This is a genomic window from Clostridium sp. UBA5712, assembly GCF_002419845.1.
GTDB classification, from domain to species: Bacteria; Bacillota; Clostridia; order Clostridiales; family Clostridiaceae; genus Clostridium_J; species Clostridium_J sulfidigenes.
Window position 1 is genome coordinate 366,600 of the sequence record NZ_DIGW01000011.1, and the last position, 115,343, is coordinate 481,942.

Annotated in this window: 112 protein-coding genes and 2 tRNA genes (2 of these 114 cut by a window edge); 36 read left to right on the forward strand and 78 right to left on the reverse strand. The window is 29.5% G+C overall.

All coding sequences use genetic code 11. The features are described 5' to 3' along the window. Both B3B03_RS07990 and B3B03_RS07995 read left to right on the forward strand, forming a co-directional pair. Window positions 1-337: the end of an NADH-quinone oxidoreductase subunit NuoF gene (locus tag B3B03_RS07990; protein ID WP_346846555.1), read on the forward strand. The gene continues 1,559 nt to the left of window position 1, outside the view; only the last 337 of its 1,896 coding nucleotides appear in the window; its start codon lies off the left edge, out of view; its stop codon occupies window positions 335-337. A 22-nt stretch (window positions 338-359) separates the two neighbouring features. After that, a complete protein-coding gene (locus B3B03_RS07995; RefSeq protein ID WP_346876957.1) occupies window positions 360-2,093 on the forward strand; it encodes an NADH-dependent [FeFe] hydrogenase, group A6 in 1,734 nt (577 codons plus the stop codon). Between the two features lie 145 nt (window positions 2,094-2,238). Here the strand turns inward: B3B03_RS07995 and B3B03_RS08000 are convergent, their stop codons facing one another. After that, window positions 2,239-2,838, reverse strand: a complete 600-nt coding sequence (locus B3B03_RS08000) for a lysine exporter LysO family protein (protein ID WP_035133637.1) — start codon at window positions 2,836-2,838, stop codon at window positions 2,239-2,241. A gap of 1 nt (window position 2,839) precedes the next feature. Then, window positions 2,840-3,277: a LysO family transporter gene (locus B3B03_RS08005; protein ID WP_346846553.1), complete on the reverse strand. Its 438-nt coding sequence runs from the start codon at window positions 3,275-3,277 to the stop codon at window positions 2,840-2,842. A 188-nt stretch (window positions 3,278-3,465) separates the two neighbouring features. Here B3B03_RS08005 and B3B03_RS08010 point away from each other — a divergent pair, with 188 nt between their 5' ends. Continuing rightward, window positions 3,466-4,281 (forward strand): hypothetical protein, encoded by an 816-nt coding sequence (locus B3B03_RS08010; protein WP_346846552.1) that lies wholly within the window; start codon window positions 3,466-3,468, stop codon window positions 4,279-4,281. Window positions 4,282-4,358: 77 nt separating this feature from the next. Continuing rightward, complete coding sequence (locus tag B3B03_RS08015; RefSeq protein WP_346846551.1) at window positions 4,359-5,711, forward strand: NCS2 family permease; 1,353 nt, start codon at window positions 4,359-4,361, stop codon at window positions 5,709-5,711. A gap of 73 nt (window positions 5,712-5,784) precedes the next feature. Here B3B03_RS08015 and B3B03_RS08020 read toward each other — a convergent pair whose 3' ends face one another. Then, window positions 5,785-7,677: a glutamine synthetase gene (locus B3B03_RS08020; RefSeq protein WP_346846550.1), complete on the reverse strand. Its 1,893-nt coding sequence runs from the start codon at window positions 7,675-7,677 to the stop codon at window positions 5,785-5,787. 435 nt (window positions 7,678-8,112) lie between these two features. Here B3B03_RS08020 and B3B03_RS08025 point away from each other — a divergent pair, with 435 nt between their 5' ends. The 3 genes from B3B03_RS08025 to B3B03_RS08035 all read left to right on the forward strand — a co-directional run bounded on the left by B3B03_RS08025 (window position 8,113) and on the right by B3B03_RS08035 (window position 12,020). Beyond that, the gene (locus B3B03_RS08025; protein ID WP_346846549.1) at window positions 8,113-8,727 is read left to right on the forward strand and encodes a 3'-5' exonuclease; all 615 of its coding nucleotides are present in this window, start codon (window positions 8,113-8,115) and stop codon (window positions 8,725-8,727) included. Between the two features lie 38 nt (window positions 8,728-8,765). After that, window positions 8,766-9,932 (forward strand): amidohydrolase, encoded by a 1,167-nt coding sequence (locus B3B03_RS08030; protein ID WP_346876958.1) that lies wholly within the window; start codon window positions 8,766-8,768, stop codon window positions 9,930-9,932. Window positions 9,933-10,268: 336 nt separating this feature from the next. Then, the gene (locus B3B03_RS08035; protein WP_346877187.1) at window positions 10,269-12,020 is read left to right on the forward strand and encodes an ATP-dependent metallopeptidase FtsH/Yme1/Tma family protein; all 1,752 of its coding nucleotides are present in this window, start codon (window positions 10,269-10,271) and stop codon (window positions 12,018-12,020) included. Window positions 12,021-12,274: 254 nt separating this feature from the next. Here B3B03_RS08035 and B3B03_RS08040 read toward each other — a convergent pair whose 3' ends face one another. Together B3B03_RS08040 and B3B03_RS08045 are read right to left on the reverse strand one after the other, a co-directional pair. Further along, on the reverse strand, window positions 12,275-13,192 hold the full coding sequence (locus B3B03_RS08040) for a pseudouridine-5'-phosphate glycosidase (RefSeq protein ID WP_346876959.1): 918 nt from the start codon (window positions 13,190-13,192) through the stop codon (window positions 12,275-12,277). Next, the gene (locus B3B03_RS08045; protein ID WP_346877188.1) at window positions 13,192-14,280 is read right to left on the reverse strand and encodes a PfkB family carbohydrate kinase; all 1,089 of its coding nucleotides are present in this window, start codon (window positions 14,278-14,280) and stop codon (window positions 13,192-13,194) included. The genes B3B03_RS08040 and B3B03_RS08045 overlap by 1 nt, the downstream gene beginning before the upstream one ends. 399 nt (window positions 14,281-14,679) lie before the next feature. On the opposite strand from B3B03_RS08045, the gene rsxC reads away from it, so the two are divergent. The 11 genes from rsxC to B3B03_RS08100 all read left to right on the forward strand — a co-directional run bounded on the left by rsxC (window position 14,680) and on the right by B3B03_RS08100 (window position 26,348). Then, window positions 14,680-15,999 (forward strand): electron transport complex subunit RsxC, encoded by a 1,320-nt coding sequence (rsxC, locus tag B3B03_RS08050; RefSeq protein WP_346876960.1) that lies wholly within the window; start codon window positions 14,680-14,682, stop codon window positions 15,997-15,999. Between the two features lie 11 nt (window positions 16,000-16,010). Further along, a complete protein-coding gene (locus B3B03_RS08055) occupies window positions 16,011-16,946 on the forward strand; it encodes an RnfABCDGE type electron transport complex subunit D (RefSeq protein WP_346846545.1) in 936 nt (311 codons plus the stop codon). Next, window positions 16,946-17,491, forward strand: coding sequence for an RnfABCDGE type electron transport complex subunit G (locus B3B03_RS08060; RefSeq protein WP_346846544.1), 546 nt, complete (start codon window positions 16,946-16,948; stop codon window positions 17,489-17,491). Before B3B03_RS08055 ends, B3B03_RS08060 begins: the two co-directional genes overlap by 1 nt. A 1-nt stretch (window position 17,492) precedes the next feature. Beyond that, entirely contained in the window at window positions 17,493-18,110 is a 618-nt protein-coding gene (gene rsxE / locus B3B03_RS08065; protein WP_035133661.1) for an electron transport complex subunit RsxE, read from the forward strand. 15 nt (window positions 18,111-18,125) lie between these two features. After that, window positions 18,126-18,704 carry an electron transport complex protein RnfA gene (locus B3B03_RS08070; RefSeq protein ID WP_035133663.1) on the forward strand — a complete coding sequence of 193 codons (579 nt, stop codon included), beginning with the start codon at window positions 18,126-18,128 and terminating at the stop codon, window positions 18,702-18,704. Between the two features lie 14 nt (window positions 18,705-18,718). Beyond that, window positions 18,719-19,606, forward strand: a complete 888-nt coding sequence (locus B3B03_RS08075) for an RnfABCDGE type electron transport complex subunit B (RefSeq protein WP_346846543.1) — start codon at window positions 18,719-18,721, stop codon at window positions 19,604-19,606. A gap of 68 nt (window positions 19,607-19,674) precedes the next feature. Continuing rightward, window positions 19,675-20,091 (forward strand): SoxR reducing system RseC family protein, encoded by a 417-nt coding sequence (locus B3B03_RS08080; protein ID WP_346876961.1) that lies wholly within the window; start codon window positions 19,675-19,677, stop codon window positions 20,089-20,091. Between the two features lie 115 nt (window positions 20,092-20,206). Beyond that, a complete protein-coding gene (deoC, locus tag B3B03_RS08085; RefSeq protein WP_346846541.1) occupies window positions 20,207-20,875 on the forward strand; it encodes a deoxyribose-phosphate aldolase in 669 nt (222 codons plus the stop codon). A 235-nt stretch (window positions 20,876-21,110) separates the two neighbouring features. Continuing rightward, window positions 21,111-22,565 (forward strand): Na+/H+ antiporter NhaC family protein, encoded by a 1,455-nt coding sequence (locus tag B3B03_RS08090; RefSeq protein ID WP_346846540.1) that lies wholly within the window; start codon window positions 21,111-21,113, stop codon window positions 22,563-22,565. Window positions 22,566-23,041: 476 nt separating this feature from the next. After that, window positions 23,042-24,532, forward strand: coding sequence for a Na+/H+ antiporter NhaC family protein (locus B3B03_RS08095; RefSeq protein ID WP_346846539.1), 1,491 nt, complete (start codon window positions 23,042-23,044; stop codon window positions 24,530-24,532). Window positions 24,533-24,857: 325 nt separating this feature from the next. Next, entirely contained in the window at window positions 24,858-26,348 is a 1,491-nt protein-coding gene (locus B3B03_RS08100) for a Na+/H+ antiporter NhaC family protein (protein ID WP_346876962.1), read from the forward strand. A gap of 94 nt (window positions 26,349-26,442) precedes the next feature. Here B3B03_RS08100 and B3B03_RS08105 read toward each other — a convergent pair whose 3' ends face one another. From B3B03_RS08105 to glsA, 11 genes are all read right to left on the reverse strand, one after another. Continuing rightward, complete coding sequence (locus tag B3B03_RS08105) at window positions 26,443-26,700, reverse strand: DUF1292 domain-containing protein (RefSeq protein WP_346846537.1); 258 nt, start codon at window positions 26,698-26,700, stop codon at window positions 26,443-26,445. 148 nt (window positions 26,701-26,848) lie between these two features. Beyond that, the gene (locus tag B3B03_RS08110; protein WP_346846536.1) at window positions 26,849-27,046 is read right to left on the reverse strand and encodes a hypothetical protein; all 198 of its coding nucleotides are present in this window, start codon (window positions 27,044-27,046) and stop codon (window positions 26,849-26,851) included. 57 nt (window positions 27,047-27,103) lie between these two features. Then, window positions 27,104-27,340 (reverse strand): DUF1292 domain-containing protein, encoded by a 237-nt coding sequence (locus tag B3B03_RS08115; protein ID WP_346876963.1) that lies wholly within the window; start codon window positions 27,338-27,340, stop codon window positions 27,104-27,106. Between the two features lie 149 nt (window positions 27,341-27,489). After that, window positions 27,490-28,842, reverse strand: a complete 1,353-nt coding sequence (locus tag B3B03_RS08120; RefSeq protein WP_346876964.1) for a replication-associated recombination protein A — start codon at window positions 28,840-28,842, stop codon at window positions 27,490-27,492. Window positions 28,843-29,041: 199 nt separating this feature from the next. Next, complete coding sequence (locus tag B3B03_RS08125) at window positions 29,042-30,409, reverse strand: sodium:alanine symporter family protein (protein WP_346876965.1); 1,368 nt, start codon at window positions 30,407-30,409, stop codon at window positions 29,042-29,044. Between the two features lie 219 nt (window positions 30,410-30,628). After that, window positions 30,629-30,714 (reverse strand) — tRNA-Leu (locus B3B03_RS08130). Window positions 30,715-30,869: 155 nt separating this feature from the next. After that, the gene (locus B3B03_RS08135) at window positions 30,870-31,448 is read right to left on the reverse strand and encodes a lytic transglycosylase domain-containing protein (RefSeq protein ID WP_346876966.1); all 579 of its coding nucleotides are present in this window, start codon (window positions 31,446-31,448) and stop codon (window positions 30,870-30,872) included. Window positions 31,449-31,461: 13 nt separating this feature from the next. Then, window positions 31,462-32,067 (reverse strand): dephospho-CoA kinase, encoded by a 606-nt coding sequence (gene coaE / locus B3B03_RS08140; RefSeq protein WP_346846531.1) that lies wholly within the window; start codon window positions 32,065-32,067, stop codon window positions 31,462-31,464. Further along, on the reverse strand, window positions 32,054-34,687 hold the full coding sequence (gene polA, locus B3B03_RS08145) for a DNA polymerase I (protein WP_346846899.1): 2,634 nt from the start codon (window positions 34,685-34,687) through the stop codon (window positions 32,054-32,056). Before polA ends, coaE begins: the two co-directional genes overlap by 14 nt. Window positions 34,688-35,032: 345 nt before the next feature. After that, window positions 35,033-35,131, reverse strand: a complete 99-nt coding sequence (locus B3B03_RS08150) for a DUF554 family protein (protein WP_346846530.1) — start codon at window positions 35,129-35,131, stop codon at window positions 35,033-35,035. A gap of 44 nt (window positions 35,132-35,175) precedes the next feature. Continuing rightward, window positions 35,176-36,090, reverse strand: a complete 915-nt coding sequence (gene glsA / locus B3B03_RS08155; RefSeq protein WP_346846529.1) for a glutaminase A — start codon at window positions 36,088-36,090, stop codon at window positions 35,176-35,178. A 158-nt stretch (window positions 36,091-36,248) separates the two neighbouring features. Here glsA and B3B03_RS08160 point away from each other — a divergent pair. The 3 genes from B3B03_RS08160 (at window position 36,249) to B3B03_RS08170 (ending at window position 40,034) form a co-directional block, all read left to right on the forward strand. Next, window positions 36,249-36,335: transfer RNA gene (locus tag B3B03_RS08160), tRNA-Leu, on the forward strand. Between the two features lie 124 nt (window positions 36,336-36,459). Beyond that, a complete protein-coding gene (locus B3B03_RS08165; RefSeq protein WP_346846528.1) occupies window positions 36,460-38,319 on the forward strand; it encodes a S8 family peptidase in 1,860 nt (619 codons plus the stop codon). Then, window positions 38,316-40,034 carry a S8 family peptidase gene (locus B3B03_RS08170; protein ID WP_346846527.1) on the forward strand — a complete coding sequence of 573 codons (1,719 nt, stop codon included), beginning with the start codon at window positions 38,316-38,318 and terminating at the stop codon, window positions 40,032-40,034. Before B3B03_RS08165 ends, B3B03_RS08170 begins: the two co-directional genes overlap by 4 nt. Window positions 40,035-40,109: 75 nt before the next feature. Here the strand turns inward: B3B03_RS08170 and B3B03_RS08175 are convergent, their stop codons facing one another. The 3 genes from B3B03_RS08175 to B3B03_RS08185 form a co-directional block, all read right to left on the reverse strand. Then, window positions 40,110-41,279 carry a SpoIIE family protein phosphatase gene (locus B3B03_RS08175; RefSeq protein WP_346846526.1) on the reverse strand — a complete coding sequence of 390 codons (1,170 nt, stop codon included), beginning with the start codon at window positions 41,277-41,279 and terminating at the stop codon, window positions 40,110-40,112. After that, the gene (locus tag B3B03_RS08180; protein WP_346846525.1) at window positions 41,272-42,966 is read right to left on the reverse strand and encodes a [Fe-Fe] hydrogenase large subunit C-terminal domain-containing protein; all 1,695 of its coding nucleotides are present in this window, start codon (window positions 42,964-42,966) and stop codon (window positions 41,272-41,274) included. Before B3B03_RS08180 ends, B3B03_RS08175 begins: the two co-directional genes overlap by 8 nt. A 243-nt stretch (window positions 42,967-43,209) precedes the next feature. Beyond that, a complete protein-coding gene (locus B3B03_RS08185; RefSeq protein WP_346846524.1) occupies window positions 43,210-43,419 on the reverse strand; it encodes a DUF3006 domain-containing protein in 210 nt (69 codons plus the stop codon). A 180-nt stretch (window positions 43,420-43,599) separates the two neighbouring features. Between B3B03_RS08185 and B3B03_RS08190 the strand changes: the two genes are divergently transcribed. Next, window positions 43,600-44,064 (forward strand): DUF4883 family protein, encoded by a 465-nt coding sequence (locus B3B03_RS08190; RefSeq protein ID WP_346846523.1) that lies wholly within the window; start codon window positions 43,600-43,602, stop codon window positions 44,062-44,064. Window positions 44,065-44,326: 262 nt separating this feature from the next. On the opposite strand, the gene B3B03_RS08195 is transcribed toward B3B03_RS08190, so the two are convergent. The 3 genes from B3B03_RS08195 to B3B03_RS08205 form a co-directional block, all read right to left on the reverse strand. Further along, window positions 44,327-45,733, reverse strand: coding sequence for an aminopeptidase (locus B3B03_RS08195; RefSeq protein WP_414632287.1), 1,407 nt, complete (start codon window positions 45,731-45,733; stop codon window positions 44,327-44,329). A 205-nt stretch (window positions 45,734-45,938) separates the two neighbouring features. Further along, window positions 45,939-46,850, reverse strand: a complete 912-nt coding sequence (gene hprK, locus B3B03_RS08200; protein WP_035133701.1) for an HPr(Ser) kinase/phosphatase — start codon at window positions 46,848-46,850, stop codon at window positions 45,939-45,941. Window positions 46,851-46,912: 62 nt separating this feature from the next. Then, window positions 46,913-47,113 carry a DUF896 domain-containing protein gene (locus B3B03_RS08205; RefSeq protein WP_035133744.1) on the reverse strand — a complete coding sequence of 67 codons (201 nt, stop codon included), beginning with the start codon at window positions 47,111-47,113 and terminating at the stop codon, window positions 46,913-46,915. A gap of 346 nt (window positions 47,114-47,459) precedes the next feature. Between B3B03_RS08205 and B3B03_RS08210 the strand changes: the two genes are divergently transcribed. Then, complete coding sequence (locus B3B03_RS08210; protein ID WP_035133703.1) at window positions 47,460-47,654, forward strand: aspartyl-phosphate phosphatase Spo0E family protein; 195 nt, start codon at window positions 47,460-47,462, stop codon at window positions 47,652-47,654. Here the strand turns inward: B3B03_RS08210 and B3B03_RS08215 are convergent. The 5 genes from B3B03_RS08215 to B3B03_RS08235 all read right to left on the reverse strand — a co-directional run bounded on the left by B3B03_RS08215 (window position 47,651) and on the right by B3B03_RS08235 (window position 51,936). Next, window positions 47,651-48,217, reverse strand: a complete 567-nt coding sequence (locus B3B03_RS08215) for a flavodoxin family protein (protein ID WP_346876967.1) — start codon at window positions 48,215-48,217, stop codon at window positions 47,651-47,653. The two genes, B3B03_RS08210 and B3B03_RS08215, sit on opposite strands and share 4 nt — an antisense overlap. Before the next feature lie 6 nt (window positions 48,218-48,223). Continuing rightward, on the reverse strand, window positions 48,224-48,616 hold the full coding sequence (locus B3B03_RS08220) for a hypothetical protein (protein ID WP_346876968.1): 393 nt from the start codon (window positions 48,614-48,616) through the stop codon (window positions 48,224-48,226). Between the two features lie 358 nt (window positions 48,617-48,974). Further along, window positions 48,975-49,454, reverse strand: coding sequence for a peptide deformylase (def, locus tag B3B03_RS08225; protein ID WP_035133709.1), 480 nt, complete (start codon window positions 49,452-49,454; stop codon window positions 48,975-48,977). Window positions 49,455-49,546: 92 nt separating this feature from the next. Further along, window positions 49,547-49,888 carry a hypothetical protein gene (locus B3B03_RS08230; RefSeq protein ID WP_346876969.1) on the reverse strand — a complete coding sequence of 114 codons (342 nt, stop codon included), beginning with the start codon at window positions 49,886-49,888 and terminating at the stop codon, window positions 49,547-49,549. Window positions 49,889-49,932: 44 nt separating this feature from the next. Then, the gene (locus tag B3B03_RS08235; RefSeq protein WP_346876970.1) at window positions 49,933-51,936 is read right to left on the reverse strand and encodes a S9 family peptidase; all 2,004 of its coding nucleotides are present in this window, start codon (window positions 51,934-51,936) and stop codon (window positions 49,933-49,935) included. Window positions 51,937-52,269: 333 nt separating this feature from the next. On the opposite strand from B3B03_RS08235, the gene B3B03_RS18050 reads away from it, so the two are divergent. Further along, the gene (locus B3B03_RS18050; RefSeq protein ID WP_414632290.1) at window positions 52,270-52,821 is read left to right on the forward strand and encodes a metal-dependent hydrolase; all 552 of its coding nucleotides are present in this window, start codon (window positions 52,270-52,272) and stop codon (window positions 52,819-52,821) included. 78 nt (window positions 52,822-52,899) lie between these two features. Here B3B03_RS18050 and B3B03_RS08240 read toward each other — a convergent pair whose 3' ends face one another. Next, window positions 52,900-53,823, reverse strand: coding sequence for a DMT family transporter (locus tag B3B03_RS08240; RefSeq protein ID WP_346876971.1), 924 nt, complete (start codon window positions 53,821-53,823; stop codon window positions 52,900-52,902). A gap of 247 nt (window positions 53,824-54,070) precedes the next feature. On the opposite strand from B3B03_RS08240, the gene B3B03_RS08245 reads away from it, so the two are divergent. Continuing rightward, on the forward strand, window positions 54,071-54,334 hold the full coding sequence (locus tag B3B03_RS08245; protein ID WP_150842366.1) for an ATP cone domain-containing protein: 264 nt from the start codon (window positions 54,071-54,073) through the stop codon (window positions 54,332-54,334). Window positions 54,335-54,392: 58 nt separating this feature from the next. Here B3B03_RS08245 and B3B03_RS08250 read toward each other — a convergent pair whose 3' ends face one another. From B3B03_RS08250 to B3B03_RS08280, 7 genes are all read right to left on the reverse strand, one after another. Beyond that, on the reverse strand, window positions 54,393-54,917 hold the full coding sequence (locus B3B03_RS08250) for a biotin transporter BioY (protein WP_346846516.1): 525 nt from the start codon (window positions 54,915-54,917) through the stop codon (window positions 54,393-54,395). A gap of 265 nt (window positions 54,918-55,182) precedes the next feature. Continuing rightward, window positions 55,183-55,722, reverse strand: coding sequence for a DUF402 domain-containing protein (locus B3B03_RS08255; protein ID WP_035134925.1), 540 nt, complete (start codon window positions 55,720-55,722; stop codon window positions 55,183-55,185). 36 nt (window positions 55,723-55,758) lie between these two features. After that, complete coding sequence (locus B3B03_RS08260; RefSeq protein WP_346876972.1) at window positions 55,759-56,298, reverse strand: 2'-5' RNA ligase family protein; 540 nt, start codon at window positions 56,296-56,298, stop codon at window positions 55,759-55,761. A 159-nt stretch (window positions 56,299-56,457) separates the two neighbouring features. Continuing rightward, a complete protein-coding gene (locus B3B03_RS08265) occupies window positions 56,458-56,988 on the reverse strand; it encodes a 2'-5' RNA ligase family protein (RefSeq protein WP_150842363.1) in 531 nt (176 codons plus the stop codon). 4 nt (window positions 56,989-56,992) lie between these two features. Beyond that, window positions 56,993-58,033, reverse strand: a complete 1,041-nt coding sequence (locus B3B03_RS08270; protein ID WP_346877189.1) for a S66 peptidase family protein — start codon at window positions 58,031-58,033, stop codon at window positions 56,993-56,995. A gap of 83 nt (window positions 58,034-58,116) precedes the next feature. Next, window positions 58,117-58,593, reverse strand: coding sequence for an NUDIX hydrolase (locus B3B03_RS08275; protein WP_346846513.1), 477 nt, complete (start codon window positions 58,591-58,593; stop codon window positions 58,117-58,119). A 368-nt stretch (window positions 58,594-58,961) separates the two neighbouring features. Further along, window positions 58,962-59,828 carry a CAP domain-containing protein gene (locus B3B03_RS08280; RefSeq protein ID WP_346876973.1) on the reverse strand — a complete coding sequence of 289 codons (867 nt, stop codon included), beginning with the start codon at window positions 59,826-59,828 and terminating at the stop codon, window positions 58,962-58,964. Between the two features lie 371 nt (window positions 59,829-60,199). Between B3B03_RS08280 and B3B03_RS08285 the strand changes: the two genes are divergently transcribed. Then, the gene (locus B3B03_RS08285) at window positions 60,200-60,811 is read left to right on the forward strand and encodes a histidine phosphatase family protein (RefSeq protein ID WP_346876974.1); all 612 of its coding nucleotides are present in this window, start codon (window positions 60,200-60,202) and stop codon (window positions 60,809-60,811) included. A 30-nt stretch (window positions 60,812-60,841) separates the two neighbouring features. Then, window positions 60,842-61,375, forward strand: coding sequence for a GNAT family N-acetyltransferase (locus tag B3B03_RS08290; RefSeq protein WP_035134932.1), 534 nt, complete (start codon window positions 60,842-60,844; stop codon window positions 61,373-61,375). Between the two features lie 184 nt (window positions 61,376-61,559). On the opposite strand, the gene B3B03_RS08295 is transcribed toward B3B03_RS08290, so the two are convergent. The 10 genes from B3B03_RS08295 to B3B03_RS08340 all read right to left on the reverse strand — a co-directional run bounded on the left by B3B03_RS08295 (window position 61,560) and on the right by B3B03_RS08340 (window position 73,120). After that, window positions 61,560-63,326 (reverse strand): ABC transporter ATP-binding protein, encoded by a 1,767-nt coding sequence (locus B3B03_RS08295; RefSeq protein ID WP_346876975.1) that lies wholly within the window; start codon window positions 63,324-63,326, stop codon window positions 61,560-61,562. After that, the gene (locus B3B03_RS08300) at window positions 63,323-65,068 is read right to left on the reverse strand and encodes an ABC transporter ATP-binding protein (RefSeq protein ID WP_346876976.1); all 1,746 of its coding nucleotides are present in this window, start codon (window positions 65,066-65,068) and stop codon (window positions 63,323-63,325) included. Before B3B03_RS08300 ends, B3B03_RS08295 begins: the two co-directional genes overlap by 4 nt. Window positions 65,069-65,114: 46 nt before the next feature. Continuing rightward, window positions 65,115-66,032 carry a GNAT family N-acetyltransferase gene (locus B3B03_RS08305; protein WP_346876977.1) on the reverse strand — a complete coding sequence of 306 codons (918 nt, stop codon included), beginning with the start codon at window positions 66,030-66,032 and terminating at the stop codon, window positions 65,115-65,117. Between the two features lie 78 nt (window positions 66,033-66,110). Further along, entirely contained in the window at window positions 66,111-67,412 is a 1,302-nt protein-coding gene (locus tag B3B03_RS08310; RefSeq protein ID WP_346876978.1) for an alpha/beta hydrolase, read from the reverse strand. 139 nt (window positions 67,413-67,551) lie between these two features. Further along, window positions 67,552-68,094 (reverse strand): GNAT family N-acetyltransferase, encoded by a 543-nt coding sequence (locus B3B03_RS08315; protein WP_346876979.1) that lies wholly within the window; start codon window positions 68,092-68,094, stop codon window positions 67,552-67,554. Between the two features lie 688 nt (window positions 68,095-68,782). Further along, window positions 68,783-70,468, reverse strand: a complete 1,686-nt coding sequence (locus B3B03_RS08320) for a bifunctional metallophosphatase/5'-nucleotidase (protein WP_346846504.1) — start codon at window positions 70,466-70,468, stop codon at window positions 68,783-68,785. Window positions 70,469-70,654: 186 nt separating this feature from the next. After that, window positions 70,655-71,074: a hypothetical protein gene (locus B3B03_RS08325; RefSeq protein WP_346846503.1), complete on the reverse strand. Its 420-nt coding sequence runs from the start codon at window positions 71,072-71,074 to the stop codon at window positions 70,655-70,657. 190 nt (window positions 71,075-71,264) lie between these two features. Then, a complete protein-coding gene (locus B3B03_RS08330; RefSeq protein WP_084178204.1) occupies window positions 71,265-71,540 on the reverse strand; it encodes a YgjV family protein in 276 nt (91 codons plus the stop codon). A 297-nt stretch (window positions 71,541-71,837) separates the two neighbouring features. Continuing rightward, a complete protein-coding gene (locus B3B03_RS08335) occupies window positions 71,838-72,656 on the reverse strand; it encodes an Mrp/NBP35 family ATP-binding protein (RefSeq protein ID WP_346846501.1) in 819 nt (272 codons plus the stop codon). A gap of 296 nt (window positions 72,657-72,952) precedes the next feature. Continuing rightward, window positions 72,953-73,120 (reverse strand): hypothetical protein, encoded by a 168-nt coding sequence (locus B3B03_RS08340; protein ID WP_346846500.1) that lies wholly within the window; start codon window positions 73,118-73,120, stop codon window positions 72,953-72,955. Between the two features lie 389 nt (window positions 73,121-73,509). On the opposite strand from B3B03_RS08340, the gene B3B03_RS08345 reads away from it, so the two are divergent. From B3B03_RS08345 to B3B03_RS08360, 4 genes are all read left to right on the forward strand, one after another. Beyond that, window positions 73,510-75,102, forward strand: a complete 1,593-nt coding sequence (locus B3B03_RS08345; protein WP_346876981.1) for an ABC transporter substrate-binding protein — start codon at window positions 73,510-73,512, stop codon at window positions 75,100-75,102. Window positions 75,103-75,185: 83 nt separating this feature from the next. Further along, the gene (locus tag B3B03_RS08350) at window positions 75,186-76,145 is read left to right on the forward strand and encodes an ABC transporter permease (protein ID WP_346876982.1); all 960 of its coding nucleotides are present in this window, start codon (window positions 75,186-75,188) and stop codon (window positions 76,143-76,145) included. Then, the gene (locus tag B3B03_RS08355) at window positions 76,138-76,983 is read left to right on the forward strand and encodes an ABC transporter permease (RefSeq protein ID WP_346876983.1); all 846 of its coding nucleotides are present in this window, start codon (window positions 76,138-76,140) and stop codon (window positions 76,981-76,983) included. Before B3B03_RS08350 ends, B3B03_RS08355 begins: the two co-directional genes overlap by 8 nt. A gap of 210 nt (window positions 76,984-77,193) precedes the next feature. Next, a complete protein-coding gene (locus B3B03_RS08360) occupies window positions 77,194-78,075 on the forward strand; it encodes a hypothetical protein (RefSeq protein ID WP_346876984.1) in 882 nt (293 codons plus the stop codon). Window positions 78,076-78,160: 85 nt separating this feature from the next. On the opposite strand, the gene B3B03_RS08365 is transcribed toward B3B03_RS08360, so the two are convergent. The 15 genes from B3B03_RS08365 to B3B03_RS08435 form a co-directional block, all read right to left on the reverse strand. Next, on the reverse strand, window positions 78,161-79,039 hold the full coding sequence (locus B3B03_RS08365; protein WP_346846495.1) for a DegV family protein: 879 nt from the start codon (window positions 79,037-79,039) through the stop codon (window positions 78,161-78,163). 150 nt (window positions 79,040-79,189) lie between these two features. After that, on the reverse strand, window positions 79,190-79,753 hold the full coding sequence (locus tag B3B03_RS08370) for a ferritin family protein (RefSeq protein ID WP_346846494.1): 564 nt from the start codon (window positions 79,751-79,753) through the stop codon (window positions 79,190-79,192). A gap of 177 nt (window positions 79,754-79,930) precedes the next feature. Continuing rightward, a complete protein-coding gene (gene speE, locus B3B03_RS08375) occupies window positions 79,931-80,791 on the reverse strand; it encodes a polyamine aminopropyltransferase (RefSeq protein ID WP_346846493.1) in 861 nt (286 codons plus the stop codon). A 26-nt stretch (window positions 80,792-80,817) separates the two neighbouring features. After that, a complete protein-coding gene (gene speD, locus B3B03_RS08380; RefSeq protein WP_035134951.1) occupies window positions 80,818-81,627 on the reverse strand; it encodes an adenosylmethionine decarboxylase in 810 nt (269 codons plus the stop codon). 188 nt (window positions 81,628-81,815) lie between these two features. Further along, window positions 81,816-81,956: an LDCC motif putative metal-binding protein gene (locus tag B3B03_RS08385; RefSeq protein WP_156964382.1), complete on the reverse strand. Its 141-nt coding sequence runs from the start codon at window positions 81,954-81,956 to the stop codon at window positions 81,816-81,818. 132 nt (window positions 81,957-82,088) lie between these two features. Continuing rightward, window positions 82,089-82,304 (reverse strand): hypothetical protein, encoded by a 216-nt coding sequence (locus B3B03_RS08390; RefSeq protein WP_346876985.1) that lies wholly within the window; start codon window positions 82,302-82,304, stop codon window positions 82,089-82,091. A gap of 258 nt (window positions 82,305-82,562) precedes the next feature. Then, the gene (locus B3B03_RS08395) at window positions 82,563-84,584 is read right to left on the reverse strand and encodes a methyl-accepting chemotaxis protein (RefSeq protein ID WP_346876986.1); all 2,022 of its coding nucleotides are present in this window, start codon (window positions 84,582-84,584) and stop codon (window positions 82,563-82,565) included. Between the two features lie 286 nt (window positions 84,585-84,870). After that, window positions 84,871-85,878, reverse strand: a complete 1,008-nt coding sequence (gene hypE, locus B3B03_RS08400) for a hydrogenase expression/formation protein HypE (protein WP_346876987.1) — start codon at window positions 85,876-85,878, stop codon at window positions 84,871-84,873. Window positions 85,879-85,962: 84 nt separating this feature from the next. Beyond that, complete coding sequence (gene hypD / locus B3B03_RS08405; protein ID WP_346876988.1) at window positions 85,963-87,054, reverse strand: hydrogenase formation protein HypD; 1,092 nt, start codon at window positions 87,052-87,054, stop codon at window positions 85,963-85,965. Between the two features lies 1 nt (window position 87,055). Further along, window positions 87,056-87,274, reverse strand: a complete 219-nt coding sequence (locus tag B3B03_RS08410; protein ID WP_346846488.1) for a HypC/HybG/HupF family hydrogenase formation chaperone — start codon at window positions 87,272-87,274, stop codon at window positions 87,056-87,058. A gap of 1 nt (window position 87,275) precedes the next feature. Beyond that, the gene (hypF, locus tag B3B03_RS08415) at window positions 87,276-89,579 is read right to left on the reverse strand and encodes a carbamoyltransferase HypF (RefSeq protein WP_346876989.1); all 2,304 of its coding nucleotides are present in this window, start codon (window positions 89,577-89,579) and stop codon (window positions 87,276-87,278) included. A gap of 1 nt (window position 89,580) precedes the next feature. Next, complete coding sequence (hypA, locus tag B3B03_RS08420) at window positions 89,581-89,922, reverse strand: hydrogenase maturation nickel metallochaperone HypA (protein ID WP_346846486.1); 342 nt, start codon at window positions 89,920-89,922, stop codon at window positions 89,581-89,583. Next, the gene (locus tag B3B03_RS08425; RefSeq protein WP_346846485.1) at window positions 89,915-90,376 is read right to left on the reverse strand and encodes a hydrogenase maturation protease; all 462 of its coding nucleotides are present in this window, start codon (window positions 90,374-90,376) and stop codon (window positions 89,915-89,917) included. The genes hypA and B3B03_RS08425 overlap by 8 nt, the downstream gene beginning before the upstream one ends. Further along, window positions 90,373-91,788 carry a nickel-dependent hydrogenase large subunit gene (locus tag B3B03_RS08430; RefSeq protein WP_346846484.1) on the reverse strand — a complete coding sequence of 472 codons (1,416 nt, stop codon included), beginning with the start codon at window positions 91,786-91,788 and terminating at the stop codon, window positions 90,373-90,375. The genes B3B03_RS08425 and B3B03_RS08430 overlap by 4 nt, the downstream gene beginning before the upstream one ends. Before the next feature lie 2 nt (window positions 91,789-91,790). Beyond that, window positions 91,791-92,663: a hydrogenase small subunit gene (locus B3B03_RS08435; protein WP_346846483.1), complete on the reverse strand. Its 873-nt coding sequence runs from the start codon at window positions 92,661-92,663 to the stop codon at window positions 91,791-91,793. 201 nt (window positions 92,664-92,864) lie between these two features. Between B3B03_RS08435 and B3B03_RS08440 the strand changes: the two genes are divergently transcribed. Together B3B03_RS08440 and B3B03_RS08445 are read left to right on the forward strand one after the other, a co-directional pair. Next, window positions 92,865-93,410: a glutathione peroxidase gene (locus tag B3B03_RS08440; protein ID WP_346876990.1), complete on the forward strand. Its 546-nt coding sequence runs from the start codon at window positions 92,865-92,867 to the stop codon at window positions 93,408-93,410. Between the two features lie 16 nt (window positions 93,411-93,426). Continuing rightward, window positions 93,427-93,855, forward strand: a complete 429-nt coding sequence (locus B3B03_RS08445; RefSeq protein WP_346846481.1) for a MarR family transcriptional regulator — start codon at window positions 93,427-93,429, stop codon at window positions 93,853-93,855. Between the two features lie 65 nt (window positions 93,856-93,920). Here the strand turns inward: B3B03_RS08445 and B3B03_RS08450 are convergent, their stop codons facing one another. The 3 genes from B3B03_RS08450 to B3B03_RS08460 form a co-directional block, all read right to left on the reverse strand. After that, on the reverse strand, window positions 93,921-94,868 hold the full coding sequence (locus B3B03_RS08450; RefSeq protein ID WP_346876991.1) for a 4Fe-4S binding protein: 948 nt from the start codon (window positions 94,866-94,868) through the stop codon (window positions 93,921-93,923). Window positions 94,869-95,071: 203 nt separating this feature from the next. Beyond that, window positions 95,072-95,974: a LysR family transcriptional regulator gene (locus B3B03_RS08455; protein ID WP_346876992.1), complete on the reverse strand. Its 903-nt coding sequence runs from the start codon at window positions 95,972-95,974 to the stop codon at window positions 95,072-95,074. A 157-nt stretch (window positions 95,975-96,131) separates the two neighbouring features. Next, a complete protein-coding gene (locus B3B03_RS08460; RefSeq protein WP_346876993.1) occupies window positions 96,132-96,506 on the reverse strand; it encodes a YkvA family protein in 375 nt (124 codons plus the stop codon). 310 nt (window positions 96,507-96,816) lie between these two features. Here B3B03_RS08460 and B3B03_RS08465 point away from each other — a divergent pair, with 310 nt between their 5' ends. Then, window positions 96,817-97,557 (forward strand): acyl-[acyl-carrier-protein] thioesterase, encoded by a 741-nt coding sequence (locus tag B3B03_RS08465; RefSeq protein ID WP_346876994.1) that lies wholly within the window; start codon window positions 96,817-96,819, stop codon window positions 97,555-97,557. 61 nt (window positions 97,558-97,618) lie between these two features. Here B3B03_RS08465 and B3B03_RS08470 read toward each other — a convergent pair whose 3' ends face one another. From B3B03_RS08470 to B3B03_RS08480, 3 genes are all read right to left on the reverse strand, one after another. Next, window positions 97,619-98,575 (reverse strand): patatin-like phospholipase family protein, encoded by a 957-nt coding sequence (locus B3B03_RS08470; RefSeq protein ID WP_346876995.1) that lies wholly within the window; start codon window positions 98,573-98,575, stop codon window positions 97,619-97,621. 142 nt (window positions 98,576-98,717) lie between these two features. Further along, the gene (locus B3B03_RS08475; RefSeq protein WP_346876996.1) at window positions 98,718-100,124 is read right to left on the reverse strand and encodes an MATE family efflux transporter; all 1,407 of its coding nucleotides are present in this window, start codon (window positions 100,122-100,124) and stop codon (window positions 98,718-98,720) included. An 85-nt stretch (window positions 100,125-100,209) separates the two neighbouring features. Continuing rightward, window positions 100,210-101,115 (reverse strand): putative ABC transporter permease, encoded by a 906-nt coding sequence (locus tag B3B03_RS08480; protein WP_346846474.1) that lies wholly within the window; start codon window positions 101,113-101,115, stop codon window positions 100,210-100,212. Window positions 101,116-101,506: 391 nt separating this feature from the next. Between B3B03_RS08480 and B3B03_RS08485 the strand changes: the two genes are divergently transcribed. Beyond that, window positions 101,507-102,046, forward strand: coding sequence for a carbonic anhydrase (locus tag B3B03_RS08485; RefSeq protein WP_150844529.1), 540 nt, complete (start codon window positions 101,507-101,509; stop codon window positions 102,044-102,046). Between the two features lie 68 nt (window positions 102,047-102,114). On the opposite strand, the gene B3B03_RS08490 is transcribed toward B3B03_RS08485, so the two are convergent. From B3B03_RS08490 to B3B03_RS08510, 5 genes are all read right to left on the reverse strand, one after another. Beyond that, entirely contained in the window at window positions 102,115-103,101 is a 987-nt protein-coding gene (locus B3B03_RS08490) for a permease prefix domain 1-containing protein (RefSeq protein WP_346876997.1), read from the reverse strand. Then, complete coding sequence (locus B3B03_RS08495) at window positions 103,088-103,432, reverse strand: YjcQ family protein (protein ID WP_150844531.1); 345 nt, start codon at window positions 103,430-103,432, stop codon at window positions 103,088-103,090. Before B3B03_RS08495 ends, B3B03_RS08490 begins: the two co-directional genes overlap by 14 nt. A 245-nt stretch (window positions 103,433-103,677) precedes the next feature. Beyond that, on the reverse strand, window positions 103,678-105,012 hold the full coding sequence (locus B3B03_RS08500) for an MATE family efflux transporter (RefSeq protein WP_346846472.1): 1,335 nt from the start codon (window positions 105,010-105,012) through the stop codon (window positions 103,678-103,680). A gap of 105 nt (window positions 105,013-105,117) precedes the next feature. After that, the gene (locus B3B03_RS08505; protein WP_346846471.1) at window positions 105,118-105,936 is read right to left on the reverse strand and encodes a MerR family transcriptional regulator; all 819 of its coding nucleotides are present in this window, start codon (window positions 105,934-105,936) and stop codon (window positions 105,118-105,120) included. A gap of 205 nt (window positions 105,937-106,141) precedes the next feature. Next, on the reverse strand, window positions 106,142-106,996 hold the full coding sequence (locus B3B03_RS08510; RefSeq protein WP_346846470.1) for an SDR family oxidoreductase: 855 nt from the start codon (window positions 106,994-106,996) through the stop codon (window positions 106,142-106,144). 304 nt (window positions 106,997-107,300) lie between these two features. Between B3B03_RS08510 and B3B03_RS08515 the strand changes: the two genes are divergently transcribed. After that, window positions 107,301-107,984 carry a Bax inhibitor-1/YccA family protein gene (locus tag B3B03_RS08515; protein WP_346846469.1) on the forward strand — a complete coding sequence of 228 codons (684 nt, stop codon included), beginning with the start codon at window positions 107,301-107,303 and terminating at the stop codon, window positions 107,982-107,984. A gap of 23 nt (window positions 107,985-108,007) precedes the next feature. On the opposite strand, the gene B3B03_RS08520 is transcribed toward B3B03_RS08515, so the two are convergent. The 7 genes from B3B03_RS08520 to B3B03_RS08550 all read right to left on the reverse strand — a co-directional run. Next, the gene (locus tag B3B03_RS08520) at window positions 108,008-108,436 is read right to left on the reverse strand and encodes a hemerythrin family protein (protein ID WP_346846468.1); all 429 of its coding nucleotides are present in this window, start codon (window positions 108,434-108,436) and stop codon (window positions 108,008-108,010) included. Between the two features lie 115 nt (window positions 108,437-108,551). Next, window positions 108,552-108,698: a hypothetical protein gene (locus tag B3B03_RS08525; protein WP_346846467.1), complete on the reverse strand. Its 147-nt coding sequence runs from the start codon at window positions 108,696-108,698 to the stop codon at window positions 108,552-108,554. Window positions 108,699-108,732: 34 nt separating this feature from the next. Next, a complete protein-coding gene (locus B3B03_RS08530; protein WP_346846466.1) occupies window positions 108,733-109,422 on the reverse strand; it encodes a hypothetical protein in 690 nt (229 codons plus the stop codon). 4 nt (window positions 109,423-109,426) lie between these two features. After that, window positions 109,427-109,876 (reverse strand): hypothetical protein, encoded by a 450-nt coding sequence (locus tag B3B03_RS08535; protein WP_346876998.1) that lies wholly within the window; start codon window positions 109,874-109,876, stop codon window positions 109,427-109,429. A 4-nt stretch (window positions 109,877-109,880) separates the two neighbouring features. Continuing rightward, on the reverse strand, window positions 109,881-113,513 hold the full coding sequence (locus B3B03_RS08540; RefSeq protein WP_346876999.1) for an AAA family ATPase: 3,633 nt from the start codon (window positions 113,511-113,513) through the stop codon (window positions 109,881-109,883). A 555-nt stretch (window positions 113,514-114,068) separates the two neighbouring features. After that, window positions 114,069-115,133, reverse strand: a complete 1,065-nt coding sequence (locus tag B3B03_RS08545; RefSeq protein WP_346877000.1) for a glycosyl hydrolase family 18 protein — start codon at window positions 115,131-115,133, stop codon at window positions 114,069-114,071. A 16-nt stretch (window positions 115,134-115,149) separates the two neighbouring features. Beyond that, window positions 115,150-115,343 carry the 3' portion of a glycoside hydrolase gene (locus tag B3B03_RS08550; RefSeq protein ID WP_346877001.1) on the reverse strand. 1,489 nt of this gene lie beyond the right edge of the window, so 194 of the gene's 1,683 nt are visible here — the last part of the coding sequence; the start codon falls outside the window, past its right edge; it ends in the stop codon at window positions 115,150-115,152.

Here is a 115,343-nt window from a genome sequence, read left to right on the forward strand (position 1 = left end):
GGATAAGCTTCAAGAGCTTAGTAACACTATAAAAGATACTTCACTTTGTGCTTTAGGACAAACTTCTCCTAACCCTATTCTTAGTACAATGAAATATTTCTATGATGAATATAGAAGTCACGTTGTAGATAAGATTTGTCCAGCAGGAGTTTGTAAGGACCTTATGAAATTTGTTATTACTGATAGATGTATTGGCTGTACTAAATGTGCAAGACAATGTCCAGTTGGCTGTATCGAAGGGAAAGTTAAAACTAAGCATGTAATTGACCATAGCAAATGTATTAAATGTGGTGCATGTAAATCTAGCTGTCCAGTTGATGCAATAGATCTAGTTTAATAATTTAAAAGAGGTGAAAGTATTGAGTTTAGTTACACTTAAAATAAATAATAAAGAAATATCAGTGGAGCAAGGAACCACAATTCTTGATGCTGCACGTAAGCTTAATATAAAAATTCCTACCCTTTGCTACCTAAATCTTCATGATAAAAAGACAACTAATAAACCTGGTTCTTGTAGAGTTTGTGTAGTTGAAGTGGAAGGAAGAAAAAATTTAGCACCATCTTGTTGTACAGCTGTTGCTCCAGGTATGGTTGTTAATACTAGTACTCCAAGAGTAATAGCAGCAAGAAAAACTATAATTGAACTTTTATTATCAGACCATTCTATGGATTGCTTAACCTGTCAAAAAAATTTAAATTGTGAACTCCAAGAGCTTGCTAGTACTTATGGAGTAACTAATTTAAAATATACTGGTTCAAAATCTGTAGCTGTAAAAGAACTTAAAAATCCATCTATAGTAAGAGATACTTCTAAATGTATTTTATGTAGAAGATGCGAAGCTGTTTGTAGCCAAGTTCAAAATGTTGGTGCAATTGGACCAATAAATAGAGGTTTTAATACCACTATAAGCACTGCATTCTTTGAAGAGCTAAATAATAGCGCTTGTACTTTATGTGGTCAATGTATAAATGTTTGTCCTACTGGGGCATTAATGGAAAAAGATAATACTATAGATGTATTAAACGCTATAGGAAATAAAGATAAATTGGTAGTAGTTCAAACTGCTCCGGCTGTTCGTGCAGCACTTGGAGAAGAATTTGGTATTAAAGAAGGTGCTGTTACTGGCAAGATGGTTGAAGCACTAAGAGAACTTGGTTTTGATAAGGTTTATGATACTGATTTTGCTGCAGATTTAACTATTATGGAAGAAGCTACAGAATTTCTAGGAAGGTATAAGAGTGGTGAAAATCTTCCTATGATTACTAGTTGTTGTCCTGGATGGATTAATTTCATAGAAAAACATTATGGAAACCTATTAAATCTTCCATCAACATGCAAATCTCCTCAACAAATGTGGGGCGCTATTGCAAAAACATACCTTGCTGAAAAACTGGGTATACCATCGGAAAAACTTTATGTTGTATCTGTAATGCCATGTGTTGCCAAAAAATCCGAAGCTAATAGAGAAGAATTTGTCAATGAAAATAATAATCCAGATATCGATGTAGTTATAACTACAAGAGAATTAGCTAAAATGATTAAACGCTCTGGATTAGAATTTGCTTCTCTACCTTCCTCTGATTTTGATACTATTATGGGTGAATCTACTGGTGCTGGAGTTATTTTCGGAACTAGTGGTGGCGTTATGGAGGCTGCTTTACGTACTGCTTATGAATGGATTACAAATAGCACTTTAGAAGAACTTGATTTTAAATCTGTTAGAGGCCTTGAAGGAATCAAAGAAGCTTCATTAATTATTGATGGTAACAAAATTAATATAGCTATTGTAAATGGACTTGCAAATGCAAAGAATTTGTTAGATAATATAGAAGATACATCTAAAAAATATCACTTCATTGAAGTTATGGCATGTCCAGGAGGATGTATAAACGGTGGTGGTCAACCATATTCTAATGAGCAATATTCATTAATAGAAAAAAGAATGAATGCTCTTTATAGTGAGGATGCTAATAAGGTTATAAGAAAATCTCATGAAAACCCTGAGATAATAAAGCTTTATGATGAATTCCTTGGAAAACCTAATGGAGAAAAATCTCACCATTTACTTCATACTCACTATATAAATAGATAAACACCTTAATTTAGTTATTAGTTATTAGTCCCTAACTAATATAAATATAAACATAAAAATGATGGTATAAATAACTTATTTATACCATCATTTTTATATAGTTCCTTATTTACAATTATAAAAATTAAAAACATATAAAGTAATATTATCCTAAGTTATAAAAGAATGTTACAAATACTGGAACTAAAGAACTTAATATAACTCCATTTATAAATGCTATTACAGCTATCTCTGGATTTGTTGCTTTAGCTATAAGTGGTAATGTTGTATCCATAGAAGTAGCTCCTGCAGGTGCTATGGCTGTGTAGCCATTCAGCTTTTTAGCTAATATTGGAATTAAAATAACTGTTATCATCTCACGGAATACATTTGTTAAAAATGCTATAGCTCCTAAAGTATCTCCACCCATTTCTTTAAGCATTACTCCTGATAAGCTATACCATCCAAATCCTGAACCTATAGCTAAGCTCTCATTAAGAGCCATATTAAATAGGAATCCTACTAAAAGTCCTCCTAGTAAACTACCTACAATTCCTCCAAATGGTACTAACAAAACCTTAAATCCTGCCTTTTTTAGATCTTTAAATATGGTCTTGTTGCCACCTACATCTATACCAACTAAAAAGATTAAAACAAATAATGAAATGGATGCAAGATTATCAATACTACTCATTATTTCTGGTGGAAACACAAAATAACCACAACCCATTCCAACTAATATAGATACTATTATTATGTACGTCATATTACTTGTCCTCCCCACATGCCTCATTTAAAAGCTCACTACACTCTTCAATTACAACATTTTCATCTTCTACAATCTCTGCATTTAAAATTTCACTATGAAATTCAGTAACCACTTTTTCATTTTCTATTATTTCCGCATTTAAGATTGATTCTTCCTTGGGTAATTGATTTTCTTTAGGCATAAACTTTTCTGATAAAATGTACACAAGTACTATACTTACACCTATTGTAGCTACTGCAAATAAAAAAGACTTTAACCCTATGGTCGGAAGATTTTTTATTATGCCCTTATCAGCTCCTATAGAAGCTCCCATAGAAAATAATAAGAATATTACACCAAGTTGTTGTAATTTACCATTTATAATTTTCCCCTTCTCACCTAATTTTAGAAAGTACCCTACAATGGCACCGAGTATTAATGCAATTAAAATTTCCATATGTCCCCCTCCTCTACCACGTTATTATATCATAGATTTGGAAACAGTTACATTATATTTAGATTATTTTTATTATATTTAACTTTATACCTTTATACATGAAATTATTTGTAATAATAATGATAAATATATTTAATCTTGAATATATATAGGAATATATTAAAAATTGATAAATAAGGAGTTATAATATGAAGAACATCTTTATGCCCTACTATATTAACGGTGATACTATTAGAGATATGTATAAAATTGCTATAAATCGATATGAAAACATTGAAATAAGTGGAAAAAGAGAAGAAACTACAATTCAAGCTACTCTACCATTGTCCGAACTAACTTGTGGAAAAATTATTCAAGGTTCAGCTACAGTAACTTTATCTAAAAGTACTCAAAGAAAATCAATAGATGAAATAGAGAATTCATCTATTAATATATTTATAAATCTAGAAACTTTATTAAATCGAAACAATGCAATCAAATCTTTAAAAATATATAGTGACCTGAATACAATTTCTCCTGGAGATATTGTAGAATTACAGTGTACTATAGAAAAATCAGATAGTACTTTAGAACTTTTAAGAAATACATTAGAATTACTTGAGTTTCAACAAATAACTTCTGATATAGATAATACCTCTATGATTAATTGGATAAAAAGAAATATAAAATCTTTAACAGAAGATAAAGTATTAAAATATCCTGTCTCCCTTCCTTTTGATTCTGATTCTTTAGTCATTACTTCTGTTTGTAGTAAACATGCATCTATGGACATAGAGTGTTATATTGGTAGACCTTGTACAATTGTTGGTGAAATAGCAAGTTATGACTATCCCCAGTCAAATCATAATATTATTGATAGTAACCCTTTAGTATCTAAATTATTATGGGATTTTATTACATCTCATAGCAACTATAAAGACTTTGTTTCTCATTTAGACTATAATAATGAATTTCCTTCTGATAAGAAAGTGTTGGAAATTGTACCTTTTATAATTTATATGTAATAAATATCTTGTTTTAGTAATATTTATAGATTATGCTAATATTAATAATTATATCTATTAATATTAGGGGGATTTATATGGACAAGTATTTTAAACTTACTGAAAACGGAACTAACGTAAAGCGTGAAATTGTTGCTGGAATTACCACTTTTCTAACAATGGCTTACATTATTGCTGTAAATCCTAATTTCCTTAGTACAGCTATGGGTGATGGTACTGCTGGAGCACTTGTAACTGCTACATGTCTAGCTGCGGGACTTACTACTATACTCATGGGACTATATGCTAATGCACCTTTTGCACTGGCATCTGGTATGGGACTTAACGCCTTCTTCGCATTTACAGTATGCGGTGCCATGGGTGTTCCATGGCAAGTGGCACTTACTGCTGTTTTTGTAGAAGGTATAATTTTCATTATTCTTTCTGTAACTAGAGTGCGTGAAGCTGTAGTTAATTGTATCCCACTTACAATGAAGTACGCTGTTACTGCTGGTATTGGACTTTTTATTGCTTTTATAGGTTTAACAGGTGCAGGTATTGTAGTGTCTAATGAAGCTACCCTTGTATCTCTAGGTTCTATGGTAGCTCCTGGTGCTATAATCGCAGTTATTGGCATTCTTATTATAGCTATTTTGAACTCTAAAAATATCAAAGGAGCTATGCTTTGGTCCATTCTGATTTGTTCTATAATTGGTTGGATATATGCAGTTATAAATCCTGAAGGAGCTACCGCCGCTGGCATATATCTTCCAAATGGATTATTCAAATATGAATCTATTAAATCAATTGCCTTCAAGCTTGACTTCTCTGTATTCACTAATAGCTCAGCTATTCTTAATTTTATAACAATTTGTCTTACTTTCTTATTCGTAGACTTCTTTGATACTGTTGGTACATTAGTTGGAGTATGTTCTAAGGCCAATATGCTAGATAAAGATGGTAATGTGCCGATGGCAAAGAAAGCTCTACTTGTAGATGCTATAGGAACCACCTTTGGTTCTTTAGTTGGAGTTTCAACCGTTACTACTTATGTAGAAAGCGCAGCTGGAGTTAGTGAAGGTGGAAGAACTGGGTTAACAGCTGTTACTACAGGTATTTTATTCTTATTGGCAATGTTTCTATCTCCAATATTTATAGCTATACCAGGTTGTGCTACAGCTCCTTGCTTAATTTGGATTGGTTTTATGATGCTAGAAAGTGTTATGAAAATAGACTTTACCGATTTTACTCAAGGCTTCCCTGCATTCATTACTATAGCCGCAATGCCATTATGTTATAGTATCGGTGATGGTCTTACCCTTGGAATTCTTTCATATACATTAATAAACTTATTAAATAACATATTTGGTAAGAAAGAAACTAAAAAACCAATCTCAATAGTAATGTATATTCTATCCATCATATTTATACTAAAACTTATATTTATGTAATTTATGTTTTAGTTATCATTAATTTAAAAAGGTAATCACCGAAAATTTTTCAGTGATTACCTTTTGTTTATATCTATATATCCATAAGATTTCTTCTATAATTCATATATAATCTTCTTAGGATTCTCATATCTTCATCTACAATTAATTGTAACTCAGATAATTCCTTATAATTTTTATCATTAATTGCTTCTCTCATTTGAGTAAATAAGCTTCTACTTACATAATTATCTTTCATAAGTTTTTCTCTTAGCTTATTTATTTCACTCCATTTTTCAAGATCATACTCCATAAAATCATCGCCATTAGATCTTCTAATGTTTCTAATTTCATTAGAATAGTTTGGAAGAATTCTATGCTCTAACTCAGTAGTCCATCTTTCAAGTACAGCTTCCTTATATCCTTTAATTACTTTATTAGTTATTACTCCATCTTTAGTTAAAACATGTACTCTCGATTCATCATCAAAAGCTAATAAATTTTCATATACAGTACTTGGAGCCTTACCAAAATACTCTTCTCTTTCTTCCTCTGTATAGAATTCAAATACATCTTCTTCACTTCTATAACATCTGCCTTCCTCTAGGTAAGAAGTTTTTTCACCTGGTTTTTTAGAAAGTTCTGCTAAAAGTTCTTCTCTACTTTTATTATTTGTAACTACATAGCTTATTCCATCTACCATAGATATTATAACTGAAGATAATACTAAATAAATATTTGTATTAGGATTTGGTGATCTCAACTCAAACCTAGTAGCCATTGGATTAATTGCATCTCTCACTAGTCCAACAAGAATAGTTCTATTTCTTGAAGGCACATCTTTAGTAAATCCTAAGGAAGTTACTATACATACTGGTGCTTCAAAGCCTGGTTTTAATCTTTGTAATGCATCATAATTTGAAGAAACAAAGGGGTTTATTACTTCATAATTCTTTAATACTCCCATTATTGCTCCATATCCTACTTCACTTAAAAAGTCTTTTTCAGCATAACTGTGGAATAAATTCATCTTCTTACCATTTTTAAGCTTTAAAGTAACGCCTACATGTAAATGTTCTCCATTTCCTGCTACCTCTTCAATTGGTTTAGCTTGGAATGTAACTTCAAGACCATTTTTTCTAAAAGTTTCTTTTATTAGACCTCTTACCAAAAGTTCATTATCACAAGTTTGAAGGGCTGTAGAAAACTTCCAATCCACTTCTAATTGTTCCATTATGTGAGTTAGAACTCCAGACTCAGATAGTTTAGCTTTAACTCCCCCTACTTCTTTATGACCCATTTCTGGTTCTAGTCCATATTTAGCTAATAAATCTAAAGATTTTTCCAGTGCTGTTCTTACAGGACCCTTAGTTCTCTTCCAGTACTGCTCCTTTAATACTTGGGAAGTGGATAATTCTTCTATTTCAGCTAATTCATTTGGAGTATTTACCCAAAACTCTAATTCTGTAGCTGCTGTAATACTTACGTCCTCTATTTCATCATAGTTTATGTCAAAGTTAGTTAAAAATTGTGGATTTTCTTCAAATAACTTCATCATAGAAGCTCTAAAGTGATCTACAGAATTTTTTAGTATGTACCTAGAATCTACGGCAACATCTTCATGGTATAAGTGACATGGCATTCTAATAGTTCCTACTGGTTTATTTGTTTCTTCATCTATATAATCATAATTATAATCTACATACCAATTACAAGTTAAATCAACCTTCATATCTACCTTTGCATTATTAAGGGTAGCTATTCCCGGTAATATTACAGATGATCCATCAGTCTGGACAGCTGTACCATGTAAAAATGTCTCAATATCTTCTATGAAATTTTTAACAGGAATTTTTTCGTCTGTATCATTACCTAAAAAGTCAATACCAACTAGAGAAACAAATCTTATTTCCTTATGCTGCTGAAGTATTTTTAGTAACTCCTCTTTATTTTGTTTATTAGTAGGTATTACAAATAATAAACTCATATAATATAAGCCCCCTTTTATAATTGTGTTCAATATTTGCATTATAGCATAATATAAAAACATTGAATATAATTAATTTTGTTAACAATAAGTTAATATATATAGTTTTTTTTCGACCTTTTATTAAAAATATATTAATTTTTTACTTTTTGTTAATATATAATCCTTTACATTGTAAGTTAAACCTTTTCACTTTACGTAAAATATATAATTAACCCAATATAAAATTTACCTAAATATTTTAATGTTTATAATATTTCTTTTCATTCAAATTATTCTTTCTATTAATTATACAATTTATACAAATTATAGAACTCTAAAATTATTCAGTATATTGACATAACTTTAATAGAATTATACTATTAATTTATTGGCTAAAGTTGACTAAATTTAGTAAATATATAGTTTATATTAGAAATTAAGGAGAATACATTTATGAAATTATTATTTTTCGATACTGAAACTACTAGTATAAAACCCGGTAATATATGTCAATTATCATATATTACTGTTGATACTAGCACAAAACCTCAAACAACAGTAGGTAAAAATTATTTCTTCACTGTAGAAGAAATGAATGAAAGTGCTGAAGCTATACATGGCTTTTCTTTAGAAAAGCTCTACGAACTGAGTAATGGAAAGTATTTCGAAGATACTTATGAGGAATTTATAGATGATTTTATCAATAGTGATATAATTATTGGACACAATGTTCAATTTGATATTAAATTTTTAAAAAGCGAACTAGAATTTTTAGATATTCCTTTTAATCCTAAAGGTTCATTTTGTACTATGTCATATTATAAAGAAATATGTAAAGCTACTAATTCTAGAGGCTTATTAAAAAATCCTTCTCTTGGAGAAGTGATAAACTTTTTAAACCTTAAGGAAGATTTTCTTCAAAATAAATGTACTTCTCTATTTGGTAAGACATCTGGCTATCATGATGCAAGATTTGATACAACTTGTACTTATATGTTAGTAATTCAAGGAATAAAAACTGGATTAATTCCTCCAAAATTTTTTACTAATATGTTACAATTTAAGTAATACTGTGAAGTAAAACTTTTATTTTAGGAGTGATTTAAATGATAGCTATTAAAAATGTTACTATCCACACTATGGCAGAAGATGAAATTATCAAAAATGGTGTTATACTAATTGATAATGGCAAAATATGCAACCTTGGTTCAAACATAGCAATTCCCGAAAACATAGAAATTATCGATGGAAAAAATGGCTTTTTAATGCCAGGTATTATTGATGCTCATTGTCATATTGGAATGTGGGAAGATGGATTAGGATTTGAAGGTAGTGATGGAAATGAAACTACTGATCCAGTTACGCCTCATCTTAGAGCTATAGATGCAATAAATCCTGTGGACAAATGTTTTCAAGAAGCATTAGAGGCTGGTATTACAACTGTAGCAACTGGTCCTGGAAGTGCTAATGTAATAGGTGGAACCTTCGCAACTATGAAAACTTATGGGAAAACTATAGATGATATGGTTATTAATGAATGTACCGCTATGAAATCTGCCTTTGGAGAAAATCCTAAGCGAGTTTATAGTGGTAAAAAAGTTACTCCAAGTACTAGAATGGCTACTGCAGCTATCCTTCGTGAAAATTTAATAAAAGCTAAAAATTATGTAGAAAAACAAGAAGCCTTCAAAAATGGTAATGCTAAAGCTCCAGACTTTGACATGAAGTTAGAAGCCTTAGCAAATGTCATTAGAAAGGAAATTCCATTGAAATCTCATGCTCATAGAGCTGATGATATTCTTACTGCTATTAGAATAGCTAAAGAATTTGATTTAGACCTTTCTTTGGAACATTGTACTGAAGGACATTTAATAACCGAAAGCCTTAAAGATGAACATATAAAATCTATAATTATAGGTCCAAGCTTATCTGATAGAAGTAAAGTGGAACTGAAAAATTTAACATTTAAAACTCCTATGATTTTAAACAAAGCTGGAATAAAAGTTTCCATTATGACAGATCACCCTGTAATTCCACTTCAATATATATCTCTATGTGCTGCCCTTGCTGCTAGAGAAGGAATGGATGAAGAAGAGGCTTTAAGATCTATTACCATAAATCCAGCTCGTGCAATAAATGCTGATCATAGAGTTGGTAGTATTGAAGTAGGCAAAGATGCAGATATTATAATATATAATGGACATCCTTTTGATCTTAGAAATACTGTTAAACTTGTAATGATTGATGGTAAAGTAGTTAAAAATCAACTTTAATTTAATTAATCATTAATTTAAGTATATAAATAAAATATAACAGAATATTATTAGGGGGATTCCTTATTTAGAATATACCTAGTTACATTGATATGTAACTAGGTATATCTTATTATTACATATTATTCCACTTATCTTTACAATTCTACCATAACTTACATTTACAAATCTTAGGTTAATTTGTGGACTTTAGTTTTAAATTTTGTATAATACTAATTACAGCATTAAACAATCTTTTTATAGATAAAACCTTATTCTTTAATCATTTTATATTGTATATATTAAATTCTATTTTATAAAAAGATATATACAAATTTTAAGGAGGTAAGATTATTGATAGATAACATTAAAAAGAATTTAATTATTATTCCTTTAAGTATTTTAGTATTATCAATTGTAGCTTTAATTTTATTAAATATAGGTGCAGCTACAATCCCCTATAAAACATATTCAGATTTTTTACTGGACTTAGAAAGTAATAATATATCTAAGGTATCCATGTCTCAAACACCTAAAATTACTGTTATAGATAAGTTTGGAAAAAAATATTCTACAGATAATCCTAATAGTAATACTCTTAAAGAAACTCTTTTAAAAGAAGGTATTACAGTTGAAAGTTCTTCCACTTTACCAACAAATCAACGTATAGCAGTTATATTCCTCAGTCTTTCTGCTGTAACTACTATATTTATGACTATAAAAAGGAATAGTTCTGGTGGAACAATGACTTCTATTACTGCAATTGATGGACAAAGTGTTTCTAAGGATAAATTTAACTTTAATTCTGTAGCCGGTAATGATGAGGCTAAAGAAAGTTTAAAGGATATAGTAGATTTTCTTAAAAATCCAGAAAAATATGCTTCTTACGGCGCAAGAATGCCTAAAGGTGTAATTTTTTATGGAGATCCTGGAACTGGTAAGACTCTATTAGCAAAAGCTATAGCTGGTGAAGCTAAGGTTCCTTTCTATGCTGTATCTGGTTCAGACTTTGTTCAGATGTATGTTGGAGTAGGTGCAAGTAGAATTAGAAATTTATTCAAGAAAGCTAAGACTCATGGTAAAGCTGTTATTTTTATTGATGAAATAGATGCTATAGGTAAGCAACGTAGTTCTAATAAATCTGGTAATTCTGATGAAAAGGATCAAACCTTAAATGCTCTTCTAACTGAGATGTCGGGATTTAAAGAAAGTGAAGGTATTGTAGTTATAGCAGCTACTAATAGACTTGATATATTAGATGAAGCTCTTTTAAGACCTGGTAGATTTGATAGGCATATAGAGGTATCTCTTCCAGATATTAATGCAAGAGAAAAAATATTAAATCTTCACTTTAAAAATAAACCAGTAAGTGATATGAACATAAGAGATATCGCACATAATACAGCCTATTTTTCTGGTGCTAAATTAGAAAATTTAGTGAATGAAGCTGCTATAATTGCATGCAAAGAAGATGCTCCATATATCACTGGTGAACATATGGATAAAGCCTTTTCAATAGTAGTAGCTGGTCATGAAAAATTAGATAAAGAAGCCCTTAAAGAAGAAGATATGAAAATTACTGCTTATCATGAAGTTGGACATGCATTGATTTCCCACTTAAAAGTTCCAGAAGAAAAAATCTCTAAAATAACTATAATCCCTACCTCTAAGGGTGCAGGTGGATACACTTTAACTATAGGTGAAGATAACACCTACCATAATCTAGATTATTTAAAAAGAAAAATTATGGTTTTATTGGGTGGAAGAGCTGCCGAAGAAATTATCTTTGGCGAAGAAAAAATAACTACTGGAGCCTTCAATGATTTAAAGAAAACTACCAATATAGTTAATAATATGGTATGTGAATATGGTATGGGAAAATCTCTAGGTCTTTTAAGACTTTCAGAAATGCAAGGAATACCTACTGATTATTATACTACAGTAGTATTGGAAGAGTGTAAATCTGTACTGGATGAATTGTATGAAGAAGTTAAAAACACCTTAAATAATAATTTAGATTTATTAGTTAAGCTATCTGAAGAATTACTTTTAAAAGAAACTCTATATACTGATGACATTCTTAATCTAATATATGGTAAAACAAGCTAATCTATGTACAATATTATTTGAAACCTAGGGGTAATTCCTTAGGTTTTTATTTTAATGCTAATTATTGGTGTAGCATTAGAATACTTGTACTTATATATATATATAAAGGCATGAAACCATTTTAAATTTTTAGGTTTCATACCTTTTTATATTTTATATAGGTAATATTACATGTTATATACTAGATAAGTTTTACCTGAAATTAAAGCTTATCTAGTTATATATTGTTTAAAATTTATATATTGTTTAAAATGCTATTGTAGCTTAGATAGTTCTACTGCAAGTTTTGCTCCAACCTTAGCATTATTAAATACTAATTGAATGTTAGATTCTAAACTTGATCCACCTGTAATCTCCTTAACCTTAGAAAGTAAGAATGGTGTACTCTCTTTTCCTACTATTCCTTTCTCTTCCGCTTCCTTAACAGCTGTTTCTATAGCATTATTAATTGTATCATAATCCATTTCAAATTCTTCTGGTATTGGGTTTGCAACAACCATACCACCCTCTAAACCTAAATCCCATTTAGCCTTTAATGCTTTTGCAAGGATTTCTTCACTATCCACTTTATAGTCTACTTTAAAGCCAGATTTTCTTGTGTAGAATGCCGGTAATTCTTCTGTTTGGAATCCTACTACAGGTACTCCCTTAGTTTCTAGGTATTCACGAGTTAACCCTATATCAAGAATAGATTTACATCCAGCACATACTACAGCTACGTCAGTCATAGCTAATTCTTCAAGGTCAGCTGATATATCCATAGTCTGTGCAGCACCTCTATGAACTCCTCCAATTCCACCTGTAGCAAATACCTTAATTCCAGCAAGTGCTGCAATAATCATTGTAGATGCAACTGTAGTAGCTCCATTTAGTTTATTAGCAACTATAAAAGGTATATCCCTTCTGCTAGTTTTTATTACTCCAGAAGTTTTTCCTAAAAATTCAACTTCTTCAGTTGTTAATCCAACTTTTAATTTTCCTTCAAGAATAGCTATAGTTGCTGGGATTGCTCCATTTTCTCTAATTACGCTTTCCACTTTTAATGCAGTTTCTACATTTTTAGGGTAAGGCATTCCATGAGAAATTATAGTTGATTCTAAAGCAACTACTGGCTTTCCTTCCATTAATGCTGCTTTTACCTCTGGGTTTATATCTAAATATTTTTCTAACATTATTTAATCTCCTCCAATTTTTTATTTATATTTTCCAAAGACATATTTGGATTAATAGTATCTTTATGAGTAATTGCCAGTGAAGAACAAGCTGAAGCAACCTTCAAAGTATGTATTAAATCAAAATTATTCATACTTGAGTATACTAATCCAGCAACAAAAGCATCTCCTGCACCATTAGCATTGACAACTTTAACTTTGGGTGGAGTAAATAATCCTTTACTTATCCCATCATTATAATATACTCCTTCTTCACCTAGACTTATAAATACATTTTTTACACCTAAGTTTAAAAAGTAATCACTAACTTTTTCTACCTCATCCATAGTACTAATTTTCATTCCTGATAAAATCTCAGCTTCAATTTTATTAGGTTTTATTGTATGAAACTTATGAATGATGTCCTTTACCTTAACTGCCTTAGATGATGATACTGTATCTAAGAAAAATTTTGTATTTTTAAAGTTATTAACTACATACTCTATTACTTCCTTAGGAATATTAGTGTCTATAATACATATTCTAGAACTTTCAATTACTGATTTTTTAGTTTTAATAAATTCTATGGTCATCTTATCATAGATATCCATGGATGAAATTGCTACCTTCATATCTCCAGAATAATCAAGAACAGACATATATACTGATGTAAATTCTCCATCTAATTTAAGGCTATGTTCTAAATCTAAACCAATTTCTCTGCCTTCATCTATAATCTTACGACCATAAATATCATTACCAATAACAGAAATTAGTTTTGTAGAAACTTCTAATCTACACAAATTTTCACCTATATTCCTACCAACCCCACCTAAAGAAAATTTTATATTTCCAGGGTTAGAATCATTAAGTCTTAACTCATCATTAGAAAATCCTACTATATCTATATTAGTTCCCCCTATTATAGACACAAAATTTTCTTTACTCATTACATATCCTCTACCTGAGATGTATCCTTTTTTTATAAGGTTTCCTATATGTACTCCTACAGATGACCTAGTAATCTTAAGAATATCTGCTATTTCATTTTGAGATATTAAGGGGTTATCCTTTATAAGATTTAATATTTCTTCTTCTCTATTTGTCATCATTTTCTCCTCTTAATATTTGCTTATTTTATAAAGATTTGCTTACTTGATTTTAGCATACTATAAAAATTAATGCAATAATATTTTATCCAAAAATTTTAATGTAATAAATTTATATTTATTTTTTCTCACTATAATATTCCTTAAAATTTGTAATTTATTACGAGTATGGAATTATATTATCTAAATTTATGTAAGTAATACCTTAATATTAGACAATGTATGCATTATTTTCTATTTAATTTTTAATTTATCCCCTATAGTTTTAATTATTCTTAAATCATATAAACAATTCAATATATTGCACCATAAAGATTTTCGAGTTATAATAAAGTTTGTACTATAGGAGTCATTAATACAATGTCTTTATAATTTATACTATAGGAATGGAGGAATATTATGGGACTATTAACTTTTAAACGAGGCATTCATCCGCCTCACGGAAAACATTTTTCAGAAAAAAAAGAAATTGAAACCTATCTTCCAAAGGGTGATTTAGTGTTCCCTATGAGCCAACATATAGGGGCTCCATGTGAACCTATTGTAAAAAAGGGAGATAAAGTTGTAGTTGGACAAAAAATTGGTGCAAGCACATCTTTTGTTTCATCTAATATCTATTCTAGTGTATCTGGAATAGTTAAAAATGTAACACCTATGCTTACATCAAATGGTTCAAAGGCTATGAGCGTTATTATTGAAAACGATAATACTTATGAAGAAATAGCCTATACACCACACGAAAATTATAAGAATTTATCTAAAAATGAGCTATTAGATATAATTCAAGAAGCTGGTATTGTAGGTCTTGGAGGTGCATGCTTTCCAACTCATGTAAAGCTAAATCCACCAAAAGAATGCAATATTGATACTATTGTTATCAATGCAGCTGAATGCGAACCTTACTTAACTTGTGACCATCAGTTAATGCTACAATATTCTAATGAGATAGCTGAAGGTTTAGAAATCCTTTCTCAAATGTTTCCTGAAGTAAAAATCTTCTTAGGTATTGAGAACAACAAAAGTGATGCTATAACAATAATGAAAGCAGTTGTAGAACCTATTAAAAATGTTGAAATAGCAGAACTTAAAACTAAGTATCCACAAGGTGCAGAAAAACAGTTAATCTATTCTGTTACTAAAAGAGAAGTTCCAACAGGAAAACTACCTGCAGATGCTGGTTGCATAGTTCAAAACGTAGCTACTATTTTTGCTATAAGAGAAGCAGTTATTCTTGGCAAACCACTTACTGAAAGAATAGTTACTGTTACTGGAGGTGCAATAAAAACTCCAAAAAACCTAAGAGTTAAATTTGGTACAAGCTTGAGAGAACTTGTTGATTATTGTGATGGATTTAACGAAGAGCCTGTTAAAGTTCTTAGCGGTGGTCCAATGATGGGAACTGCACTATTTACTTTAGACATTCCTGCAATAAAAGGTACTTCTGGTATACTTTGCTTAACAAAATCAGAGGCTGTGCCTACTGTTGAATCAAACTGTATCAGATGCGGAAAATGTGTTAACGCATGTCCAATGTTCTTGCTTCCAAATAAACTTAATGCTCAAGTTGTAAGAGGCGATTATGAAAACTTTGAAAAGTTTGGTGGACTTAACTGCATTGAATGTGGTGCTTGTAGCTATTCTTGCCCTGCTAAGAGAAATTTAACTCAAACTTGCAAAGAGGGTAAAAAAAGAGTTATAGCTAATAAAAAGAAAAAGTAGAGGTGAACATAATGTCTGGAAATTTATATAACGTATCAGTATCGCCACATATCAAATCTAAGGAAACAGTATCAACTGTAATGAGAGATGTACTAATCGCTTTAGTGCCAGCTACTGTAGCAGGTATTTATTTCTTTGGGAAAGAAGCAGCCTTAGTTATGATAACAGCTATTGTTTCTGCAATGCTAAGCGAATACTTATTTAATAAAATAACTAAAAGACCAAATTCATTAAAAGATTTAAGCGCAGTTATTACTGGATTACTACTTGCTTTTAACTTGCCTCCTACACTTCCTCTTTGGATGGTTGCTGTTGGTAGTGCATTTGCTATCATTGTTGTTAAATGTTTTTTTGGCGGTCTTGGTCAAAATATTATGAACCCAGCCCTTGCTGGAAGAGCATTCTTACTTGCTGCATACCCAAGTCAAATGACTGAATGGACTATAGATGGAGTAACTAAAGCTACTCCACTTGCTATACTTCGTAATGGTGGTGGATTACTTCCTGATACTCTAGATGCATTCCTTGGAACTAACTTAGCTGGATGTATCGGAGAAGTTTCTGCTTTTGCCCTACTTATTGGTGGAGCTTATCTATTATATAGAAAAGTTATAACATGGCACATTCCTGCTACGTATATTGGTACAGTTTTTGTAATCACTACAGTATTAGGTAGAGATGGATTTATGCAGGGAAATGGAATATATGAAATATTTATAGGTGGATTAATGCTTGGTGCTATATTCATGGCTACTGATTATACTACATCTCCTATGACTAGAAAAGGTCAAATCATATTTGGTGTTGGTTGTGGTTTATTAACATCATTAATTCGTTTATACGGTGGTTATGCAGAAGGTGTTTCTTACTCAATCTTAATAATGAACTTATTAGTTCCAATGATTGATAAATGGACGAATCCACGTGTGTTCGGAGGTGCAAAATAATGAAAGAAAATTTAAAATTAGGAGGAATTCTTCTTGCAATTACTGCAATTGCTGGTCTAATCCTTGCCTTTGCTTATGATATTACTAGAGCACCAATTGAAGCTAAAGCTAAAGAGGACCAAGCTGCTGCTATGAAAGTTGTCTTAGAAGCAGAAGAATTTTCAGAATTAACAGATGGTATTGCCGATGAAAACGTAACAGGTATATTTCAAGCTAAGACTAGTGGAACTGATGCTGGTTATGTATTTCAAGTTAACTCATCAGGCTATGGTGGAAAAATTGAATTAATGGTTGGTATCGATGCTGAAGGAGCTGTTTCTGGTATTACAATTTTAAGTCATACTGAAACTCCTGGACTTGGTTCTAAAGCAAAGGATGATCCTTCTTTCGCAGCACAATATAAAGGTCTTTCTTCTGAAAAGGAACTTACTGTCGGTTCCGATATTCAAGCAATTACTGGTGCAACAATTACTTCTAAAGCAGTAACTACTGGTGTAAACACTGCTATAAATTACTACAATACTAACTTGAAAGGAGCAAAGTAGAATGAAAGAATTAGTTAATAGATTAAAAACAGGTATTATTACCGAAAATCCAGTTTTCATACAAGTACTAGCTATGTGTCCTACTCTTGCTGTTACAAGTAGTGTAAAGAATGCGGCAGGTATGGCTCTTGCTGCAACAGTAGTATTAATAGGCTCAAATGCTGTTATCTCTTTGATTAGAAAACTCGTTCCTGATAAAATCAGAATACCAGCTTATATCGTAGTTATCGCTACCTTCGTTACTTTAATACAGTTCTTATTACAAGCTTATATTCCTGACTTATATAAATCTCTTGGAATATTCTTACCTCTTATAGTAGTTAACTGTGTTATCTTAGGTAGAGCTGAAGCATATGCATCAAAAAATAAAGTAATCCCTTCAATTTTTGATGCTATTGGAATGGGACTTGGGTTTGGACTTGCTATAGTTGTATTAGCAACCTTTAGAGAAGTTCTTGGTAATGGAACATTCTATGGAATGCAATTCCTACCAAAATCTTATGTTCCAGCTATGGTTATGACATCTGCTCCTGGAGCTTTCATAACTCTTGGTATACTTTTAGCATGCTTGAATCAATATAAGATTTCAAAAGCTAAAAAATCTGAAACTACAAAATAAGGAAGGTGAAATTTAATGAAAGAATTATTTACTATATTTATAGGAGCCCTATTAGTTAACAACGTAATATTAGGGCAGTTTCTAGGTATATGTTCCTTCCTTGGAGTTTCTCAAAAGACAGAAACTGCTAAAGGTATGGGTGCAGCTGTTACCTTTGTAATGTTACTAGCTACTCTTATTACCTTCGTGGTAAATAAGTTAATTTTAGTTCCATTTAAAATGGAATATCTATCAACATTAGCTTTTATCCTTGTTATTGCAGCATTAGTACAATTCGTTGAGATTGTTATTAAGAAAATCCAACCTGGTCTTTATAGATCTCTAGGTATCTTCTTACCTCTTATCACAACTAACTGTGCAGTACTTGGTGTTGCTGTTACAAACATAGATAAACAGTATGGATTAGCTCAATCATTATCTAATACTATTGGGGCAGCTCTTGGATATGTACTTGCTATAGTAATACTTGCAGGTTTAAGAGAGAGAATGGAAGATAATACTGATATGCCTGCTGCTTTTAGAGGGTTACCAATTTCTCTAATAACTGCTGGATTAATGGCTATTGCTTTCTATGGATTCAGTGGTTTAGTTTAAAGGAGGGAATTTAAATGGATTTATCAAATTTAGTATATCCAGTAGTCAGCCTAGGTGGCCTTGGCTTAGTATTTGGAGCGCTATTAGGATATGCAAACAGTAAATTTAAAGTAGAAGTTGATGAAAGAATCCCTCTAGTAAGAGAATGTTTACCTGGTGCAAACTGTGGTGGATGTGGATTTGCTGGATGTGATGCTTATGCAGAAGCTGTAGTTATGGGTACAGCTACAACTAACAAATGTAGCCCTGGAGGTGCTGAGGCAGTTGAAAAGATATCTTCAATTCTTGGAGTTGAAGCATCAACAGCTGAACCAATGGTAGCTTTTGTAAGATGCAAAGGAACTTCTGATGTTGCAAGAGAAAAATATAATTATGTAGGAATTCTAGACTGTAACCAAGCTTCCGTAGCCCCTGGTGGTGGTTCTAAAGCTTGTGAATTTGGATGCTTAGGTCTTGGTTCTTGTGTAAAGGCTTGTGAATTCGGTGCACTATCCATAGTTAATGGTGTAGCTTCTATAGATGAAGAAAAATGTGTAGCTTGTGGTGCTTGTATATCAGCTTGTCCAAAAACATTAATTCATCTTGTACCTAAAAAATCTAAGGTTAGAATAGACTGTAATAACAAAAATAAAGGTAAAGAAGTTATGGATGTTTGTGATGTAGGATGTATCGGTTGTGGTATCTGTATGAAAAACTGCCCTAAAGATGCAATCGAGATAGTAAATAATATTCCAGTATTTGATTACACAAAATGTGTTAGTTGTGGAATATGTGCAAATAAATGTCCAAAGAACTCCATATTAAACCTTAGAAAACCTGTATTAAAAAAAGAAGCAGTACCATCTCCTGCTAAGCCAGCTAGTGAAGCTACTTCTTCTGAAAATAACAATGCTACAGTATAAATAAATTTAATTTTATGTTATAATATAGAAGGCTTTTTAGCCTTCTATATTTATTTGGAGGTGATTTCGTGCAAGAAGAAGGTATTATAAAGAAAATTAATGGAGATATAGCTACTGTTGCTTTTGTAAAAAAAGGTGGTTGTGGTGGTGGATGTTCCTCTTGTAAATCTGGATGTCCTAAAGATACTATATTGGTAGAATTAAAAAATACAGAACACGCTACTGTTGGTGAAAGAGTTTTAGTATCAATGGATAATAAGGTTTTTAGCAACATGACATTTTGGGCCTATGCCTTCCCTACCATTATTACAGTAATTACTCTTATAATATGTCTATACGTATTTAATAAGCTTAATTTAGCTAACTCTGAAGTATATTCAGTGCTACTGGCTTTAGTAGCCATGGTAATTTCTTATGTACTTAGTTCTAAACTAAATAAAAAACAAGATAAGTATTCTTTTAAGATGATTAAAAAGTTAAATTAAACTTTTTAAAATGTGATGAAAGTTATATTAATAAAGATATATTTTACTATATAAAGTTAATAATATTCACATATAGATCATACAAAATCAATTATAACCATTAGGAGGTATAAAGATGAACATAGCATCAATGATTGATCATACTATTTTAAAAGCTGAAACAACCAAGGATCAGGTTATAAAAATTTGCAAAGAAGCAAAGGAATATAAATTCAAGTCAGTATGTGTAAACTCTTGTTATACTGAGTTAGTAGCAAAGGAACTAAAGGACTCTGGAGTACTCGTGTGCACAGTGGTAGGTTTCCCTCTAGGAGCTATGGATACTAAATCTAAGGCTTTCGAAACAGCTAGAGCTATCGAACTTGGAGCAAATGAAATAGACATGGTTATCAACGTAGGAGCTTTAAAGGATAAGGATTACGATTTTGTGAGAAATGATATAAAAGAAATTGTTGATACCGCTAAAGGAAAGGCTATAGTTAAAGTTATTTTAGAAACTTGTCTATTAACTGAAGAAGAAAAAATCAAGGCTTGTGAATTATCACAAGAAGCAGGTGCAGACTTTGTAAAAACTTCAACTGGATTTAGTACAGGTGGAGCAACTCCTGAAGATATTGCTCTAATGAGAAAGGTTGTTGGACCTAATATGGGAGTAAAAGCCTCTGGTGGTGTCCGTACTACTGAAGATGCAATGAAGGTTATAAATGCTGGTGCAAATAGACTTGGTGCCAGTGCATCTATAGCAATCGTAAATAATTTATGTAATTCAGATTCTGACTATTAGAATTTATTTTCATTTTACAAATTAGTTAAAATACATTTTATAAATAGGTAAACTTCTGTAAATTCTAGAAGTTTATCTATTTATTTTTCGACTTTTTTGTTAAGTTCTTGTTAAGAACATTAATTTTGTTAAAGCTTTGTCGTATATATTGAAATTAGTCACAAAATGTTTAAAATTAAGACATGATAGAAAATTTAATCAATTCTATCAAATATTTTTATAGGGGGATATAAAAATGAAATTTTTAACAGGACTATTCAAATTTTTACCAATTTTTGTATTGGCAGGTTTAATGATGATGAAGGTCAACGTACTTACGGCAGCTCCAATTGCAACAATAGTTGCTTGCTTTGTAGCCTACATCACAGAAAAAATTAAAATGAATGAACTAATTGATGCTGCTGTAAACAATGTAAAGGAGCTCATACTTGTATTCTTTATATTAATGTTTGCTTATGCAATGGCAAGTGCCTTTATGTCAACAGGAGTTGGTGCTTCTATCGTTAATGTAGCTCTATCTCTTGGGTTGAATGCAAGAACTGTTGCTGTAACCGGATTCATAGTTACTTGCGTACTATCAGTTGCTACCGGAACTTCTTGGGGAACTTTCGCAGCATGTGCACCTATCTTCTTATGGCTTAACCATATAGTTGGAGGAGATATCCTTCTTACTACAGCTGCTATAGCTGGTGGTGCTTGTTTTGGTGATAATATTGGTCTTATATCTGATACAACAGTTGTAAGCTCAGGTATTCAAGATGTAGAGGTTATAGACAGAGTTAGAACTCAAGGTGTTTGGTCTCTCTCTTGTATGATAATCACTGCAATTCTTATTTTTGTAGTAAGCCTAGCAATGAAATTACCTACTGATGTAGCTAATGCAAAGTTAGCTATTGATGCTATTCCACCAGAAGCTTGGTCTGCTATTGAGGCTGAAAAGCCAGCAGCTGTTGAACTTTTAAATCAAGTAAAGAGCGGAGTTCCTGTATACATGGTAATTCCTCTAATACTTGTTATAGTTGCTGCTGTTATGGGTATTCCTACTCTTCTTTGCCTATTCTTAGGAATTGGTTCTTCATACATCTTCGGTTCATTTGCCGGAACTGTCGAAAGCTTACCTGCTTTCTTATCTTTAGTTCAAGATGGATTTGGTGAGGCTGGTTCTTGGGTTATAGTAATGATGATGTGGGTTGGTGCCTTCGGTGGTGTAATGTCTAAAATGGATGCTTTTGCCCCATTATCGTCTCTTGTTTTAAAAATTTCTGGAAACGTAAGACAACTAATGTTCTGGAATGGTGTTTTATGTATAGGTGGTAATGCTGCTCTTTCTGATGAAATGGCTCAAATAGTAACTATTGGACCTATTATTAAAGAATTAGTTGATAAAAATGTTGAAGGAAATCAAGAGGATATGTACAAACTCTATCTTAGAAATGCAACCTTTGGTGATGCACTTGGAGTATTTGGATCTCAATTAATTCCTTGGCACGTATACATTGGTTTTTATGTAGGAATTGCTTCTTCAGTATATCCATTACACAAATTTGTAGCTACAGATATAATTAAATACAACTTTATGGCTTTTGTAGCTGTAGGATCAATCCTACTACTTACCCTTACTGGATGGGACAGATTTATTCCTAAATTTGGTCTACCAACAGAACCTGCTGTTAGATTAAAAAAGAAATAAAAATATAACACTGATAAGGAAGTAATTCTGTAATATAAGTAAATAATTCTTAAAACATGCTATTAATATCATAAGATGGTAATAGCATGTTTTTTCATACCATTTGTTATTTTTTTAACATGTGTATCGAAATATTCTATAATACTTCAAGTTATAAATACTAAAATGTAAATTTTATTTATAATATTATTTATATACTAAATTTTTTGAAATTAATTTTAGTAAACATTTACATGGAATATATGCAAATATTTTGATCTTCAATATTATTTCTACCTATTTCTACTTTTTGATTTATCGTTTTCATTAATTAACTCAATATTTTTAATTTTTTTATAAAAAGTTCTAAAATTTATGTATTTTTTCTGGAAAAACACTTGATATTTTTTTGAAAAGGTTTTAAACTAGTAATGTGAAAATAATGGTTAAAAAAATAACTATATTTTCATTTTAATTAATTTATAGGGGGATCATAAATGAAATTTTTAAAAGGATTTTTAAAGTTTGTACCAATATTCGTATTGGCAGGTCTAATGATGCTTAAGGTTAATGTACTTACGGCAGCACCTATAGCAACAATAGTTGCTTGCCTTGTAGCCTACATCACAGAAAAAATTAAACTGAATGAACTTATCGATGCTTCCATCGAAAATGTAAAGGAGCTTATTTTAGTATTCTTTATACTAATGTTTGCCTACGCAATGGCAAATGCATTTATGTCAACTGGAGTGGGTGCTTCTATAGTTAATATAGCACTATCTCTTGGAGTAAATGCAAGAAGTGTTGCTGTATGCGGTTTCTTAGTAACTGCTATACTTTCTGTTGCTACCGGTACCTCTTGGGGGACCTTTGCAGCATGTGCTCCTATCTTCTTGTGGCTAAACCACATATTGGGAGGAAGTATTCTTCTTACTACTGCTTCAATAGCTGGTGGTGCTTGCTTTGGAGACAATATTGGTCTTATTTCCGATACTACAGTTGTAAGTTCTGGTATTCAAAAGGTTGAGATACTTGAAAGAGTAAAATCTCAAGTTGTTTGGTCTGTCCTTTGTCTTGTTGTGTCTGCAATTATTATTTATGGTATGAGTGTAGCACTGAAACTGCCTACAGAAGCTGCTAATACTGCACTAGCAATTGAGTCTATTCCAGCAGAGGCATGGTCTGCTATTGAAGCTCAAAAGCCTGCAGCTGTTGAACTTTTAAATCAAGTTAAAAATGGAGTACCTGTCTATATGGTAATTCCGCTATTACTTGTTATAGGTGTCGCTGTTACGGGTATACCTACTCTACTTTGTTTGTTCCTAGGAATTATTTCTTCTTATATCCTTGGTTCCTTTGCAGGAACAGTAGAAAGCCTACCAGTTTTCTTAGAATTAGTTCAAAGTGGATTTAGCGAGGCTGGCTCTTGGGTTATAGTAATGATGATGTGGGTTGGTGCCTTTGGTGGTATCATGGCTAAAATGGATGCCTTTGCTCCACTATCAGCTCTTGTTTTAAAAATATCTAAAAATGTAAAACAGTTAATGTTCTGGAATGGTGTTTTAAGTATAGGTGGTAATGCTGCTCTTTCTGATGAAATGGCTCAAATAGTAACTATTGGACCTATTATTAAAGAATTAGTTGATAAAAATGTTGAAGGAAGCGAAGAAGATCTTTATAAACTTCGTCTTAGAAATGCTACCTTCTCAAGTTCATTAGGTGTTTTTGGATCTCAATTAATTCCTTGGCATGTATACATAGGATTCTATGTAGGAATACTTTCTTCAGTATATCCATTACATACATTTATAGCTACAGATATTATTAAATATAATGTCATGGCTTTTGTAACCGTAATTTCATTACTTCTTCTTACTATTACTGGATGGGATAGATTTATTCCTAAGTTTGGTTTACCAAGGGAACCTAAAGTTAAACTTAAGAACCAAACTTCTGAGGTCAATTCTGATAAAGAAATTTGTGCATAATAAATATAAAAAATCTCACAATAGTTAATAATTATTGTGAGTTTTTTTATATATGATAGTTATACAAATTAAAGTTCATTCCAAAAACTTCATATTTATTTACTAATAATAACCATAAAACCCTTTACACATAATAACAATTATTCTTTTATAATACATATATTAGCAAATACTCCTAACATTCTACATTAAATTATTTAATTTATGCGTTTTTTCTGAAAAATACTTGATATTTTTGAGAAAACGTTTTAAACTAATTTTATAGTAAGACTAGTTAAATAAATAACTAGTTTTTCTAGTAAATTTTTTATAGGGGGATATAAAAATGAAATTTTTAAAAGCAACCTTTAAGTTTGTACCAATATTTGTATTGGCCGGACTTATGATGATGAAGGTAGACGTGCTTACAGCTGCACCAATAGCAACTATATTTGCATGTATTGTAGCCTTTATCACAGAAAAAGTAAAATTCAGTGAACTTATCGATGCAGCAGTCGATAATGTAAAGGAACTTATTTTAGTATTTTTTATACTAATGTTTGCTTATGCAATGGCAAACGCTTTCATGTCAACAGGAGTTGGTGCTTCTATAGTTAATATGGCTCTATCTCTTGGATTAAATGCAAGAACTGTTGCTGTATGTGGATTCTTAGTAACTGCTATTCTTTCAGTTGCTACTGGGACTTCTTGGGGAACATTTGCTGCATGTGCTCCTATTTTCTTATGGCTTAACCATATAGTTGGAGGAAATATTCTTCTTACTACAGCTGCTATAGCTGGTGGTGCTTGTTTCGGTGACAATATTGGTCTTATTTCTGATACAACAGTTGTAAGTTCTGGTATCCAAAAAGTTGAGGTTATTGATAGAATTAGAACTCAAGGAGTTTGGTCAGTAACATGTCTTATTATAACTGCAATTATTATTTTTGTTGTTAGTTTAGCTATGAAACTACCTACAGACGTAGCTAATGCAAAATTAGCTATTGATGCTATTCCAGCAGAAGCATGGTCTGCTATCGAAGCTGAAAAACCTGCTGCTGTTGAACTTTTAAATCAAGTTAAACATGGAGTTCCTTTCTATATGGTAATTCCTCTTATACTTGTTATAGCTGCAGCTATCATGGGAACACCTACTCTACTATGTTTATTCTTAGGAATCGCTTCTTCATTCATTTTTGGTTCTTTTGCAGGAACTGTAGAAAGCTTATCTTCTTTCTTAGGTTTAGTTGAAAGCGGATTTGGCGAAGCTGGTTCTTGGGTTATAGTAATGATGATGTGGGTTGGTGCCTTTGGTGGAGTCATGGCTAAAATGGATGCTTTTGCTCCAATATCAGCTCTTGTTCTAAAGATATCTGGAAATGTAAGACAATTAATGTTCTGGAATGGTGTTTTATGTATAGGTGGTAACGCTGCCCTTGCTGACGAGATGGCTCAAATAGTAACTATTGGACCTATCATTAAAGAATTAGTTGATAAAAACGTTGAAGGAAGCCAAGAGGATATGTATAAATTATATCTTAGAAATGCAACCTTTGGTGATGCTCTTGGAGTGTTTGGTTCTCAATTGATTCCTTGGCACGTATATATAGGATTCTATGTAGGAATTGCTTCTTCAGTATATCCATTACACAAATTTGTAGCTATGGATATAATTAAATTTAACTTTATGGCATTCGTAGCTGTAGGTTCAATCCTAATACTTACTCTAACTGGATGGGATAGATTTATTCCTAAGTTCGGTTTACCAAGTGAACCAGCTGTTAGACTAAAAAAGGGAAATAACAATTTAAATGCTGATAAAAATGCAGCAATATAAATAAATTAAAAAGATAACCTTATAAATTAAGGTTATCTTTTTTCATTTAATTATAAATTATATATGTTTATAATCATAGATAATTTATCTCTTATTACTGTCTCATCTCTTCTTCAAATATTTTATCATATTCTGCAACAACTTTATCAAATTCAGCTTCATCTTCAACCATTTCATATGAAGCTGTTGCACCTTCTCCAATTACCTTATATACATAAGCTTCCTCTTCTTCTTCAAGTGGTGCTAAAATAACATAGTGCTCTCCATCTATAGTTAAATCTTCAACTATTTCTAGTTCTACCTTTTCCATTGTTTCTGAGTCAGTAAGTGTTATTATATTCATTTCTTCCATTTTCATGTCCTCCTAAATTCTTTCAAATAAATCTTATTTCATTATATAGCATATAAACCTATAAAACAATGCCATATTAAAAATATAAAACTTAATCGTATTACTATCTAATTTATACTATTTATTAGTAGACATGTATATATTATTTTTAAATATAAAATCTAGTATCTGGGTCTATGAGATTATCTTTTATTTCTACACCAAATAATCCATTTATTAAAGTAGCACTTTCAATATGGTGGGCATCCTGCACATCTCTATTTAAAATTTGTACTTGATCTATAGTACTCTTTTGTGATGGTTTAATTTGATTATTCTTTTTATTTTTCTTTTTCGATTTACTCATGTTATTTCACCTTCCTTTCTTATATAATACAAATTATTTAAGACAAAGGATGGTTAATCATTTTTTTGCATTATAGGCAGTCAAAACTTGATTGAACTCTTTACCTGCTCCTATAGAAGCATATTCAACCATACCATTTTCTCTACTTACAACCTTATATGCACAAGCTTCATCTGAATCCTTGGGACCTGCAATTACATATTCATTTTTACCTACATTAACCACATCAATAAATTCTAATTCTACTATTCTTCCATCTTCCCCTGAAACTTTTATACACTTATTATTGCTCATCTTATAACCTCCAACTATTTTTAAATCTTTAGTAAAAATATATAAATTTTAAGTTATACATTTTTAGCTCTTAACTCCACTTTATTTTAAAAATATATTACCTATTTATAAGATGTGCATAATACAAAAAATTATTTATGTTTTAGATTTTATTTTTTTAAGGTATCTAATCTATCCTTTATACGTTTTTCATACCCCATTGATGTTGGAGTATAATATTTTTTCTTAAGTAACTCCTTAGGCATATATTGCTGTCTAACATAATGATTTTCATAATCATGAGGATACTTATATCTTGATCCTTCATTTAAAATATTAGATCCGCTATAATTATTACCTCGCAGATGTAAAGGAACTCTACCTACCTCTTCCTTCTCTATGTCTTCAAGAGCTAAATTAATAGCATTATAAGATGCATTACTTTTAGGTGCTCCAGCTAAATATATAGTTGCCTGAGCTAGAGGTATTCTAGCTTCTGGCATTCCTATAAACTTCACTGCATTTAGAGCCGCATTAGCTATTAAAAGCGCATATGGATCTGCATTGCCTATATCTTCTGATGCTGATATTACAAGTCTTCTAGCTATGAATTCAGGATCTTCACCACCTGACAGCATTCGAGCAAGATAATGCACTGAAGCATCAGGATCACTTCCTCTAATACTCTTTATAAAGGCAGATATTATATCATAATGATAATCTCCACTTTTATCATAGGTAACTTGTTTTTTTTGCATACACTCTTCTACTACATCTAGAGTTATATGTATTATACCATCTTCTCTTTTATTAGTAGTTAAAACAGCCAATTCTAAAGCATTTAATGCTCTTCTTCCATCACCGACAGCATTATCACATATAAATTCTTCTGCTTCTTTATATAACTTTATATTAATACTTCCATAGCCCAACTTTCTGTCTTTAAGTGCTCTATTTAATAATGATACTATATTTTCTTTTGATAATAGCTCTAATTTAAAAATCATTGATCTAGATAAAAGTGCTTTATTAACTTCGAAAAAGGGGTTTTCTGTTGTAGCACCAACTAAGGTTACTATTCCCTTTTCTACATGAGGTAATAAACTATCTTGTTGGGTTTTATTAAACCTATGTATTTCGTCTATGAAAAGTATAGTTTTCTTTCCACTCATAGAAATTTCTCTCGTTGCTTCATCTATTACATTCTTTATATCTTTAATTCCAGAAGTTACTGCATTTAACTCAACATAGTTACACTTTGTAGTTTTAGCAATAATTTTTGCTAGACTTGTTTTTCCAACTCCAGGAGGTCCATAAAATATTAAAGATGTAATTCTATCACCTTTAATGCTTCTATATAATAGTTTATCCTTGGCTAATATATGGTCCTGCCCTACAAATTCATCTAAATTACTAGGTTTAAGTCTTTGTGCTAAAGGTTCATTACTATTTAAATCTATATTATTTTTTTTTTCTTTTGTTTCTTCTAAATCAAATAATGAGATATTATATTCTCTTTCCATTTACATCATCCTTCAATAAATACTTATCATATCATTTAAAACTAAAATTCATTCTATAATATATTAAATATAACATAAAGCCTTCCAGAATAAAATCTTTAACTCTGGAAGGCTATTATCTCTATTAAAAGTCATTAAGGTAATAATCTGCATATTTGATATAGTAATCTAGTATTATAATTATAATACTAATTATTAATTATAGTAAGTTTTTGCTTTTCTTTTCATTGTAATCATCTAAACACTTTTTAACCCCTGCAGATAACGCTAAAAGGGCAAGTAAGTTAGGGAATACCATTAATCCATTAAAAGTATCTGCAAGCTCCCAAACTAAATCAACTTTCATACCAGCACCTAAGAATATAAATATCATTACTAATATTCTATAAGGGGTTATTCCTTTATCACCAAATAAGAATTTTATATTAGCTTCCCCAAAGAAATACCATCCAATAATTGTAGAGAAGGCAAAGAAGAATAATGCTACTGATATAAATATTCCTCCAAATTCTCCACCCATCCCTGCAGCAAACGCCTTTTGAGTTAATATAATTCCAGTCTCTCCACTATCTAATGCTCCAGTAGTCAATATTACAAAAGCTGTTAAAGTTAATATAATGAAAGTATCTATAAATACTCCCATCATGGCAACTAATCCTTGCTCTGACGGATGATTAACCTTTGCTACTGCATGAGCATGTGGAGTTGACCCCATTCCTGCTTCATTTGAAAATAATCCCCTAGCAACACCATATCTAACTGCTTGTTTAACAGTTACTCCTACAACTCCACCAGCTATAGCTTGAGGATTAAATGCTCCAACTACAATCATTTTTAAAGCAGGTAATATATTTGCATAGTTCATTACTATTATAAATAAACTACCTATAATATATAATAGTGCCATTACTGGAACAATTTTTTCTGTAAAGGATGCTATACGAGAAACACCACCTATAAAAATAACACCAGCTAATACAGCGACTACCACACCTACTATTCTAGCATCAACACCAAAGGATTCTTTAAAAGCACTTCCTATGGAGTTTGCTTGTACCATATTTCCAATAAAACCAAGAGCAAGTATAATAGTTATTGCAAAAAACACAGATAGTACCTTTGCTATTTTTTTATTCTTTAATCCATTTTTAATGTAATAAGCTGGACCACCAGTAACTTGTCCATTTACTACAGTCTTGTATTGCTGAGCTAAAGTTGCTTCTGCGAATATAGTTCCCATTCCGAAGAATGCACTAACCCACATCCAAAAAATTGCTCCAGGTCCACCCATTGCAATAGCTGTAGCAGCTCCGGCTAAATTTCCTGTACCTACTTGCGCAGCGATTGAAGTAGCTAAAGCTTGAAATGAAGACATTCCATCTGCTCCTGCTTTTTTGCCAAATTTTATTTTACCAAAAACAAGTTTAACGCTTTCACCAAATTTTACAACTTGAACAAACTTTAATTTAAATGTAAAATAAATCCCTGTTCCACATAGTAAAAAAATCAATACATAGTTCCAAATAACTCCGTTGATACTCTTAACTATCTCTAGTAAATTATCCATAATATCCTCCCCATGATGTTACAGTTTACTACCTTATATTCATTGTAAGTTTATTTTGTGAATTTTTCAACAATTTCGAACAACCTTGTATATTTGAATATGTAATGATACTATTTGATATTTAAATAGATAAGATTTAAATTATCATATAATCTTATAAAATATTAAAAATAAATAAAAAACAATGAAAAGCATTAGGCTCCTTCCCATTGTTTTTTTTGGTGCAGATGGCGGGATTTGAACCCGCACGAAAATTCTCTCACTACCCCCTCAAGATAGCGTGTCTGCCGTTCCACCACATCTGCATAATAATATAATTTTACTCAATTATTATACCATCATCTATTACTAGATTCAACAACTAAAATCAACTTAGTTTAAAGCAATTTATTAAATAAACCCAATTTAATTTATAATAAACTAAATTGGGTTTACTACTATAATTATTGCAATATATGTTTTACTCTGCCTTTTGACCTAAATTGTATAGATATTTATATATTCTATGATTAAATTTAACCTTTTGAACATAACTTTTAGTTTCCTTAAATGGAATCTTATGAAGGTTTTCTCCATCGCTAGAATATTTCTCATCCTCAAGCCACTTAGTAACATTTCCAGGACCACCATTGTAAGCCGCTAATACAAGAATATAGTCCCCGTTAAAATCCTCACTCAATTTTTTTAAATACCAAGTTCCCATTCTTATATTAATCTCAGGATCTGCTATTATTTCTTCATTAAAATTACTTATTTCTAGTTTTTCTGCAATCCACTTTCCCGTATCTGGCATTATCTGCATTAATCCTATTGCTCCCTTTGATGAAGTTGCATCTACTACAAATTTACTTTCTGTATTAATTACCGCTGCTACTAAATTCGGATCTACATTGTACATCTCACTATATTCAATAATACTTTTTTCATACTCTAACGGAAAAAAGCTTTTTAATATAACTTTAAAATTAACAATAATAATTACAGCTATAACTATTATCAATATATTCTTCCTGGTCCTTTTATTAGATTTATAAGTCATTTTTCCCCCTAATCTATTTAAGCTTGCTTATTACTTTCATCACTTTAATCCTAGTTTCTTGCAGATTTCCACTATTATCAATGATAAAGTCTGCAAACTTACATTTTTCTTTTGTACTCATTTGATTATTTATTCTTATAGTTGCTTCTTCCATTGAAAAATTATCTCGTTTCATAACTCTCTCTAACTGTATTTCTTCACTGGCAATAACAACTATTATCTTATCCATATAAGTATGAAGTTTACTTTCTATTAATGTAGGTGCATCTACTATGCACATTTCTTCTCCTATATCACTATATTTATTTATTTCACTAAATATATCATGAAAAATATGAGGCATTATTATATTTTCATATTGAGCTTTTTTATTTTTATCAGAAAATATTAGATTTCCCATTTTACGCCTTAGAAACTCACCATTTTCATCAAAATATTCATCACCAAAAGCTCTTCTTATTTCTAATAAAATATTAGGATGATTCACAAGTACTTTTCTAGAAATTTTATCTGCATCAATAACAGGAATATTATTTTCCCTAAAAATCATACTTATGGTACTTTTTCCACATCCAATGCCCCCTGTTAAACCTACTCTTAATATATTATTTTGCTTCATACCAAGTGTCTCCTATAGAAATATCTACATCTAGGGGAACTTTAAGATCCAGTACATTCTCCATTTCCTTCTTAACTATATCCTTTACTAAGTCAAGTTCATCCTTATATACATTAAGTATAAGTTCATCATGAACTTGTAAAATTAATCTACTCCTAAGTTGTTTTAATTTAAGCTCATTAGCAACATTCACCATGGCAATCTTTATAATATCTGCTGCACTACCTTGAATAGGTGCATTCATAGCTAATCTTTTTCCTAAAGCTTTTACAATTTTATTAGAAGATTTTACTTCTGGAATATATCTTTTTCTATGAAGAAGTGTTGTTACATAAGAATTTTCTTCTGCTTCTTCAATTACTCTATCCATATACTTTTGTACATTCCCATATCTCTCAAGGTATGTATCAATATACTTTTTAGCCTCTCCTCGTGTTATCCCTAAATCTTGAGCCAAGCTGAAATCACCTATTCCGTAAACAATTCCAAAGTTAACAGCCTTTGCATTACTTCTCATTATCTTAGTTACATTTTCAATTGGCACATTGAATACTTCTGATGCTGTAGAAGTATGGATATCTAAACTATTTCTAAAAGCTTTTATCATATTTTCATCTTCAGAAATATGTGCAAGAACTCTAAGTTCAATTTGTGAATAATCCGCTGACAAAATTACTGAATCTTTATTGTGTGGTATGAAAACCTTTCTTATTGATCTTCCATTCTCATTTTTGATTGGTATATTCTGAAGATTAGGTTCTGTACTAGATAATCTGCCAGTAGTAGTTACAGTTTGAGTAAAGTTGGAATGTATCCTTCCATCTTCATCTATTACATTTTTAAGTCCCTCTATATAGGTAGAGTATAGTTTTGTAATTTGTCTAAAATATAAAATTTTATTTATTATCTCATGTTTATCCTTTAACGCATCCAATACTTCCGCATTGGTGGAGTAACCTGTTTTAGTTTTCTTTATTACTGGTAGGTCTAGTTTTTCAAATAATATTTTCCCAAGTTGCTTAGGAGAATTTATATTAAATTCTTCCCCTGCCAAATGGTATACTTCTTTTGTAAGAGTATCAATCTCTCCACTAAATTTAGTTCCTAGATTTTCCAATTCTTTTCTATTGATATTAAACCCTTCATATTCCATATATGATATAACCTTAGTAAGAGGTTGCTCTACTTTAAACATTAGTTCTTCCATATCTTCTTTTTTAATTTCCTCTTTTAAGATTGTATATATTTTCTCAAGAGCTACAATTTCATTAGCTTTAAGGGAGTCTTCATCTCCGTCAAATGTCTTTCCTAACCTTTCTTCGTAAAGTGTTTTTATGGAATACTCTGATTTTGATGAATCTAATAAGTAAGCTGCTATTTCCACATCAAAATTTACTAGGTCTAAATCAATACCAAGCTTTAAAAAAGCAGTATATCCATATTTAATACCATGGGTAATTTTTTCAAGGCTAGAATTATGAAAAATTATCTTCATTGCATTTATAAAGCCTTCTCTATCTTCTTCTAGCAATTTATCACAATAAAGTAGATACACCTGACCTTCTGACAATATGCCTATGGTCTTCACCATAATTTGGGTAAAATTACTTGTATCCTCCACATATAATTTTACAAAAGCCCTATTTTTTATATTAGGTATAACATCATTCAAATCTTTAATTTCATTAATAACTTTATAATCAACAACTTCTAATCTTTGATTTTCTGGAGTTTCAGAACTATCTTGTGAAAGATTTTCAAATTTATTAAGAAGAGATTTAAATTGTAATTTTAGACACATATCTCTAACTTCACTATTATTAAAGTTTCCTTTAGTTTTTAACTGTTCCATAGATATTTCTACAGGAACTTTAGTAATAATTGTAGCTAACTTCTTACTAAAAATTGCTTGTTCACTATACTCTTGAAGAGACTCTTTAAGTTTTTTACCACTGATATTAGATATATTCATCAAAACATCTTCTATGCTACCATATTCCTTAATTAACTTAAATGCAGTCTTTTCCCCTATCCCTGGAACTCCTGGAATATTATCTGATTTATCTCCCATTAGGCCCTTCACATCTATATATTGAGTAGGTGTCACCCCAAAATCTTCAATAAATCTTTCTTTATTATATATCTCTTTTTCTGTAATTCCTTTTTTATTTATAACTATATTAACGTTATCTGTGGCTAGTTGAAGAGCATCTTTATCTCCTGTTACCACATAAACTTCCATACCTTCATCTTCTGCTAAAACAGATATAGTACCTATTAAATCATCTGCTTCATATCCCTCTATCTCAAATACGCTTATTCCCATCTTGGATAATATTTCTCTTATTATAGGAAATTGCATAGAAAGCTCTGGAGGTGTTTTCTTCCTTCCTGCTTTATAATCTTCATATTCCTTATGTCTAAATGTATTAGAAGATTTATCAAAGGCAGCTACAATATAATCTGGATTTATATCTTCTTTAATTTTAAGAAGCATATTTAAAAACCCATATACTCCATTAGTATAAACGCCTTCTTTTGTTGTAAGTTCTGGTATAGCATAAAATGCTCTATATAGTAAGCTATTTCCATCTAAAACAGCTAAGCTTTCTCTATTAATTTTAATCACATCCATTCAAATTATTTAATCACTTTTATTGAATTCCTTCATTTTTTCTTATTATCCCCTATATTATTCTTTACTTTTTTGAGCCTAAAGTCAAGTAAATAAACAGGATTCTTTTGATAAATGATTATATCATTACTTCATGGTATTAACAATAAAACTTGTAATTTTTAAATATAAGTTTTCATTCATCTTCATTATAATTATAATATATATTTTATTTAATAAAATATAATTTAATAAACCTTCTAAGATANNTATCTTAGAAGGTTTATTAAATGCAAAAATATATTTCTAAATACAACTGAATATTTATATAAACAAATAAATAATAACTAATCAAAAAATTGCTGGTAAATAATTCTTAACTTTAAATCTTGATATCTTCATCATATTTAAGGCTAATTCAATAATTAAAAGTGAACCAACACAAGTCATTTCTGCAATAGATATATTTTTATCCTTACATTGTTTTTCAACTTCTAAAATATGCTTAAATCTAATTCATGGGATAATTTTTCTAGAATTTTAATTCCACCTATGCTATTTCCCTGAGCATCAAGAGCAGGACCTACAACTCCAATTCCCATCCTCCTAGGTACTGCAGCCATTATTCCACCACCTACTCCACTCTTTGCTGGAATTCCTATATGTACAGCAAACTTACCAGATGCATCATACATGCCACAAGTAACCATTATGGTTTTAACTATTCTGCATGCCTCTCTAGATATAACTCTTTCATTATTTATAAGAACTCCATCATTGGCAAGCATAGCTCCTATCCTAGCTATATCTTTACAAGTTATCTCCATAGAACAAGCTTTAAAGTAGACATCTAAAATTTCCTCTACATCCCCTTCTATTATACCATTACCCTTCATGTAATAAGCTAATGCTCTGTTTCTATTTCCTGTTTTCTTTTCACTCTCATACACATTGTAATTTATACCTATCTCATCATTTCCAGTTATTTTTCTAGTAAAATTAAGTATTCTATTTATTTTTTCATCAGCTGTTTCTCCATTAATTAAAGACACTGTTGCAATAGCTCCTGCGTTTATCATAGGATTTAATGGTTGTTTTTGTTCGTGAGTTTCCAAGTTAGTTATGGAATTAAACCCTGAATCTGTAGGCTCCATCCCCACTTTAGTGAAAACGTATTCTGTACCATTATCTAAGATTGCTAACATTAGGGTTATTACTTTAGACATACTTTGTATTGTGAATTTAATATCCCAATCACCTGCAAAATATTCTTCACCACCTAAATTGGTAACCCAAATACCTAAAGCTTCAGGATTAGCTTTTGCTAGTTCTGGTATATATGAAGCCACTTCACCTTTACTTGTCCATTTTCTACAATCTTCAATTATATTTTCCAAGATCCTCTTCATTATCATGTCTCCCCTCTGATTTAATTACTTACAGTTTTATTATATTAATCAAGTACCTATTTTTCAATACTTAAGTATTAACTTCTACACTATCCTTATCTAAGATAAAAATACTATTGTAATCCTTAGGATATTGTGGTAAAATACTAAATGTACTAGCCGGTGTGATGGAATTGGCAGACGTGCGGGACTCAAAATCCCGTGGTGGCAACACCGTACCGGTTCGACCCCGGTCACCGGCACCAGTAAAAAACCTCTTGATTAATCAAGAGGTTTTTTTATATTATAAACTTATTTTAGCAAATAATATCATGAAATATTTAAACTGAAATATAATAATATTATAAAGTATTATTATCAGGAGTATCTATGATTAATTCAAGAGATTGTAGTTTATATTACGATGAAAGTGTATCTAACTTTCTTGTTCAATATAAAAATAAAGATGAGTTTAAAGAACAGATAGATAAAATACCCTATGCTTGTGGTGATGTAATTACAGATAATCTAGCTGTAGTAGCAGTGTCCCATTTAGAAATGAATAGATTGTTAAAAGAAGTTCCCCAAATTATTTTTTTCGACTTTAGAAAAATGTTTGTATTAGGTGAAACTTCAAAATCTACTTCCCCTCCTTCTGTGGGTAATATAAATTCCATATTAATAAATCCTTATTTGAATTTAACTGGCAGAGGAGTTCTAATAGGTATTGTAGATACTGGTATAGATTATCTTAATAATGAATTTATTAGAGAAGATGATACCTCAAGAATAGTTAGCCTATGGGATCAAACTATCTCAAACAATAGTTCTAGCACCTATATGGGTACTACTTATTCTAATGAACAAATTAATGCAGCAATTAAAGCTTATAGAAACAATGAAGATCCTTATACCATTGTGCCATCTAAAGATACTATTGGGCATGGCACACAGGTTGCAGGGATTATAGGTGCCAGAGGTAATAACTCTGATGTAAGAGGTATAGCCAATGACAGTGACTTTGTAATTGTAAAGCTCTTTGAATCTACTAATTTTAGAAAAGCCTTATTAGAAAATGGTGTAGAGTATACCCCAGTATATAATGCCAGTGAAATCGTATCTGGAATCGAATATTTAAAAAATGTTGCTATTGAACTTAAAAGACCCATGGTAATATATTTAGGCTTAGGTTCTACAGAAAGTAGCCACGATGGAACTAGCTTGATTTCCAGATATGTATCCTCTATAGGTACTATTAGAGGAATATGTTTAGTCTCAGGCGTTGGAAATGAAGGAGCTGCTCAAACCCATGCTACTGGTTATATCAAAAACAAAACTGACCCATCATCCCTAGAGCTTAGAATAACAAAAGAAATGAAATTTTTCACATTTAACATATGGGTTAAAAAGCCAAACAGAGCTTCTTTGGTCATAGTATCTCCTACTGGTGAAAGCTCTAGCCTATTAAAATCCAAGGATGTTAATGAACAGAATACTAAATTCGTATTCTTAAACACTAGATCAAGAGTTCTATATTTTAATCCTGAACATTTTACTGGCCATGAAGTTATCCATGTAGAATTTTATGACATAAAACCTGGCATATGGACTTTTAGACTAATAGGAGAATATTTAATTGATGGTCGATATGATATTTGGCTACAACCCCATAATACTTTACCTGGCGGTACCGAATTTCTTCAACCTAACCCATTAAATACACTAACTGAACCATCCACAGCTGTTAATGTTGTTACTGTTTCTTATTACGGTGAAGATAATGCTTTAATTTCCACTTCTGGAAGAGGTTTTAATACCAACAACCTAATCAATCCTGATATAGCTACTTTAGGCACAAATATTTTAACAACCAAAGTTACTGGTGGCACTACCACCATGTCTGGTAGTTCTGCTGCAACTGCTATAGTTGCAGGAGCCTGTGCAATATTATTAGAATGGGGAATTATTAATGGCAATGATCAAACTATGTATTCTCAAAAAATTAGAAGTTATCTAATGCATGGTGCTGCTAGGAGCAGTTATTACCGTTTTCCTAATCAGGAATTAGGATATGGATATTTAGACCTATTAGGTGTTTTTAACTTTATAAGTAGATCCTATTCTACAGATATATCTCTTAACAGAACAAACACTTGCGATGAATGTAATAAAAATGATGATTATATTGTATATACTACTAATAATGTGTTTATAAGAATTCCAAAATGTATTGTAGGTGATTTTATATGAAGCGACATTTAGATGTTCCTGATAACATTTTTTATGATATAAATTACGATCATTATATTGTTCAGTATCAAGGAAATATTCAACAAGATATCACTCAAGAGCCGAGTCACTATTTAACTATAATTAATGACAGATATGCAATCATATCTCTGCCTAAAAACGTAGAAATATCTGTTGGTGACCCTGAATATCCATCCATTGTATATGTAAAACCAGTTGAAATGTATACCCTTCAACAGATTACCCCTACAGAGGCCTCTCAAGTAGGTTTCTTACAGCTAGACCTACCTTTAACTTTAAATGGCAGTGGTGTAAATATAGCAATTCTTGATACAGGTATAGATTACTTAAGCGAAGAATTTATGAGGGATAATGGAGAAACTAGAATAGAATGTATTTGGGATCAAACAATACCTTCTAATGGCAAAACTTTAGATTACTTTATTCCATACGGTACTGTATATGAAAAAGATGATATTCAATCTGCTATACAAGCAGCTAGAGAAGGCAAATCCCCCTATGATATAGTACCAACCATAGATGAAATTGGTCATGGTACAAATATGGCTGGGATAATTGGAGCCACTGGTAAAAATCCTCAGTTAAAGGGTGTAGTCCCAAATTGCGATTTTGTAATTGTAAAACTAATCGAAGATTTTTCCTATAAATCACAATTTAATGTTAAAGTTCCCCTTTATAATATAACTACTATTTTTGCAGCCCTAGAATTTTTATATAGATATTCTTTAACTTCATCTAAACCAATGGTCATCCTTTTTCCTCTTGGTACAAATTTAGGTAACCATTATGGAACTGGAATCTTAGAGCAGTATATAGAGTCTTTAAGCCAAAATAGTGGACTTGTAGTTGTTGTTCCAACTGGGAATCAAAGAGATAAAGGATGCCATGCTTCTGGAATATTATCTGAACCTGGAGAACTTCATATAGTAGAAGTTGATGTATCTCCAGAGCAAAATAGTTTATGGATGGATATTTGGGTAGATTCACCTAACATCATGTCAGTAGAAATTATATCTCCCTCTGGTGAAAGCACTGGTGTTATTGGGGCCGTAATTAATAGTACAGAATATTATGATTATATATTCGAAAAGACTTCCGTTAAGGTTAATTACTATTTACCTGAAGATATTACCGGTCATGAATTAATTCGAATTAGATTTTATGACATACAATCAGGCATATGGAAACTTAGATTGATTACAAATACTGTATTAAAAGGTAACTTTAATGCTTGGATTCCGGAAGAAGGCTTAACTGTTGGTGGTACTCACTTTAGCCATGCTGATCCCTTTGGAACATCTACTAATCCAAGCAATTCCCCTTATGTAATCTCTGTTGCAGCTTATAATCAAAATAATAATTATCTTCTAAACTACTCCGGCGCAGGTTTTAACGACCTTAAATTCAATTATGTTGATATAGCAGCTGGTGGTGTAAATGCTATAGCCGTAGCTCCTAACAACGAAATTGCAACAGTTAATGGTACCTGTGTAGCTGCTGCTGTTGTTGCTGGTGCTTGTGCCATGTTATTTGAATGGGGATTTACTAGACTTAATGATCCCTACATGTATTCTCAAAGTATAAAAACCTATATTGCAAGAGGCGCTGTACAACGTCTTGGCGATATATATCCTAATCCTCAATGGGGCTATGGATTATTAAATATACTTCAAATGTTTCAAAATATGATTTAACTATACTGGTAAAACCCTAATCATAAAATATACTATGATTAGGGTTTTGTAACTTTTCTTCTTTTAAACTCTTTTTTAACACATACTCACTTTAACATTTTTACCCATATTACTAAGTATCTTTTCTAATTCTCTTATTATTCCTAATTTTATAGTATAACTAATATGACTATTGGAATCATCATGAACAGGATTTATTGCATTCCCTATAAAAAAATTTATATCAGTTGATTCTTCAAATAAAATTTTTGCTATCATGGAAGCTCCGTCTATTTTATTTCTTAAATCTAAGGATATATTTGATGTAACACTATATTGTTTAGCAATATTTAAAACTTTTTCCAAAGTTATAACTCCTTCTGTAACTAAATCTACTCCTTCAATACACGCAGTTGATGGTGTTTCCTCATTGCATGTATTATTGTTTATTACAATAGGTTTATTTAAATATCTACTTACTATCTTAGCCGTAGTTCCTCCACAAATTATCTTCTTACCTTTTCTTGAAAAAAAAAGTTTTAATACCTTATTATCATCTTCTTTATGCTCTGGTGGACCTATCATAAGATTTACTACTTTTCTCTCACAAATTTTAAACACAGCAACGGTTATGTCATCATCTGGGGAATTTAAATATAAATCCATAGATGCATTTGCTATGGTTGCTGCCATCCTTTGTGGTGACATTTCTGGAGTGTACCATCTCTGAACGTATTCTATAACACTTTCTCTTCTCCACCCATTTTTTGTAGTTCTTCCAAGACCAGCACTTGTAACTCCATCAGTTAAAAGTATTATCATATCTCCTATATAAAGCTTAATATTGCTTTCATATATTTCTTTTTCATATATAACTTTGCACATTGAATCATATACAACGTTTTTCCCTTCTCTAATTAAAATTACCGACGGATTATCAAATTGTGCTAAATATGCATCACCTCGTTGATAAATTTGAAGTATAGTAAAAGTTGAATATGCCATATTTCTAACTTTGCAAATTGGTAAGCTTTTAGCTATTGTATATACGCTTTCCTCTATAGACATATTACTAGCCATCATGGTGCCTAATATCTTTGATGTTAAAGTTGCTAGTATATTAGCCTTAATACCACTTCCCAACCCATCAGACAATACAAATGTGGTCTTATCTTTACCTTTTAGTGTAGTATAAAAATCTCCAGAGATAGATTCACCATGTTTGTTAAAGCTTGCAAATCCGCTTTCCAAAAACAAATTAGTCATAATCCTCTTCCTCCATAAGTATTGCTTCTTTAAGGTCTGTAAGTGCTACTTGAGTTTCAGCGGCTGTTTCTCCAAGTAATGATGCAATCTCATGTACAATACACATATGCTTTTCAACAATTTTATCAGTTATCTCTGCTCTATGTGTCTTTTCTTTAATTAATTTCTCTCTTTTTAGTTTTAGTTTAGTTATATCCTTCATTATACAAATAACAATTCCGCTATTTTTATCATATATAAAATTCTGTTTAACAAACTTACCGTATTCAGGTAAGTAAACATTTTCATTCGCTACATTCTCTTCTTTGCTAATTACCTTTATAAAATCAAATTCATCCAAAATTCTAGATACTGAAAAACCAATAATATCTCTGGAATTTTGAATTTCAAATATATCACAAGCTGATTTATTAATCTGTTGAACTTTTAAATTAGTATCTACAGTAAGAATAGCATTAGGTGTAACACTTATAATCTTATCTGAAAAAGATTCTGCTTTTTCCTTCATATAGGGTAAACACATACTTATTTCTGCTTTTCCTAAAATTACTGCTATTGCTTTTTCTCTACAAGTTGAATACCCACAAGTTCCACAGTTCAATTCATCCTCAATACTGTTTTTCCCCATTTTTCTTAATATACTGCTAGTCTCCCTATCACTAGGAGATTGAACAACTACTTGTTCATCTGTAATTCTTCTACTTGTATCAATACTATATTTCAAATCAAAATCAGTAGGATTACATTCATTCAATGCTATACTTTCTACCTTATTCATTGAAGATATCCGTAGGGCTTTGTTATGAGATGATGCTGGTCCATTTATACAACTACCACTACACGCACTCATTTCAATAAAACAATTATCTAGATTATTATTAATTATTTCTTTTAGGGTTTCTATGCAATTATCTAGACCATCAATAGCAATATATCTATACTCAGAACTTTTATTCATTGTATTCAAAATTCCTCCAGTTATGGGGAATAATCTTGAAACATAAGTGTTTTTATCTATGTTTATATTATCTTCAAATTTTAATCCTTCTTCATTTATCCAAATATCTAGTTCTTCAAAAGTAATGGTTATATCATTGTATTCTTCTCCACTTCCACATTCTTCTTTTTTAGATATGCATGGACCAATAAACACAACAATAGCATCCTTTATATTACTTTTCAATAACTTACTATGAGCTTGCACTGGTGAAATTACAGGTGCTAAATACTTTACCGCTTCTGGATAATGCTTCTGAACTAATTTAACAACCGTAGGACAACATGAAGATATAATTATATTTTTCCAATGATTTTTAATCAAATTTTCATATTCACTTTTGACTATGTATGCTCCTTCTGCCGTTTCAAAAGCATTACTAAATCCAAGCTTTCTTAGCACATTAGCAAATTGTGAAAACTGAGTAACGTTGTAATTTGAAATATAAGAAGGCGCTATACTAGCAATAACCTGTTTCCCATCCCTGATCAAATTCTTTATAGTTAATACATCATTACGAACTTCTTTGGCATTCTGAGGGCAAACAACCATACAATTACCACATAAAATACAATCTCTTTCAATAATCTGAGCTTGATGATTTTTTACCTCTATAGCTTTAACAGGACAATTTCTAATGCATTTATAACAGTTCTTACAATTAGCTTTTTTAAATTTCAGTATACCCATGGAAAATCTATCCCCTATCATAAAATAAATAATGTAAACTATTTAACAATATCAATTTGATAAAGTTTTAACAACTCAATTGTATAGCCGAATAGTATAATTGTCAATTCTAACTAAGGCTCAAATTCCAAGTGCTAAAATATATTCTATAATTTTATTTTCTTAGTGTATATATGTATAAAGTATATTGTTTTCCATAAAAAAAGATATGCTTAACATATCTTTTTGATTAAATTAACACTATTATATCCACATATTATCTGTAAGTTTTTCAATTTCTTTCTTAAGTTTTTCCGTCTCTTTATTATTAATAATATATTTATCATTAACTAAATCCATACAATCTCCCTCTTTAACGCCCTTTGGTAAATATATAATTGGTATATTTACCATTTCCATATCTTCCTTTTCACATACAGCGTACTCTTCTTCAAACCTATCTATAATTATCATAACCTTCCTCCTTTTATACTATTATTAATATAAACATAATTTTTATAATTAAATGGTAAATATTTATAATACAAATATTGCATTTTTATTTATACATATTATACCTAGTATTTTTTCTTATTAGTAGTAATAATTACACCTTAACTTTCATAATTTATAAGGAATAGAGGGGTTGATATTTTGAAAAAGAAATTTTTAATTTTATTTATTATTATTATAACAATAACCACTGGCTGTACAAGGGTAAAGTCATCACTAAATAAAGAAAAAACATATCTTGATTATTATACTCAAGAACTAGTAACAAATCTTAATAAATCAGAGCCAACGCGTATTTCTGTATTTTATAAAGAATTTTTTAAAGAATTTGATTTTCCTTCTACAGAATCTAAAGATATTGTTAGTTTTTTAAATTCCTTAGATGAAAGCTATTTCATAAAAAAACCTAATGATTTACCTGAATCTTATAAATATAAAGTATATATTGAATTCCCAAATAAAAAATATGGCATAACTATATTTAACGAAAAATATATATCTATCTATGATTGGGATGGTAAATATGAAGTTGATTACTTAAACATTACTGAAGTGCCAATTTCCTATAACTTATATGGCATTTGTAAATACTTTACAGAAGAATAGTTAGCAATAAAAGAAAATATAAAAGGCAGAAGAATATTTCTTCTACCTTTTATATCTTATCCTATGACTACCAGCTCTAATACTACCCTCTTCTTCAAAGTAGGTGTAAAGAGCTGGTACGTCCCTGGATAACGATTTCCCCTAAAGGACAACGAATTCTAAGTATCGAAAATACTGATACTAAGAATTCTGCTAGTAACCTTCAGAGGGAGTGTAAAAACTCCCTCTGAAGCAAAGAACTCTGTTTATATAAATATTTAAATTAGATATCTAATAAAAATGCCTCATAAGCTCTGCAAGTTTCATATATGTCTGCTTTACTTGCAATTTCCCATGGCGCGTGCATATTGTGTAGAGCTACACCTGAATCTATAACTTCCATTCCATATTCAGCAAGAATGTATGCTATAGTACCACCGCCACCTTGGTCAACTTTTCCAAGTTCTGATGTTTGCCAATAAACATTATGCTTATCCATTACTCTTCTTAATTGAGCAATAAATTCTGGATTTGCATCATTACATCCACCTTTTCCTCTTGCTCCAGTATATTTATTGAATACCACACCCTTACCGAAGAATGCGTTATTTTGCTTTTCACTTACTGATGGATAATTTGGATCAAAAGCTGCACTTACGTCTGAAGAAAGCATTTTAGAATTTGCAAGTGCTCTTCTAACTTTAAGTTCACTATAATCTTCAACAAGGTTTACAAGTTCTGCTACAGTGTTTTCAAAGAATCTTGACTGCATTCCTGTTGCACCTTGACTTCCAACCTCTTCTTTATCTACAAGTAATGTGATACAAGTTTTATCTGTACTCTTAATTTTCATCATTGCTTCAAAAGAAGTATATGCACATATTCTATCGTCATGACCATAGGCCATAACCATTGAACTATCTAAACCATAACTTCTAGCTCTTCCTGCTGGAACAACCTCTAGCTCTGCTGATACAAAGTCTTCCTCTGTAATTCCGTATTTTTCATTAAGAAGTCTTAATATGTTAAGTTTAACTCTATTTTTAGCTTCTTTATCTTCTACTGGTATAGATCCAACACATACATTTAAACTTTCACCTTCGATTCCTTTAGCTAATGTCTTAGCCATTTGATCTGCAGATAAGTGAACTAATAAATCTGATATTCCTACTACTGGCTCCCTATCATCTTCACCTATAACTATGTTTACTACACTTCCATCTTTTTTAATCACAACACCATGAATTGCTAGAGGTATAGTAACCCACTGATATTTTTTAATTCCTCCATAGTAATGAGTTTTAAGCATTGCAAAATCTGAATCTTCATATAATGGATTTTGCTTTAGATCAAGTCTTGGTGAGTCAACATGTGCTCCTAATATTTTAAAACCTTTTTCTATAGGTTCTGTTCCTATTAAGAATAATGCAAGAGTTTTTCCCATGCAATTAGCATAAACTTTATCTCCAGCTTTAAGCTTTCTTCCTTCAGCTATGCACTGATTTATATCTAAATATCCGTCTTTTTCTGCCATTTCTATGAATTCAGTAACACATTCTCTTTCAGTTTTACACTTTGACATAAAATCTATATATCTATCTGATAATTCGAATGCCTTATCAAGGTCTTCCTTTCCGTATTTATCCCAGACCAATTCATATTTCTTTTCTAATTTTTTTAAATCTTCCACTAAAATCCCTCCCAATAAAATCATAGTCATATAATTATACTTTTATATTAACTCAACTCAAATTGATTTACAATTTAAATTTGTGAAAATTTCAAATGTATACTATATTTAAATTTATTACAGTAAACTTTATAAGTAAGTGCCTAATACAACTTAAAATTTTTATAAAATTATTCTTTAAATTATATTTTTCGCACTAAAACTCTTAAGGATTTTGACTATCCATGATTCTCTTTTCAATTGTTTCTACCGCAGTACAATTTGATGTGGCATTATATCTAAAATTAGCTGCTGCAGCTTCGATTATAACTGCTATGTTACGCCCTGGCTTTAAAGGTAATACTATTTTCTCTACCTCAACCCCTAGTATCTCCATATACTCTTTATCTACTCCAAGTCTTTCATATTTATCATTTACGTCCCAGTTAACTAAAGAAATAACTAAGTTGATATTTTTTTGAGAAACTATACAGCTACTACCATAAATTGCTGATAAATCAATAATTCCCATACCTCTAACTTCAAGCATTCCTGTAGTTATATAAGGACAAGAACCATATAACTTTCCATCTATTTCTTTAATATCTACTGCATCATCAGCTCCAAGCCTATGACCTCTTTTAATAAGCTCCAATGCTGCTTCACTTTTTCCTATTCCACTTTCTCCTATAATCAATATGCCAATTCCATACACATCTACTAAAACACCATGAAGCCTAGTTTCTGGAGCTAACTCTGAGTCTAAAAAATTACTAACCCTATTAATGAATTTTGTAGTCTTATCAATACTTCTGAGAACCGTAACATTTTTATTTCTTGCTTCTTCTAAAAATTCATCATGTACTTTTAATCCACTTGTAATTATTACTCCAGGTATTGGGAAAGAAAAGTATTTTTTTATTCTACGTATCCTTACTTCTGGATCAAGACACTTTAGATAACTCCACTCAGTTTTACCTACAACTTGAATTCTCTTATTATCAAAATAATCATAGAAACCAGCAAATTGTAATCCAGGCCTATTTATCTCACTTACCACAATATTAGATTCTAAATCTCCTTCTACCAAAACCTCTAAATTATAGTTGTTAACTAAATCTAAAACTTGTACTCCCATCTTACGCCTCCCCTACCTCATATCTTGCATTTATAATTATTGATTACTTAAATTCTATTTTACTAATTATTATGTTTTGGGTCTACAGGTTTATATCCACTAATTTGAGCCTTAAAATTTCTTTTAACATTATCTATATACCTTCTTCTCAAAACTTGCTGTCTATTTTTTTCAGCTTCTGTTAAACCAGATTCTTGGCTCTTTTTATATAAAAAGTTTATTTCCTCAATAACTTCTTCTATTTTCATATTATCAATATTTATATATTCTTTATTCATTTTTCCTCCTAATAGTCTATTATACGATTATATAATAACTCCCCCCAAATAATTACTATAATGTGAATTATAGTATTATTTATAGGCATTTTTTTAATTATTTTAAATTTATATTTGTTACATGTCGCAAAGTGTATTATTATATTTACTTCGATATCCGAGAAATGGCTTTAAGTCATCTTCATATATTTACTTATAAGTTTTTTATGATATATTTATCGCTTTTATGGTGATTTTTGTAAAACTTAATATGAATTTGACTATTAATAATCATTAACATTATGCTATATCTCTGTTAAAATAAAAATATAAAGTTTAAGGATGTGATGGTATGTTATTAAAATTTAAATTCCTAAATCAAAAAATTAAATCTTTTAAACTACTACTACATGTACTGCTTAGATTTAAGAGACCTACAGATAATATTGTTGTAATATGCTCTCAACATTTAGATGAATATATCGTAGAATATCAAAAGATGAGTAATAATTCTAATAATGATAAAAAACATAAGAAATTAGCCTAATTTACTTCCACATTTATCATGTTTTGACATTTTAAAATATCATCATAATGTTTATTAATATAATTATAATTTATGTCTGTATTGTCTATATATAGTTTAAATAAAATATCACAGTTAAGGGTATTAAAAAAATATTTACCTATAGTTTCCATATGGTTAAACATATTATTCCAGGAACTGCCCCCATTAAATATAAATATACCCTGTTTTCGTTCTTTTATATTTTGTTTAAAAATAAACTTTTTACTCCAAAGCACTTGACACCTATCTATCAATGATTTTAATGGTGATGGAAACATACCAAAATACATAGGAGATGCTAAAATTATTATATCACATTCTTGTATATGTTTATAAATATCCGTCATAGAATCTTTAATTGAGCACTCCCCTAATACTTTACTACAATATTTACAATCAATACATGGATTAATATTCATATCATAACAATTAATATGCTTTATTTCCACGTTGGGATTAATACCTTCCAAAATTGAATCTACTATTTTATTTGTGTGACCTTCTTTATTGGGAGAACCATTTATTATAATTATTTTTTTCATAATTAATTATAACTCCATAATTAATTCATCAATATCTACAGGTAAAACTTCTCTATAAAATGCAACTAAAAAATTCATTGAATCATAATCCTCTTCAGAAAGCTCATAAGACAACATTTCATAATCTAAATCATACTCCTCTGAAATTTCATCTACTATGTCATTAATATTATCTATTGCAGTATCATTTAAATAAGGTAGAAAATACTCTTCATACCATTGTTCTCCTTCTCTTTTTTCCTCACAATCTTCATTGGCAAAATCTCTAGCTCCTTCAATTTCTAACTCGTCAAATTCGTAAGAAAATTTAATTATGAAGCAGTGATCATGCTTTTTTACTTCTGTAATATTTTCTAAAGCATTATCCTCTAAAATCTCTATAATTTCTTGTTTATTCATAGTATAGTACTCCTTTATTTTTATTTATTATATTTCTACTACATTTACTTAATTTTTGCATTTCTAAGTCTCTATATGCAAGATTTCTTTAATTCACTAAATTTATAAATTAATATTTGTTTATGTATTTCTTTATATTATATACTTTCACTTATTATATAATAAAGCTTAAATTTTACCTTTATTATATAATAATCTAAATTTTAGTATAAATCTATATGAAAGTTTTTAAATAGCCTATTTAAAGTTATTTATAATAACTTTAAATTCACAAAATAAACAAGAACTGTTAAAAGGTTATATTTATAAATAACCATTTAACAGTTCCATCTATTTTCACATTACCAATAAATAACTTTTATTCTTTACCTTCCACTAATTCATACATTTCATCAGCTTTTTCCATATAAAGAATTCCTTCTAAATGATCCATCTCATGACAAAAAACTCTTGCCATAAAATCTTCTACTTCATACTTTATAAGTTTACCATTTTCATTTAATGCTTCAACTATCATTTTTGTAGGTCTTTCAACCAATCCTTCATATCCCACATAGCTAAGACATCCCTCATAATCTCTAGCTGTTTCTTTAGATACTTTAATAGCTTTAGGATTAATCAGTATTAAAGGCGAAGAATTATCAGGCGTTAAGTCAATTAATATAACTCTTTTATTTACAGCAATTTGTGGAGCTGCAAGTCCAATACCTTCAACCGTTGATAATGTATCCTTTAAATCTTGAATTAAATCTCTTATTTCTTCATTTATCTCAACTACAGTATCACTAACCCTTTTTAAATGTTCATCTCCATATTGAACTATCTTCTTTACTGCCATCTTAAGTTACCCCTTTCATATTCTTTCATAAGTATATTAAACCATATTTTTATATATTTTTCATCCTATGTTTTTAGTATCTTACTAAAATACTAAGAAAAATAACCTACATAATAGCATATTAAAATTATCAAAGAAATACATCCCCTTAGTATATGATGTTTTAAATTCAGCTTATTAAATAATTTATATCCATGAATTATTGCAGCTACATGTATTGATATCAATCCTAACAAAAGTATATATAACATATTACTTCCACTTTTAAACTGTGTAATAGAAGCAAGTAAAATAGCTACGCTTCCTGTAATCATCAATAAATTAGGGAAAATACTTTCTCTACTTTCTTTGATGGCCATAGCACAAGCAAACATAGATAATCCACCATAGATTATTATTAAAATCAAGGATATAAGTTTAAAAGTCATAGCCATATTACTCCTCCTATTCTAAATTTTTTCATTTATAATTCATACAATTATTTTAGATGTTCTTCAAACCAATTTGTTATTTCTGTAATTCTTCTTATTCTATGCTTTGGTTTTCCACTTCTGCTAAGCTCATGGTTTTCTCCTCTAAACATGCAAAGTCTAGCTTCAACTCCATGATATTTTAAAGCTGTGAACATCTGTATACCTTCAGCTAACCAACATCTATAGTCTTCTTCTGAATGTATAAATAAAGTTGGTGTCTTAACTTTATCTGCATATTTAAGCGGTGAATGATACCATAACTTATCCACATTACTCCATGGAGTCCCACCATTTTGATCATCTACAAAATAGAACCCTATATCTGTAGTGCAAAACTTAGAAATCCAGTTAGATATACTTCTTTGAGATGCTGCAGCTTTAAATCTATCAGTATGACCAATTATCCAGTTAGTCATAAATCCTCCATAAGATCCACCAGTTACCCCTACATTGTTTACATCAATATTTTTATACTTCTCTAAAACTATATCTGTAAAAGTCATTATATCATGGTAATCAATAGTTCCATATTTCCCTCTAATGTCTGCATAAGCTCTCCCATGACCGTCACTACCCCTTGGGTTACAAAAGAATACAAAGTACCCCATATTAGCCCAAAGTTGCATCTCATGATAAAAAACTTCACCATATACAGTTTTAGGTCCACCATGAATATCTAAAATAGCAGGATATTTTTTATTTTCTTCAAAGTCTACAGGTTTTAATACCCATCCTTCTATTACAACACCTGGTTCTGTTTCAACCTCAACTCTTTCTGGTTTCGAGATTTTTAATTCATCATGAATCCACTGATTAAATTTTGAAATTTCACACTCGCTACCATCTTTTAAAGAATATATTTCTTGTAATTTTTGATTTCTAAGGCCAATAAATAATATACTACCATTCTTAACATCAAAACAATCTACAGACCCTTTATTAAAACATATTTTTTCTATATTTCCATCTATATTGATTCTATTTATATAAGAACTATCTATTTCTGTAGTTATAAAATATAAGTATTTACTATCTCTTACAATAGATTTTCCTCCTCCATATCTACAATCTGAACCTACAGAGTTCCATGTACTTTTATCAAAATCTGGAGTTAATAAGGTTTTAATCTTAGTATTTATATCTATTAGGTAGAATCTACCATCTTCATTAATTCCATATTCTTGCATATCACTTCCAAGTACTATTAATTTCTCTTCATCCATGAAATTTACATAGCTATAAGAAAATTTTTCTTCTCCGTTAATTAAAGAAAGCTCATCTAATTTAATATTATAAATATATAGCTCATCATTAATTGCTGCCTTATCTTTATAGGAGGTTGCAACAAATACTACCTTACTTTTATCTTCACTTAATTCTAATGACATAACCGAAGTATACTCATCAGTTATTAAGTTTATCTCCTCTGTACTTACTACATATTTATATAATCCACTTCTCTTTTTATTAGTGAATCCACCACCATTGCTCCAAAATGGAATCTCATCTAAAACTTCATAGTCCTTCTCTTCTTTTCTAGACTTTAATTCCTCAACTTTTTCAGCGTCAGAAAGTCCAATTAAACTTTTTCTCCCAACTTTATGAATCCCTGTGAATAGGAATGTATCTTCATCCACCTCAACTATAGTTTCAACTAACATAGGGATTTTAAAAGCCTTAACAGCTTCTCCACCACGGATATTTAACTTGTAGAATTGAGTAAATTCATCACCATCTTCAAGTTTCTTTTTATCCTTACTATCTCTTACTCCTTGAAATAATATAGTCTCATTATCTTGGAGCCATATATAACTTCTTTCTTTATTAAAAGCAGTCAATTGATTATACTTATTCAAAGTTAAATCATAAAGCCATAAATTAGAATCATATGTGTTATCCTCTAAATTACAATTAGACACTACAAAGCAAGCAGTATCTCCCTTTGGTGAAAAGTTTAGAGATGATAAAAAGTTATATTTTGTAAAATCTTCTAGTTGAATGTTTTTCATGACGCTCCCCCCAATTACATATTAAAATAATTATACCATATTTTAACTTCATTGTAATTATTATAGTATACCTTATTAACATACTTCACTATTTTTTTCTTAAACTAAACCAATTAATCATTGTACAGCTTTACTCCTTGTAGAACAGTAAAGGAAATATCTTTTTTAAATTTCACTTACTTGATTAATATAGTTCCATTATCAAAATTTTATCATACATATCACAAAAACATATGTACGTAACCCTATAATTAATATATAATGTATTTAACTACTGAGCAGATATTATAGCTTTAATAATTAGTAGTAAAACAAAAGATGACAGGTGAAAAAATGACAAAACAAACACATGAATCTGGTGGATTTTTAATTGGAGTTATAACTATTTACCCAATGGTCCTAAAGAACTTAAACAATTACTTATTAATTTATCAGTTATTATTGATAATTTTATATTTTCGTGCAGTAAATATTGGAGCACTCTTTCCTGATATAGATCTTAAAAGTTCTTATATAAGTAAAAGATATCCATTAATTTCAAAATCCTTAGGTAAAAAATTTAAACACAGAGGTTTTACTCATAGTTTACTGTGTTTAATAGTATTATATATAGTTTATATTTTTTTTATTTACATAAGCAACTGGAATGTGGTAATAGAAATATTATGCTATGGCTTTTGGTTTGGGTATGCATCACATATATTTCTAGATTTATTTACTCACCAAGGTGTAGAATTATTATTTCCACTAAAAATTAATATTAATTTCCTTAATCTTAAAACTAATTCAATAGGTGAAAAAATCTTTAATAAAATATTAAAGATTTTATATTTACTACCATTATCATATTATATTTATAAAATTTATATTTGTTTTCTACCATAACCTACTATGATTAAAGCTTGTATTATAATCTACTACATTCATAATTGCAGTAGCTATAGTACAAGCTTTAATATAATATTAAATATTTTCTACCATATCTTTTGAACCTTTTTCTGAAGGCTTTAGTTGAGAAATTATTATAGCTATAAATATAAGTATACATCCAACTAAGCCTCTAGCACCAATTCTTTCTCCTAAGAACATAGCACCTCCTAATGCACCAAATACAGATTCCATGCTAAGAAGTATAGCTGCATGTGACGGTTTTGCATTTTTTTGTGCTACTACTTGAAGAGTATATGCAACTCCTACAGATAAAAGCCCACCATATAATATTGATACCATAGCTCCAGAAATCCCTACCATATTAATATCTTCAAATATAATAGCCATTACTAAACTTAAAATTGAACATGTAGCAAATTGTACACTTGATAACTTTAATGGATCTATTTTTTTAGTAAAGTTGTCAATTAATAAAATATGTACAGCCCATCCTACAGATCCTATTAATACTAATAAATCACCATTTGATATAGAAAAATCTTCATTAATACTTAATAAATATAATCCAATAATTGCTATAACTATTCCTAGCCAAGTACTTTTATTAACCTTTTGCTTTAAAAATAATCCTAATATAGGAACTATAACCATATAGAGTCCAGTAATGAAACCAGCCTTTCCGGCAGTTGTACCCATAACTCCCATTTGCTGAAGACTTGTTGCTATAAACAAGGCACAACCCGCAATTATCCCAGCTTTAACTGTAAGTTTTAAAGAATCTCTATCATTATTTTTGGTTTCCTCATTCTCTCCCTTTTTCTTATTTAAAAATAAAATTAACGGTATCAATGAAATACTTCCAAGGGCAAACCTAATACCATTATATGTAAAAGCCCCTACATGTTCTGCTCCTACCTTTTGAGCTACAAATGCTAACCCCCATATTGCAGCTGTAAGTAGAAGTAAAATATTTGCTTTTAGTTGAGTCTTAGTCATAATAATCCCCTTTCAATTTAAACCTTTTTCATTATGAGAAAATTTATTTCTCATAATGAATAATCTATATGTTTTTTAACATATACTTATTAAATTCTACAAATTTTTCATTATTCCTCTTTTAAATAAAATTTTATTAGTACTACAATTTTATTACTTAAATATATGTTATTATTATATATTTAAGTGTATAATTACTATAAATAAACTTATGTGTGAATAATAACTATAGTAAGGAGGCGTTTAAATGAAATTTATAAAGAAGAATGGAAATGTTGTTTCCTTTGAACCATCAAAAATTAAAACTAGTGTTGAAAATGCTGGCTCTGATGTAGATATTCAACTTAACTCTAAAGAACTAGAACTAATTGTTTCAGATGTAGAGTCAATCTTAATATCTTTATCTAGAGAAATAACTACTGGTTATGAAGTAAGAAGTATTGTAGTAGAAGCATTAATTAAATATGGATATAAAAACATAGCTAAGTCATATATGCTAAATATACTTTAATCCTAAATCAGTTATAAAAAGCACAGTAGTTAATATCTACCGTGCTTTTATTAATCCTCTATACATATTTTTTTAACTTTTTAACTAAGAAAGCTGATAAAATGATTTTTAATATATCTCCAATTAAAAATGGTACTACACACATAAGCAACGCCTCTATTAGTCCACTTTGAATTATATGCATAAACCATACTGTTCCTACGAAGTAACATCCTAAGATACCTACTACCATAGCCACTGTATAAGAATATATACTGTTCCCTAACCTTTTAACTATAACTCCAATTATAATTGTAGTTATAATATATCCTACTATATATCCCCCTGTAGGACCAACTAGAATTCCAAGCCCCCCTGTAAAGTTTGCATAAACAGGAACTCCGATAGCTCCAATTATTACATATACCAATTGACTAATTGCACTTATCTTAGTTTCTAACAAACCTCCTGCAATAAAAACTGATATCATAGCAAGATTTATAGGAACAGGAGTAAATGGCAGTGGTATTGATATTTGTGAGAGAATAGCTGTTAATGCAGCGAAAATAGCGCATAATATAATGTTCTTAGTTGTAATTTTCAATGTTGTACCTCCAATATTAATACTTATTATATTTATTTCAAATATTTATTCCCTCATATATTAACATATGTGTACATCCATTTCTATAGCTTTTGCGAAAATTGTAATCTTTTTATTAAGATTAGGTTTACAATTTCTTTTGTGGATTTTTTAAATTGTACCTATACTAAAAAATATTACACTAATCCTTATGAAATGTTCAACTTTGTTTGAAACATGCTCAGAGGTATCTTATACAAAACATTTCTTATATGTAATATATTTCCTAAGAAATATTTTGTAAATGGTTATAATATTTCTTAGTAAGTTCATATAATTTTTCAAAGTTTTTATTTATCCATACAATAAGTTCCTTAGCCTGTTCTTTTGCATCTCCATATTGTTTTTCTGTTATTTCCTTATTATTTAAAGCCTCTTCTAATTCCTCTTCGTCTAATAAAATTACTTCTCCTGTAGTTAACACTACTATATCCAAAAATAAGTCATCATAAAAAGGTATTCCATCCTCAGTAAGTTCATATTTTTCTGAAATGTCAAAATACCATTGAATTATATTGTGTTTTTCATCAATCATAACTGTTAATACATAGTTTTTATTTTCTGGAAAATACTGAATCCAAGAATATTCCTTATCCACAATACAATAATCCACACCCTTAGTTTGTATAATTAAGGGTTCTGTTATCTCTTTCATATGGATACTTGATATATATCCTCTTAACTCTTCATTATCTATGAATTCAATTTTAAACTCTTTCCTTAATACTCTACTCCAATCTGGCTTATTAGCAAATCTTCTCTTCATTATATATCGTCTCCTTATAATGCTTATTAATATAATCTACTCTTGTAAATTAATCTCTATTTCCCTAATCGATCTGTCATTTTTAACTACAATTTCTGCAGATATCTTGTCCACCTTAGAAAAAAACTTTTCTTTCACGTTTCCAATTTTTTTATAAGCAATATTTAGCTCTTCCTCAGAACTAAATTTACCAATAGTCATATGTGGTATAAATTCAATCTGACTTAACCACTGTGGCTTATACGCCTTAAGTATTCCATCATATAATCTACTGTGAATTTCTCTTATTTCTTCTTTGCCTTTCTTTACCTCTAAACATAAATATAAACTTGAATCACTGCTAATTTTTATTATTCCTTCAAGTTCCACATTAAAGGGCTTTACACCCTTTAATGCTTCATTCATCCAATTCCTCAATTGGTACTCTTTAATTTTACTTTCAAAAGGAAAGACTAACGTTATATGAGGGCTCACATTATTTACAAAAGGATCATAAGTTTCTCTTATTTCATTAATTGTATTTATATTTTGAAACTCTGGAAATATCATTATACATCTTTTTATATCATTACCCATAGCTACTCCTATCCAGATATATATTATAAATATATAAAGTTTATTCTAGCATAAACTAAAAATTTATTATAATTTTAATTATATATATAACTATATCTATATTAATTTTCTATAACAACTATTGATATTAAATTATCACTCAGTAGTTATTATATTATTTTACTTTTGGAAAAGATACTCTCTATGTAATACCCAAGTATTAGTCTCCCACCTATAAATACATACATTATCAAAATAGCCATGAAAATTGCATGGATACTTATTTACATAATTCCAAAGATCATAATATATGGTTTTTATTCTTTTTGAACTTATGGTAATATGAAATATTTTATCCTTACCATCTTTATTAGTAAATTCAATATAAGGAATCCTACTCATTTTACTAATTAATTCATCGTGAAGAGCCTTTCCCTCTTCACTCATTATCATATCCATATATATCACTCTATCATCAAAGTGATTATAACCGTTAATCTCTAAAGGCTCTCTTTTATGAGATATACAATAATTTTCTATAGATTTCTCTAGTTCTTTAATATCTCCATCATATTCAAAGGGGGCTTTTATAGTAAAATGTGCAGGTAATTTTGAAGACTTAGCCTTAAACTTATCATAAACTTCTTTTCTAAGATTATTGTTAAAATCTCCTGCTTCTCCCTTTATAACGGAAACAATAACGTATCTCATTTTATCACTTCCTAACTCCACTTTCTATTATTGAAAAACCCTTCTCTTCACAATCTATTTCAGCTTTTGCTCCATAAGGAATTGTAATCATAGGTGCTGTGTGTCCAAAATTCACATTAAATAGTATTGGTAAATCTTTTAGTTTCAATTCATCTCTTATGACCTTAATAAAAGCTTCCTTATACTCATTATAATAAACATTATCATAAGGTTTTCCAAAAACTATTCCATTTATATTTTGTAAAATTCCTTGAGCTCCATAGTTTCGTAGCCAATATTCCACATAAGTAGGTTCTGGTTTATCTTCTGATGTTTCCAAAAACAATATTCCATCTTTCCACTTGTCACTACTTGGCCATACTTCAGTTCCTTTTAACATTTCTAATACATCAATACAACCACCTATTAAATGTCCTTGAACCTTTCCACTTCCTTGTAATATTTCATATTCCATATTTTTATTTACTTTTCTTGGAATAAATTTATTCTCTATTTGCCAAGGTAGACGTTCACTTGTCCAAATTTCTGATGGTCTAATATTACCAATAACATCATTAGTAAATAATACTCTATTTATATAAAACTTAGTATAGTCAAACATTTTTATATTTTCTGCAAATTCAGAAAGTACCGCAGGTCCATAAAAACTACAAATTCCAGCTTTCATACATATAAAATGTGTAACTGTACTATCAGAATAACCAATAAAGATTTTGGGATTATTTCTTATTACTTCGTAATCAATATAAGGTAAAATTCTTATGCTTTCATCGCCCCCGATACAAGAAAAAATACCTTTAATCGAAGGATCTTTAAAAGCTTCCATCAAATCCTTTGCCCGTTCTTCTGGATTATTGTATACATATTCTGTACCCTTAAGAGTTGTCTTCATTTCAATAACTTGAAGCCCAAAATCTTCTTGGAGTCTTTTTTTCCCAACTTCATATCTCCAAAGAATATTTTCATCTCCTGCTCCGCCCCAAGATAGACTTATAGTTGCAACTTTATCTCCTTCCATTAACATAATGGGTTTTTTAAGTCCCATGGAGTTTAAATCATTTCCTTCATTGTTTTTATAATCTGATTTTAACACATCTTCAAAATTTTTTCCCATTTTTTAACTCCCTCCTACCTAATGCTTATAGGTTTATTTATACTTGCTCCATCATCTAAAGTATATATTCTGCAAACTTTATTAAATAAATGAGGCTGTATTGATGGATAAGTAAGATTTTTAGGTTGATTATCGAATAAGCAAATTTCCCTAATTTCCAAGTTAGGAAGTTCACCTAACTCCTCAATATCGGCAAAGAAAAGTGCCCCATAGGATTCATCATATTCATCAGTGTCATTACTCTCCCTTACAACAGAGTATATATTTACAGGATTAAGTTTAAATTTTATAGCTCCTGTTTCTTCTCTTAATTCTCTATTTGCAGTATCCTTTATACTTTCATTCTCTTCTCTATGTCCTCCTGGAATCTCCCAAGTATCTCTTTCTTTATGCTTTACAAATATCCATTGATTCATATATCTTGCCATTATTACTGCAAATTTCAATTTATAATCATCTATTTCGCTAAATTTATAAAAATTAACTTTCATTATTCCACTCCTTACCAATATAAGATTACTCTATAAACAGAGTTCTTAGCTTCTCTGAAGCTTACTAACAGAATTCTAAGTATCAATTTATTTGATACTTAGAAGTCGTTGTCCTTTAGGGGAAATTGTTATCCAGGGACGTACCAGCTCTTACTCCCACTTTGAAAAAGATGGAGTATTAGAGCTGGTAGTCATCGGATTAACCTTTATTATATATTACAATAAACTTACAGTATTAACAAATGAATAATAACTTTTAATAAATGTTTTATGTAAAATAAAAGCACTAAAGATATTTTTTATCTTAGTGCTTTTTTAATTTAATCCTTAATTATATATTTACAGTGAAACTTTTAATGCTTGTACTATTATTTATAAAACTCTTGTGTAGCATAGTATCTATTCCCAGCTTTATATACACCAACACCTATACTTGTAAAGTTAGGAGATAGTATGTTTTCTCTATGTCCTTGTGAATTCATCCAATTTATCATAAATTGATTTGCAAGTTCATTTATATCAGATACTCCACCTATATAAGCTATATTCTCTCCCCAAGATCTATAAGAAATACCATCTCTAGCCATTTGTGCTGTTATAAGCTCACCCTCTAGATTTCTATGGTCAAAATAATTTTTATCTCCCATATCCTTTGATTTTATTCTTGCGTATTTCTCCATAAGATTACTGTAACTTAGGGTGCTCATACCCGCTGTAGCTCTCTCTTCATTTACTTTTGTAAATATAAGCTGTTCTATTTGCGATGAAAAATCACCTGTAACTGTTGTAGTCTGTGTAGTTGATTTAGATGGTGTATTCACTTTTTCCTGAGATGGTACCGATGACTTTTCAGTATTACTATAAGAATTACCTCCAGTTATTTCTTCTTGATTATTAACTGTAGTATTAGAACTTTCTTTTTCCTCTAAATTACTTCCTTCATCATTATTAACTACATTTTTATCATTTTGTGAATTATCAGCTTGTCCACCACCCCGAGATAACCTAGTATCTTTACTAAGGTTTATTTCTTCATTACTGTTTTTATCTTTTTCATCTACTTCATCAGACAAAGCAATTTCATTTCTCTTGTCCTCTATTGTGTCTTCTTTTTCATCTACACTTTCAATTGTTGAATTATTAATGTACTTAGAATTATTTTGTAAAGTTAATCCTACCAGTGCAGTGCCTGCTAATGCTCCACATATAATTAATGTAATAAGTTTCCTTTTCATTAGTATCACTCCTTTTAATTCCCTTATTATTTATTTATAACATAAAATATAGAATTTTTTATTAGTAGAACACTTCCTATGATTCTATAATAATTAATAATTTCATATTATTTACTTATAATAACGTTCCTCTCTTCCATAAATTTTTCTACTAACTATAATACAGATGCTATAATTGTTACCCTTTTCCAGGTTAATAAATGAATATAATCTATATATAAATTTTAATTTATTAAAAAATTTATTATTCTTCACCTATGAATAGCCACTTAATTGCAATTATATTTAACTAAAAATTCATATAATTCATTTTATTTATATTATATAATTATTTTATAACCTTAAATTAATTATGAGGGGGAACTATAAATTTGGATATCATTATAATTAGACATGGTCAATCAGAAGCAGACATATTAAATGTTCATGAAGGAAGAGCAGATTTTTCATTAACAGAGCTTGGAAATAAGCAAGGTTTAACTATGTCAAATTTTTTATCAATTAATTATAATATTGATAAAATTTATTCCAGTCCGTTAAAACGTGCTAGTGAAACTGCTAAAATATTATCTAATGCTACTAACATTCCTATTATATATGAAAATGGGCTTATGGAATTTAATAATGGACTATTAGCAGGGTTATCTAGAGAAGAGGCAAATCAGCGCTATCCTGAACCTGCTATAAGATGGCCTCACACATCTATGTATGGAATGGAAAGTATGATAGAATTCAGAGCTAGGGCTGAATCCATATTATCAAAGATAGTTAGCGAAAACTCCTCTGATTCTACTATAGCCATTGTTGCTCATGGTGGCATTATAAATATGCTTTTTAGAAGTTTTCTTGAGCTTCCTATAAATTCACAACTTTTTATATCTACAGGTGATACTGGAATACACCACTGGCAGATAACTAGCTGTTGTCATAGAATAATTTATACAAATAAATTATCTCATTTAGATACCTTAGATAGTAAATAATCTATTAATATAAGTTATGAAAGGAAATAAATGATGATATATAAAGAATTAAAAATAACTGACTTAGTTCCTGAACTATTAAATGATTTTGATAGACATGAGAAAATATACAGAGCTTGGAGACTAAGAGATGATGGAAGTGAGTATCTAAAAGATATCTATTATGAAGAGAATTGGGATAATAATGAGCTATTATGCATATGTAATGAATTAAAATCTACATTTGAAAAAGGTGGTTCAGTTTTTGCAGCCTTTGATGAAAGTAAATTAGTAGGGTTTGCTTCCCTAGAAAATGAATTCTTTGGGAGTAAAAAACAATATATTCAATTGTCCAATCTTCACATTACAAACAGCCACCGCCATAAAGGTATTGGGAAAACACTATTTAACATGTGTATTGATAAAGCTAGAGAATTAAAGGCTAGTAAAGTTTATATCTCTGCCTCATCTTGTGAAAATGCTCAAACCTTTTATAGGTGTATGGGATGTATACTAACTAAAGAAGTAAATAAAAAGCTATATAATCTTGAACCCTTTGATTATCATATGGAATATATCTTATAAAATATATTATATTTAACTCAATATAAAATGCTTAAAGGGAAGGAAATTAATTAAACATGTAATTAATCTCCTTCCTCCTATTCAATAGGTAAATAAAGTCTAACTTTGGATATTCAGAAACTTCTTCTATATAGGCTATCTTCTATGCTTCATAGGCTATCTTCTATGCTTCATAGGCTATCTTCTATGCTTCAAGGCCCCATATCTGCCTCATTTCTTCACAGTTTTTAAGAAGTTCTTCAAGTTTTCCCTGTCCTGCAATTTTTCCATCCTTCATAACTAAAATTTTATCTGCATTCTTTAAGGCTACATGTCTATTAGAAACTACTAAGGCCGTTATATTTTTTCTTTCAAACATCCTATCCCAAAGCTTTATTTCTGTTTCTATGTCTAAGGCACTAGATATATCATCAAAGACATATAAATCAGCCTTTCTTACAAACATTCTTGCTACAGCTACTCTTTGTCTTTGACCTCCGGAAAGTTTTACTCCTTTAGAACCTATCAATGTATCTATTCCATCCTTAAAATTCTTAATATCCCTATCTAAAACTGCTGAATATATAGCTTGCTCCAATTTTTCTCCTTCATCCTTTAGTCCTAAAAGAACATTATTTTTAATAGTATCACTAAATAAATTAGGATTCTGAGATGTATAAGCTACTATTGGCGGTGTTAGCTTTTCACTATTTTTTTTAACTTCTTCATTATTTAGATAGATTTTCCCACTATCTACAGGTAACATTCCTAAAATAGATTTTATAAGAGTTGTCTTCCCTGCTCCAATTCTTCCTGTAACTACTACTAAATCACCCTTATTTACTCTTAAGTTAATATTTTCTATACCACTAGTTTCATTATACTTATAGGTTAGCTCCTTAACCTCTAAACTCTTAAATTCTATATCTTCTTGTTTACATTTCTCTTCAATTAATTCACCTTTTAGATATAATGAATTATGAGCTAATAACTCTTTTTCCATATTTTCATCTAAGAGTTTAAACATTCTCTTAAATGCAATTCCCCCTTGCTGATACCTAGCAAAAATTTCTCCAAGGAAGCCTGCAAAATCAGCTACAAAGGGAAGATAATATAGAAATAGTGAAAAATCTCCTACTGAAAAGCTCCCTTCCAGCATATATTTACCTGTTAATAGCAATATAAATCCAGTACCAATAGTTACAGCATTTTCATATATAGCATCCATGATATTTACAAAAATCTTATCGCGCACCATATATTTCATTCTTTTTTCATTAAGATTATTTAGATTATTAATTATATACTTCTCACTTCCAGATATTTTTATGGCTTGTATTCCAGTAAATATTTCCCCTATAGCCCCTGATACATCACCAGTTGCTTCCCTAGCAGTAGTCCTGTATTTTGAAATATACTTCATAGCCTTTTGTGATAATAATATTACTATAACTAAAGGAGCAAAAATAAATAAAGTTACCTTTACATTTATGGTTAATAAAATAATTAGTGCTCCTAAAGCAAATAATCCATCCCCAATTATATCTAAGGTGAAGCTTATAACAGTCTCAATCTCTTCTATATCATCTCTAAAACAGTTCATAGACTCACCTAAAGAAGTCTTATTTTCAATTAATGGATTATTTATAATACACTCTAGTAGATTTCTTCTAAGTAATCCACTCATAGAAAATCTATGGTTAGCGTCTACTCTTCCACCCATAGCTATAATAATTGATCTAGTTAATGCTACTACTAAAATTAATGCCATAAGGCTTAGAATTTCACTATTCAACCCTCCACTTTTCTCTAAGACTTCAAAAAATCTCTTAGTAATTAAACCCGGTATCAGTGGAAACATATGAATTGTTATCCATAAAAAGCAGTTGAGTAAATAATACCATGGTCTATACATTATCATCTTACCAACATACTCAAGCACTGGAATTTTCTCCTTTTTACTTTTTATCATGCCAGCACCTCCTCCATACCCTTTTGTAGTAAATTATAAAATTTTGAATTATTATCTTTATAAAGTTTCTTTCTATTGCCGTACTCTACAATTGTTCCTTCTTCAAGAATCAAAATGCTATCTGCTCTACCAACTGTTCCAAGTCTATGAGCTATAATTATACAAGTCCTATTTTGGAGTAGTTTATTTAGCGCATTATCTATAAGTCCTTCAGTGATTGGATCAAGTTTTGAAGTAGCTTCATCTAAAATAACTAATTTGGGATTTTTAAGAAACACTCTTACAAAAGCGAGAAGTTGAGCTTCTCCTGAAGATAAGCCACTACCACCATTATCTAGAATAGTATTTAGCCCTTGGGGTAAATTATTAAGCCATGGCATTAATCCAATATCTTCAATGATATTAAGTATAGTTTCATCTTTAATACTAGGATTAAAGAGTGTGAGATTTTCTCTAACTGTTGCATGAAAAATTTGTACTTCTTGAGTAACATAACTAATATTTTCCATTAAACTTTCTTTAGTGAAGCTCTTTAAATCCTCTCCATTAAATCTAATAGCTCCATTGCATACATCGTATATCCTTACAATTAACCTAGCTAAGGTAGTTTTACCACTCCCTGTATGACCTAGTACTCCTAAAATAGTATTTTTTTCTATATTAATATTTATATCTTTAAGTACAGCTTCTCCATCTTCATAACTAAATGAAACTCCATCTATAGCTACATCAATAGAATCTTTACTATTTAGACCATTATAGCCGTACTTTATTGTACTTTTAATTTGCAAAAGCTCTTTTATACGCTTAATACTTGCTTCAGCTCTTTGAAGTTTTTGCATCTGTGATCTGATTTCTTCTAGTGGATTAGCCATAAGCTCAACATAGTGAAATATTAAATATACAGTACCAAAGGTTATTAATGAATTCCCATAAAAATACGCTGAAAGTATTAATGCTGCAGCATTACCTAATGCAAAGACAATTATGTTAGCTATCCACATATAATAGTGGCCTAAACTGGCTTTTATTTCAACGGGCAGCATTTTTCTAAATAATTTATATAAACTATTCATAGTGTAATTTTTACTGCCACAAGTATTTATATCTTCCACACTAGTAATGTGTTCCCCTAAAAAACCATACAACTGCGCACTATATTCCCTTGATTTTTCCCAATGCTTTGATGAATGTTTTTCTATATATTTCATTACAACCATATCCAAAATAGCAATCATGGTTAATGTTAATCCAATCCTCCAATCTTCTTTATATAGCAATAAAATTATTCCTATTAAAAGTCCTAAATTTGATATAAATTGCAATACAAAAGTGGAGAAGAAACTAAATAGAGCATTTACATCTCCATCAACCCTTTCAAGCATCTCTCCTGATTGATGTGTTTTATGGAAATCCATATCTAAGTTTATACAGTGCTCTATTAAATCTCCTCTTAATGCATTAGTTGCTCTCCATCCAACCTTTTCACTAATATAAGTTGATATAATTTTAAATACTTGCCTTATAATTCCAAAAGCTATAAATAACAGAGCTGCTATTACTAAATTTTCGCTGCCCAAAATCTCTGTTACAGCATCAATATAATATCTCAATATTTGTGGGTTAGCTAATTGTATTACTAAGTTAATAACTAATATAAAAAATAGTAGTATTACCATATTTTTTTGCTTTTTTAAGTACTTATATAATAATCCAAAGTAATCTTTTATTGGCAACTTCATTGTCATCCCTCCTTTCAATTGATTATATTGAAACCATTTCTTTTAATTAAACTAACTTCATCTGTGTCAGCTCAAGTCCCTTTAAAAAGCCTAAGTTCTCATAAACCTCCTCAGCTTCATTTCCTATATCAACATACAGCCTAACTACAGGATATTCTTTCTTTAGAATAGTAAGCGCCTTTTTTAGCATCTTAGTTCCAATACCCCTGCCTTCATAGCTTGGCTTAACAGCTATCTGAGATATTAAAGGCCATTCCTGCCAAAGTGATACATAGCAAACTCCCACTAGCTCATTAGTATTCCCATCATATACAAGGGTAGAAGCTCTATTTAGCATGTCACTGTCTAAATAATCATCAAAGTATTCTTTTACCCAACCTGTATATTCCTCTAGAGTATAACTACTATGAAGATTCACATTGTTTTCAAAAGCCTCATAAAGTAACTTTCCTATTTCTCCTTGATTTTCTCTTTTAGGTAAATTCGCATAAAAACCTTCTCTCCACATAATATTGAATTCTTCTGTCGGTCTTATCATCCACCTACCGCTTTCAATTTTCTTAAATCCTATTTTCTCATAATTTTCAACTAAAGATGGTTGTACTATATCCGCAAGTATATCCTTTGTAGTATCTGACCAAAAAACTAGAATTTCTTTAAGTCTTTCTAATAATAAATCTACATTTGAATAGGGAGGTATAATGAATAATTCTGATATATTATTAGGTTCTATAAACACTCCACCTATTTTTTTATCATCTTTAATAATCCAAAAGCATTCATCTTCATCATCAACTACAGTTCTCATTACGTCATAACTTTTCTTAAAGAAGCCATTGGCAATGTTCATCTGTGAGTAAACTGTATAGTAATCAGTGAACCCTTTATTATCAGCCCTTTCTAGTCTATATCCATCCCTTAATTCATAACTTAATATTTCCTTTGACCACTTTTTAAATTTCATATACTATACCCCCTTAAGTATCTGTTCAAATCATTTTAATAATAAAAATTATCTAATAATTTTATTTAATTAACCTCTTTATTTTTTATCTACTAACAAAGCTTTTACACCATTTGCTAGATTATCTTGCCAATCATAATAAAGATGAGCACCTATAAAAGTTTCAGAAGTTACATTGTATCCTTTACTTTTTAATGTAGCTATCATTCTGTTATTTGCCTCCACATGACCTTTTGAAAATCCCTCTAGGCTTCCCATATTTAAATAGAAGTCTATTGGTAATACCTCTGAATCCTTGTATTCCTCTATTAGTTTACTATTTCCTTCAGAATCAAGTTGTATTTCTACCTTATCATCAATAAACCATGCAAAGGCTCCTGATTGTGATAGAACATTTCCGAATATATCATATCCATTAAGTGCTGCATAAGCTGCAAATTGTCCACCTAAACTTAATCCTGTAATAATTGTATTTTTAGGATTTTTTGTCACCTTATAATTTTCCCTAACCCATGGTAATATATCTTCTGTAATAAATTTTAAAAATTCATTATTACAAATTAATTCTTTTGCTCTATTATCTGAGCCTTCAATAAATACAGCACAGGTAGGACTTATATGCCTATCACCTATGAGATTATCTAGTATTTTGGGAGCTTCTACTAAGTTTATATATTCCCATCCATCAGTAAACACCATTAGATTGTTATCACTTCCATCTTCTTCATATCCATAAGGGGTGTATATCCAAACTCTTCTTTCCTTTTTATCTGACTTAAGTTTAAATCTAGACATATGAATTTTTCCTGTTTTATTATCAGTTCTTTCCTTTGTCCATATTTTTTCTTTAGCCTCAGGCATCTCAATTATATTTTCGGTAGGTACAAGAAGCGCTATATCTTCTGGATTTTCTTCATCTCTTACAGGTGTATAAGTTTTAGGATTAAGAGGATCTATGATTACATCTTCATCCCTCCATTCATACTCTTCATTAACATTTGCTATCAATGTATATAAACAACGAGCTTTTTTAGATAAAATAGCACTTCTATACCATAAATCACTATTGCCTAATCTATATAAATTAGTTTTTTTATCGCCTTCTCCGAACATCCATCCTCCAAAGATTTCACTGAAAACAAATATATTATCAATTTCTCTATCCTGTCTCCAAATTACAGTTACAATTGAATTTTCTTCATCTCCCTCTATGTCTTCAATAAGAGGCGCCCCTTCTCTTTCGATCTTTTCCCAAAATATATCTATAGCATTATCATTTCCAGAATTCATATCCTCTTCAAGTTTTAATATCATTGGACTTAACATTTTTTTATTCTTCATAATTAATTTAGCAATAAGATTATCTAATAGATACCTCAATCGCTTCCCCCCTTCAATTTAAGTATATTTTAATTTATTCTTTATCTAAACTTACTGAATTCAACTATTTAACTAGTTGTATAGTTCTATATTTAAATAGTTTCACAGGTAAATTTCTGTATATGAAACTATTTAAAATTTATTCGTTATGAGATTTAATGTCCATTACTATAAATTTAAATTCTCCATCTTCCATATACTCATCACATTTTTTAAATCCTAGCTTGTTAAATAGTAACAATGATGGCTTATTATTTTCTTCAATCTCCACATATATTCTATTTATATCCATGGTATTAAATATATAGTTCATGGCTATCTTGATAGAGTCATAAGCTATGCTTTTCCTCCAATATCTTTTATCACCTATAGTAACTCCCATTTCCCCCTGCTTTGCAACTGTATCTATACTAAAGAAGTTGACAAAACCTATAAAATTTTCATCATTATCGGTGATTATAAAATACTTATACATTCGATCTTCTAATCTATCATTGATCACATTTCTTTCAAAGTTATCACAATAGATTTTACATTCTTGAATTAATTCTCTACTATTACTTGGTATAGGTCTTGGATCATACCTATTAATCTCCTTGTCAATTCTACAAGAAAACAAATTAATGATATCTCCTTTTTCTATGTCTCTTATCCTAATTTTCTTATCCTCATAATAATTCACTATTAAATCCCCCTTTTTCTACTTTATCTTTTTACTTTTTTAGAAATCCCCTTATTGAGCAACAAAAAAGCTGTAAGAAAGAATCTCTCTCTTACAGCCAAATCTAACATTTTTATTTTACTTAGTTAATATACTAAATCTCTAATTTAGTATATATCATCTACTTTACCCAGTATATACAGATAAAGTTTCATATTATTATATATCCTATAAATTCAAAGACACAGCAAAGTATTAAATATGTTACCATATTTACTCATACTTTAAGTACTTCTTTACATTTAAAAATATATATTAACAAATATTATTATAAACTTAGGACACCTTGTAAATCACAAATTATTTAAAACATAAATAATTGTGGCATTCACTAAAAATAATCCTATAAAATACCCTTCTTAAGATTCACATCTTAAGCAAAGCTAATTATAATAATTAAGTAAAATTTAGAAATAGCTCAATAAGATTGATTTCATTTCAATTGTTTTAAAAAGAAGTATCACAAAAAATCCTATAGATGTACTATAGACCTATAACGTAAACAAAACCTCTTTTAATTTAAATATTTTCTTTTCTCGAAAATTTAACTAACAATTGATTCTAATCAACATCTCATTGTCCCCTTCCTAAATTTAAAATTACAAGTATAATTTACCATAATAAATATATATAGTCAATACAAATATTCCTACTTCACATCTATTAAACCCAATTTTTTAAGTTCATCTATATTTAAAGCTTTATTATAGGGTAATTCAATACTACCTTCATTAACTAATTTAATTATTTTCTCTTTATATGGTGATTCCAAATTAACTCCAGTTATCTCCCAGTTATTATCCACTTGTGGAGATATAATACCTTGATTTTTAATATATTCTACTATCATATCTCTAATTGTATTAGAAGATTTCCAAATATAATTATTCTTTGCTAATTTTCTACCTTTTAAATTTGCAAAATAGCAATAATCACTGGTTGCTAATTTTAATTTTTGATTTTCTTTCACTAAATCACCTTTGAAAATTAAATCTACAATTCGATGACCTACTGGTTTAGAAATATCTACTTTATAATTTACTCCAGCAAAAAATTCATGTTGATATCCTGGAATATCCATGGTAAAGCTTATAGAAATATCTCCTGACTTCCACTGATTGTAAGCTGAAGCAGCCCATTCCATATAATTCTTTAACTCTTTCCCTGTAACTTCTACTACATAAAGAAAAGTAGTAAACTTGTATACATTGAAAATATGTCCATAAGTAATAACACCTTTTTTTATATTACTATCATCCCTAATTAAAGAAGTTGATGTAACATCTGCACCAGAATTTATAAGTTGAACCTTATTTATCAACTCTATAAGTGGAGTATCTCTAAGCCGTCCTTCAGGTATAAAGCTTATCTCATCCTTTGGTTGAAAATCTTCTGTGGCTTCTCCTATTATTTCTGTGACAAAATCCATAGTTGTTTCATGTGCTTTCTTAATAACTGGTAATCCACTTAACTCTTCGCTAGGATAATACGGCTTCATGGATACAACTTTAACTTGTCCATCTATAACATGATTATTATTGTCCAAGGTTAAATCAAAACGAATTACTTCCTGTCCACTATCTGTAGCCCCTCCAATGAGCGTTTTTCCTCTTTTTTCTTTTACTGTTATATGAAAATGCCCAACTACTAGTACATCTATCTCCGGACATAATCTCAATATTTTTTCAGCTGCATCTCTTTCATTCTTCTTATCATGTTCTGAAACCATGCTTGCATGAGCCATAACCATTATAATATCTACTTTATCCCTAATTTCACTTACATACCTATAGGCAGTTTCACCAAGATCATGAAAATTTAGATCCTTCACTAGATTTCCTACCCATCTTGGTACATTAGGAGTAGTTAACCCTATAATTCCAACTCTCACTCCACCACAATTTATAATTGTATGTGTCTTTACAAAGTCTTCACCACTTTCTCTATAGTCTACATTTGCTGAAAGAAATGGAAAGTTACTTTGCTTTTCAAGAGATTTTATTAAATCAAGTCCAAAGTTAAATTCATGATTTCCCAATACCATAGCATCATATCCCATAAAATTCATAGCAGAAATCACAGGATGTTTTTCATCCTTTTTATTACTATACATTTCATCTGTTAACGTATTTCCTTGAATTATATCTCCATTATCCACTACCAAAGTATTAAGATTTTCACTCTTAACTTGCTTTATATAAGAATAAATACGATTCATTCCACTATTATTGAAGCTTTCACCCTTATCATAGTTATATCCTAAAATGTTTCCATGTATATCTGTAGTTGCTAAGATTGTAATTTTCTTATTCTTTGTTGTAGTGATTCTATTCATTTATATTTAATCCTCCAGCTTAAAACATTAATTATTAATAATAACTTTCTCAACAATAATTTCTTAATTCAATTTTTTCTTATTATAATTATATCATTTGCTTCTGTATAATATATACTTTAGCATGGTATCTATCTTTTTCTCCATAAATAAAAAACGCATCTAAACACAGACACGTTTTCACTACTATAATTTAAAAATAAATTTTCCTATAGTTGTTTTTAGCTTAGTAGCTTCCATTATAATACCATATAAAATATTTACAATTACATATATTACTAAAAATCCTAATACTTTGTCTCCAAATCTATATCCAAAAGGCATTAATATTAAATTAAATAAATAGAGTAATGCAAAACTTACTAATAAACTTATGCTCTGATCAATTATATTAGCACCTAGTTTGGCTAAAAATCCACCTTTCTTTTTAACATTTTCATTAGAACACTCTTCTGCCTTTTCAGCTTCATCTATATGCTCTAATACTTCTTCATTTTCTAAAGTTGCTTCCATGTTTTCTTGTGTTTCAGCTATAGTTTCTTCTGTTACATTTTCCTCTTCTATACTTTCATTATCACTTTTTATATTTTCTTCATCCTTTAACATCCAATATCCTCCTTAAATAATAATTATAAACTCTCTGATAAATATACTATACTTTAAATTATCTGTAAATTAATTCTATGTAAACTTAGTATGAATTTACATAGAAAATTAACTTTTTAATTCTATATTTAAAGCTATAGTGTAATTTTTCTATTTCACTATAGCTTAACTTTTATTATTATATTAAAATTTAAATATTATTTTTAGTATTCATTTCTCTAAATAACTTGTATAAGTAATATAGATTTATAAAAACTATTATTGCATTAGCTATAGCTACAGGATATGCTCCAATAATCAGCCCGTATATTACAAATAATATACATCCCATTAAATTAATAAATCTTAGCTTAAATATTTCCTTCATAAACATAGAAATAGTAATTAGTATAGATGCTAAATAACCTATCCACTCAATCAATGTATCATTAAACATAGAACTCCTCCTAAAGTTTATTATATTCATTAATAAATAACAAACATTCACTCTAAATACTAATAAAACTAATGTTTTAAAAAATATGTTTATTTATAGTTTCTCTATTATATATTTTTTTATTTATATAATAATTATTTTTTATTTTAGTTTTTGGATTTTTATCTCTTATACAACAATGTAGCTCAATCCTTAGATTTAAATCAAAAAATATAAAAACTATCTCAAATCAAAGACTTAAGATAGTTTTTATATGATAAATTTTTATACTGTTATAAGCTGATATAATGATACACTAATCTATAAAAAAGTTATAATAATTATCTATTATAAATTATTAATTATGTTTTCAACAATTTTATTAAATATGTTTTTAAATTCATCTTGATGCTCTTCACCTTTTGATAAATTGCTTATACTACTTATCATAGGTAATTCACCTAAAAGATTTAAATCTAGATTTTTCAAGAACTTTTCTGTATCTTCTCCATTAAATAATTTAATTTTTTTATCGCAATCAGGACACTTAATATAACTCATATTCTCAATAACACCTAAAACTTTTATATTTAATTTTCTAGTCATATTAACTGCCTTTGCAACTATCATAGATACAAAATCTTGAGGAACAGATACCATTACTATTCCATTTATCGGAATATCTTGCATTACAGTTAGTGCTACGTCTCCTGTTCCTGGTGGCATATCAACAACTAAATAGTCTAATTCTCCCCAAATTACATCTGTCCAAAACTGCTTAACCATTCCACCAATCATAGGACCTCTCCAAATTACAGGATCTTCTTCATTCTCTACTAGCAGATTTAACGACATAACCTTTATTCCTTCTTGAGATTCAATAGGATATATATTTTTACCATCCGCCATAGCTTTTTGTCCTGTAATTCCAAGAAGTCTTGGTATACTTGGCCCTGTAATATCTGCATCTAAAATCCCTACTTTATATCCTTTTTCCTTTAATTGTCTTGCTATTAAAGTAGCCATGGATGATTTACCAACGCCACCTTTTCCACTCATAACTCCAATAATTTTTTTAACATTGTTTAAAGGATTGTTCTCAACTCCACAACTTCCTTTATCTTTACTGCATCCACCATTGGATGGACATGTATCACATGTTGACATAAAATCATCTCCTCATTATTATTGGTATTTACTAAATTTATATTACTGCTGTTTTAAATTGTTGTCAAATGCCAATAATGAAATTTATTATAATCCTATATGAATAAATTATATTTTTGTCTAGCATATTATAAAATTAAAATATAACATCTAAAAATTACTGTAATAATCTCTAAAGGATAACGACTTCTAAGTATCAAATAAATTGATACTTAGAAGTCTGTTAGTAAGCTTTAGGGGGAGAAAAACTCCCTCTAAAGCAAAGAACTATGTTTATATCATTAAAACATTTGATTTTATTCCCAAGTTTCACTACAGTAACTACATAATCTTTTATTGTCTAAACACTCCCTATTACCACATCGTATACATTCTTCATATCCTTCATCATAATAACTAATTTCATTTTCAAAATTATATTCTTCTCCTAAATTGTCTTCTGGTAATACATAATTATTCATCATATTTTCCTCCTAATTTTAATATTCCTTACTCCATAGAATTTAATAATATATTTTCCTGTTTTTAATATATTTATACTTAACAAACCATTTTATAATACAATTCACTATTATGAAATGTTAAGAATTTCAGAAATTATTATATGGATTATATCTGCCAGTTACTATTAGCAAAACCTTTAATTTATTATGTAATAAATTGTTGATTTTTGTAGTTATAACATTTTCTGATAGACTGATTTTATTTATTTTAATTTATAATAAGAGTTATATACTAATATTTATTATGTTATCCTATATAAGGAATTGTTGCGTATTTTCACGTAACTACAACTATCATAAGATTCATTCATAAACATGAATTGATTTTACAGTGTATAAGGGGGATTACAATGAAAAAGACTAGATTCCTCAGTATTGGACTATCTTTAATACTATCCTTGTCCTTAATTGGATGTAGTTCAAAAAATAGTTCTACTAATACTGAGTCCAAAAAGAATGAAACTGCTCAACAACAAATAAAGGATGGAGGAACAATGATATTTTCTTCTAGAACTGATCCAAGTTGCCTAAATCCTTTTTTTCAACAAAACAGAGTTACTTATACAATAAACAATGCTTTATTTGATCCACTATATGTAGTTGATAAAGATGAAGTAAGATATTACTTAGCAGAAAGTATGGAAACTTCTGAAGATAAACTTACATATACATTAAAATTAAAAGATAATTTAACATGGCATGATGGTACAAAAATAACAGCAGATGATGTTGTTTATAGTGTAAATGTAGCTAAAGATGAAAGTCAGGGAATTGATGCTAGACAAACTTTTGTTATTGATAAAAAAGAAGTCCAAGCTAATAAAATTGATGACTTAACTGTTGAATTTAAACTTCCAAATACCTTTGCACCATTCTATATATCAATTGGAGATTTTAAAATAATTCCAAAACATATATTTGAGGGTGAAAGCAATTTAGCAGAATCAGATAAAAATAATACTCCAGTAGGTTCTGGTCCTTTTAAATTCAAAGAATGGAAAAAGGGTGAGATGGTAACCCTAGAAAGATTTGATGATTATTATTTAGGAAAACCTCATTTAGATAGTGTGGTTTATAGAATAATTCCAGATGATAATACTTCAAAAATTGCTTTTGAAAATGGAGAAGTTTCTGCAGCATATTTAGCTGAAGATAAGTTTGAAACTTTCTCATCAGATGATAGGTTTAAAACTCATTCTTTTGATGAAGGAATGCTAAACTATATTATACTTAATGAAAAAAATGAAAACTTAAGTAAAAAAGAAGTTAGACAAGCTATATCCTATGCCCTGAATAAAGAAGAGATTTTAAAAACATCCTATACTAATTTAGAAAACACTGAAAAAGCTTACTCTATTCTAACTCCAAATACAAAATTCTATACTGATGATGTAGAAAAATATGACCAAAATTTAGAAAAAGCAAAAGAGCTTATGGAAAAGTCTGGTGTAGGTAATATAAAATTGAATTTTCAATACACTCCAAAAGATAGCAAAATTGCTATGGTTGTTAAACAACAACTTTCTACTATCGGCATAGAAGTAGATGCTCAGCAAATAGATGACAATGTATACTTCTCAAAAATCCTTGGAGAACAAGAAAGAGATTATGATATACTTATAAATGGATATGTAATGGGAAATGATCCAGATGGATATTCTAGTGCTTATATGTCTAGTGGTAGCTTTAATGCTCAATGTTATAATAACAAAGAACTAGACAAGTTGTGGAAGGATGGAGCTTCTCAATCAGATGATGCAAAGAGAAAAGAATTATATGAAAAAATTCAAAAGACCATAGCTGATGATGCTGTAGTATACCCATTATATTATTCAAAGTCATTAATCGGAGTTGATGCTAAATTTGGTGGAATTGAAGATGCCAAATTAGTACCTATATATATGTTTGAAGATTTATCAAAAATATATATGATTCAACAATAAAAATATATTTCTATGGCTCATTTACCCTTTCCGGGTACTTGAGCCATTTTTACATAAATTTTTTACATAGAAAGGATAGTATTATGAAAAATAAAATTACAAAGAGAATTTTACAAGCTATTCCTATGCTTTTATTTATATCCTTTGTATCCTTTTTACTTATGAATCTGGCTCCAGGAGATCCAGCTCAAGGATATATAACCCCTAAAATGTCAAAGGAGCAAGCAGATTTAATAAGAGTAAGTCTTGGACTGGATAAACCTATGCTAACTAGATATTTCTTATGGCTAAAAAATGTATTAAGTGGTGATTTGGGTTACTCCTTGGTTTCTAGACAAGCTGTAGCTAGTGAAATTTCTTCAAGATTTTTTGCTACCCTTGGACTTATGGGTTCTTCCCTACTTCTAGCTATTTTAATATCAATTCCCCTAGGATTACATACGGGCATGCATAGAAATAAATTCTTAGACAGATTTACAAATATATTAAACTATATTGCAATCTCTATACCTAGCTTTTGGTTTGCAATGATATTGCTTTCAATATTTTCTTTAAAATTAAAGTGGCTTCCTAGTGTTGGTATGAGAACTATAGGTGTAACTTCAATATTAGATGTTATAAAACACGGTATATTACCTACTATAGTACTTAGTTTTTCTAATATAGCTGTTCTTACAAGATATGTACGTTCTTGTACTATAACAGAACTAAAGCAAGATTATATTGTTACCGCAATTTCCAAAGGCGCAAGTAAGAATAGAATTCTATTTAAACATATCATGAAAAATGCTCTTCTTCCAATGATAACAATTCTTGGAATGAGCTTACCATCTTTAGTTTCTGGTGCATTTATCACTGAAACTATCTTTGGATGGCCTGGTATGGGAAGACTTGGCATTAACTCAATAAAAGCCTTAGATTATCCAGTTATAATGGCTATGACTTTAGTTACCTCAATAATGGTTGTTATAGGAAATCTACTTGCTGATATTAGTTATGTACTAGTAGATCCTAGAATACGTAGGGGGGATGAAAATGTTTAGTATTAGATTTAAAGAAAATTTTATAAGAGAGCTTAAAAAAAATAAATTAGGAATATTTGCTTTAGTATGCTTAATTTTAATAATTATTTTATCTGTTTTTGCATTTTTGACTCCTTATAATCCTGATACTATTGATATGAGTAATCAATTTATTTCTCCAAATTTTAAAAATATATTTGGAACAGATGAACTCGGAAGAGATTACTTTACTAGAGCTTTATATGGTGCACGAATCTCCTTAATAGTAGGTGTACTCTCCATGATGGTATCTATATTCATCGGCACCCTAGTTGGTGCTATAAGCGGACTATTAGGAGGCAAAGTTGATGCTATTATAATGAGAATAATAGACATGTTAATGAGTATACCTCTATTCTTTTTACTACTAATAGTAAATTCTTATTTAAGACCAAGTATAGCCAATATAATAATCATTATAGGTATATTTGGATGGATGAGTATCGCTAGAATAGTCCGCTCAGAAACATTATCTATAAAAGAAAGGGATTATATTCTATGTTCTAAAGCCTTAGGTAGCAATAATATAAAAATAGTAAAAACACATATAATACCTAATGCTATTTCCACAGTAATTGTTGCAGCTAGCATAAATATAGCCGATGCTATACTTATGGAATCATCTTTAAGTTTTTTAGGTCTAGGGGTACAACAACCGATGGCTTCTCTCGGAAGCATGCTTCAAACTGCTCAAGCCAGAATTGGTGATAAGACTTACTTAGCAATTTTTCCAGGTCTTATGATACTATTAATTGTATTAAGCTTTAATGTTCTTGGTGATATCTTGAGAGTAGCATTAGATCCGTCTCAAGGAGAGTAATTAAAACATATAAGTATAAAAATAAAAATTATGCTATAATTTATATTATAACATAATTTTTTAGGAGGTTTTTATGGACACTTATACCCTTCCACTTTATCAAAAATCAAGCTTAAAAAAGTCTCTAAAATTTCTTTATTTATTTTTTGTACTATTTTTTTAATATTATCTATTCTTATATTTATATTTATTACTAAAGAAAATCCCATTATGGGCATTGTTTTTAGCTTGATTTTACTTGTACTTTCTATTTTCTTTATGTATCTATTTATAAATATTGAAATTCTAAAGAAATTTCAAATTGAAATTACTTATGAATATATTAAAATCACTACACCATTTATTAAAAAATTTGCATTTTGGAAAGATATTTATAATATACAAATCTATAATTATCAAAATAATCCTATGTTATCTTTCTTGCTAATTAAGGACCTAAATAAAAAAACAAAATCATCTATATGTAATAATTTAAATTCACTTTTAGGGATTCCACCAACTTCCTTTCAGATATCTCTTAATCTTTTTAAAGATATAGATATGGAAAAACTTTATAATACTATAATTATGCAACTAGACAAAGTATCTGTAAATGATACTGATGTAATTACCGAGATTTCAAATAATATTTATAACAAACCAAATAATAACCTAATTAAATCAATTATACTTTCCTTTATTTTTACATTTATAATTGGAATTATATATGGATTCTCCATATATAAGCTAGAAAGCAATTATTTAATTATACCTATATTGGGTTCTTTATTAATTATATCTGTCTTTAATAAATACTATTTAGAAAAATCTTTTAAATTATCTATTAGATGTTTAGTAGGTTTTATCTGTTCTCTTCAAGTGCCTATTTCAATTATTTCTATGCTGTTCATAGATTTAAAATCATTATTACCACACACCAAATTACTAATGATACTAAAAATGTTAAAGTCAGATGTAAAATATATAATTTATAATCCCATTGACCATTTTTTACTCTTCTTAATTTTTATAGTATGTTTTGGAATTGGATTCTTATATGGAAGAGTTTCTAAAAAAAATTCAGAAGAAAACTCTGAATTTCTAGATATATAAAAGAATCCTAGGTTAAATTACCACTAACCTAGGCTTCTTTTGCTATATTATAAATAAATATTCCATAATAATTCTTAATAAGTTCTTATTTTAAGTTTTTGTTTCCCATAAATGTTAGTCCTATCATTCCTTGACCAGTGTGAGTTCCAATTATTGGACCTATAGTACTAATAATAATATCTTTTACGAGTTCCTTTTCTCTAATAATATTAGCAAGATACTCAGCTCTTTCTAAGCTATCTGCATGACCTATGATAATAGTTTGTTCCTTCAGGTTTATACCATCTTCTAGCATCTTATCTAGTAATTTCTCCAAGGATTTTTTTTCTCCTCTTACTTTAGATACATTTACTAACTTTCCCTCATAGTCAACACTCAATACAGGCTTTATCTTTAAGGTTGTCCCAATAATTGCTTCCACTGAAGAAATCCTTCCACCTCGTTTTAAGTGATGTAAATCTTCAACTGTAAACCAGTGACAAGTATTATTTCTATGTTCTTCTATCCACTTCACCAATTCCTCAATGGATAAGCCTTCTTCTTTTTTCATTGCAGCATTATATACTAGAAGCCCTTCCCCAACTGAAGCTGAAAGAGAGTCAACTGATATAATTTTTCTTTCAGGGTATTCCTCTTTAAGATCTTGTATCACTAATTGAGAGTTATTATATGTTCCACTAAGTCCTGAAGAAAACGCTATATATAAAATATCCTTTCCTTCCTTCAGTAGCTTTTCAAAGCACTCTCTATAAGTAAAATAATTTATCTGTGTTGTAACAGAAGTATCACCATTTTTTAGTCTCTCGTAAAACTCATGGCTTGTCATTTCTCTCTCATCAGGATAGTGTGTATAGGTTTTATTTTCCATATCAAAGGCCATAGGTATAATGCCTATATTTATTTTCTCTATATTATCAAGAGGTAAATCTACCGTTGAATCTGTAATAATAACATAATCTTTCATATATTCTCCTCCTTTATAATTCATTTTTTCCATACTATATTCGCCTAAAATACTATTTTAACATTTTTTAAGCCTAATGTATATGAATAGATTTCTCAATTTGTTCATATAGTAACTAATTTTCTTGTGTTTAATCTATATAAAGCTTATCTATATTAAATTATACTCATAGGTAAGCTCTATATGTTCCTTTTCCACTTCAATTAAAGCTTGGAAAACTCTTTTTACATTTTCATCGCATACTTCATTCTTATATCTTTCATAATAGTAAACAGCATGCTCTTCTCTTTCCTTTGCCAATTTCAAAAGTGCTTCGTCACTATCATACTTGTCATAGTTTATTTTAGTCAAAGCAGGTGTTTTAGTAAAACCTCCTAATCCCATATGAACCTTTGAATGAAAAATTTCTATTTTTGATAAAGCCTGAAAAGCCTTAGAAACTTCTTCACTCTTTGCTTTTTTAGCTGCTTCTTTATAAAACTCTCCATTAAATATTTCAAGCTTAACGGCATGGTCTAAAATTCTTAATGTGTTTATATCTAGCTTCTTACTATCTACTTCAATAACTTCATCATCACCACTTAAATAAATACTGCTTACTCCACAGAACGGACAGTATACTATGTTACTTATAGAATTTTTATTTATAAAAGCAAATGAATTAAAATCATAATTCTTTTCATTAATATTCATTCCACATATTTTACACTTCATATTAATTCCTCCTAAACTCAATATACATTTTACCATATATTCAAAATGTTTAAAAATAAAAAACCTTTAAAACATGTTAAATTAATTTTAATATGTCAAAGGTTTTTTATTAATATTTTTAATTTTATCTATATAGAAAAATATATCTTCAATTTCTTTTATTATGTATATTGAATATTATTCTTCATCACAAGCATGATCTAGCATATCTAAAACATAGTTAGGGAGAGCAAAAGATCCCACATGTAAGTCTGTATTATAATACTTAGTCTTTAACCCTAAAGAGTTCCATGCCTCAGCATTTAAATCTTTTACTGGATCATACTTTTTAGATGCGAATCCAAATAACCAATGTCCTGATGAGTAAGTTGGAATATGAACTTGATACACTTTCCCTATTGGGAAGGATTCTTTTATACGCTTATGAGCTCTCTTCATAGAACTAGCATACATTTCATAATAAGGACTTTCATGTTGATTTACTAAAATTCCTTCTTCATTTAATGCATCGTAACAATCTCTATAGAATTCTTTTGTAAATAAGCCCTCTCCAGGTCCTATTGGATCAGTAGAATCTACTATTATTAAATCATAGTAATTTTTCCTATTTTTTACAAATTTAATACCATCTTCAAAGTATAAGTTTACTCTTTCATCCTTTAGTTTACTTGATGTTATAGGAAAATACTCTAAACATACATCAACTACTTTTTTATCGATTTCAACCATGTCTATTTCTTTTATTGTATTATATCTTGTTAGTTCTCTGATTGTTCCACCATCTCCAGCTCCTATAACTAAAACTTTTTCAATCTTAGGATTTGTAGCCATAGGAACATGAACTATCATATCATGATAAATAAATTCATCCTTTTCTGTTATCATAACTATTCCATCTAAAGTGAAAAATCTTCCGAATTCCTTTGTCTCAAATACATCTATTCTTTGAAAATCACTTTTCCCAGCATATATTTGCTTGTCAACCTTTATTGAAAACCTAACAGTCTCTGAGTGATTCTCAGTATACCATAACTCCATTTTTCATCCTCCTAGTTAATATAATATTATTCATTATAAACATTCTTACCACTAAATATTTCTATCATTTCTTTTCTAAGTGCATTACTTATATTAAGTCTTTCTCTTGGTAAAAATTCATGAGTATCTTTTTTAAATAGGTAGTTCTGTAAATCAATTTCCTTTATAAGCATTTTAGTATGAAATATATTTGTTTGATACATGTTTATATCCATAGCATCATACTTTTGCAAAGTCTTATCATCAATATAATCTTGAATTGATTTAATTGGTGTATCTATAAAACACTTTTTACCATTAATGTCACGAGTGAATCCTCGAACACGGTAATCAATGGTAATTATATCAGAGTCAAAACTGCTAATTAGATAATCTAATGCATTTAGCGGAGAAATTTGTCCACAAGTAGATACGTCTATATCTACTCGAAAGGTTGCTATAGAATTATCTGGATGATATTCAGGATAAGTATGTACCGTTACATGACTCTTATCCAAATGTGCAACAACAGTCTCCTTAGTTTTTAAAATATATTTACCACTATTACATGATTCATCTATTACCCCATCCCCTAAAGGTTCCTCAGAAATTAATATGGTTACACTTGCACCTTGAGGATCATAGTCCTGCTTGGATATGTTTAACACATGAGCACCAATAATATCAGTAACATCGCATAATATTTTAGTTAATCTTTCTGAATTGTATTGCTCATCAATATAATCTACATACTCCTTTTGTTCTCTTTCACCCTTTGCATAGCAAATGTCATAGATGTTAAAACTTAGTGTCTTAGTAAGATTATTAAAGCCATATAATTTGATTTTATTCTCCATTCTTTTATATACACCTTTCCTTTAGATGAAATTCACTGAGTAAATTTTATTAGGAGTTGTTGAATTTGTCAATAAAAATTTAAAATATAATTATTATATTTTGTTATATGTGAAACCTTATCTATAATTTCAATGTATATACTATAAATATATCTTATAATTCTTATATTATATAAAACATTTATCTATTACTTATTTCTTATAGACTTCTTCTGATTTTGATTATTTAAATTACAGCAATCCATTTTTCTCTTCCCATATAGTTCCTCATTTTGTTTTGCAATCTTATCTAAAAAGCTATTAACCGATTTCTTTATTCTAGTAAACATGCTATCCCTCCATAATAATTATTTATTAGATTATACCAATAACTTATGTGTTTTTAATGGAGTTTTTAATTAAAATATTTTTCATAAAGTTTATGCTCTATCTTAAATAATTTATTAAATATCACTCTAAAATTATACTACGTAACATTTTATTAAGTCATCACCATCTTTATTTTTATCAGTACTTAATATTTTTTCAAGACCTTCTATGACAAAATACTCATTATCCTGTTGTCTTACCATAACTTGAGTATTACTTAACATCATAGGTTCTTTTGAACATCTATTAATTTGATCTATTGAAACATTTTTAAGTAACTGGCTTTTGGGAATTTCTCTTATATCCATAAATATCTCTCCTTTTAACATGCACAATATTGCACGAAACTAAATATATTTTGAGTTCTAACATATAGTATAAACAAATTAAAATATTTTATTTGATATTGACCTAGTTCCTTAAATTTAATTATGCATCTACATAATACTAAGTTTCTATTACATATTATACATATTATTGAGAAAAAAATTTATCCTTTTATTAAATAACTTTTGTATAAAATAAGAAGGAATACAGCTTATTCCATATTCCTTCTCTTATAATCTTTATTCAAATTTGAAAGTATTTATTATTTCTTTTAGTTTTTCAGACATATGTTGTAACTCATTAGCATGACCCGTAAGCTCCTCTGAAATTCCTGTTACCTCTTCTGTTGAAGCAGTAACCTCTTCTGAAGACGCCGCAGTCTCTTGTGATATAGATGATATATTTTCTATCTGAGTTACTACATTATCCTTCTTTTTATTAATAACTACTATATATTCACTAATTTCAGTAACTTTACTTATTAAATCTTGCACTCCTGCCATTATATCGTTAAATACAGCCTTTGCTTCGTCTACTACACCATCTTGTTCCTCTACAATTTTTTCAGTATCCTTAATAGCCACAACAGCAATGTTAGTCTTAGTTTTTATATCATCCACTATCTTCTTAATTTCCATAGTAGAATCCTTTGATTGCTCTGCTAGCTTTCTAATTTCTTCTGCTACTACTGCAAAACCTCGACCAGCTTCACCAGCTCTAGCTGCTTCAATAGATGCATTAAGAGAAAGTAAGTTAGTTTGTTCTGTAATCTGAGAAATAGTATCTGATACTGAATTTATTTTTTCTGTACTTTCATCCATATCTATAACTAACTCTGAAACCTTATTAGTGGAAACCCTTGTATCATTAGACTTTTCTATCAATGTATCTACCATGGTCAATCCTCTGTTGCTTAGGTGATTAGCATTTTCATATACCGCACCCATAGCTTCTGTAGCTTCATTTAATAATTTTAAGTTCTCTGATAATTCAATTATAGCTGTGGCTCCGTCTTGAGCACTATTAGCTTGTTCAATGGCTCCACCAGACACATCTTCTATAGCTCTTGCTACTTCACTGATAGAAGCACTAGTTTCCTCGGCTATAGCAGATAAATTTGATGAAGTTTCTAAAACTATATTAGAAGACTTGTTAACGCTTTTAATTAATGATGATATGTTTTCTATCATTCCATTGAAATTTTCACCTAAGTCTTTAAATTCATCTCTTGACTTTATATTAACATTAACCCTTAAATCTCCATCTTTAACTTTGTTAAAAGCCGTCAATAATCTATTAATATTCTTTGATATAGAATTACTAAATATTAAAGATACTGCTATAGCTATTATAGCTATTACTCCTGAGGTTAGTATAATTATATTTAGAATATTTTGTGTATCCTTTAATAGTTCTTTCTCATCCAAAGATGCTACTATTTTCCAGCCTGTTAATTGACTTGTAGTGTAAACTGCAAACTTCTTTTCCCCATTAAAATCATATTCAGTAAATCCTTCTTTATTTGAGCTTATGTCACTCCAAACAGAAAGCTTAGCAGCTTCATCAGTACCTATGATTTCTTTATTAGGATGTGCTACTAAATTACCATTTGAATCAGATACATACATGTACCCTTCGTTTCCTACCTTAATCTCAGATAATCCATCAGAAAGATTTTTTAAACTTACATTAACTCCTACAACTCCAACTACATTGCTATTTTTTTCTATAGTCTTAGCTACAGTTACTACATTTTCACCAGTAGTTGCACTTTTATATGGTGAAGTTATCACTATTTGACCTTTATTTTCCATAGCCAGTTTATACCATGGTCTAGATTTATAGTCATAATTAGCGTCAGTATTTGCTTCTGGGTAAATATGAAATTTCCCCTTTTCTGTTCCCATAAATACATTTAGAATATCTTCATCCGAATTTTTAACATCTGTCATTAATAGTTTAGCAAATTTAAAGTATTCTTCTTTATCTTCCGTTTCCACAATATTTATATTATTAGATAGTAGCTCTATAGACTTAGACATGCCGATAAAATAGTTATCTATTCCTCTATTCACCTCTAAAATTGTTTGTCTGCTTGTAGTTTCAAGCTTATCGCTTAAAATTGATTTTGATTGTGAGTATATAGTTATTCCCATTCCGGAAACTGGTACTAAACAAATCAGTAAAAGTATAACTATAAGTTTGACTCTAATGCTCTGTAATTTAAATTTCTTAAGCTTATTAAGTTTCTTATGTTTCATATTTTTTCCTCCTAAGTGTATAATTTTTTTAATTTATATATTTTTGTAATTTATATACTTATTATTAATAATGATTAAATTACTTAAAAATCTATAATATTTAATCTATAAAAATATTTCTTTAATCCTTTCTTTAAATTTAATTACAAAATATATTATAAAACTTACTATTATATACTCGAGTACATCTTATTTATCTTTATAAATAATTTAATTATATTTTTATTGAATATAGGTATTTTTAATAATAAAAAAGAAGCAAAATTTCTCTCACTTCTTAAATCAATCAACATATTCTTGGGATTAATTCTCCTTGTAGCATTCCCAAAACCTTAGTTCCTCCAATGTAAGTTTTTAAATATAATTTACTTTTGCCATCATCTAGTACCTTACCAATAATAGCGCCTTCTCTTCCTAAAGGATTTGATTTAATTACATTTAAAACCCTATGAGCATCTTTATTACTTACAATACAAATTAACTTGCCTTCATTAGCCATATAAAGAGGATCAAATCCTAAAAGATCACAAAAATTCCTTACATCCTCTCTTATAGGTATATCTTTTTGCCATATTTCCATAGACTTTCCACTAGTGCTCACTAACTCCTTTAAAGTGTTAGCTAACCCTCCTCTAGTTGGATCTCGCATTACTCTAATTTCATTGCTAGTATCCATTATAGCTTTTGTTAGTTCATTAAGAGCAGCACAATCACTCTTTAAACCTGACTCTATATCTAAATTTTCTCTTTCATTTATAATAGATGTGCCATGATCTCCAATAGTACCACTTATAATTATTGCATCTCCTTCTTTTATCTCCTTTATGTTTAACTGATAATTATTTTTTTCTATATATCCTATTCCTGTTGTATTAATATAAATTTTATGACCTTTTCCTCTTTGTACAACCTTAGTATCTCCTGTTACTATTTTAACTCCTATTTTATTAGCAGTATCAGCCATAGATTTTACTATTTTCTCTAAATCTTTAATTTCTAATCCTTCTTCAAGAATAAAACCAGCAGATATATATATGGGAGTTGAACCACTTACGCACAAATCATTCACAGTACCACAAATACTCAGTTTCCCTATATCTCCCCCCTTAAAAAACAGAGGATCTACCACAAAACTATCTGTAGTTACTGCTATTTTCCCCTTAATCATATCTAATATAGCTGAATCCCCTTGTTCCTTTAATATATCATTATTAAAATACCTTAGAAATACATTCTTTATTAATTTATACGTTTCCTCTCCTCCACTCCCATGGGCTAATGTTATAACTTCCATAGCTCCTCCTAATATTAAACTTCAAAATAATTTAAATATGCATATAATTAAACTTGTTACCTTATTCTATGTTAAACTTATAAGCTACAATTCTTTTGTACTGTATACAATACCACAACTTCCTTCTTTAGATACCATGCATGGACCAATTGGAGTCCTTGGTGTACACATCTTTCCAAAAGCATTACAATCCATAGGACTTTTTATTCCCCTTAATATATCTCCACAAATACACTGATTATTTTTATTTACAATTTTATTTTTTAAAGAAAATTTATTTCTAGCATCAAAGTAGCTATATTCCTCTCTTAGTTTATATCCTGTACCGTCTATTTCTCCAAAACCCCTCCAAAAACTAGATGAAGTTTCAAAGACCTGATTTAATATCTCTTGTGCTTTTCTATTTCCTTCTGGATAAACAAAACCTTTATATAAATTTTCACATCCGTAATTACCTCTCTCTTTTTTATATATGATATAAAGTATCCCAACTAATATATCTATAGCCTTGAAGCCGCATATAGCCATAGGAGTTTTATACTCATTAGATAATCTCTCAAAGGGTCTGCAACCAATTATTGTTGCTACATGTCCTGGACATATAAATCCATGAATTTTAACTTCTTCATCTAAAATTAGGGTAGACATAACCTTAGGCATAGCCTTTAGAGAATTCAAAATAAAAAAATTATTTACATTTTTCTCTAATGCTTCTTTTATTGTAAGAGCTATTATAGGTGCTGTAGTTTCAAAGCCTATAGCTAAAAAAACTATAATCTTATCTCTATTATTTATTGCTATCTTCAAAGCATCTAATGGGGAATATACAACTTCTACCTTTCTTCCTTTAGCCATCTGTTCTCTTAATGAGCTACAACTCCCTGGAACTTTAATCATGTCGCCAAAGGTAGTTATTATTACATCTTTTTTCTCACTTAACTCTATGGCATGATCTATATAGCTCTCATCTGTTACACAAACAGGACATCCTGGTCCTGATAACAACCTAATATTAGGTGGTAACAGCTTATCAATACCTGAATTATAAATACTTCGTGTATGTGTACCACAAACCTCCATTATATTTATGTTTTCCTTACACCTTTCCTTTATGTTTTTTAATAGTTTAATTGCCAAATTAATTTCCCTTGAATTTCCTTCATCTCTATAAAACATACTAAAAGTCTCCCATTAACTCCTTAAATATTATTAAAGTCTCCATAGCCTCTTTTTCTTCTATTTTTTCAATGGCACAACCAACATGAACCAAAACATATTCTCCAACAACTAAATTTTCTATTAGACTAGTATTAATTTTTTTTCTTAAACTCCCAAATTCAACTAAGGAATTACCTTCACATATTTCTAATACCTTTCCTGGAATGGCTACACACATATTAATTCTCCTTACATAACTCATTTCCAATAACTATCTGACCTATAGACAATCCCCCATCATTGCAAGGTATTAATCTATGGGTTATAACTTGAAATCCACTGTCCTTCAACGACGTCTCAATTCCTTCTAATAAAATAGAGTTTTGAAATACACCTCCACTTAAAGCTACCTTATTTAGGCTATATTCTTCTCTTAACTTAATACAAATTTTATTTGAAAAATCTATTATAGTATTATGAACTTTTAGAGCTATACACCCTTTATCAATGTTATTATTTAAATCCTTTATAATGCCTCTAATTATATTATTTATATTTATAATATAAGGCAGGCTACCACTAATTTCCCATTGATATATATTCTCACACCTTTTTATATAATCATAATTATTAGTACCCTTTAAAGAATCAATGAAATCTTCTGCTAAGCTTTCAACATACATAGCAGCCTCTCCTTCATAGGATACTTCTTTGTTAAAATCTAAAAGACTGGCAATTCCATCAAATAGTCTTCCCATACTAGAAGTTAGTGGACAATTAAAATTCTTTCTTAGCATGTTAATAATTATCCTTGATTCCATACCATAAAAATATTTACAAGCAGCTTCTTCAATCTCCTCTTCCTTTAAAACTCCAAACAAAAGAGATAGTCCAATTCTCCATGGAAATTTTACTGCTCTATCCCTTCCAGGCAAAGGAATATATTTTAAGTGTGCTCCCCTAATAAAGTTCTTTTTATCACATATTAAAAACTCTCCTCCCCAAAGGTTTCCATCTTCTCCATATCCCACTCCATCAAAGGCTATCCCTATAACTTTATCCTTTTCTTTATTTTCTATCATGCAGCTCACTATGTGACTATGATGATGATAAACACCTAAAGTTTTCACCTTGTTTTTATCTAAATAATTCTTACTCCAATAATTAGGATGCATATCATGAATAATTGTATTCGGTTCAACTTTAAAAATATTCTTCATGTGCTTTAACACTCTATTAAATCTTAAATAATTCTCTTCTCCCTCCATGTCTCCAATATAAGGACTTGTAAAAATACAATCTCCACTTCCAAGAGAAAATGAATTTTTAAATTGAGATCCTAAGGCTAGGATATTTTCTTTGAATATATACTTATTATAGTAAGGGGCATAACCTCTACCAGCCCTTATAACCCTACCGTAACCACCAATTACTTGAACTACAGAATCATCAACGGGCATATTAATTTCTCTATTATGAATAAAAAAATAATCTACTATTTCCATAAGATTGTCTATAGCCTCTATATCCTCATATATTATTGGCATAGTACTTAGATTCCCGCTAGTAAAAACTAAAATATCTATGTTGTTACCAAATATTAAATAATGAAGGGGAGAATAGGGTAATACTACTCCTAGTCTTTTATTATTAAAAGAAATATTAGTTGGTAGTTTATTGTTCTTTTTCTTTAAAAGCAATATAGGTTTCTTATTTCCTGTTAAAATTTCTTTTTCTTCATTATTTACATAACAATATTTTTCTACTACATTTATATCTTTCATCATAAGGGCTAATGCCTTATCTGGTCTATGTTTTCTAAGCCTTAGTTTTTCTATAGCTAGTTCATTATTTCCATCACAAACAAGATTAAAACCACCTATGCCCTTAACTCCAATTATTTTTCCTTCCCTTAAATACTTTCTCACACTTTCAAATTTATCGCTAGATTTTATAGGGCTCCCCTTATTATCTAAGAGGATTACTCTTGGACCACAAGAGGAACAACAGGTAGGCTCTGCATGAAATCTTCTATCATCAGGATTTTCATATTCTTTCTTACATTTGTCACACATAATAAAATTATCCATAGAAGTATATTCTCTATCATAGGGAGTATTTTTTATTATTGAAAATCGAGGACCACAATTTGTACAATTTATAAAAGGATATAAATATCTTCTTGGATTATTACTATCCCCTAGCTCTTTTTCACACTCCTTACATGTAGCTATATCTGGAGAAATTAAAGTCCTCCCCTTCTCTTCGGTACTTTCTACTATGAGAAACTCCTTATAATCCTTTAGGCTTTTTTTATTCTCAACTACTACTTCTTCAATACTACTTAACTCAGGTGCCCTTTCCTTAAGGTTAGTTAAAAAATTATCTATACCTACTTCAGCTCCTTGAATTTCCATAACCACTCCCTTACTTGTATTATTCACCCAACCTGATAGTTGATTTTCTAAAGCTATTCTATATACAAAAGGTCTAAATCCTACGCCTTGAACTGTCCCTTTAACTATAATTCCTTTTCTAATCACTTTATTCTCCTTCTATTCTGTAGAGTAAAATTTCATAACCTGAAGTTATTTCATTACTTATCTGATTACAAATAGGACACTTTCTATTTGTAGTCTTTAAAGGAAATTCCTTATGACAATTATTACAATATGCCTTACTTAATAACTTTTCTATAATAAGTTTTGCACCCTCACAACAACTCCCTGAACTCATTTCTTTAAAAATAAAATCAATGGAGGAATTATCTATACAAGAAAATTCTCCTATTTGTAAAAATACTTTTGATACCTTAGTTATATTATTTTTAATACACTGTTTCTCAACCATATCTATAACGTAACTAATTATTGAAATTTCATGCATTTATATCACCAATTATCCTTTTAATTTCCCTAAATACTTTTTTAGTAATTTCAGAAAATTTATCCTTTAAAGTATTAGATAACTCTAAGGAATAATTCACCTTTTCCACTTCAATACCAACTAAATATCCAGCAATTTCTCTATATTCTTCTCTTAAAACCCTCAAAAGATTTTCACTATGCATATCTCTGCAAGGGTTAATAAATTTATCACATTCCTTTAAATTTAAGACTGAAACTCTGCCAGGTTCAATTCCAAAGTAGGTACTGTCTACCAGAATAACAGTATCTTCCTTATTAATTTCATTTAAATAATATATATAATCAATTCCAACTATTAATACCTTAACTTCTTTGCTATAGCTTTCCAGTTGGGCCCCTATGAACTCCATTACCTTTACTCCTATACCATCATCACCCAAAATAATATTTCCTATGGCAAAAATCTTTATCATAGTATATTTATTGTTATAGGCTCATATTTATCACTGGTTACATGTGCGGCACAGTTTAAACATGGATCAAAGCTTCTTACTATACGTCCTATTTCTACTGGATGGACCATATCTTTTATTTCCGTTCCTATCAACGCTTCTTCCACTGGCCCTTTTATTCCCCTATTATCAGTAGGTGATAAATTCCAAGATGAAGGTGGTATTAAAGTATAGTGGTGTACTAACTTATTTTTAATAGACAACCAATGTCCTAGGGATCCTCTCTCTGCTTCTATTAATCCAACGCCTCTTGATTCCTCAGGTATTTCCCATTGCTCTTGATAAGCCTTTTTTAGTTTTAATAAATCTATTAATCCCTCTATAGCTTCACAAAGTCTCTTCGCCTCTATTGATTTAGCAATTATTCTATCCATAATAGATACTCCTCCACTATAGTCACCACTTAAAGTCATTCTAGCTAGTGCCCCAACCTCCATAGGATTCCCCTTATATCTAGGTGCATTAACCCAACTATATGCTTCTGGTTTATAAGGATTATAGGTGATTTTATTGTCTTCTCCTGGTATTAAAGTTTGCAAATCTGATTCTACCCAAGTTTTAGAAATATCTTCTGCTATATTGCTAGACTGAAATTCTTCTCTAATTCCATTTATCATTACTCCAGTTGATACCATTTTAATTGGATGCAAGTAATTGTCATACAATCCATAACTCATAAAATTCTTATATCCATCACCAATTTTAAAATAATCTTCATAAGTGGCTGCTATAGTATATACATCCGGTATAAGCTTATCTACAATAAAACTTTTTATTACTTTTATACTATATTTAATGTTTTCTATTTGTGGTATATCAATATTGGTAGTTGTGCCACCTACAAAAATGCCATGACAATGAGGAACTTTTCCAGCTAATTCAGCTACAGCTCTATGTGCTTCTCTACTATACCTTACTGCTCCTAAGTAATCTTCATTTATTCTTTTTGTATCCTCTCTAGATAACCTGTAATCAGCAGCTTTAGCACTTTCCGTTTTATACAACGGATTTATATGAACTATATCTACATAATCTGGAAATACGAAAAAATATATGTGCCTCAAATAATTCTGCAAAAATTCAAATCCGTTAGCAATATCTCTAACTACTTTTCCATTAAAATCAGGTGTAACTTTCATTGCATCTTCTAGACATAAAGTAGCAGCTACAGCATGATGGGTAGAACAAATTCCACATACCCTTGGAGCCAGTCTTATAATATCTAAGGGATATCTACCTTTAAACATCTCCTCAAATCCCCTAAACTGACTTCCACTACTTTTTGCATCTATAATCTTATTATTAACTACATTTACTTCTATATTTAAAAGTCCACTTACCCTAGTCAATGGATCAATTACTATCTTAGTCATAATTAAACTCCTCCATATTTTACAAAAGGCTCTGTTCCATCTGGAAATCTAGGGCCTGCACAGCCTATACAATTAGTATTATCCCCGATAGGCCAATTATCAGTGCCATTCCATCGACTTACAGGACAATATGCATGGGTTATTGGACCTCTGCACCCTAGAGAAAATAAACATTCTGGATCTCCAAATTTCTTAGCAAATATCCCATTATCAAAAAACCTTCTTCTTGGACAATTGTCATGAATTGTCTCTCCATAATAAGCCTTTGGTCTTCCATCACTATCAACTTCTGGCATACCATAGGATGTAATATAACCCAAAATCCCCATAGTCCAGACAGGATTTGCAGGACAACCTGGTATTCTAATAATGTCATCTCTTTTTAAAAACTCTGATATGCTAACTCCATTAGATATATTAGGTCTTGCTGCAGTAGGTCCTCCATAACAAGCACATGTTCCCACAGAAATAATATATTTAGCGTTTTTAGCTATAGTTTCTACCGCCTCCATTGCTGTTATTTTTCTTCCATTATAGGTAGCAACAGTAGTAAATAGACCATTATCTCTTAATGGTACTGCGCCACAAACTAAAAATATATATTCAGTATCCAAAATTTCAAATATTCTCTCATAGCTTTCTTGTCCCTCATCTCCATTTATACTGCCAAAGAAAATCATATTAACAAATTCCTTTAGCATATATATAACATCTGGTTCATCTCCATTTAACAGAGAAATTACTTCTCCAAAACACCCTGATATCTCTAACCATATAGCATTGATTCTCCCCTTTTTACCTTGTTGTACTTCTTCAATAGCTCTTTTTGCATAGGAGATAGCCAATTCTTCTTTATTTCTTAGAAAATTACACATAATTATTCCTCTTTTAAATTACTACTATAATAATAGTTTTTTAGTATAAATTTTATGCAATATTTTTAAATTAATTTTATTTTCATATTGACATACTTAAGATTCCACTGTAATATTAACTTAAAGATATCTATTGTGCACAATTTAATTGTTAGCTATTTTGTATTACACTATATACCCATCATAAAAGGAGAAATATATATGAATATTTATGATTTTAAAGTTAAAACTATAGACGGAGAAGAAACTACTTTAGAAAAATACAAAGGTAAGGTTCTAGTGGTTGTAAACACAGCTAGTAAATGTGGATTTACACCTCAATATTCTGATTTAGAAAATATCTATAAAAAATATAAGGATATGGGGCTAGAAATTTTAGGCTTCCCATGTAATCAATTTGCCGAACAAGAACCTGGTAATAACAATGATGTAAAAGCATTTTGTCAGTTAAACTATGGTGTTACCTTCCCATTATTTGAAAAGGTAGATGTTAAGGGACAGACAGCTCATCCCCTATTCAAGTTTTTAAGTAATTCTATGCCTTTTAAGGGTTTTGATTTAAGTACCCCTAGCGGAAGACTACTAGATAACATCTTGAAAGAAAAATACCCTGAGTATATTATTGGTAATAGTATTAAGTGGAACTTCACTAAATTCTTAATAGACAGAGATGGAAATATAGTAAATAGATTTGAATCTCCTGTAGATCCTATGGATATGATTCCAGAGATAGAAAAAATTTTATAGGACTGAGGTTTCTAATATGAGTTATGAACACTTAGATATTGATAAGCAACTATGCTTTGCTTTATATGCTTCTTCAAAAGCTATAATAAAAAGTTATAAGCCACTATTAGATGAACTTGGCATTACTTACACTCAATATATTACCCTTTTAGTCCTTTGGAAAGAGGATAATATAACTGTAAAAGAGTTAGGCAAGAAACTTTATTTGGATTCTGGAACCCTTACACCTGTATTAAAAAGACTTGAATCCATGGATATAATACAAAGGATAAGAGCTTCTCAAGATGAAAGAAATGTATATGTGAAACTAACAGATAAAGGTATTTCAATGAAGGATAAAGCTTCAAAAATACCTGAAAAGATGTTCTGTAGTACTGGTCTTTCTTTAGATGAAGTATCAGACTTAAGAGAAAAACTTAAATTTTTATTAAATAATCTACAATAGAAAAACAAGCTAGGTACAAGTATTTCAACTTAAACCTAGCTTACTTTTTTATTTCTATATCTTAATTAACAGGAATAGTTTCTCTTGGTGTGGACCTCTGCCTTTAATATTTCTTCTTTCTCTTTTAGAATTTCATTACCTAGTATTCCTTTAGATACTTCTTCAAATCCAATTCTCTCTACCATATCACCAAATCTTTCTCCAGTTTTTCCGTTATCTCTATAATATAAAATTGCTTTTTCTATTATATCCATAGCCTCATCATATAAATAAACCCCTTTCAATGGTTCACCACGTCTTGGAGTTTTACCCCATTTCCCACCTATAAATAGTTTTACACCATCTTTTTTGCATACCATTGAACCAAAATGACATTTATCTATACAAAGTCCACAGTTTGTACACTTCTCCCTATCTATTTGAAGCTTTCCATTAATAACTTTTGCTGCTCCTTTTTTACAAGCCTCTTCTACTGAACACTTTTTACATCCTAAACATAAATCCTCATTACAATCTGGTACTCTTTGACCCATTATGCCAAAATCATTTAAGTCTGGCTTTATACAGTTATTTGGACATCCACCTATACCTATTTTAAACTTATGTGGCAAAAGTACATTGTAATATCCTTTATAAAATCTTTCATGTATTTTCCTTGCTAATTCTTGTGTATCTAAAAGCCCAAATATACATACGGTTCCTTTGCACGCTACTACAGGTCTAACTCTCGGACCCGTCCCTCCCCCTTCTAGTCCTGCTTCACTAAGCTCTTCTTTTACCTTTTGAATATCTTCAAATCTTATCCATGGAATTTCTACTGTAAGTCTTGTAGTATAACTCATATATCCTCTTCCATATTTTTCTGATATTTCAGAAAGGACTCTTGTTTCCTTTGAATTTAAGCATCCGTCCTCAGTTATAACTCTACATGCAAAGTGTATTCCATCTCTTTGTGGAAGAAATCCTTGACCCTTTAATTTTGATTTTTCTTCTGCTGATGCTATTACTGCCATTTTCTTCACTACCCTTCTTTATTTCATTGTATTGACATTCTAATTGTTAATCTTTCTGCACTTGTCATATCCTTGTACTATTTTCATGTTTATTATATCTCTGCAATTTTACAAAGTGAACTTAAGATTAGTTATAGTAAGATAAAGATTCTTTATACTTAGGATAACTTTAATATAAAATAGAGACTAAATTAGAAGATGTTTTATTCTAATTCAGTCTCATCACATTGCTTTTTACAAAAATCAATAAAGTTCTTTATAAAATCCATATTTGAGTTTTTTAAATATATAAAATTAAATTCTCTTTTCATTTTCATATTTTTGATTGATAATGCTTTAAATTTTTTACACATCAATGGTGAATTTAATGCTTCCTTTGATACCACTGTTGCTCCAAGTCCAGATTCTACTAAAGACATAATTGCCGTTATATCTCCAATTTCCATATAAGGATTAATATTCTTAGGTTCAAATCCTTGCTGCACCATATAATCTTCAAATATCTGCCTTGTCCCAGATCCTTTTTCTCTTAGTATAAGTTTTTCTGAAAGAATTTCATCCATTGTTATTTTCTTTTTCTTAGCCATTTCATGACTTTTTGAAATAGCAAATACTAGTTCATCATCTTTAAATTTTTCATAAATCACCTTACTTTTATCAAAGGGGCCCTCTATAACACCCAATATAATCTCACCACTAAAGAGTTTTTGGATTATATTCCCTGTATTTTCCACATGAAGTATTACATCTATGTTTTTGTTGCTCACCTTATAATTTCCTATGATAGATGGAAGTACATATCCCCCTATAGTAAGAGTTGCGCCTACATTATATCTCTTTATAATAGATGATTCATTTGAAAGATGGTTTTTTGCTAATTTACTTATTTTATCAATTTCTAAAGCATACTTATAAAGTATCCTTCCTGCCCCCGTAAGCTCCATGTTCTTATTTTTTTTTTCTAATAACTTCACATTGTAATATTCCTCTAAAAGTTTTATATGATGAGAAATTGCAGGTTGAGTCATATTTAATATGCTGGCAGCCCGTGTAAAGTTCTTTGTATCAGCCACAGTAATAAATGTTTCAAGCTTTATATCGATCACAGCTTATATCCATTCCTTCCTAAATTACAATAAGATACCCTAATTATACTACGTATATTTCTAAAGTTCCAATTCATCATATTAAATACTCTAATTACATTTTAGTTAATATTCCATCTACCTATATCTTCCTTAATAAAAATCGATTTTTATATTTCTATGGCAAACTTTTATTTATTATAACTAATGCTATTAATATCCATATTGATATAATAATTCCACTGGCTACATAATTTTTAGGTTTTCCTTCCTTAAAAATATTTTCTGCTTCAAGTCTGCAACTTTCTATAACTTCTTTTGGAATGAGCTTTAAGGACAGCCAAATCAGAACAGGTAATAAGATAGCATCATCCAAAAATCCCAAAATAGGTATAAAGTCCGGTATTAAATCTACTGGACTAAACGCATAGCCTATAGTTATTGCAACTACTACCTTTGCATACCATGGTGTGCTTCTTTTTTTATATACAAGATACAAGGTATCTATATGTGCTTTTAACTTTTTTGCCCAATACTTTATCTTTTCTATCATACTATTTACCCTCATCCACTTATTTAAATTATCAATACATAATTCTATACTATCAAATCTACTATATAAATAGTTTATTTTATAAACTGTTTATATACAACAGTTACTTTACATAGTTGAATTTTATTTTTATACTTATCTAAACATATTTGCGTAATTCATTTTAATTTACATATACTTTATTAAATAGTTTGAAAAATTTATTATATTTACAGATTAGTTTAATTATAAATGCAAAATAAGCCCTAACTTTGTGGTAAAATATTCTTATGCCTTAGTAACATTTATTATTACCGTAGGAGGTATTAGCATGAGTTTAATAACTAGTAAAAGTTATAATGTACACTATTATGAAGTGGATGCCAAGAAAAGAGCTTTAATTTCCACTATTATGAATTATCTTATGGACATATGCTCTGTACAATCTGATAGCCGTGGTGTTGGTGTAGAGTACCTAATGACAAATAATAAAGGATGGATATTAACACAGTGGAATATAAAAATAAATAGGTACCCTTTGTATGATGAGAACTTAAAAGTATCTACGAGAGCAAATTCTTTCTATAAATATTACGCATATAGAACAAATTATATTGAAGATAGTTTAGGTAACTTAATAGTGGATGGACGGTCTATATGGCTCTTAGTTGATTCAACTAAAAGACGACCTGTAAAGGTAAGCGATGATATGTATGCCGCATACAATATATCCAAGGATGAAAATGAACGCTTTATTCATTCCTCATTGAAACCTTTAGATAGTTGGGACACTGAAAAGGCCTTTGATATAAGATATAGTGATATAGACACTAATCAACATGTTAATAATGTAAAATATGTAAGTTGGATAATTGAATCTATACCATTGGATATTGCTTTAAATTATGAAATGCGTGAGATTACAGTAGTATATAAAAAAGAAACCTATTATGGTCATAGAATAAAAGTTCATACCAAAATTGAAAAATCACAAACTGGATATATATGTACTCATGATATCATAAATGAAGATGGAGAAGAATTGACCTTAGCTACTACCTATTGGGAATAAAATATAACTTTAAAATGGTATCATAGCTTCCAATATATATGGAAATCTATGATACCACTTTTTAAAAGAAATGATTATTACTTAGTAATTCTTTGTTATATTCCTCATGCTTTTCAATTAACTTCCCTAGCGATTTTCCCTTCATCATGTCTATTATCATAGGGGATAAAATTGAAAGCCCATCTCGATATCCCAGGTCAATATGTTGATTTAATGTACTTTGTCTTATATTAACTGTACCTATACCACTTACTGCTTCTAAATGCATAGAAGGATATATTTCAATAATATTGCAGTCTTCAAATCCTGTTCTATCTAATTGATGCTTATAAGATAAATGTACAACTATGATAACATCACAATTATGATTTTTAAGAGGAGCTATTGGTACATTATCTGCATTTTGATAATCATATTTAGGACTATTTATACCCCCATCTGAATATCTATACTCATTTATATTTATAGGCTTAAAAATAAATGGTACTGCACAGGACGCAAGTACAATGTCTATAAGTTTCTCATTGTCATAATCATTTAATCTAAAATACTCAGGTGTTTTCAGGTCTATATTATATGCACACGCATAGAGAGTTTTTCTTGACTCTTTAATTACTTTTAAATCAACATACTCCTCAATAAACTTACGTATGCCACTTTGAGAAAGCAAACCTATATCACTTACACTAAGCAGTTCATTAAATTTTTGTTCCTTACCTATATTCTTAGCTTTTTTTATTAACTGAGAAATCTTTAAATCTCTTGCCAGACTTTCATGATTAATAAATCTAGAATAAGTTAGACTTGACCAACTCTTGTCCATTATACTATTATCATTCATAGATAATAAAAGTCCATTTATTGTGCCAATTGACGTTCCTGATACAACGGAAACTCTTCTTATTATGTCTAACTCCCAAAGTGCCTTAAATACCCCTGCCTCATAGGCACCTTTTGCACCTCCACCGGCTAATACTAGTCCAATATTCAAATCAAATAATTTTTTTATTTCATCCATGCTTTCCCTCTTAACTTATAATTTATTCATTACTACACTATACTCTAATCATATAAAACCTAAAGTAAATTAAATAAAATATTATCCATACTAAGGCTTTATAAGTATCTATTTAAGATACCTTTATAATGTATATGTATATCTACCTTATTTTTATATATTTCCATTTTCCTGTTCTAAATCTCATGTAAACAAAAAACCATCTTACAAATTGATCCATGAATACAGCCATCCATGCTCCTGCTAATCCATATCCAAATATATTTACAAGCAAGTGAGCTAAAACAACTCTTATTAATAATACCCCAACAAAGGTAGCAACTAGTGGCCAGAAGGTGTCCCCTGCACCTCTTAAAGCTCCTGCTAATATTAGTTGTGATGATTGAAATGGTTGAACTAATGCTATTATTTTTAAAGCTATAGATGCATTTTGTATAATCCTTGGATCTTTTGAATATAAACCTACAATCTGCGGACCAAAAAAAAAGAAAATTATAGCCATAAAAGTGGATATCAAGGAACCAATCTTTCTGGTTTCCTTGGCATAACTCTCCGCCTTTGAAAGCTCTTTAGCCCCTATGCTTCTACCTACCAGGGATGAAGCTGCAATTCCAAAAGCTTGTCCTGGTTGAAAAGAAAGACTTAATATATTTAATGATATTTGATGTGATGCATACACTACAGTTCCTAGTCCTGCAACTATTCTTACAAACATAAGTACTCCAGCTCTTAAAACTAACTGCTCAAGGGATGCAGGTACACCTATCTTTACTAGATTATAAATAATATTTTTATCAATTTTAAATGATTTTTTAATATCTAATTTAATTATGCTTTTACCTTTTATAATATACCTAAATAAAAATACACTTGCTATTACATTAGATATAGCCGTAGATATTCCAGCTCCTGTAACACCAAGCTTAGGAAGTCCAAAAAGACCATATATAAGAACTGCATTCCCAATAACATTAAAAAAGTTAGCTCTTAAATTTATCTTCATAGGTGTTTTTGTTTCTCCAATACCTCTAAGTGCTGCAGATATTGACATATTAAAAGATTGAAATATAAATCCAACCATAATAATTTTAAAATAGCTTCCACCTACTTGTAACGTATCATTTGCTGCCCCCATAAATTTCATAATTGGTCCAGTAAAAATTATTCCTAATACCGATATAGGTATAGCTAACATTATCAAACTCAATAGTATTACATGCTTTAAAGTAGTTTCTATTTTATCTGTTCTTTTTGATCCAAGGTATCTAGCAATCATTGCTGTTCCACCAACATTTAAAGCTTGCACAAGAGACAATCCTATAAATAATGGCTGATTTGTCATACCTACAGCAGATACAGAAGCTGCAGCCAATGAATTATCGCCCATTCTTCCAAGCATCATCATATCTACCATTCCAAAAAGGGAACCCATAAGAAGTTCTAACAGAACAGGCCACGCAATGTTGATAACATCATTTCTTGTAGAATTTTTCGACCACATAAATATTCTAGTCTTTTTTCCATCTCCATTTTCCTTTGAAGCAAACATTATCATTCTCCTTTACAAGTTAATTTAAAGACAATACTTCTAATACTATATACACTCTTTTTATACAAATTAATGTTTTATAACTTTAAAAATTATTACTTCTTTTAAAAACCTTTTTTATAAATTTCAATATTTTTTTAAAATAATCTTCATTTTCAATGTCCTTTATAGCCTTTCGTAATTCATGTAAAGCTTCATTATATCTTTGAGATTTTAATCTAGGAAAGGCACATATTAATCTCCGCTCCACATACTTAGTTTCCATTAAGAGAGACTTATACTTTTTACGAAGGGATATTTCTACTTTATCTATAGATATATTTTCTTTAAATTCAGTTAAATTTTCCTTTAATTCCTTTAGGTTATTTAATTTGCTATCTGTTATTACACGTAGGTTTTCTAATTTTCTTACTATACCCTCTTCATATAATTTAATCCATATTTCTTCTTTAACATAATGAATTTCTTCTAACTTACGATTAAGATTTACTATGGAATTTATAGATATGAATAAATCTACTAGAACAGATATTAAAATACAAATAGATAATAAGTATACTATTGTTATTGGAATTCTAGTCATAATATTCTCTGTGAAAGGATGTATTATCTCAATTAGTACAACACATAGAAACCCAAACAAAAAAGAGTTTCTCAAACAAACTCTTCCTCTAATATTAAATTTGTAATCAGAATAATCCCACCATCTCATTTTAAATAATTTTTCCATAATAAAACTAGTTATATACTCTATAATAGTTGTATAGATCATACCAAAAATAAATACTATAACTACATTATCACTATATTGATTTAGCAATAATAAAACAAAAAGTGCTCCAAAACCATATATAGGACACAATGGCCCATTTAAAAAACCTCTTTCTACAAAATAGCCATCAAGAACAGAGCAATATATTGTTTCTACTATCCATCCTAACAAACTGTAGATTATCCAATACATAAATAAAACAGAAAGTTTATCTACCATAGCATCAACTCCCCCAACACCTAAAGTCAAATATATAACTTTATTTCCTTTAGATAGTAAATTAACAAATTATCATAATAATTATTATACTCTGAATAATATTATATCATATAAGAATACTCTTGTTAATCTATTCCATTACATCATATTCACTAGTAATTATTATAAATAATTTATATATTTCTATAATTAACCAATCATTATATTATTTTCAAGTTCATTTTAAATTTATTTTTTATATTATGAAAAAAATTAGAAATTCCTTGTATTTAGTTCACATTTAAAATAAAATCTATTTATTAAGTGATAATTAAGTATTTGTATAACACTATTAAGATATTTAAAATTTACTTTTTACACTTGATAATACTTATATTGAGGAAGTGAAAACATGATAGATGAAATTTTGAAATACAATAAGGAATTTGTAGAAAATAAAAAATATGAAAGATATATTACAAGTAAATATCCAGATAAAAAAATAGCCATAGTTACATGTATGGATACTAGGCTAACGGAACTTCTTCCCGCTGCCCTTGGATTTAAAAATGGTGATGTAAAAATTATCAAAAATGCTGGTGGTTCAATATCTCATCCCTTTGGAAGTGTAGCTCGTAGCTTACTAGTAGCTATATATGATTTAGGGGTTGAAGAAATTTTTGTAATTGGTCATACAGACTGTGGAGCACAACACATGAATAGTAAAAAGATTATTGAAAAAATGAAACTTAGAAACATTACTGAAGATCAAATTAATTTGGTTAAATACTTCGGAGTTGACTTTGATTCATGGTTAAGTGGATTTGATAATGTTAATACTTCAGTAGCTGAAACAGTAGATATCATTACAAAACATCCTCTAATACCAAAAGATATTAACGTCTATGGTTTTATTATGGATTCCACCACTGGAGAGTTAGCTCCAGTATAAATAAAAATCTTTGCTAAAAGTATAATAGCTAGTCAAACTTTAAGTTTATGACTAGCTATTATACTAAATTATCTTTTATTGTTACGCTTTATTAAGGCATATAATCCACTAAAAGCTCCAAATAGTATTCCAGTAATAGGGAATATAATCCAACAAATATGCCATCCATTAAATCCTAAACCCCAAATCAAAAATATTGCTGTGGCAATAGGCCATACAACTGATGCAACATCACCTATAGCTGTATTATTTTCCTTACATTTTGATGAATATTCTTCAATTTGTAAAAGTGCATTATAGCTATTATTTATATTTCCTACTCTTACAAATATAAAAACTGCAATAGCTACCATTATTAATAATACGATTGCTCCATAATTAGATAATATGTCATTATCATACCCTCCAATTGCTGATATACCAATTAACGCAACAGGTGACAGTACACAAAGTGTAACTCCAATTATATTTAATTTAGTAAAATTGGATGAGAATTCTTCTTTTTTAATTTTTACTCTTTGCTGCACATGTAGTGGACATATGAAATCATCTTCTAAATACTTATACTTGTCAAGTTGAGTACCAGCATAGATAAATAGCCCCACAGCAATAGCTATAAGAATAAATAATGGGATAACACTGAGTCCTTCTAAAGTTTCCACATTAATTTCTGTACCAAATACTCCACCTATTATAATATTATGAGTAAACATTAGTATTGCTGGTGCTAATATACATAACATAACACCAACAGCAATAAGCTTTCCATATTTAACTTTATCCCTCATGTAATTTTCTGCTTCTTTCATGGTAATAGTTGGAATATTATCTAATTGCTTTCTATTTTCAATTCCCAACTCCTTTATTAACTCATCAATGTTCCCAAACTCAGAAATTACAATTCCGATAGCTTCATTTTCAGTTTTTCCACTTTCTTTAAGTTCCCAATATTTTTCTTCCATATTAGAAAGCAACTCATCTTTTAATTTTATAATTTCTGCTGATTTTGGTAAACTTGAAAAAATATTTTCTAAATAATTTCTAATGGTCTCCATACTTATCCATCTCCTTTATAAATTTACTCATTACTTCTTTAATAACCTTCCATTCTTCACACTTTTCTTTGTAGTAATCCAGTCCTTTTTGTGTGATTCTATAGTAAGTTCTTCTCTTTCCAAAGGTCTCATCTCCATAAAAAGATTCTATATAACCGTTGTTTTCCAGCCTTGTAAAGGCAGAATATAATGTTGTTTCCTTTATAATATATTTTTCCTCTGATAGTTTTTTTATAGTTTTAGATATCTCATATCCATAGGACTCCCTATCTAGGAGAGTGAAAAGAATTATAGTATCATTATATCCTCTAATAACATCACTACTTATCAAATGTTATCCTCCTTTCTCCACCTACTACTTACTATTTCATATATAACTATATCTTTAGTGTATATTATGCAATTACTCTGCCTATCGTACTTTATCTGTCGTAGTAATTATAATATATCACAATTACTACGACATGTGAAGTAGTTTTTCCATTTTTTTAATTTTCATCTATATATTTATATAAAAATACAGCATATAAATGTGCATAGAAGCAAATTTATATGCTGTAACTTTATTCATTAATTTTATGCCTTAGACTTTAAGTAATTCATATTATATTTAACTATAAATATACCAATGATTAAAGTAATAAATTCTGCAACTGGTATAGTGGACCATAATCCATTTATACCGAATACTTTCGGAAGAATAGATAGATTAATTAATACTAATGCAAAACTCTTTATAATAGACATGGTATTTGATATCTTAGCATGACTAATTGCTTGGAAAAATGATATATTAACCATATTAATTCCAATAAATATAAATGCTACGAAATATATTCTCATACCTCTAGCTGTAATTTCAATAAGCTTTAAGTCTGAATTATTAAAAAAGCTAATTACTTCTTTTGTAAAGATATTTCCTACTAAGAAAAATACTATTCCAAAGGCAATTGCAATGTATATGGCTGCTTTTCTAGTTTTAATTACTCTATCATAATGTTCAGCTCCAAAATTAACACTTACTATTGGCTGAATAGCTTGGCTTATTCCAGATAATATTGCAACTCCAATTAAAGCAATATTACTAATAATACTATACGCAGCTACTCCAATCTCGCCTATCATATCTATTAAAATATAATTAAATAGTATTATAACAATAGCTCCAGATACCTCAATGAATGAGCTTGATATCCCTACCTTAAATATATTTGTAATATATGGAATTTTAATTGAGTTATAGTTGAATCTAAGATGTCCAGATTTTTTAATAAATTTAGTAGCTATAATTATTAAAGTTACCATTGGTGCTATAGCCGTTGCTATGGCAGCACCTCTCATACCCATGTCAAGTACAAAAATAAATACATAGTCAAAAACCACATTAAACATGTTACCAGTAATTCCGGCAACCATAGAAAGCTTTGGAGCACCATCATTTCTTATAAATGCCTGTAAAACGCCTGATAATATAAAATTTATACCTGATAATAATATTATTTTTAGATATTCATCAGAAAGCCCTAATATTTGTTGTGAGGCTCCAAACATTATAGCTATATTTTTTGAAAAAATATAACCAAAAATAGAAATGCTTAACCCTATTATAATTGCTATAAAAATTGATGTATTAAAGACCTGATTTGCTTTTTCATTGTTCTTTTTACCCATATTAATAGAGTATAAGGTAGCACCTCCCATTCCTATTAAAAGGGATAGGGCATTATATACATTATATATAGGTATAGCTATTCCTAAAGCCGAAAGGCCCTCTTTTCCAACTCCTTGACTTATAAATATGGTATCACAAAGAATATTTACTGACGTTGCTAGCATAGCTAATATGCTAGGAAACAAAAATTTTATCAATAATTTCTTTAATCTCATTTCTGTTAATTCTACAAAGTTCATAATATCACCTACTTAAAATAATTTATTTGATGTGTAATCAATCTAGCACTCTTATCTCTCACAAGTTTATATTCTAAACCTTATAGTAACTATAATGTCAATCATTTATTTTAAAGGAATTTGTATTTCTGTTAAATACTCTTCTTCCTTTGAAGAAAAAGCAGAATCAGTTATGGTAAGAACTATGCCATCTCCAACACTCTCTAGTCCATTTATATCCATAAAATTTATAAGCTTATTAAAGTAACTTTCTGCATAATCATAGAGGCCTCTATAAATTATCCTTGCATATCTTCCTTTATGCAAAGTTTTTATATTTTTATGGTTGAAAATCCCATGATCAAAAATTAAAGCAATATCTCTGAAGGTAGTATACTTTTTACTTAAAATATCTTCTTGTGAGATAAAAGCTCCTATTCTTCCATCAAATAAACAAAGATTATCTCCCAATCTATTACTTAATTCTTTTATACCATATTCTACACTATATATATCTGTTCTATCATTTAAAGAAATATATATTATATCTCTATCCTCTAAATCAACTATTTCACATTCTTCAAGTCTAGCTTCTTCTATACTTTCTTCCAAAAACTCAAGTTTTTTAGAGATACTTTTTTTATATCTTTCTAAAAGTTCAATTTCCTTATCTATGTCCTTCTCTTTCTTATTAAGGAGATCAATTAGTATTTTAAGATTTCTATTTGAAAAATACTTTTTTATATCCTTAAGGGGCATTCCCAGCTTTTTTAAAAATAAAATAGAATCAAGCTGAGCAAACTGTTCAATATCATAATATCTATATCCATTCTCCTCATCTTTATGTCTAGGCTTAAGTAATCCAATAGAATCATAGTACCTTAGTGTCTGAGTTGATATATTGTGAATCTTAGCCATTTCTCCTATAAGTATCTTTTTATCCATTTCATCCTCCATAAAACTATATTATTGGATATAAAACTTTTTCTATAAAAATATATAAATAGTTCTCTATATAACTATTTATATATTTAACTAGTTGTTGTAGTCGTGCAGATTTGAGGGATTTATATATCTTCATCCCATTGTACCTAACTTTTTACAGTGTACATTACTTCTATAGCACAAATTTGTAACCTGTTCTTTATTATTATATTTTAAAGGAAAAATCTCTTATACATTTTTTAATTGCTTCTTCTGATGATAAAAAATGTATATCATATTTCTTAATTTTTTCATTAGCTATTCTTATATCTCTATGTCTATCACTATTTTTAACCAAAAGTTCCTCAATTCTATTAGTTAAGTTCAATTCATTAAATACAATTTTAGCAATGTCATAAGCACCTAAATCATTTTCACTACCGGCATTATATATTCCTTCAGGTAATTTGAGTATCTTATCAAAAGCTTCTATTAAATCATAGACATAAGTTATCCCCCTATAGTCATACTCTGGAAATTCTACTTTTTTATTTTCCATAGCACCTTTTATAATATTCCAAATTAGATTAGATTTTATTTTCTTATTTTTTTCTGGCAAACTAAAAAGCCATGTGATTCTTAAAATAACTGCATCATCTAGTAACCCTAATATTTTTTTCTCAGCTTCTATTTTATGAGCAGCATATACTGTTTTAGGAATTAAAATACTATCCTCATTGTGTGGACCTAAGGAGTTATTATTGCTATATACCTGATCTGAGCTAAAATATATCAATTTACTATTAGAATTTTTACATCCCTTTGCTACATTTATGGTTCCTCTCACATTTATATCATAGGATAACTCTGGATTTCTTTCACAAGTTCCAGTATCTGATATCGCAGCAGAGTGTATTACATAATCTGGTTTGTTATTTTCTATAGTTTTAATAGTTTTCTCTTCATTAGTTATATCTAGTTCCGTTCTTCCAAATTCTATAATATTATACTTATCCCTATAGTATTCTATAAACCTTGAAGCAAAAAATCCCTCTGATCCTGTAATTAATATTTTATCCATTTTTATCCCCCATTTAATCCAAATAACATTCATATGTTGATAATTGCAATTTAATATTTCCATGATTTTACACTTATTTAATATCCTAAACAATTTTTAAATTAATATAAATATTATATCATTTCATTGAAATTGTATCCAAGTTTATTCCATTTCTTCATGTTTTACTTATAACACCTCTATAATTGCTTTAAAATACATTAATAGTTCCTGAATTTTTTCTTTTAATGTATATAATCTGTTTATTAATTCTTAATATATTGTATAATATTACATATATTATGTTTATCGAAGGAGTGATATTATGAATGAAATTTCATATAGTAAGAGCCAAAATAATTTTATAAATAAGACCTTATTATATATGGCCATCGGACTAATAATTACCTTTGCTGTAGGTTATTTTATTTCCACTAATGTTTCTATGATGATGTTAATCTATAGTAACTCAGCTTTCGTAATAGGTATTATTGTTGTGGAATTAGCTTTAGTAGTTTTACTTAGCAGAAAGATTAATAAACTTTCTGTTCAAGCTGCTTTTGCCATGTTTATAACCTATTCTATAGTAAACGGATTTACTTTTGGGGCAATATTTACTATCTACAGTCTCGAGTCCATCATAAGTATTTTTGTAGTAACTTCTGCCATGTTTTTTTGTTGTAGCATGATAGGTATGACCTCCAAAAAGGACTTATCAATGGTAGGTAGAATTGCTATAATGGGGGTTGTTGGAATATTAGTTACTAGCTTATTCAATCTCTTTGTAGGTTCTGATGAGTTATCTATGTTTGTTAATTATATTGGTATTGCAGTTTTCTGTGCATTAACAGCTTATGATATGCAAAAGGTTAAATTAATACATGAACAAAATTACGGTTATGATGCCACTACCACAAATAAGTTTGCTATAATTGCTGCTTTAGAATTATATTTAGATTTTATTAACTTATTTATATACTTAATACGTATTTTAGGTAAAAAGAAATAAATTTTAAGAGTCCAACTTACATTCTAAATGTAGGTTGGACTCTTTAATATTTCTTCTGCCATTGCTTTATCTTCTATCATCATGTGCTGAAAAATCCAGTCTTGTAGAGAATCCTTAATTTTCTTTAATTCTTCACAAGGCTTTTTCTTTAATACTGATAGCTCAATATTCATAATCACTTTTTTTAATTCCTTATGGGATTTTATATGTTCTTCATAATTAGAGTAATTAGCTTTTTTCATTATTTTTTCTTCTTCATAAAAGCTATAAGAAATATATTCTCTAAGCTCACATATTATATCAAGAAGAATTTTAGTATCTACAGTAGCACATTTTGTTATCAATAATTGTTCTATATTACGAGCAATTCTAAAAAGTTCTTTATGCTGTTCATCAATTCTCCCAATATTGGTATTTAAATCATCTTGCCAGTCAAATTTAAAGTCAAACATTTTATATACCTTCTTTTTCTTTTATAGATATATATTATTTTATTATAAAAGAAACACTTTAACAACGCAAATAATTTCTTATATAGGGAAAACATGTAATTATAATTCATAAAATTTAAAATAAATATAATATAACACTGATAACTATATATAAATAAGCAGTGATGTAAATTATTCCATGGTTATAGTGAGAGCTAGGTTGACTACTAAATGTAATTGCATTTTTCTTCTCTTTAGGAAGATTTAAAAATTTATTATTCAAAAAGCTCCCCCTTCATTGACCGTACCGGTTAATTTTATTCTTTAATTAATGTATAAGTATTTAATTCACCTTCAGGGGTACCATTAAAATAGCTAGTTCCATTAATATCATATCTAATTGCATAGGTTATACCACCTCCGCCGTCTCTTATTCCTTTTATTTGAACTTTCCCTACTGCTGGTACAATAATTTCTTTTGGTTTGTGTTTAATCATAAATGCTTCCCCTAATGGAGCATCATCTACAAGTACTTGTACATAGTCACCATCCTCACCAGCGTAATCCCAAACCCAAATTTTAGTATCATTTGCATTAGATTTATGTGTAATAGTATAATCCTGTGCTTGAGTATTTTCATCCTTTGATAAGAGAATAGTTCCTGCTGAAATAGCTGTAGATACTCTATTTTTAAGGGCATTTTTAGCTGATTCTGAAGTATCTATTTTTGATACTCCTTCAAAAATAAGAAAACATATTCCAAAAGAAATACATATCAATCCAAAAATCTTTAATGGCTTATCTTTTCTTTTTTGCTCAATTTTTTTATTAAATTCATCATTATTTTCTTCAATTACATTTGTTTTTCTACATTCAATATCATCCTGAGCCTCACTATACTGATTATCAGGAATGTTTAATTGTTCTCTTGTATTCTCATTTGTATTTATAAAATTTTTCTTAATCTTATCATTACCCTTTTTTAAACTATTTTGTTTATTACTCATAAATTTACCTCTCATTAATGATTTTTGCTGGCTTTATCTTAAAATAAATGCACATTGCTAATCTACAAATAACAACCTGTAATATCATCAAAATAAAAAATACAGTATGACGAGTATTATTTTGTGTTTGATAACCAAAATTTAATATTATAAGTCCAATACCAAGAATTATTAGATTAACATAGAATATTTTTACAAATGAATACAACCATGGTAATACTCTATACATCTTCCTTAGTGGTGGTATAAGAAGAGATACTCCAGTAAAAAGCCCACACATACCTATAAATAAACCTGCTGTATTTTGACCAGCAAATCCTGAACTTCTAACTGTACTAACATCCGTTATAAAAAATAGTGGCATAAGAATTAACATTAGCAAAACTAAGCACATAGGAAAAATAAAATAAATAGCAGCAATTATATATCCTAGTAAATTTTTTAATTTTTTCATCTCATTACAACCTTTCTATATCCGTATCAACTATAGTAGTTAAATCTTCTTTTGTTAAATCCATATCTGTACTTAATCGCATTGCTTGATTATTCACTGCTTTTTCATACAAGTTACGTACATAGCGTCCATTTCCAAACTGTGCTTCAAGTCTTACTATGTCAAGTATATCTTTAAGTTTATCTTTAGCTAATGAATCAATTTCATATCCTTTACTCTTAAACAACATTCCAGATATCTCTATAAGCTCTTCTGTAGAGTAATCTTCAAATTTTATTATATTAGGGAATCTTGATTTTAATCCAGCATTTACATCAAGAAATTCATCCATGTCATCACTATATCCTGCTAATATGATAACTATTCTATCCCTATAATCATCCATTAGTTTTACTAATGTATCTATTGCTTCTTTTCCAAAATCATTAGTTCCACCCTGTGAAAGTGAATAAGCTTCGTCAATGAACAGTACACCATCTATAGCTTCCATAACTTTTTCCTTAGTTTTTATTGCTGTTTGTCCAACATATCCTGCAACAAGTCCAGACCTATCTGTTTCTATTAACTTATTTGTTTTAATGACACCTATATTATATAAAACATCTGCTACTGTTCTTGCAACCATTGTTTTTCCTGTTCCAGGGTTCCCCTTGAATATCATATGCAACGTCTGCGTATTATCTGCTACAAGCCCAAGTTTTTTGCGTTCTCTTTGTACTCTAAGTCTTGCATTTAAACTACGTATATACTCCTTAACTTCTTCAAGTCCTATAATTTTAGATAATTCACTTTCTAAATCAAAGTTAACTATTGATTTATCTTTAGGTTGTATATCGTCACTTATAATCATATTCATTTCATTTACAGGTATATCATTCATTGCAATTCTTGCTGATTGCTTTCTCATTATATCCTCAATATAATTTCTTACCATACGTCCATTGCCAGAATGTTCATTGGACTGTTTCTGCAATAGAATAACTTCCTCCTTAAGGACTTCACCAGCTCCTTCTCCTAGCCTAAAACCTGTATCTTTAATCATCTTTAAAGCTATTCCAAATAGCTCATCTGCTGAATAATCTGGAAAATTTATATTAAGTGGAAATCTAGATTGAAGCCCAGAGTTAGTTTTTAAAAACTCTTCCATCTCTTTCCTATATCCAGCTAGAATAATAATTATTTCCCCTCTATAATCCTCTATAAGTTTAACGAGAGTATCTATTGCTTCTTTTCCAAAGCCGCCATTATCATTTGCTAATGCATAGGCCTCATCTATAAATAAAATACCTCCTAAAGAAGATCTAAATACCTCTTCAGTTTTCTTAGATGTTTGTCCTGCATATTCTGCCACTAATCCACTACGATCAGTTTCTATTAAATGTCCTGATTTTAACAAGCCCATCTCTTTAAACATATCTGCAATAAGTCTTGCTATTGTTGTCTTTCCAGTACCCGGATTCCCGCTAAAAATCATGTTCAAAGCTTGTGATGTATCTACAATCATTCCTGCTTTTCTACGTTTTTCTTGTGCGATTAATAATTTATATTGAGTTCTCACAAACTCTTTAACATTCTCAAGTCCAATAATCTTAGAAAGACTTTCCTCTAAATTAAACTTACCTACTTCTTCAAATTTAAAATCTTCGTAACATAATAAGTTCATTGGTGCATTAGAATCTACTATCAATCTCTTAGATTGATTAAGTATAGCCTTTTCTATTATATTTCTAGCAAGACGACCATTTCCGCTATCATTTCTGCCCTTAATTTGATTTTTTTCAAATAGTTTTATGAGTTGCTCTTTACAATCCTCAGAAACCTTATATCCTTTAGATTTTGCTGTAATAAATGAAATTTCATACATTTCTTCTGGTTTATAGTCTTCAAAATTAATTATGTTTGGAAAGCGTGATTTTAAACCTGAATTAGTTTTCAAAAAATCTTCCATTTCTTCTTTATATCCAGCCAAGATAACAACTAAATCATCCCTGTTGTCCTCAATTCCTTTAACTAATGTATCTATGGCTTCAAGTCCAAAGGTATCATGCTTATCTCTACAAAGAGCATATGCTTCATCAATAAATAGAACTCCTCCCAAAGAAGATTTTATAATATCATTGGTTAATTTTGCTGTCTGCCCAACATATTGACCTACAAGATCAGCTCTAGTAACTTCTCTTAATTGACCTTGTGATAATATTCCAAGAGCTTTTAGATATTTAGCAACTATCCGTGCAATTGTGGTTTTACCTGTTCCAGGGTTTCCTGTAAATATCATGTGCATTGAAATATTAGTAGCCTTAAATCCAGCATTTTCTCGTAACTTTTGAATTTTTAAATTATCTTCAAGTTCCAAAATATACTGCTTTACAGATTCAATCCCTACTATACTTTCTAATTCTTTTTTAACATCATCAATACCCGATACATTCTTTTGAGGCAGAATATCAATTAGCCTTATAAACTTATCATCAATTTGCATCATTAATTCACCATTAACTGATAAAAATACATTATTATCTTCAATAGTATTTTTTAATTTAAATTCTGCTAATGGCTTATATATATTAGAATCAACAAAATCTCTCATACTACTTATTCCAAATGCAACTTTGTAATTTGATATAATCAACTCAGAAATAGCATCTTCACAGTTTATATTCATTGAAAGATTTTTACTGCATTTTATCTTTAAATCTTCAATTAGTATCAATGATATCTTTTTAAGTTCCTCATAATTAAAATTCTTAGTATAAAGTATATCTCCTATACAATTCATAAATTTTGTTCCAAAAATATTCAACATATCATTTTCTGATTTCTCTGATACAAAAACAAAATACTTATTATTTGAACTTATCTCACTTATTGAATTTTGTAAAAGCATTCCATTTGATTCAACAAGATTGTTATTTTGAAATACATATCTTGAACTAAGGGTATATTTACCAGTGATTGTTAATGATTCTATTACATCAATAATACTAGAATGACACTTATCACAATTATCAAACATTACAATATCAGATTCTCCATATAAACATTTATATAAGTCAGATAAAAATACTTCATAATCCGAAGTTGTAGCATACAAAGAGAGGTCTATTTTTAAAATATTATTACTATTAATAATTCTCCTCTGTTTAAGAATATCTGCAATACAAGATATGCTACTATGTTTTCCTGTGCTTTTATTTCCAAGAATAATAATAGCATTCTTAGGTTTTAAGTTGTCATATCCTGTTATAAATGGACGCTTAAATGCAGTACAGAGATTATCCAGATAATCTGTTTGTCCTACAACTAAGGTTCCAATTTCTTCTCTAATACTACTAAATACATCTACTATATCATCAGTCTTCACCTTAGAAGTGTCCTTGTGTTGATATGTTGCTACATTTCCACTCTGTGATTCATCTAATTTATTAACTAGATTCTGTTTAGTAGTTTTGTTCATCTCTCTGAAATTATTTTTAGAATAAGTATTACCCTCACTATTTACATGCTCCATATTTTGAATTTTCTTTTCCTTATTACTTTTATTTGGCATTGCTATAAATCCGTGTTCCTTTACAGTTTCAACTATCTGTAACTCTGGAAAAAGAAACCTGATTATATCTTTTCTGTTGAATTTCATTTCTTTATACCCCCATATTTACTTTTTATAGTCTTTAAATATCTAGTTTTAAAACTTTATGCTCTATCTTTTAAAATTTAATTGCATATGTTCACAAAGAGTATAGCTTTTCTCAATACTGAAAATATATTGTTGCAGCATACTGCTTTACTAATATACTTTCATAAAATTAACACACTATTTTAATCCTATATAATTATATGAACCACATTAATTATAGTTTCTAAAAATATCCTTTGTCAAATAAATATAAATTAGGTTATCCACCTTACACTTACAAAAAATATTTGGCATCTGAAAATAAATAATAAGTCAAAGATGGGAAGTATATTTTGAGTTAGGCAAGGAAACAGGTTCCGCAGATAGTAGCACTATCTAAGGGTTCTGTTGACGCAGTATAACACAAAATAGACGAGCATTCTGACTTATTTATTTTTTGAAGATGCCTTATATAAAAAAAGTGATATCCATTCAAATTTATTATCTGTAAGAATATCACTCTTTTTATATATGAAATTTCTATATAGTATTACTTTGAAAAGTCTATATTATAAACTAATGAAATGCATTTCCACCAAGTCTCCAAAGACTGATACCATAGCCCTTTTCCTTTATAACTTGCATCCATGAGTTTAATGTATTTTTATCTGCATACCACACTTCATGTTCAATCCCATCCTCATCAGTGTACTTGAACACTATGCATTGGCTTTTATTGTCTCTTTCCTCTTTTGCACTATATTCTTTTACTAAATCTTTAGCTTCTACTTCAGATAAGGAAGTTACCTTTCCATCTGAAGCCCAATTAAATCCACCTGTAGCAATGGCAAAATTTTTACTTCCTGGTACTCTTTCCATCTTATCCATCAATTCTTTTATGAACTGAGGATTTGCTTTTTCTCCCGGTTCACTAAACCCTCCATGTAGGTTGTAACACATCATAACATAGGTCGGACCCTCTATAAACTCTAGAGCATCAAAAGGGATATTAGGTTCTAATATGACTCTCAACTTTAACCCAACTCCATTACATTCACCATATAGCTCCTTAATAAACAATAAGTAATTATTCCATAATTCCATATCATCCTTAATTTGTTCATAGTCAATTTCTATTCCATTAAAACCATACTGAGATGCTAAACTTATTATATCCTTAACATGTTTACTTCTTAAGATAGAATCTGTGAGCAATGTCTTTAAAAGATCCTTATCCTTTAGTGATGAAGTTCCATCACTATTTATTTTATCATTAACAATAGTAAGATATTTAGTATAGTCCTCATCCTTTGTTCTATTATAGTAATCTACTAATTGCTGTGGCATTATCAGTTTATTGTTGGAATCAAAATAAGCTGCAAAATATGAAACTTCCTTTAATTGCTTATCTAAAGACTTAATCTCTCCTTGAACATCTAAATCCCAATAAGTGACCCATGCTGATAAGTTATCTATATTTTCATCAAATATCTTTTTATCCTCAATTGCAGCCGTTTCTCCAACCTGTACTTTACTGCTATTTTCCAGGGGATTTTTTTCTTTTGAACAACCATATAGAAATATACTTATTATTAAAGTCAAAGTAATAATAATCCAAGTATTCTTTGCTCTTTTACTCATTTAACACCTCTATAATCTATAAATATTTAATAAACCAGTCTATAATTTTATCAGTAAAATTTCTAAGGGAATAAAATATACTATCAACTCCCTTTAGTGAGCTGTCATACAATTCATTATCATTAACATCAGTTATCCTAAACTTTTTAAATACACCATCATATACATCATCTGCAATATTCCTTTGACTATATCCATATTCTCCCCATG

Excerpts from the sequence above, each read along its gene's own strand:
- B3B03_RS08515 (WP_346846469.1), top strand. The coding sequence starts at position 107,301 with ATGAATGAAATTTCATATAGTAAGAGCCAAAATAATTTTATAAATAAG.
- B3B03_RS08480 (WP_346846474.1), bottom strand. The coding sequence starts at position 101,115 with ATGGTAGATAAACTTTCTGTTTTATTTATGTATTGGATAATCTACAGT.
- B3B03_RS08430 (WP_346846484.1), bottom strand. The coding sequence starts at position 91,788 with ATGACTAAGATAGTAATTGATCCATTGACTAGGGTAAGTGGACTTTTA.
- rsxE (WP_035133661.1), top strand. The coding sequence starts at position 17,493 with ATGAAAGAATTAGTTAATAGATTAAAAACAGGTATTATTACCGAAAAT.
- B3B03_RS08105 (WP_346846537.1), bottom strand. The coding sequence starts at position 26,700 with ATGGAAGAAATGAATATAATAACACTTACTGACTCAGAAACAATGGAA.
- B3B03_RS08210 (WP_035133703.1), top strand. The coding sequence starts at position 47,460 with ATGTTATTAAAATTTAAATTCCTAAATCAAAAAATTAAATCTTTTAAA.
- B3B03_RS08175 (WP_346846526.1), bottom strand. The coding sequence starts at position 41,279 with ATGACTAATTTGTTTTTGGAAAGCGGATTTGCAAGCTTTAACAAACAT.
- B3B03_RS08100 (WP_346876962.1), top strand. The coding sequence starts at position 24,858 with ATGAAATTTTTAAAAGCAACCTTTAAGTTTGTACCAATATTTGTATTG.
- B3B03_RS08135 (WP_346876966.1), bottom strand. The coding sequence starts at position 31,448 with ATGACTTATAAATCTAATAAAAGGACCAGGAAGAATATATTGATAATA.
- B3B03_RS08490 (WP_346876997.1), bottom strand. The coding sequence starts at position 103,101 with ATGGAGACCATTAGAAATTATTTAGAAAATATTTTTTCAAGTTTACCA.
- B3B03_RS08165 (WP_346846528.1), top strand. The coding sequence starts at position 36,460 with ATGATTAATTCAAGAGATTGTAGTTTATATTACGATGAAAGTGTATCT.
- B3B03_RS08530 (WP_346846466.1), bottom strand. The coding sequence starts at position 109,422 with ATGAGTAATAAACAAAATAGTTTAAAAAAGGGTAATGATAAGATTAAG.
- B3B03_RS08320 (WP_346846504.1), bottom strand. The coding sequence starts at position 70,468 with ATGAATAGAATCACTACAACAAAGAATAAGAAAATTACAATCTTAGCA.
- B3B03_RS08090 (WP_346846540.1), top strand. The coding sequence starts at position 21,111 with ATGAAATTTTTAACAGGACTATTCAAATTTTTACCAATTTTTGTATTG.
- B3B03_RS08410 (WP_346846488.1), bottom strand. The coding sequence starts at position 87,274 with ATGTGTGTAGCCATTCCAGGAAAGGTATTAGAAATATGTGAAGGTAAT.
- speE (WP_346846493.1), bottom strand. The coding sequence starts at position 80,791 with ATGGAGTTATGGTATACTGAGAATCACTCAGAGACTGTTAGGTTTTCA.
- B3B03_RS08260 (WP_346876972.1), bottom strand. The coding sequence starts at position 56,298 with ATGGGTAATGATATAAAAAGATGTATAATGATATTTCCAGAGTTTCAA.
- B3B03_RS08385 (WP_156964382.1), bottom strand. The coding sequence starts at position 81,956 with ATGTTTACTAGAATAAAGAAATCGGTTAATAGCTTTTTAGATAAGATT.
- B3B03_RS08435 (WP_346846483.1), bottom strand. The coding sequence starts at position 92,663 with ATGTGTAATTTTCTAAGAAATAAAGAAGAATTGGCTATCTCCTATGCA.
- hypA (WP_346846486.1), bottom strand. The coding sequence starts at position 89,922 with ATGCATGAAATTTCAATAATTAGTTACGTTATAGATATGGTTGAGAAA.
- B3B03_RS18050 (WP_414632290.1), top strand. The coding sequence starts at position 52,270 with ATGACAAAACAAACACATGAATCTGGTGGATTTTTAATTGGAGTTATA.
- B3B03_RS08295 (WP_346876975.1), bottom strand. The coding sequence starts at position 63,326 with ATGATAAAAAGTAAAAAGGAGAAAATTCCAGTGCTTGAGTATGTTGGT.
- B3B03_RS08395 (WP_346876986.1), bottom strand. The coding sequence starts at position 84,584 with ATGAAACATAAGAAACTTAATAAGCTTAAGAAATTTAAATTACAGAGC.
- B3B03_RS08445 (WP_346846481.1), top strand. The coding sequence starts at position 93,427 with ATGAGTTATGAACACTTAGATATTGATAAGCAACTATGCTTTGCTTTA.
- hypE (WP_346876987.1), bottom strand. The coding sequence starts at position 85,878 with ATGGAAGTTATAACATTAGCCCATGGGAGTGGAGGAGAGGAAACGTAT.
- B3B03_RS08425 (WP_346846485.1), bottom strand. The coding sequence starts at position 90,376 with ATGATAAAGATTTTTGCCATAGGAAATATTATTTTGGGTGATGATGGT.
- B3B03_RS08535 (WP_346876998.1), bottom strand. The coding sequence starts at position 109,876 with ATGAAAAAATTAAAAAATTTACTAGGATATATAATTGCTGCTATTTAT.
- B3B03_RS08055 (WP_346846545.1), top strand. The coding sequence starts at position 16,011 with ATGTCTGGAAATTTATATAACGTATCAGTATCGCCACATATCAAATCT.
- B3B03_RS08240 (WP_346876971.1), bottom strand. The coding sequence starts at position 53,823 with ATGACTAAGACTCAACTAAAAGCAAATATTTTACTTCTACTTACAGCT.
- B3B03_RS08325 (WP_346846503.1), bottom strand. The coding sequence starts at position 71,074 with ATGTTAAAGGATGAAGAAAATATAAAAAGTGATAATGAAAGTATAGAA.
- hprK (WP_035133701.1), bottom strand. The coding sequence starts at position 46,850 with ATGGGAGTACAAGTTTTAGATTTAGTTAACAACTATAATTTAGAGGTT.
- B3B03_RS08185 (WP_346846524.1), bottom strand. The coding sequence starts at position 43,419 with ATGATAATTATAGATAGGTTTGAAGAAGAGTACGCTGTATGTGAAAAG.
- deoC (WP_346846541.1), top strand. The coding sequence starts at position 20,207 with ATGAACATAGCATCAATGATTGATCATACTATTTTAAAAGCTGAAACA.
- B3B03_RS08125 (WP_346876965.1), bottom strand. The coding sequence starts at position 30,409 with ATGGATAATTTACTAGAGATAGTTAAGAGTATCAACGGAGTTATTTGG.
- B3B03_RS08115 (WP_346876963.1), bottom strand. The coding sequence starts at position 27,340 with ATGAGCAATAATAAGTGTATAAAAGTTTCAGGGGAAGATGGAAGAATA.
- B3B03_RS08355 (WP_346876983.1), top strand. The coding sequence starts at position 76,138 with ATGTTTAGTATTAGATTTAAAGAAAATTTTATAAGAGAGCTTAAAAAA.
- B3B03_RS08015 (WP_346846551.1), top strand. The coding sequence starts at position 4,359 with ATGGACAAGTATTTTAAACTTACTGAAAACGGAACTAACGTAAAGCGT.
- B3B03_RS08330 (WP_084178204.1), bottom strand. The coding sequence starts at position 71,540 with ATGAATATAATAAACTTTAGGAGGAGTTCTATGTTTAATGATACATTG.
- B3B03_RS08475 (WP_346876996.1), bottom strand. The coding sequence starts at position 100,124 with ATGTTTGCTTCAAAGGAAAATGGAGATGGAAAAAAGACTAGAATATTT.
- B3B03_RS08045 (WP_346877188.1), bottom strand. The coding sequence starts at position 14,280 with ATGACAAATAGAGAAGAAGAAATATTAAATCTTATAAAGGATAACCCC.
- B3B03_RS08075 (WP_346846543.1), top strand. The coding sequence starts at position 18,719 with ATGGATTTATCAAATTTAGTATATCCAGTAGTCAGCCTAGGTGGCCTT.
- hypD (WP_346876988.1), bottom strand. The coding sequence starts at position 87,054 with ATGTTTTATAGAGATGAAGGAAATTCAAGGGAAATTAATTTGGCAATT.
- B3B03_RS08500 (WP_346846472.1), bottom strand. The coding sequence starts at position 105,012 with ATGAACTTTGTAGAATTAACAGAAATGAGATTAAAGAAATTATTGATA.
- B3B03_RS08340 (WP_346846500.1), bottom strand. The coding sequence starts at position 73,120 with ATGATGAATAATTATGTATTACCAGAAGACAATTTAGGAGAAGAATAT.
- B3B03_RS08485 (WP_150844529.1), top strand. The coding sequence starts at position 101,507 with ATGATAGATGAAATTTTGAAATACAATAAGGAATTTGTAGAAAATAAA.
- B3B03_RS08270 (WP_346877189.1), bottom strand. The coding sequence starts at position 58,033 with ATGGGACTTAAAAAACCCATTATGTTAATGGAAGGAGATAAAGTTGCA.
- B3B03_RS08020 (WP_346846550.1), bottom strand. The coding sequence starts at position 7,677 with ATGAGTTTATTATTTGTAATACCTACTAATAAACAAAATAAAGAGGAG.
- B3B03_RS08365 (WP_346846495.1), bottom strand. The coding sequence starts at position 79,039 with ATGAAAGATTATGTTATTATTACAGATTCAACGGTAGATTTACCTCTT.
- B3B03_RS08545 (WP_346877000.1), bottom strand. The coding sequence starts at position 115,133 with ATGAGTAAAAGAGCAAAGAATACTTGGATTATTATTACTTTGACTTTA.
- B3B03_RS08290 (WP_035134932.1), top strand. The coding sequence starts at position 60,842 with ATGATGATATATAAAGAATTAAAAATAACTGACTTAGTTCCTGAACTA.
- B3B03_RS08275 (WP_346846513.1), bottom strand. The coding sequence starts at position 58,593 with ATGAAAGTTAATTTTTATAAATTTAGCGAAATAGATGATTATAAATTG.
- B3B03_RS08025 (WP_346846549.1), top strand. The coding sequence starts at position 8,113 with ATGAAATTATTATTTTTCGATACTGAAACTACTAGTATAAAACCCGGT.
- B3B03_RS08170 (WP_346846527.1), top strand. The coding sequence starts at position 38,316 with ATGAAGCGACATTTAGATGTTCCTGATAACATTTTTTATGATATAAAT.
- B3B03_RS08110 (WP_346846536.1), bottom strand. The coding sequence starts at position 27,046 with ATGAGTAAATCGAAAAAGAAAAATAAAAAGAATAATCAAATTAAACCA.
- B3B03_RS08245 (WP_150842366.1), top strand. The coding sequence starts at position 54,071 with ATGAAATTTATAAAGAAGAATGGAAATGTTGTTTCCTTTGAACCATCA.
- speD (WP_035134951.1), bottom strand. The coding sequence starts at position 81,627 with ATGGAGAATAAAATCAAATTATATGGCTTTAATAATCTTACTAAGACA.
- coaE (WP_346846531.1), bottom strand. The coding sequence starts at position 32,067 with ATGAAGCAAAATAATATATTAAGAGTAGGTTTAACAGGGGGCATTGGA.
- B3B03_RS08060 (WP_346846544.1), top strand. The coding sequence starts at position 16,946 with ATGAAAGAAAATTTAAAATTAGGAGGAATTCTTCTTGCAATTACTGCA.
- B3B03_RS08230 (WP_346876969.1), bottom strand. The coding sequence starts at position 49,888 with ATGGCTATGACTTTTAAACTTATATCCTTGATTTTAATAATAATCTAT.
- B3B03_RS08280 (WP_346876973.1), bottom strand. The coding sequence starts at position 59,828 with ATGAAAAGGAAACTTATTACATTAATTATATGTGGAGCATTAGCAGGC.
- B3B03_RS08255 (WP_035134925.1), bottom strand. The coding sequence starts at position 55,722 with ATGAAGAGAAGATTTGCTAATAAGCCAGATTGGAGTAGAGTATTAAGG.
- B3B03_RS08010 (WP_346846552.1), top strand. The coding sequence starts at position 3,466 with ATGAAGAACATCTTTATGCCCTACTATATTAACGGTGATACTATTAGA.
- B3B03_RS08150 (WP_346846530.1), bottom strand. The coding sequence starts at position 35,131 with ATGACTTGTGTTGGTTCACTTTTAATTATTGAATTAGCCTTAAATATG.
- B3B03_RS08040 (WP_346876959.1), bottom strand. The coding sequence starts at position 13,192 with ATGTTAGAAAAATATTTAGATATAAACCCAGAGGTAAAAGCAGCATTA.
- B3B03_RS08370 (WP_346846494.1), bottom strand. The coding sequence starts at position 79,753 with ATGAAGTGTAAAATATGTGGAATGAATATTAATGAAAAGAATTATGAT.
- B3B03_RS08440 (WP_346876990.1), top strand. The coding sequence starts at position 92,865 with ATGAATATTTATGATTTTAAAGTTAAAACTATAGACGGAGAAGAAACT.
- B3B03_RS08360 (WP_346876984.1), top strand. The coding sequence starts at position 77,194 with ATGGGCATTGTTTTTAGCTTGATTTTACTTGTACTTTCTATTTTCTTT.
- def (WP_035133709.1), bottom strand. The coding sequence starts at position 49,454 with ATGGCAGTAAAGAAGATAGTTCAATATGGAGATGAACATTTAAAAAGG.
- B3B03_RS08470 (WP_346876995.1), bottom strand. The coding sequence starts at position 98,575 with ATGGATGAAATAAAAAAATTATTTGATTTGAATATTGGACTAGTATTA.
- B3B03_RS08510 (WP_346846470.1), bottom strand. The coding sequence starts at position 106,996 with ATGGATAAAATATTAATTACAGGATCAGAGGGATTTTTTGCTTCAAGG.
- B3B03_RS08095 (WP_346846539.1), top strand. The coding sequence starts at position 23,042 with ATGAAATTTTTAAAAGGATTTTTAAAGTTTGTACCAATATTCGTATTG.
- B3B03_RS08220 (WP_346876968.1), bottom strand. The coding sequence starts at position 48,616 with ATGAATAAACAAGAAATTATAGAGATTTTAGAGGATAATGCTTTAGAA.
- B3B03_RS08520 (WP_346846468.1), bottom strand. The coding sequence starts at position 108,436 with ATGTTTGACTTTAAATTTGACTGGCAAGATGATTTAAATACCAATATT.
- rsxC (WP_346876960.1), top strand. The coding sequence starts at position 14,680 with ATGGGACTATTAACTTTTAAACGAGGCATTCATCCGCCTCACGGAAAA.
- B3B03_RS08235 (WP_346876970.1), bottom strand. The coding sequence starts at position 51,936 with ATGAAAAACATTCAACTAGAAGATTTTACAAAATATAACTTTTTATCA.
- B3B03_RS08305 (WP_346876977.1), bottom strand. The coding sequence starts at position 66,032 with ATGAAATTTAAAAAGTGGTCAAAGGAAATATTAAGTTATGAATTAAGG.
- B3B03_RS08390 (WP_346876985.1), bottom strand. The coding sequence starts at position 82,304 with ATGGATATAAGAGAAATTCCCAAAAGCCAGTTACTTAAAAATGTTTCA.
- B3B03_RS08120 (WP_346876964.1), bottom strand. The coding sequence starts at position 28,842 with ATGGAAAGAGAATATAATATCTCATTATTTGATTTAGAAGAAACAAAA.
- B3B03_RS08180 (WP_346846525.1), bottom strand. The coding sequence starts at position 42,966 with ATGGGTATACTGAAATTTAAAAAAGCTAATTGTAAGAACTGTTATAAA.
- B3B03_RS08030 (WP_346876958.1), top strand. The coding sequence starts at position 8,766 with ATGATAGCTATTAAAAATGTTACTATCCACACTATGGCAGAAGATGAA.
- B3B03_RS08505 (WP_346846471.1), bottom strand. The coding sequence starts at position 105,936 with ATGGATAAAAAGATACTTATAGGAGAAATGGCTAAGATTCACAATATA.
- B3B03_RS08215 (WP_346876967.1), bottom strand. The coding sequence starts at position 48,217 with ATGAAAAAAATAATTATAATAAATGGTTCTCCCAATAAAGAAGGTCAC.
- B3B03_RS08350 (WP_346876982.1), top strand. The coding sequence starts at position 75,186 with ATGAAAAATAAAATTACAAAGAGAATTTTACAAGCTATTCCTATGCTT.
- B3B03_RS08005 (WP_346846553.1), bottom strand. The coding sequence starts at position 3,277 with ATGGAAATTTTAATTGCATTAATACTCGGTGCCATTGTAGGGTACTTT.
- B3B03_RS08460 (WP_346876993.1), bottom strand. The coding sequence starts at position 96,506 with ATGATAGAAAAGATAAAGTATTGGGCAAAAAAGTTAAAAGCACATATA.
- B3B03_RS08335 (WP_346846501.1), bottom strand. The coding sequence starts at position 72,656 with ATGTCAACATGTGATACATGTCCATCCAATGGTGGATGCAGTAAAGAT.
- B3B03_RS08540 (WP_346876999.1), bottom strand. The coding sequence starts at position 113,513 with ATGAAATTCAACAGAAAAGATATAATCAGGTTTCTTTTTCCAGAGTTA.
- B3B03_RS08300 (WP_346876976.1), bottom strand. The coding sequence starts at position 65,068 with ATGAAGTTGCCAATAAAAGATTACTTTGGATTATTATATAAGTACTTA.
- glsA (WP_346846529.1), bottom strand. The coding sequence starts at position 36,090 with ATGAAGAGGATCTTGGAAAATATAATTGAAGATTGTAGAAAATGGACA.
- B3B03_RS08000 (WP_035133637.1), bottom strand. The coding sequence starts at position 2,838 with ATGACGTACATAATAATAGTATCTATATTAGTTGGAATGGGTTGTGGT.
- B3B03_RS08265 (WP_150842363.1), bottom strand. The coding sequence starts at position 56,988 with ATGAGATACGTTATTGTTTCCGTTATAAAGGGAGAAGCAGGAGATTTT.
- B3B03_RS08345 (WP_346876981.1), top strand. The coding sequence starts at position 73,510 with ATGAAAAAGACTAGATTCCTCAGTATTGGACTATCTTTAATACTATCC.
- B3B03_RS08465 (WP_346876994.1), top strand. The coding sequence starts at position 96,817 with ATGAGTTTAATAACTAGTAAAAGTTATAATGTACACTATTATGAAGTG.
- B3B03_RS08450 (WP_346876991.1), bottom strand. The coding sequence starts at position 94,868 with ATGGCAGTAATAGCATCAGCAGAAGAAAAATCAAAATTAAAGGGTCAA.
- B3B03_RS08070 (WP_035133663.1), top strand. The coding sequence starts at position 18,126 with ATGAAAGAATTATTTACTATATTTATAGGAGCCCTATTAGTTAACAAC.